The sequence below is a fragment of the Micromonospora coriariae genome, from assembly GCF_900091455.1.
In the GTDB taxonomy this organism is placed as follows: domain Bacteria; phylum Actinomycetota; class Actinomycetes; order Mycobacteriales; family Micromonosporaceae; genus Micromonospora; species Micromonospora coriariae.
Window position 1 is genome coordinate 1,196,533 of record NZ_LT607412.1, and the last position, 115,343, is coordinate 1,311,875.

Sequence of the window (115,343 nt, forward strand, 5' to 3'; positions counted from 1 at the left end):
GGTGAGGTCCTGCGCCGGGGTGACCGTGGCGGTGTTGCCGGAGCTGCCGGCCCACTTCGCCGCGGCGTCCTGGACGGCCTTGGTCTCGGCCTCGCCGGAGGAGCCGATCAGGATCTGCAGGCTGGCCGGGCCGCTGGACTGGGTGGCGTCGCCGGAGGAGTCGTCGAAGCCACTGCCGCAGGCCGCGGAGCCGAGGAGGGCGACGGCGGCGAGGCCGGCCACCGCCGCCCGGGTGAGGGTTCGAGATGCCATGGGTTTCTCCTGGTGGGGGAAGGGACTACGCGGTGTGCCGGAGCGCCAGCGCGGGCTGGAGCAGCACGTGGGTGGGGGTCTCGTGGTTGCCGTCCAGGACGCCGGTGAGCAGGTCCACGCAGCGGGCGGCGGCCTCGCCGAGCGGTTGGCTGACGCTGGCCAGCCCGACCGCGGCGGCCACCGGGGTGTCGTCGAAGCCGATCACCGACACGGGCGGGTCGACGCCGCGGATCGCCTGGAGGGCGCCGAGGGCGAGCGAGTCGCTGGCACAGACCACGGCGGTCGGTGCCACGGTGACGAGCAGGTCGCGCATCAGCCGCTCCCCCTCGGCGATGCCGTCCTCGGTCTCCCGGTGCAGCCCGGTCGGGTCGATGCCGGCGGCGCGCAGCGCGTCACGCCAGCCGGCCCGGCGGTCGTCGCCGACGCCGGAGCCGAGCGGCCAACCGAGGAACGCGATCCGCCGGTGCCCGGACGCCAGCAGGTGCCGGGTGGCCTGGGCCGTGCCGGCTGCGCCGTCGACGTCGACCCAGGGGTGGGCGTCGAGCGCGTCCCACGGCCGGCCGAAGGTCACGAACGGCACGTCCCGGCCGGCGAGCCAGGCGGTACGCGGGTCGCCGTACTTGGTGCCGACGAGCACGAACGCGTCCAGCTCGTACGTGCCCAGCAGGTCGTCGTACGTCGCGATCTCCCGCTCGTCGTCGGTGGCGGTGTAGAGCAGCACGCGGTAGCCGGCGGCGTCGGCGGTCTCGGTGAGGCCGTGCAGGAATCGGTCGAGCACCGAGCCGTTGATGCCGTCGCGGGTCGGCTCGATCCGTGCGGCGATCAGCCGGGACCGGCCGGTGCGCATCTGCCGGGCGGCCTGGTTGGCCCGGTAGCCGAGCGCGCGGATCGCGTCCTGGACCCGTAGCCGGGTCTCCTCCCGCACGATGTGCGGGGCGTTGAGCACGTTGGACACCGTCTGGCGGCTCACTCGGGCGTGCCGGGCCACCGTCGCGATGGTCACCTTTTCGGCCACTAAATACCTCTCGCCATCTTGAACGATCCAATTCGGATAAGGCAGGATTAGATCGTTCAAGTTTCTGGAATGTTTCGCACTTTGCACCGCCAGGGGCCGCGTTGTCAAGACGTCCGCCCCGCACCCCGATGATCTGGAGCCACACCGTGATCGAACGCCAGCTGCAACCCCTCCTGCACGAGTTGGTGGGGGTGGTCCTCGCCCCGACCAGCGCACTGGGGGACGCGACCGGACAGATCCGCCCGACCGGCGTCCAGGGCGTCTTCCACGCCGACGCCAGGGTGCTCTCCCAGGCCGAGCTACGGGTCGACGACCGCGAGCTGGAAGGACTGACCCACGGCGGAGACGGCCCGCACGGCGCCCGCTTCGTGAGCCTGGCGCGCTGGCTCGGCGACCCCGTGCCCGACCCCACCGTCCGGGTCGACCGGCTCCGCCGGGCCACCCGCGACGGCCTCACCGAGGAACTGCGGGTCGTCTCCACCGCCACCGTGCCGGTACGCGCCACAGTCAGCGTCGACCTCGCCTGCGACCTGGCACCCATCGAGGTGGTCAAGTCCGGTGGTGCCGCGGCAGCACTGGAAGCCAAGACCGGACAGCCCGGCGTGCTCACCTGGTCGACAGAGGGAATCACGGTCACCGTCACCGGCGCGGGCGCCGATGTGCTCGCCACCGGCGAACGGATCACCGCACCCCGGCTGGCCTGGCCGGTCGAGCTGCCCCCCGGCGGCGAGACGGTGCTGCGCTGGCACCTCACCGTCGAGGACCCACGTGCCGTAGTCATCGGCCCGGCCGGCGAGCCGGACTGGTCCCGGCCGAAGGTGACCGCGGACGACCGGCGGCTGGTCCGGCTGCTCGACCGCAGCCTCGACGACCTGCGCGGGCTGCGACTGGCCGAGACCGGCGCACCAGGCGACGTCTTCCTCGGCGCCGGGGTGCCCTGGTTCCTCACCCTGTTCGGCCGGGACAGCCTCTGGGCCGCCCGGATGATGCTGCCGCTCGGCACCGACCTGGCCGCCGGCACCCTGCGGGTGCTCGCCCGACGACAGGGCACCCGGGTCGACCCGGCCACCGGCGAGGGCCCCGGCAAGATCCTGCACGAGCTGCGCCGCCACGAGTTCGCGCTGCCCGACGGCGGGCTGCGCCTGCCGCCGGCCTACTACGGCACAGTCGACGCCACCATGCTCTGGGTCAATCTGCTGCACGACGCCTGGCGCTGGGGCCTGCCGGTCGAGCAGATCGAGCCGCTGCTGCCGCACCTGGAGGCGGCGCTGCGCTGGCTCGGCGAGCACGCCGACCCGGACGGCGACGGCCTGGTCGAGTACATCGACACCACCGGACACGGCCTGTCCAATCAGGGCTGGAAGGACTCCGGCGACGCCGTCCGGTTCCACGACGGCTCGCTGGCCACCGCGCCGATCGTGCTGGCCGAGGTGCAGGGGTACGCGCACGAGGCGGCGGTGAACGGCGCCGCGCTGCTGGACGCCTTCGGCCGCCCGGGCGGGGACCGCTGGCGTGCGCACGCGGCCGCGCTGGCCCGCCGGTTCCGGGACAGCTTCTGGGTCGACGGCCGGTACGGCCCGCAGCCCGCACTGGCCCTGGACCGGGACAAGCGGCCGGTCGACTCACTGACGAGCAACATCGGTCACCTGCTCGGCACCGGCCTGCTAACCGGCGACGAGGAGGACCAGGTCGCCCGCCTGCTCACCACCGACACGCTGGCCGGTGGCTTCGGGCTGCGGACCATGTCCACCGACGACGCCGGATTCAGCCCGCTGTCGTACCACTGCGGTTCGATCTGGACCCACGACACGGCGATCGTGCTGGCCGGGCTGGCCCGCGCCGGGCACCGGGACGCCGCGCTCGGCCTGGCCGAAGGGTTGCTCGCCGCGGCCGAGGCGTTCGACTACCGGCTGCCCGAGCTGTACGGCGGCGACGACCGTTCACTGGTGAACCGCCCGGTGCCGTACCCGGCGGCGTGCCGGCCGCAGGCCTGGGCCGCGGCCAGCGCCGTGCTGCTGCTCCAGGCCGCCACCGGGCTCTACCCCGACGTGCCCGGCGGCACGGTCCGGCTGGCGCCGCTGGCCGGAGCCGAGCTGGGCGCACTCACGGTCAGTGGGTTCCGCCTCGCCGGCACCTCAGTGGACATCTCCGTCGGCCGGACCGGCCACCCCATCATCACCGGCCTCCCCACCACCCTGACCCCAACCCCCACCGTCCCCACCCAACGCCGCCCCACCACCTCAACCCCCCACTAAACCCCACCCCCGGTCCCCCGGTCCACTGTCACTCCGTTGATCATGAAGTTGTTGTCATCCGCCGCGGCGTGTCGTGGCAATAACTTCATGATCAACAGGGCGGGGCGGGGTGGGGCGGGGGCAGGGTGGTGCGGTCAGTCGAGCAGGGTGTCCAGGCCGACGGTGAGACCGGGGCGGTTGCGCACCGCGCGTACGGCCAGCAGCACACCCGGCATGAACGACGCCCGGTCGTACGAGTCGTGCCGGATGGTCAGCGTCTCGCCGGTGGTGCCGAAGAGCACCTCCTGGTGGGCGACGAGCCCGGTGGCGCGCACGGCGTGTACGCGTACCCCGTCGATCTCGGCGCCCCGCGCGCCCGGCACCTCGTCCCTGGTGGCGTCCGGGACCGGGCCGAGGCCGGCCTCGGCACGGGCCCGGGCGATCTGCCGGGCGGTGTGCGTGGCCGTGCCGCTCGGGGCGTCCAGCTTGCGCGGGTGGTGCTGCTCGATGATCTCGACGGACTCGAAGTGCCGGGCGGCCCGCGCGGCGAACTGCATCATCAGCACCGCGCCGATGCCGAAGTTCGGTGCGATCACCACACCCACCCCCGGCTTGCGGGCCAGCCAGCCGCGCACCCGGTCCAGCCGCTGCTCGGTGAAGCCCGTGGTGCCGACCACCGCGTTGATGCCCTGGTCGATGCACCAGTGCAGGTTGTCCATGACGACGTCCGGCGTGGTGAAGTCGACGACCACCTCGGCGCCGGCGTCGGACGCGGCGAAGAGCCCGTCACCCTGGTCGACCATCGCCACGAGCTCCAGGTCGTCGGCGGCGTCGACCGCCTTGCACACCTCGATGCCCATCCGGCCCCGGGCACCCAGGACACCGACCCGCACCGGCTCGGCGGAGGTTCTCTCCTGCTCGTCAGTCACGGGGCACAACCTATCCCAATCGGGACGCCGGCTCCCGGCCGGACCGGATCCGCGCCACTGTCCGGGACGTCGCCCCGTCAGCGACGGAACCGACCGCCAACCGGGCGCGGCAGCCCCTCAGGCGACGAAGTCGGAGGCGCCGAACGGGCCGACCACGGCCAGCGACATCGGCCGGCCGAGCAGCTCCGCGGCGAGGGCGTTCACGTCCGCCACGGTGACCTCGTCGACCCGCCGGAGCAGCTCGTCCACCGGCATCAGGTCGCCGTAGAGCAGCTCCCCCTTGGCCAGCCGGCTCATCCGGGAACCGGTGTCCTCCAGGCCGAGCACGAACGAGCCCTTGCTCATCCCCTTGCCCCGGGCCACCTCGGCCTCGGTCAGCCCTTCGGCGGCCACCCGGGCCAGCTCGGCGCGGGTCAGGGCCAGCACCTCGTCCACCTTGCCCGGGGCGCAACCGGCGTAGACGGCGAACAGGCCGCTGTCAGCGTACTGGCTGGCGTACGAGTAGACCGAGTACGCCAGACCGCGCTGCTCGCGGATCTCCTGGAACAGTCGGCTGGACATGCCGCCGCCGAGCACGTTGTTGAGCACCCCGAGGGCGAAGCGCCGCTCGTCGACGCGATCGATGCCGGGGCAGCCGAGGATGACGTGCGCCTGCTCGGTCTCCTTCGGCTCCACCAGGGTGGTCGCCGGCCGGGTCCGTACCGCAGGGGTGGCCTTACGGTGCGGCGCCGGCGTCGCCGCGTCGCTGTCCAGCGGGGTGCCGCGCACCGCCTGGCGGACCAGCTTGACCACCGCGGCGTGGTCGAGGTTGCCGGCGGCGGCGATGACGATCTGCGGCGCGGTGTAACGGCGCCGGTAGAAGCTCTGGATCTGCCGCCGGGTCATCGGCGTGACGGTCTCCTCGGTGCCGGAGATCAGTCGGCCCAGCGGGTGGTCACCGTAGACGGCGCGGGCGAAGAGGTCGTGCACCTCGTCACCCGGCTCGTCGTCGTGCATGGCGATCTCTTCGAGGATCACGCCGCGCTCGGTCTCCACGTCGGCCGGCTCCAGCAGCGAGTCGGCGACCAGGTCGCACATCACGTCGATCGCCAGCGGCAGGTCCTCGTCCAGCACGCGGGCGTAGTAGCAGGTGTATTCCTTCGTGGTGAAGGCGTTCGTCTCGCCACCCACCGCCTCGATCTGCGAGGAGATCTCCAGGGCGGTGCGCTTGTGGGTGCCCTTGAAGAGCAGGTGCTCCAGGAAGTGCGCGGCACCGGCCTGTGGGCCGGTCTCGTCCCGGGAGCCCACCGCCACCCAGACGCCGAAGGAGACGCTGCGCATGGCCGGGATCGCCTCGGTGAGCACGCGCAGGCCGCTGGGCAGCATGGTACGTCGTACCGTGCCGCCCAGCGGGTCGTCGCTGAGCGTCCGGGTCACCGCCCGGGCGGTGCCGCCGGAGCGGCCCGCCCCGGTGTCCCGGGACGCGGCCACCCCCCGTCGATCCGGTGGAAACGGCGCACTGAAGGCCCGACTCACGTACTGCTCCCGGTTCGACGAGGGGTGGGTGATGCGATGTGCGGTGGGTCAGCTGTGCCGGGTCCGGCGACGCGGACGCTCGCCGCCCTCGCCACCCTCGCCGCCGCCGTTGCCGCCACCCTCGCCACGGTCGCCGCGCTCCGGGCCACGGCCGCCCCGGTCGCCGCCACGCTCGCGGTCGCCCCGGTCACGCGGGCCACGGTCGCCCCGGTCCCGGCTGGCCGGCCGGTCGCCACCGGCGGCCTCACCGGCGGCCGGAGCCTCGGCGCCCTCCGGGCGGACCTTGTCCAGGTAGATCTTGCCGCGGGCGTCGATGTCCGCGATCTCGACCTCGACCCGGTCGCCGACGTTGAGGAAGTCCTCAACACGCTCGACCCGCTTGCCGTCGCCCACCTTGGAGATGTGCAGCAGGCCGTCACGGCCCGGCAGCAGCGAGATGAACGCCCCGAACGCGGCGGTCTTGACCACCGTGCCGAGGAAGCGCTCGCCCTGCTTGGGCAGGGTCGGGTTGGCGATCCCGTTGATCCGGTCGACGGCCGCCTGGGCCGACGGGCCGTTGGTGGCGCCGACGTAGATCGTGCCGTCGTCCTCGATGGAGATCTCGGCGCCGGTCTCGTCCTGGATCGCGTTGATGGTCTGCCCCTTCGGGCCGATCACCATGCCGATCTTGTCGACCGGGATCTTGACGGTGGTGACCCGCGGCGCGTAGTCGGACATCTCGGCCGGAGCCTCGATCGCCGCCTTCATGACCCCGAGGATGATCTGCCGGGCCTCGTTCGCCTGCTGCAGCGCGGCGGCCAGCACGTCCGACGGGATGCCGTCGAGCTTGGTGTCGAGCTGGAGCGCTGTCACGAACTCCGGCGTGCCGGCGACCTTGAAGTCCATGTCGCCGAACGCGTCCTCGGCACCGAGGATGTCGGTCAGCGTCACGTACTGGGTCTTGCCGTCCACCTCGTCCGAGATGAGCCCCATCGCGATGCCGGCCACCGGCGCCTTCAGCGGCACACCGGCGCTGAGCAGGCCCAGCGTCGAGGCGCAGACCGAACCCATCGAGGTGGAGCCGTTGGAGCCGAGCGCCTCGGAGACCTGCCGGATGGCGTACGGGAACTCCTCGCGCGACGGCAGCACCGGGATCAGCGCCCGCTCGGCGAGCGCACCGTGGCCGATCTCGCGCCGCTTCGGCGAGCCGACCCGGCCGGTCTCACCTGTCGAGTACGGCGGGAAGTTGTAGTTGTGCATGTAGCGCTTGCGGTTCTCGGGGGACAGCGTGTCCACCATCTGCTCCATGCGGAGCATGTTCAGCGTGGTGACGCCCAGGATCTGGGTCTCGCCCCGCTCGAACAGCGCCGAACCGTGCACCCGGGGCAGCACGCCGACCTCGGCGGTCAGCGGGCGGATGTCCCGCGGGCCGCGGCCGTCCATGCGGACCTGCTCCCGCAGCACGCGGTTGCGCACCTCGGACTTGGTCAGCGAGCGGAAGGCAGCGCTGAGCTCCTTCTCCCGCCCCTCGAACCGACCACCCAGCTCCTCGGCGACCCGGGCCTTGACCCGGTCCAGGGCCTCCTCGCGGTCGGCCTTGCCGGCGATGGTGATCGCCTCGGCCACCTCGGTGCGGGCCAGCTCGGCGACCGCGTCGTACACGTCGTCCTGGTAGTCCAGGAAGACGGGGAACTCGGTGACCGGCTTGGCGGCGACCTCGGCCAGCTCGCTCTGCGCGCGGCACAGCTCGCGGATCGCCGGCTTCGCGGCCTCCAGACCGCTGGCCACGATCTCCTCGGTCGGTGCGGTGGCACCGGCCGAGATCAGGGCGACGGCGTTCGGCGTGGCCTCGGCCTCGACCATCATGATGGCGACGTCGCCGTCCGGCAGCGTGCGGCCGGCCACGACCATGTCGAAGGTGGCGCGGGCCAGCTCCTCCAGGGTCGGGAAGGCGACCCACTGGCCGTCGATGTGCGCGACCCGGGTCGCACCGATCGGGCCGGAGAACGGCAGGCCGGAGAGCTTGGTCGACATCGAGGCGGCGTTGATGGCCACCACGTCGTACGGGTGCTGCGGGTCGAGCGCGAGGACGGTCTCGACGACCTGGACCTCGTTGCGCAGGCCCTTGACGAACGACGGGCGCAGCGGCCGGTCGATCAGCCGGCAGGTGAGGATGGCGTCCTCGCTGGGCCGGCCCTCACGGCGGAAGAACGAGCCGGGAATCCGGCCCGCGGCGTACATCCGCTCCTCGACGTCGACGGTCAGCGGGAAGAAGTCGAACTGCTCCTTCGGGTGCTTACCGGCGGTGGTGGCGGAGAGAACGACCGTCTCGCCCAGCTGGGCGATGACGGAACCGGCGGCCTGGCGAGCCAGCCGACCGGTGGAGAAGGTGATCTCACGGGTGCCGAAGGACCCGTTGTCGATCACGGCGGTGCGGGATTCGGTGCCGAGGTTGGTCTCGGTCATGTGCTGTAGTGCTCCTTCGCGTCGTGGGCCCCACGACACGGGGAACTGCTCAGCCGGCCGGTCTTCGATCGAAGCGCCCGGGTGGCCGGCATGATGCCGGGATTCCCGGGGGCCACTACCGGAGACCGGTACGCTGACCGGCTCCCTGTCGGGTGGTCGCGCGGCCCGTGTTCTTCAGGTGGGACGCCGATCGGGGGAGCGGCCGGTCGGCCACTCCCCCGTCACGTCACCGGCGCAGGCCGAGCCGCTCGATGAGCGACCGGTAGCGGGCAATGTCCTTCTTCTGGACGTAGTTGAGCAGCCGACGGCGCCGGCCGACCAGCAGCAGCAGCCCACGGCGGCTGTGGTGGTCGTGCTTGTGCACCTTCAGGTGCTCGGTCAGCTCAGCGATCCGCTTGGTGAGGACCGCGACCTGGACCTCCGGCGAACCGGTGTCGCCCTCGGCGGTCGCGTACTCCGCGCGGATCGTGGCCTTGGCTTCCTGGTCGAGCGCCATGTTCTCCCTGTTTCGGTGGGTTGATCAAGTAGGTGTCCGTCGTCCCGATGGACCGGGAACGGACCGGTACCTCGCACCCGCGGCGTCGAGCAGGCACGCGAGGCCCCACGCCGGTCACCCGACGTTTCCGCCAGACTACCAGCACCCGCCGGTAGCACCCGGTCAAGGGCCTCGGCAAGCGGCTGCGTCGCTCGGGAAAATCAGCCCAGAGCGCGCCGGGTGCGCTCGACGTCCTGTTCCATCTGCGCGATCAACGGCTCGATCGAGTCGTACCGGATCTGTCCCCGCAGGTGGGCCACGAAGTCCAGGGCCAGCCGCTCGCCGTAGAGGTCACCGTCGAAGTCCAGCGCGTACGCCTCCACCCGACGCTCCCGCCCGGAGAAGGTCGGGTTGGTGCCCACCGACACCGCCGCCATCAGCGGCTCGCGCTGCCCGCGGCGGATCAGCCGGGCCGCGTACACCCCGTCGGCGGGCACCGCCGCGTACCGGTGGCAGAGCAGGTTGGCGGTGGGGAAGCCCAGTTCCCGCCCTCGCTGGTCACCGCGGACCACCACGCCCTCCAGCCGGTGCGGGCGGCCCAGCGCGGCCGCCGCCGTGCCCACGTCGCCCGCGTCGACGCAGGAGCGGATGTACGTCGAGGAGAAGACTGTGCCGTCCTCGGCGACCAGCGGGCCGCCCTCCACGCCGAAGCCGAAGGTGCGGCCCAGTCGCTCCAGCAGCGCCACGTCGCCAGCCGCCCGGTGCCCGAAGCGGAAGTTGCTGCCCACCACCACGAGCGCCGCGTGCAGGTGCTCGACCAGGATGTCGTGCACGAACTGTTCGGCGGGCAGCCGGGAGAACTCCGGGGTGAACGGCACCACGCAGAGCACGTCCACGCCGAGCGCCTCGATCAGCTCGGCCTTGCGGGCCGGCTCGGTGAGCACGGCCGGATGCGAGCCGGGGCGGACCACCTCGGCCGGATGCGGGTCGAACGTGACCACGACGGACTGCACGCCCAGCTCCCGGGCCCGGGCCACGGCATGTCCGATGGTCGCCTGGTGCCCCTTGTGCACTCCGTCGAAGACGCCGATGGTGACGACCGAGCGCCCCCACCCGCCGGGCGCCGCGTCGTAACCCCGCCACCGCTGCATGCCGCTCCCCTCCGTAAGGAAGGGCCCCTTCTTAACGCCTCGTGTATAGGAAGGGCCCCTTGTTAACACTCGCCCCGCGCCGGCGCCCGCCGTCAGGCCGGGGCGAGCACGATCTCCGCGCGGGCCCGACCGTCCCGCTCGCTGACGATAGCGATCAGTCCGCCGGCCGGTCCGAAGACGGCGTACGGCCCGGCGAGGCCGGTCGGGTCCAGAGAACCGCCGTGGGCGAGCACCCGGGCCTCGTCGGGCGTGGCCTCCCGGCGCGGGAAGAACCGGTCGGCGGCTGCGTCCAGCGGCAGGTTGACCACGTCCGGTGCACGCTTCTCCAGCTCGTCGAGGGTGGCCGCCTCGGCGAGGGTGAAGCCGCCCACAGCGGTCCGGCGCAGCGCGGTCAGATGCCCACCGACTCCGAGCGCCAGGCCCGCGTCCCGGGCGATTGCCCGGATGTACGTGCCGGAGGAGCAGGTCACGTCCACGTCCACGTCCACCACGTCCGGCTCGGTGCGGCGGATCGCCAGCACCTCCAGGCGGGAGATGGTGACTCGCCGCGCCGGCAGCTCGACGTTCTCTCCGTCGCGCACCCGCTTGTACGCCCGCTGCCCGTCGATCTTGATGGCGCTGACGGCACTCGGCACCTGGTCGATCTCGCCGCTCAGCGCGCCCAGCGCGGCCCGGATCGCGTCGTCGGTGACCTGACCGGCCGGCGTGGTGGCGATCACGTCACCCTCGGCGTCGTCGGTGACGGTGGCCTGGCCGAGCCGGATGGTGCCGGTGTAGCTCTTGCCCGCGCCGATCACGTAGGTCAGCAACCGGGTGGCCCGGCCCACGCCGATCACCAGGACGCCGGTGGCCATCGGGTCGAGGGTGCCGCCGTGCCCGACCCGCCGGGTCTTCGCCAGTCGGCGGATCCGCGCCACCACGTCGTGCGACGTCATGCCGCCGGATTTGTCGACCACGATCAGACCATCGGTGCTCACGTCGCCCAAGCCTGCCAGACGCCCCGGATGCCGGCGTGTGTGGGCGGGCGCCGCCTCAACGAACCGCGCCGACGACGGCCCAGCGGCCGTCGCGCAGTCGCAGCAGCAGGGCGACCAGCCGGATCACCACGAACAGGGTGAGCCCGGCCCAGATGCCGCCCAGCCCCAGCTCGAGCCCGTACGCCAGCCAGATCGCCGGCAGGAAGCCGCCGAGCGCCGCCACGATGGTGAGGTTGCGCAGGTAACGCACGTCGCCGGCGCCGATCAGCACGCCGTCGAGCGCGAACACCACTCCGGCCAACGGCTGCATGGCGACGAACCAGGGCCAGGCCACCATGGCCTGCTGGCGTACCTCGGGGTCGGAGCTGAACCACGACGGCACCACGCCGGCGCCGGCGGCGATCAGCAGCGCGAAGCCGACACCGCAGACACCGCCGAGCAGCCCGATCCGGCGGGCCAGCGCCCGTGCGCCCGCCTCGTCGCCGGCACCGAGCGCGGCGCCCACCAGGGACTGCGCGGCGATGGCCAGCGCGTCGAGCACCAGCGCGGTGAAGAACCAGAGTTGGAGCGCGATCTGGTGGGCGCCGACGGCGGCGGCGCCGAAGCGGGCGGCGACGGCGGTCGCGGAGAGGAAGCTGGCCTGGAACGCCACGCCGCGGATCAGCAGGTCCCGGCTGAGCACCAACTGCTGGCGGATCAGCCGGGGTCGGGGTCGCAGCGACACCCGCTCGGCGACCAGCGCGGCGGCGAAGAGCACCCCGGCGAGCGTCTGCGCGATCACGTTCGCCACGGCTGAACCCACCAGGCCGAGCCCGGCGGGATAGACCAGCAGCGGGCAGAGCAGCGCGGAGAGCAGGTTGGGGCCGAGCACGAAGACGAGCGGGCGGCGGGTGTCCTGCACGCCACGCAGCCAGCCGTTGCCGGCGGCGGCGAGCAGCAGGCCGGGAGCGCCGAGCGCCGCGATCCGAAGCCACTGCGCGGCGGCGTCGGCCACCTCGCCGCCACCTCCGGCGAGGGTACGTGCCAGCGCGCCCCCGCCGATCTGCATGCCGACGGCGACCAAGAGTCCGACGCCGAACGCCAGCCAGGACGACTGGACGCCCTCGGCCACCGCCGCGGCCCGGTCGCCGGCGCCGAAACGGCGGGCCGAACGCCCGGTGGTGCCGTACGCGACCACGGTGCCGAGCCACGCGGTGAGCGTCATGACTGTGCCGCCGACGGCGAGCGCGGCCAGCGGCACCCGGCCGAGGTGACCGACCACTGCCGTGTCGACCAGCACGTAGAGCGGTTCGGCGGCCAGCACCACGAGGGCTGGCAGGGCGAGGCCGGCGATCCGCCGGGGGGACGCGGCTAGCGTGCTGGTGTCCATCGCCGGCGATCCTGTCACGAGCTCGGTAAGGATCGCAAGGATGGCCAGCACTTACCGGCGATGGCCGGCGCTACCCCGCGGTGCGGGACCAGTGCGTGGCGCGGCCCGGACGGGACGGGGCCGATCGGGCGGTGACGCCGTGGACAGAGGTCGTCGGCGGCGTCACCGCCGGACGGGTCGGGTCACTGACGGGTGTCCATCGACGTCTGCAGCGCGCGGCGGGCCTGCTCGCGGGCGTCGTCAGTGGTCTCCGGCTTGGGCTTGTTCGGCATGGTGGCGCTCCTTCCAGGGTGCGAGCCACCGGGACGCGGCGGCCCTCACGGGCGGTCGTGCTGAGCGCCCCACGGCGGTCCGGGGTTACCGGAGCAGCCGGCTGGGCGGCGTGAGCCCGGGTCGGTCCGACCCTGGAGGGAGGCGGCACGAGGTGTGGCACCACCGCCCGTGACCTGCACCGCGACGCGGTGTCGGCCGTCTCCCAAGCTATCGTTCAGGTCCACATACTGCTTCGGGTTCCCGCCATCTGGACAGCCCGGAACCCGGCTCAGCGGGCTAGGAAGTGCCAGCCCAGCCACCACCAGAAGCCGAACAGACCGATCCGGCCCACCGGCACCGGGCCGACCTCGTAGCGCATCACGTACGCGCAGACCTCGCCCAGCGTGGGGATCCTGGAGCCCTCCCGCCGGGCCAACCACTCGACCAGGCCGAAGAGGGCCAGCGCGGTGAGGAAGCCGCCGATCGCGAGCGCCCGCATCATCGCCGCACCAACCCCCAGAACGCGCCCAGCCAGGCGAACCAGGCCGCCGACCGGGTCAGCTGGTCCTCCAGCAGGGGATCGGCCAGCCGGGAGAAGGTGGGGAAGTCGTCGCCCACCGCCAGCACGAAGGTGACGCCTTCGAAGACGCCGAAGACCACGACCGGCAACGCCCACCAGGCCGCGCCCGCGCCCAGCCGGCGCGGCGCCGGACGACGGGGCACCCGGTTGCTCAGACCGAGCCAGATCAGCACCCCGCCGGTGCCGAGGGTGTAGAGGTTGGCCTCGGTGGAGAACGACGCGAACCGGCCACCGACGAGCGACAGGCAGACCAGGACCGGTACGGAGACGGCAGGCCGGTCCCAGGCGCGGGGGGCTTCCATGGTGAGGTCGTGCGGCTGCTCCATCCCGCAATTCTTCCCGGTCCAACCAAACGCGGGAAGACCAACACTCCCCGGAGTTGACCCTGATCTCCCCCTGGACAGCGGGCGGTGGTGGGGCCGCGCACCGGGTGTGCGACACCCGGCGGCGCAGGGTGCCCCGGTCAGTCGCCGGCGCGGATCAGTGCCGCGTCCAACTGGCCGCGGATCGCCTCGACCACCTGCTCCACTGTGCCCCGACCGGTGAACCCGGCCGCGAACCGGTGGCCACCACCGCCCAGCTCGACCGCCACCCGGCTGACGTCGACCGCGCCCTTGCTGCGCATCGACACGGCCCACTCGCCGGGCGTGGTCTGCTTCAGCACGCAGCTCACGTCCGCCTCGGCGGTGCACCGCACCGAGTCGATCAAGGCCTCCAGCACGTACGGCCGCTGGTCGTGACGGGCCAGGTCGTCCAGGGTGGCGAAGGTCCACACCAGGCCCCGGCCGTCGGCCTCGGCCGGCTCCAGCCGGGCCCGGCCCAGCACCTCGCCGAAGAGCCGGACCGCGCCGAAGGGGCGGGTGTCGAAGACCCGCCGGGAGATGTCACCCGGTGAGATGCCGGTGGCCAGCAGCCGCGCGGCCAGCTGGTGCACGGCCGGGGTGGTCGCCTCGAACCGGAACGAGCCGGTGTCCGTGGTCAGTGCCACGTAGAGGCACTCCGCGATGGCCCGGTCCACCACCACGCCGAGCCGGGCCAGCAGGTGCTCGGCCACCACCGAGGTCGCCGCGGCGGCCGGGTCGACCAGGTTGACCGTGCCGAAACCGGTGTTTGAGGCGTGGTGGTCGAGCACCAGCGCGGCGCCCGCGGACGACAACCGCCCGACCAGCTCACCGAGGCGCGACTCGCTCGCCGCGTCGAAGCAGATCACCAGGTCCGGGTCGGGATCCGCGGCGCTGGCCGGGACGAGCAGGTCCAACCCGGGCATTCCGCGGAACGGCTCGGGCACCTCCGGCGGCCCGGGAAAGGTCGCCTGCAGGTGCGGTACGCCGAGCTGACGCAGGCCCAGGCCGAAGCCGAGCATGCTGCCCAGCGCGTCGCCGTCCGGGTTGACGTGACAGATCAGCAGCACCCGGCCGGTCGGCGGAAGGGCGCGCACCAGCGCCTCGGCCGCCGCCCAGTCCGCCTGGGTGGGGCCGGCACCGACCGCCGTGGCGAGTTGGGGACCGGCGGAGCCGGTCACCGCGCTTCCCCACCCCGGGGGTTCTCCGGGACCTCGGTGCGCTCGTCAGTCTCGTCGGTCTCGTCCGACTCCTCGTCGACCCGGTACGGCTGCGCCTCGCCCGCGTACTTCGCCTGGGCGGCGAGCCGCTGCACCTCGGCGTCCGCGTTGCGGGCCGCGGCGAGCAGGTCGTCGATGTGCTTCACCTGATCCTGCACGTCGTCGAGGACGAAGGTGAGAGTCGGCGAGTGCCGCAGCCCCAGCGCCTTGCCGACGGTGCTGCGCAGCAGCCCCTTGGCGCTCTCCAGCGCCGCCGCGGTGTCCGCCTGGGCCACCGCGTCCCCGAGCACCGTGTAGAAGACCGTCGCGTCGCGCAGGTCCGCCGTGATCCGGGCGTCGGTGATCGTGATCATGCCGAGCCGCGGGTCCTTGATCTGGCTCCGCACCACCGACGCGACCAGCTCACGCACCCGTTCCGCGTGCCGGCGTACCTTGGCCGGATCAGACATCTCGCCACCTCCACGGCGTCCTGCTCCCGGCCGACACGGCGACCCGCGGGCCGCCGGCCGACCGGCCAACATCTCGAACATTACCTTCGCGACCGGCCGGGCCGCCCGGCGCAGCCGGCACCCTGGTCAGTCGTCCTCCGCGCCGTACAACCGGCGCCGGACCGACAGCAGCTCGACCTCGGGGCGACCGGCTACCAGGTGCTCGCAGGAATCCAGCACCTCGCGGACGTGCGCCGCCTCGGCGGCCACCACGGCCACCGCTATCTGCGCTCGACCGTGCAGGTCGAGCGCTCCCACCTCGGCGGCCGACACCTCGAAGCGGCGCAGCGCCGCCACGATCGGCCGTACATATGATCTCTTGGCTTTGAGCGACCGGGAGTCGCCCGGCAGCAGCAGGTCGAAGACCGCGGTTCCGGTGAACATCGCCCCGGACGATACCGCCAACCCGCCCGGCATGATCAAGGGGTTTACGCCGAGCGGCGTAAACCCCTTGATCAGCGTGTCACTGCCGGATCAGGCGCGAACCTTCTCCCGCATCTCGAAGGTCTCGATGATGTCGCCGACCTGGACGTTGTTGTAACCACCCAGGGTCAGACCACACTCGAAGCCCTCGCGGACCTCCGTGGCGTCGTCCTTGAACCGCTTGAGCGAGGTGATCGTGAGGTTGTCCGCCACGACCGTCCCGTCCCGAAGCAGGCGCGCCTTCGCGTTGCGCCGGATGATGCCCGACCGGACGATACAACCGGAGATGTTGCCGATCTTGGACGAGCGGAAGACGTCGCGGATCTCCGCGCTGCCGAGCTCGACCTCCTCGTACTCCGGCTTGAGCAGGCCCTTGAGCGCCGCCTCGATCTCCTCGATGGCCTGGTAGATGACGGTGTAGTACCGGATCTCCACGCCCTCGCGGTCGGCTATCTCACGGACCTTGTTCGAGGCCCGCACGTTGAAGCCGATGATCGTGACCGGCTCGGACGAGGCGCTCGCGAGCATGACGTTGCTCTCGGTGATCGCGCCGACGCCCCGGTCGAGGACCTTGAGCTGGACCTCCTCGGGAATGTCGAGGCTGAACAGCGCGTCCTCCAGGGCCTCCACCGAACCGGAGCCATCGCCCTTGAGGATGAGGTTGAGCGACGTCTTCTCGCCCTCCTTGAGCTGCTCCATGAGCGTCTCGAGGGTGGCCCGACCACGGGAGTTGGCGAATGCCGCCGCCCGCCGCCGCGCCTGGCGCTGCTCGGCGATCTGCCGCACCGTACGGTCGTCCGCCGCGGCGAGGAACGTGTCACCCGCGCCGGGCGGCGCGGTCAGACCCAGGACCATGACCGGACGCGCCGGCCCGGCCTCGGCGACCTGGTTGCCGTTCTCGTCGAGCATGGCCCGGACCCGGCCGTGCGCCCCACCGGCGACGATCGAGTCGCCCGCCCGCAGGGTGCCCTTCTGCACCAGCACCGTCGCCACCGCACCGCGGCCCTTGTCCAGGTGCGCCTCGATGGCCACACCCTGCGCCGGCCCGTCGATCGGAGCGGTCAGCTCCAGCGACGCGTCGGCGGTCAGCAGGACAGCCTCGAGCAGTTCCTCGATGCCGATGCCCGGCTTCGCGGCCACGTTGACGAACATGGTCTCGCCGCCGTACTCCTCGGCGACCAGGCCGTACTCGGTCAGCTGCTGGCGAACCTTGTCCGGGTTGGCCTCCGGCTTGTCGACCTTGTTGACCGCGACCACGATCGGCACGTCGGCCGCCTTGGCGTGGTTCAACGCCTCGATCGTCTGGGGCATCACGCCGTCGTCGGCCGCGACCACCAGGATCACGATGTCCGTCACCTGCGCACCACGAGCACGCATGGCGGTGAACGCCTCGTGACCCGGGGTGTCGATGAAGGTCACCGCGCGGTCCACGCCGTCGTGCGGCACGTGGACCTGGTAGGCACCGATGTGCTGGGTGATGCCACCGGCCTCGCCGGCCACGACGTTCGCCTTGCGGATCGCGTCGAGCAGCTTGGTCTTACCGTGGTCGACGTGACCCATGACGGTCACCACCGGCGCACGGCTGACCAGACGCTCCTCAGCCACCTCCGCGTCGAGGTCGATGTTGAACTGCGCGAGCAGCTCGCGGTCCTCGTCCTCCGGGCTGACGATCTGGATGTCGAATCCGAGGTGCTCACCCAGCAGCTGCAGGGTGTCGTCAGAGCAGGACTGGGTCGCGGTGACCATCTCGCCCAGGTTGAACATCTCCTGGACCAGCGAACCCGGGTTGGCGTTGATCTTGTCGGCGAAGTCCGACAGCGAAGCGCCACGGGAGAGCCGGACGACCTGACCCTGACCCCGGGGGGCACCCGAGCTCATGGTCGGGGCCGACAGGTTGTCGAACTCCTGTCTGCGCTGCTTCTTGGACTTGCGACCGCGCGTCGGCCGGCCACCCGGACGCCCGAAGGCACCCGCGGCGCCACCGCCACGGCCACGACCGCCCGCACCCGGACGACCGCCACCACCGGCCGGAGCACCCGGACGGAAACCGCCACCGGGAGCACCGCCACCGCCGCCGGGACCGCCACGGTAGCCACCGCCACCGCCGGCACCCGCGCCGCCACCGGGGCCGCCGCGGTAACCGCCACCGCCACCGGCGCCACCGCCGGGACCGCCACGGAAGCCGCCGCCACCGCCGCCGGGACGACCTGCGCCGCCACCGGGACGACCTGCGCCACCACCGGGGCCGGGGCGACCGGCAGCCGGACGCTGGCTCGGCATGGACGCCGGGCTCGGACGCGGCGGCATGGACGCCGGGCTCGGCCGCGGCGGCATGCCCGCCGGGCTGTTGGGCCGCGGGCCACCCGCGCCGGCCGCCGGCGGCCGCTGCTGGCCACCCTGGATGCCGAACGGGTTGTTACCGGCACCGCGCGCCGGCGGGCGACCGCCCGGCCGGGCACCCGGACCCGGAGCCGGCGTGCCCGGACGGGCTGCCGGCGAACCGGGACGGGGCGGCATCGCCGTGGGACCCGGCCGAGGGCCGGGGCCGGGACGGTTGCCGTCGGCCGGAGGCTCCCGGCGGACGTTGTCCCGCTGCTGCTGGCGAGCGGCCTGCGCGGCCTTGACCGCGGCCTCCTGCTCGGCCTTCAGCGCGGCGGCACGCGCCTCCGCGGCCGCCACCTCGATGTCGTGGGCACTCGCCGGCTTGGCGACCGGGGCCGGGGCCGCGGGCTGCGGCGCACCAGGCACCGGACCCTTCGGCTTCGGACCCGGGGCCGGCGCGGCCGGCCGCCGAGGCGGCATCGGCTTGGCCGAGACCCGAGGCGCGCCCGGGGTCGGGGACGGCGTCGGGGTCGAAGCCGGCGTCGGCGCGGGCGCCGACGGGGCGGCCGGCGCCGGAGCACCGGCGGACGCGACGAATGCGTTACGCAGCCGCCGGGCGACGGGCGCCTCGACGGTGCTGGACGCGGACTTCACGAACTCGCCCATTTCCTTCAGCTTGGCGAGAACGGTCTTACTCTCGACCCCGAGCTCTTTTGCAAGCTCGTGTACGCGGGCCTTGCCTGCCACTGCACTCCTCACTCCGAGGTCGTGCGGGCAGCACCCGCAGCGACCTCACTCGTGCACTTGAAGCCTGGTCATTTCAGGGACTTCATCGTGTGCTCATGTCGGTCGTCCTACCCTGCTAGCGACCCTCGCCCGGTCGGGCTGACCGGACGTAGTGGTTGGCGCATCGACGTGCTCCGCCAGCACACCGTGGTCAAGGACCTCGGTGATGCGCAGCGCACGCCCGAAAGCGCGGCGCCGCACCGCCAGCGCGAAGCAGGCCGGATCCGGGTGCATGTTCGCTCCCCGACCCGGCAGCCTGCGGAGCGGATCAGGCCGGAGACTGTAACCAGCCTCGTCCCTGACCGCGACGATCCGCAGCAATTCGCTGGCCGGCGCACGTTGCCGGCAACCCACACAGGTGCGCTCCGGCTGCGCGCGTCGTACCACTGGAGGAAGTCTACCCCTAGCTGCCCGAGATCGCGCCGCCCGGTTCCGGCACGTGATCAGCTGCCCCGCGGGCAGCCGGGCTGGTCTGCTCCGCATCGGACCGAATGTCGATCCGCCAACCGGTCAATCGGGCCGCGAGGCGGGCATTCTGCCCCTCCCGCCCGATGGCGAGAGAAAGCTGGAAGTCCGGAACGGTCACCCGGGCGGCCCGCGCGGCCAGATCCACCACCTCCACCCGCAGCGCCTTGGCCGGCGACAACGCGTTGCCGACGAAGGTGGCCGGGTCGTCCGACCAGTCGATGATGTCGATCTTCTCTCCGTGCAGCTCGCTCATCACCGCGCGCACCCGCTGGCCCATCGGGCCGATGCAGGCGCCCTTGGCGTTCACCCCGGGGGTGGTGGAGCGTACGGCGATCTTCGTACGGTGACCTGCCTCACGGGCGATCGCGCCGATCTCCACTGTGCCGTCGGCGATCTCCGGCACCTCCAGCGCGAACAGCTTCTTGACCAGCGCCGGGTGCGACCGGGACAGGGTGATCTGCGGCCCGCGCATGCCCTTGGCCACGTGCACCACAACGCAGCGGATCCGCTCGCCGTGCGCGTACCGCTCGCCGGGCACCTGCTCGGACTGCGGCAGCACACCCTCCAGCTTGCCCAGGTCGACGCTGACGATGCCCTTCTCGGTCCGCGTCTCGTGCGCCTGCACCACGCCGGTGACGAGGTCACCCTCGCGGCCGACGTACTCGCCGAAGTGCACCTCGTCGGTGGCCTCCCGCAGCCGCTGGAGGATCACCTGCTTGGCGGTCATGGCGGCGATCCGGCCGAAGTCGTGCGGGGTGTCGTCCCACTCCCGCACCAGGGTGCCGTCCTCGTCCATCTCCTGCGCGTACACCAGGGCGGCGCCGGACTTGCGGTCGATCTCCACCCGGGCGTGCGGCTCGGCACCGTCGGTGTGCCGGTACGCGGTCAGCAACGCGGTCTCGATCGCCGCGAGAATCGTGTCGAACGGGATCTCCCGCTCGCGCTCGAGTGCGCGCAGCGCCGCGAGGTCGATGTTCACCTCTCCTCGTCCTCCACATCATCTTCGTCGTCGATGTCGTCTGAATCGTCGAACTCGTCGGTCTCGTCCGGCTCGCCCAGCTCGGCGAGCCTGGTGAACTCGACCTGCACCCGGCCCGGCCCCAGCTGGGCGTACGCCCAGGTGGCCCGGCCGTCGTCGGTCTCCAGCTGCACGCCCTCGTCGTCGGCGCCGACCACCCGGCCGGTCAGCTGACGATCCCCGGCGGGCTGCTCACCGCGCGGGCCGGGCAGCCCGGCCGCGCTCCGGACGGTGACCTTCACCAGCCGTCCCACGTTTCGCCGCCAGTGCCGTGCAAGGGTGAGCGGCCGGTCCACACCCGGCGAGCTGACCTCCAGCTGGTACTCCCCGGCGACGATGTCGCCGCCGGTCTCCTCGGCGGCGTCCAGCGCGGCCGAGACGGCGCGGGAGACGTCCGCGACGGCGTCCAGGTCGATCCCGCCGTCGGCGTCCACGATCACCCGCACCACGTGCCGCCGGCCGGCCCGGGAGACGGAGAGGTCCTCCAGGTCGTAGCCGACGCCGTTGACCACCGGCTCGATCACAGCCCGCAACCGGGTACGCCGCGCGGCGAGATCACCGCCGCGGGGGCCCGCGCCGTCGCGGGGTCGACCTGTCGACCTGGTGGCACGGCCACGCTGCGTCATCTCCGCACCCTTTCCCTGGTCGACGGTCCGGGTCGTCCCGCCATGCCGGCACGCCACCGGAGCGGACGCGCCGGTGGCTGCGCAGAGCGTAACGCGCCTGCCCGTCGGCGGGCCGGGCGGCGCACCGACGCCGGTGGCCCCCGGAGCGGCGCGGATGGTGTTGACTTGCCCGGTGGGGATCGGCAGAACGACACAGCGCGACCAGGCATCCGGGCATTCCCGGCGAAAGCTCCTGCGTACCGGGGTGCTGCTGGCGCTCGGCGGCGCCGCTGCGCCGCTGACCGGCTGTGATCTTTTCGACCGTGACGACGAGCCGGCGCCGCCACCGGACCCGCTGCGGCCGATGGTGGACGAGTCACTCGGGCTGGCGGCGGCACACCGGGCGAGCGCCGCGGCGCACCCGGAGCTGGCCGACCGGCTCGACCCGATCGCGGAGGCGCACACCGCGCACGCCACCGAGCTGGCCCGGGTGCTCGGGGTCGCGTTGCCGTCGGCGCCCGCCGCGGACCCGACCAGCGCCCCGGCGACCGACCCGGCCGGCGCGCTGGCCGCCCTGCGGACGCTGGAGAAGACCGGCCAGCGGTCCGCCACCCGCGCCTGCGCCGCCGCCCCGGCGGAACGGGCGGCGCTGCTCGGGTCGATCGCCGCCGCTCGGGCAACCCACCAGGAGGCACTGAAGTGAGGCAGCCGTCCGTCGGCGAGGCGCTCGCCGCCGCCCTCTCCGCCGAGTACGCCGCCATCTACGCCTACGGGCGGATCGGCGTCCGGCTCACCGGGGCGGCCCGGGACGCCGCGCACCAGGCCGAGGCCGCGCACCGACGCCGGCGCGACGCGCTGGTGGTGCAGCTCAGCACCGCCGGCAGCACAGTGCCGCCGGACCGGGCCGGCTACGCGCTGCCGTTCCCGGTCACCGACCGGGCGAGCGCGTTGCGCCTGGCCGTCGAGGTCGAGGAGCGCACCGCGGCGCACTGGCGGGCCGCGCTGGCCTCCACCACCGGCGCCGACCGGGACCAGGCGCTGGCCGCCCTGGTCGAGTACGCCGTGCGCGCCACGAGGTGGCGAAAGACCGCCGGAATCACCCCGCCGACTGTCGCGTTTCCCGGCCGCCCCACCTGAACGGGTTCGCCGCGGTTGCGGAGCGCATACCAGGTATGCATACTCCGTTGCCATGTCCATCCGTCACGGGTTGCTCGCCCTGCTCGAACGCGGCCAGATGTACGGCTACCAGCTGCGGGCCGCGTTCGAGGAGTCGACCGGCTCGACCTGGCCGCTGAACATCGGGCAGGTCTACACCACGCTGTCCCGTCTGGAACGGGACGGTCTGGTGCGCCCGCTGCCGGAGAGCGAGGCCGGGCAACGGCCGTACGAGATCACTGATGCCGGACGTGCGGACCTGGCGCTGTGGTTCGCCACCCCGGTCAGCCGTACCGACCGTCCCCGCGACGAGCTGGCGATCAAGCTGGCGCTGGCGCTGACCACGCCCGGCGTGGACGTCCGATCGGTGGTGCAGGCCCAGCGCAGCGCGACGATGCGGGCTCTGCAGGAGTTGACCCGGTTGAAGTACGGCAGCGACCGGCCGGAGGACCTGCCCTGGCGGCTGGTGCTGGACTCCATGGTGTTCCAGGCCGAGGCGGAGGTGCGCTGGCTGGACCACTGCGAGACGAGTCTGGTGCGACACCGACCCGGGGCTCCCGGGCCACCCGTGCCCAGACCGGGCGACGCCGACGCGTCCGACGCGGCGCGGTGGGCCGACGAGGAGGCGCGACGGTGAGCGGGGCGGACGACGCGGTGCTGGAGCTACGCGCCGTCCACCGCACCCACGGGGCCGGCCCCGCCGCGGTGCACGCCCTGCGCGGCGTCAGCCTGGTCGTCCGGCCGGGTGAGCTGGTCGCCGTGATGGGTCCGTCCGGCTCGGGCAAGTCGACGCTGCTCTCCCTCGCCGGTGGGCTGGACCGACCGACCGGCGGCGAGGTCCGGGTCGAGGGGCAGCCGTTGGGGGCCTTGGACCGCAGGGGGCTCGCCCAGCTGCGCCGCCGCCGGATCGGCTACATCTTCCAGCAGCTCAACCTGCTGGGCAGCCTCAGCGCGGTGGAGAACGTCGCGCTCCCGCTGGAGCTCGACGGCACCGGCGGGCGCCGGGCCCGCGCGGCGGCCCTGGCCGCGCTGGCCGAGGTGGGTTTGCCGGCGCTGGGTGACCGGTTCCCCGACCAGCTCTCCGGCGGCCAGCAGCAGCGGGTGGCCATCGCCCGGGCACTGGTCGGTGAGCGGCGACTGGTGCTCGCCGACGAGCCGACCGGGGCGTTGGACTCGCAGACCGGCGAGGCCGTGCTGCACCTGCTGCGCCGCCGGATCGACGCGGGCGCCGCCGGCATCCTGGTCACCCACGAGGCGCGGCACGCCGGCTGGGCCGACCGGGTGGTGTTCCTGCGCGACGGGGTGCTTGTCGACACGACTGCGCCGCTGGGCAGCGTCGAGCAACTGCTGTCCGGCAGCGACCGGTGACCATCCGCCGGGCGCTGCTGGCCTCCGGCCGCGCCGGTGTCCCGGCGGCCGCGCCACCCACGCCACCCGGCCGACGGCGGTTGGCCGAGTTGATCGGCTCCTGGCGGGCGGCGCTGCGGATCGCCCGGCGGGAATCGCGCCGCGCGCCCCGGCGAACCGCCCTGGTGCTCGCGATGATCGCTCTGCCGGTGCTGGTACTGACCTTCCTGGCGGCGAGCTACGACATGGCCGAGCTGACCCCGCAGGAGCGGATCGACCGCCGGCTCGGTGTCGCCGACGCGGAGCTTCGCTGGCTGGCCGACACCCCGATCGGGCAGGACGAATGGGGCGACAGCTGGTATCCCCGCGAGGGTGAGGACGCGTCGGGCCGTCGGCTGGCGACCGCCTCCGAGGTGGCCGCGCTGCTGCGCCCGGGCAGCCGGGTCACCGAGGTGCGCGCCCCGCTTCCGCTGGCTGTGCACGGGCCCGAGCGCGACGAGAACGTGCAAGGACGGGTGCTGGACCTCACCGACCCGTTGGCCCGCGGGCTGGTGCGGTTCCGGGCCGGACGGGCGCCGCAGCAGCCCGGCGAGGTAGCGGTGAGCCCGGCAGCGCTCCGCCGCCTGGACCTGCACCTCGGCGCCGCCCTGGCGACCGCCGACGGGACCAGGGCGTACACCGTGGTCGGGGTGGTCGAATTCGCCGACGATCTCGGCCCGGTGGTGGCGCTGCACCCCGCTGCCGTGCCGCGAGCCGATCCGGGGCCGGGCAGCACCTGGCTGGTGGACGTGCCCGGCGGCGTCGACGCGGCGCTGGTGTCCCGACTCAACGAGCGCGGCATCCTGGTCACCCCGCGCCACCCGAGCGGCCCGGCGGTGGAACCGTCACGGCGGTCGCTCGGGCTCATCGGTCCGGCCGACGCGGCCGACCTGAGCACCGGCGTGCTGATCGCCGGCCTCGGGCTGCTGGAGGTCGTACTGCTGGTCGGGCCGGCCTTCGCGGTCGGCGTCCGCCGTCGGCGACGTGACCTCGCACTGGTCGCGGTCGCCGGAGGGGACGCGGCCCAGCTTCGTCGGGTCGTGCTCGCCGACGGCGTCGTGCTGGGCGTGCTGGGCGCCGCCGCCGGCCTGCTGCTCGGCGTCGGCGCCGCGTTCGCCGGCCGCCCGCTGGTCGAGCAGTACGTCTTCGGCGCCCGTTTCGGCGGGTACCGGTGCTGGCCGTCCGCGCTGGTCCTGCTCGGTGGGGTCGCGGTGCTGGCCGGGGTGCTCGCCGCGCTCGCGCCGGCCTGGACCGCCGCCCGGCAGGACGTCATCGCCGGGCTCGCCGGGCGACGCACCCCGCCCGCCACCCGGGCACGGTGGCTGGTCCTCGGTCTCACGCTTGTGGTCGGCGGGGCGGCGCTCGCGGCGTTCGGGGCCACCCAGACCTCACCGGCGGTGATCCTGACCGGCCTGATCCTCGGCGAACTGGGCCTGGTCTGCTGCACGCCCACCCTGATCGGTGCGCTCGCCCGACTCGGCCGGGTGCTGCCCCTGGCGCTGCGGATCGCGCTGCGCGACGCCAGCCGCAACCGGGCCGCCGCCGCGCCGGCCATCTGCGCCGTGATGGCGGCGGTGGCCAGCAGCGTGGCGCTCGGCGGGTACCTGGCCAGCGACGGGGTCCGCGAGGCGCACGCCTACCAGCCGATGCTGCCGACCGGTCACGTGCTGGTCAGCCCGACCGAGTCGACCCGGGAACCCGGACTCACGCTTGCCCAGATCACCACGGCGGCCCGGGCGCAACTGGACGCCGAGGCGGTGGCCCCGGTACACGCCGCGGTCTGCCAACCAGCGGCCGCCCCCGGCGGCTACTGCTACGTCGAGCCGGAGCTACCACCGGAGCGGGCCTGCCCGTGGCGACCCGGGGACGCCCTCTCCGAGGCGGAGCGCCGGCGGGCCCGGGCGGACCCGCGCTGCCTGGCCCCGCCCGGGGACTACTACGGCAGCTACGTGCAGCCGCTGGTGGACGACGGCAGCGCGCTGCCGCTCCTCACCGGCGCGGATCCGGCGGAGACCGGCGCCGCCACCGCCGTGCTGCGCGCCGGGGGTGCCGTGGTGACCGACCCACGCTATCTGCACGACGGTCGGGTGACCGTGCGGGTCAGCCGGGTGGAAACCGAGGCGGACGAGCCGAGGGTCAGCACCGAGGAACTGCCCGCGTACGCGCTGAGCGCGGCGGTCGGCCAGCCCAGCCTGCTGCTATCCCCGCCCGCGGCCCGACACCTCGGCCTGATCGCGTCCCCCAACGGCTGGGTGATCGCCACCCCGAAACCGCCAGACGTGCACCGGCAGGAGCGCTTCACCGCCGCCCTGCAGGCCTTCGGGACGTTCTCGTTGAGCGTGGAGCAGGGGTCCGCGCCGCGCGACAACTCACCGCTGCTCCTGTTGCTCGCGGCGGCGGCCGGGCTGATCACGGTTGGCGCGGCCGGGATAGCGACCGCGCTCGCCGCAGCCGAGGGCCGCGCCGAACTGTCCACCCTCGCGGCGGTCGGCGCCGCCCCGGCGGTACGCCGGCTGCTGGCGATCTGCCAGGCCGGGATCATCGCCGGCCTCGGCTCGGTGCTCGGCATCGTGGCCGGGCTGGGCACCGCCGCGATCGTGCTGCTCTCGGTCAACCGGCAGTACGCCACCGCCTGGCCGGTACGCGAGCCGTACCCGTTCCTGGTGCCGTGGCCGGCGCTCGGCGTCCTGGTGCTGGTGCCGATGGTGGCGATGCTCGGCGCGGGCCTGTTCACCCGCGCCCGGCTGCCGATCGAGCGGCGACTGGACTGACTGGGGCGCTCCGGCGGGCATTCGGGGGGTGCCGCCGGGGCGCGGCAGCCGGCAGACTTGTCGGCGTGTCAGTGCTGGGAACCCTCACCCGTCGAGTCGGTCACCACCGCTGGTTCGGCGCCGCCGCCCGCCTGCTGGTGCCCGCCGACCGGATCGTCGGCCGGCTCACCCGGGGCCGGGTGGTCGCGCTCGGCCTGATCCCGTCCCTGGTGATCACCACCACCGGCCGCCGCTCCGGCAGGCCGCGCAGCAATCCCCTGCTCTACGTGCCGGACGGCGACGCGTACGTGGTGATCGGCTCCAACTGGGGTCAGACCCACCAGCCCGGCTGGGCGATGAACCTGCTCGCCGATCCGGCCGCCGAGGTGGACGTGAAGGGCCGTCGGGTGCCGGTCCGCGCCGAGCCGGCCACCGGCGCGGAACGGGACCGGCTGTGGCAGCTCCTGGTGACCGAGTGGCCTGCGTACCGCACGTACGTGCAGCGGGCCGGCGGGCGGGAGATTCGCATCTTCCGGCTGATGCCGACCGGGCGCGGCGCGCCGGCCGGCCCGCCACCGGCTGGCTAGGCTGACGCTCAGTCTGGCTGGCCTGACGTTCAGTCGCGATTGCGAGAGGGGGCCCGGTGAGCGCGAGGAGTGAGCCGGTGTTGCGAGCCCCGCAGTCGCGAACGAAGGGGGCCCGGTGAGTGCGAGCATCGAACAGACCGGTGTCGACCGGGGCCGCGATGATCGACGGTGGACGGTGGCGGAACAGGTCGCCGAGGCGGCCCGGCGGCGTTTCCCGGCCGACGTGCTCGCGGTCGCTGTGCACGGGCCGCTGGCGCACGGCGACGACGACGGCGGCGGGGACCGCGAGGTGGGGATGCTGGTGGTCACCTACCGACCCGGCACCGGCCCGCCACCGGCGACCCGGCGGGTGGACGGGGTGCTGGTCGACCTGACCGTGGCCGCCGCCGACGACTACCTCGGTCAGGCCCGGGTGCTCTCCCCCCTGTGGCCGCTGACCGCCGACCGGTACGTCACCACCCGGGCTCTGCACGACCCGACCGGTTGGCTGCCGACGCTGCGCGACGAGCACCTGGGTCGGCTGGCCCGGGCCCGGCCGGCGGAGTTCAGCACCGCGGCCCGACAGGCCTGGTACCGGGGCAGCGCGGCGCATGCCCGGGCCGCCCGGCTGGCCGAGTGGTACGAGACGGACCAGGCGCTGCTGATGCTCGGCGAGGCACGGCTGGCCGCGGCCACGGTGACGGGGTTGCTGAGCCGCACCTACTTCCGGGACCCGGGTGACGCGGTGCGCCGCACCGGGCTGGCCGGCGCGGACATGACCGAGGTCGGGTTGGTGCTGGCCCGGCAGGCCGAGGAGCTCACCGCCCGTGGCCGCCCCGTCGACGGCACCGTCGACGAGCTGCTCACCGGCTGATCGGCGTCACAGCCCGCCCTGCACGCCGATCAGCGAGCCGATCAGGTAGGTGGCGGCGGCCGCAGCGGCGCCCAGCACCAGCTGGCGCAGCCCGCTGGTCCACCAGGGCCGGTTGGTGAACCGGGCCACAACCGCTCCGGCGGCGAACAGCCCGAGCCCGCCGACGGCGAGCGCCAGCCACAGCTCGGTGGCCCCGAACAGGTACGTCAGCAGCGGCACGAGCGCGCCCACCGAGAAGAACAGGAACGAGGAGATGGCAGCCGTCCATGGGCTGGGCTGGTCGTCGGGATCGACACCCAACTCCTCGCGGACGTGCACCCGTAGCGCCTCCTCGGGATCGCGCCGCACCGCTTCCGCGACCTGGGTGGCCAGGTCCCTCGGCAGGCCGCGGGCGACCCACGCGTCGGCCAGCTCGCGGGCCTCCGCCTCGGGATGCCGCTCCAGCTCCCGCCGCTCCTTGGCCACCTCGGCGGCGACCTGCTCGTTGGCCGAACGCACGCTGGTGTACTCGCCGAGCCCCATCGAGATGGCGCCGGCCACCAGGCCGGCGGTGCCGGTCAGCACGATGCTGCGCGGCGAGACTCCGCCGCCGCCGACCCCGGCGATCAGGGCGATGTTGGTGACCAGCCCGTCCATCGCGCCGAAGACGGCTGGGCGCAGCCAACCGCCGGAGACGTCCGCGTGGTGCGCCTCGCGCAGGGCCGCCGGGGTGTCGGTCACGGCAGGGTCAGGATCTCGTGGCCGTCGTCGGTCACCACGATGGTGTGCTCGAACTGCGCCGTCCACTTCCGGTCCTTGGTGACCACGGTCCACCCGTCGTCCCACATGTCGTACTGGTAGGTGCCCAGCGTGATCATCGGCTCGATGGTGAATGTCATCCCGGGCTCCATGATGTCGGTCGGCCGCGGGCTGTCGTAGTGCGGCACGTAGAGCCCGCTGTGGAAGGACTCGCCGATGCCGTGGCCGGTGAAGTCCCGGACCACGCCGTAGCCGAACCGCTTGGCGTACGACTCGATGACCCGGCCCACCACGTTGATCTGCCGGCCCGGGGCGACCGCGCGGATGCCGCGCATCATCGCCTCGTGGGTCCGCTCGACCAGCAGCCGGGCCTCCTCGCTGACCTCGCCGACGCAGAAGGTGGCGTCGGTGTCGCCGTGCACCCCGTTGATGTACGCGGTCACGTCGACGTTGATGATGTCGCCGTCCTTGAGGACTGTGGAGTCCGGGATGCCGTGGCAGATGACCTCGTTGAGGCTGGTGCAGCAGGACTTGGGGAAGCCCTTGTAGCCGAGCGTCGACGGGTACGCGTCATGGTCGCAGAGGAACTCGTGCACCACGCGGTCGATTTCGTCGGTGGTCACGCCCGGCTTGCAGTGCTCGCCGGCGAGCTGGGTCGCCTGGGCGGCCAGCCGGCTGGCGATCCGCATCTTCTCGATGGTCTCCGGCGTCTGCACGTGCGAGCCACGCCACTCCTGGGGGCGCTTCTTGCCCACGTACTCCGGTCGGGGAATGTGCGCGGGCACCTGTCGCATCGGGGAGAGCGTGCCTGGGGTCAGCGGCGGACGGACGGTCATGGCGCAAGCCTATCGCCGGACCCGCCGGTGACCCGTGCCACGGCCGGTCCGGATGGGTTGTTGCCCCGCCAGGTCGGCTGTGCCATGGTGTCTGCGTGGATCAAGGGGGAGCACCACCCGTCTTCTCCGCCAGCGCGGAGATCAACGGTGATCACCTCCACGTGGTGGTGGCCGGCGAGGTCGACATGGCGACCGCCGACACCATGCTCCAGACGGCGCTCCGCGAGCCCGCCGAGCGGATCACCCTCGACCTGAACGCGGTCACCTTCTTCGACTCGGCCGCCATCCACGCCCTGGTCCGACTCGCCCAGCAGTTTCCCGGCACGCTCACCGTGCTGCCGTCCCGGCAGGTCCGTCGGGTGCTGGACATCTCCGGCCTGGGCGAGCAGAGCTGGCTGAGCCCGGCCTGAGGGTCTGCGCTCCGCACCCCGCGGCGGGCGCAGGCCGTACGCGACGGCCGGAGCGCGTGGTCAGGCCCGCAACTGTCGGCGCAGCGTCACCTCGGTGCCCTCGTCGGTGCGCCGCACCGACAGGTCACCCAACGCCTTGATCAAAGCCAGCCCGCGCCCCCGGAACCCGGAGCCGGTCGACTCCCGCCACCGCCCGCTGTCGCGCACCGTGGCGGTCACCGTGCCGTCCTCGATGCCCACCTCCACGGTGATCATCGGCTCGGCGGGGTGGACCGGGTGCTCGATGGCGTTCGCGGCGGCCTCGGAGACCGCCACGGTCAGGTCGAAGAGGTCGGTCTCGCCGACCCCGTGCGCGACCAGGAAATCCTCCAGGCGCTTGCGCAGCACGCTCAGCCGGGTCGGGTCCGCCGGCAGCCGCAACACGAAGCGGTTCAGCTCGGCCGCCTCCAGGGCCAGCACCGCCACGTCGTCGCGGCGCGGCCGCCCGGCGACCCGCTCGACCACCGCGTCGATCAGGTCGTCCACGTGCTCGCCGGGGTTGGCCGCGTCGATGCGCAGCTGGGCCAGCGCATCGTCGATGCCGAGCTGACGGTCCTCGATCAGCCCGTCGGTGTAGAGCAGCAGCCGGCTGCCGACGGGCAGTTCCCCCTCGACCGTCCGGTACGTCGTGTCGGGGATGGCGCCGACCGGCGGGCCGAGCGCGCGGTCGTGCAGGAACGCCGCATCGCCTCCCCGGATCAGCAGTGGCGACGGGTGACCGGCGCTGGCGTACCGCAACCGGCCGGTCCGCGAGCTGAACAACAGGCAGACCACGGTCGCGAAGGAGCGGCTCTCGGTGGAGCCGACGAGCCGGTTGAGCCGGGTCAGCGACTCACCCGGGTCGAAGCCCTCCAGGACGTACGCCCGCAGCGCGTTGCGCAGCTGCCCCATCGCCGCCGCGGCCCGGACGCCCTTGCCGACGACGTCGCCGATGACCAGCACCAGCTCGTCGTCCCCAAGCGCGATCACGTCGTACCAGTCGCCCCCGACCTCGACATCGGTGGTGCCGGGCAGGTAGCGGCTGGCCACCACCGCGCCGGGCAGCTGGGGCAGCGACCGGGGCAGCAGGCTGTGCTGCAAGGTGGTGGCGATGCGGTGCTCGGCCTCGTAGAGCTGGGCGTTCTCCAGCCGCACCCCGACCAGCCGGGCCAGCTGGGTGAGGGCGGCCTCGTCGGCCCGTGCGTCGTCGCCGGGCGGCCGCCAGACCCGCAACTCGCCGAGCTGCTCGCCGGTGGTGCCGGTCAGCTCGGTCACGAAGGACGGGTCGGTCGCGATGACACCGCCGGCATCCGCCTCGGACCGGGCTCCGCTCGCGGTGACCACCACCCGGGCGCCCTCGGCGAGGGTGAGCGCGTGCCGGGCGGCGACCTGGAGCACGTCGGCGGTGGACCGGGCGGTGTTCACCGCCACGGCCGCGTCGGCCAGCGCCCGGAGCCGGCGGATGATCTGCCCACGCAGCTGACCCAGCTCGACGTTGGCCCGGACGCGGGCGATCAGCTCCTGCCCGGAGAACGGCTTGGTGAGGTAGTCGTCGGCGCCGGCGGAGAGGCCGGCCACCGCCTCCGCGGAGCCCGCCCGGGCGGAGAGCAGCACGATCGGCACGTGCCGGGTACGCGGGTCCGCGCGCAGGGCGCCGACCAGGCCGAACCCGTCCAGCCGGGGCATCATCACGTCGGCGAGCACAAGGTCGAACCCACCCTCGCGGGCCAGCGGCAGGGCCGCCAGACCATCGCTCGCGGTAACCACCTCCCAGGTCGGGGAGAGCAACCGGGTGACGTGCTCGCGCAGGTCCACGTTGTCGTCGACGACCAGGATCCGGCCGGCCGGGGCGACCTCCGCCGGCTGGCCGCCGAACTCGGGCGTCAGCTCGGCGCCGGTCCACAACGCGGTCTCCGACACGTAGAGCCGGGCCTGTTCGGGTTCGCCCGCCGGCAGCGGGCCGTACGCCACCAGCCGGTCGCCGGGCAGGTGCGCCGACCCGAACGGGACCGTCACAGTGAACGTGCTGCCCTCGTCGACCCGGCTGGTCAGCCCGACCTCGCCACCGTGCATCTCGACCAGCTCCCGGACCAGCGCCAGGCCGATCCCGGTGCCCTCGTGGGTGCGGGCGCGCACCCCGGGCACGCGGTGGAACCGCTCGAAGACGTGCTGCAGCTCGGCCGGCGCGATCCCCACGCCGGTGTCGCTCACCTCCAGCCGGGCGGCGCCGTCGACGGCCCGGACCCGGACCCGGATCTCGCCGCCGAAGGTGAACTTGACCGCGTTCGACACCAGGTTGAGGACGATCTTTTCCCACATGTCCCGGTCGACGAAGACCGGCGCCGGCAGCGGCGGGCAGTCCACCACGAGCTCCAGCCCGGCCCGGTCGGTGGCCGAGCGGAAGGTGCTGGCCAGCCGAGCGGTGTAGCCGGCCAGGTCGGTGGGCTGGTAGCGGGCGGCCAGCCGACCGGACTCCAGCCGGGAGAAGTCCAGCACGGTGTTGACCAGCTTGAGCAGGCGCAGCGCGTTGCGGTGCATCATGGTGAGCCGGTCGGTGTAGCCGGGAGGCAGCGTCGGGTCGGCCAGCAGGTCCTCCAGCGGGCCGAGCACCAGGGTCAGCGGGGTCCGGAACTCGTGGCTGACGTTGGCGAAGAAGTTGGTCTTCGCCTGGTCCAGCGCGGCCAGCTCGACGGCGCGGGCCCGTTCCTGCTCGTACGCCCGCTGCTTGGACACCGCCCGGGAGATCTGGGCGGCGACCAGGTCGAGGAAGTTTCGGTACTCGTCGTTGAGCGGCAGCCGGCGGGCCACGCCGACGACGAGAGTGCCGGCCCTCTCGCTGGTCGCCGTGAGGGGCAGCACGAGCGCCTCATCGGCCGCGTCGGCCGGCGGCGGGTCGAGCAGCCCGGCCACGTCGATCGTGGCGGGCACCCCGTCGGCGGCCACCCGGGCGAGCGCCCCGGGGTCGATGTCGACGGCGGCCCGGCCGGTGCTGACGGAGCCGGCCAGGGTGAACCGGCCGGTGTCGTCGGCCAGGTAGATCAGCGCGAACGGTACGTCGGCCCGGTGCCGACCCAGCACCTCGGCGGCGGTCCGGCCGAGTTCGGCGGCGCTGCGCACGTCGGCCAGCTCGGCGCCCAACTCGGCCAGCGCCCGCAGCCGGCGCTCGCCGAGAACCCGGCCGGTGGTCTCGTTGACGATGCAGTAGACGCCGCTGACCGAGCCGTCGGCGCCTCGGATGGGGTCGTACGAGACGTCGAAGTAGGTCTGTTCGAGAAAGCCGTGCCGGTCCAGCAGGAAGGGGTGGTCCTCGCCCCGGTAGGAGCGCCCGGTGCGCCGTACGCCTTCCAGCAGGGGACCGAGGACCTCCCAGGTCTCCGCCCAGTGCCGCGCCGCCGGTTGACCGAGCACCCCGGGGTGCTTGCCGCCGATCGTCGGGCGGTAGGCGTCGTTGTAGAAGGCGAGCTGGTCGTCGCCCCAGAACATGACGATCTGCGCGCTGGAGGCGAGCATCATTCCGACCGCGTTGGAGAGCGCCTGCGGCCAGCGGCTCGGGGCGCCCACCGGTGTCGAGGACCAGTCGAGGCTGCTCAGTCGCTCGCCCAGCTCTCCGCCAGCCGTGAACGCGGCCGCCAGCATCGGGGGGAGCTCCGCGCCGACCGCGGAGGAGTCCTCCGCGTCCGCGCTCCCCTGGCCCGAGCTCATACAGCCTCCCGCTCCGGCCGTGCCCCAGCCGTTGATCTACGCGTGCCGTGTTCCGACCTGTACCCCAGCGGACCAGCAACGTAACGCGGGAGGCCGCTCGGACGCTGGTTACGTGCGCTGGGCCCGTCGGCCACCCGACAGTGGGCGGACGCGGCGCCGGGGCGAGCCCTGGTCGAGCGCCCGGAGGCGTCAGAAGACGGGCAGCCCGTCGATGCTCGCCGCGTTCCTGGTGGCCCGGTAGTCGACCAGGTCGTCGGTGGAACGGCGGGCGTGCGAGCTGAGCAACAGGCCGCGTTCGGCGCGGTAGTCCATCAGCGGCACCGCGTACCCGCAGGAATCGCTGACCCGGTCCACCTCGACCGTGATCACGGCCCGGACGCCGTGCACGTCCGGCGGCTCGGGGAACTCGGCGAGCCGGTCGGCGAACGCCTCGTCGGTCACCGCGATGCTGCTCCCCCGGCCGTGCAGCCGGACGATCTTCGGTGGGCCGTCGAAGGCGCAGAACATCAGCGTGATCCGGCCGTTGTCCCGCAGGTGGGCGATGGTCTCCGCGCCGCTGCCGTGATAGTCCAGGTAGGACACCCGATGCGGGCCGAGGATCACGAAGGTGCCCCGCATGCCCTTCGGCGAGACGTTGACGTGCCCGTCGGCACCCGACGGCGCGGTGGCCACGAAGAAGACCGGCTGGGCCGCGATGAAGTCGCGCAGCCGACCGTCGATCTCCGGATAGACCTTGCCCATGCGCTGATCCTCCCACCGGCCACCACGGCCGGCGGCTGCGACGTACGTCACACAGCCCCGGTCTCACCGACCGCGCGGCGTCGCCGGACGCGGTGCCGGCCGGGCCGGGCGGTCGCTGGCGGGCGGTCGCTGGCGGGCGGCCCGGACCAGCGCGGCGATCGGGCGGGGATCCGGCTCGTTCTCCGGATGCCACTGCACGCCGAGTACGAACGGCCGGCCCGGATCCTCGACCGCCTCGATGACGCCGTCCGCCGCCCAGCCGCTGACCGTGAGCCGCCCGGGGTCGGCAACCGCCTGGTGGTGGTACGAGTTGACCCGGTCCACCCCGGCCAACACCGTCGCGGCCAGGCTGCCCGGCGCGAACCGCGCCGGATGCGCACCGTAGACGCCGGGCGCCGGGCGGTGCCCCTCGTGACCGACCACGTCCGGCAGGTGCTGGTGCAGGGTGCCGCCGTACGCGACGGCGAGCAGCTGCATCCCCCGGCAGACGCCCAGCACCGGCAGCTCTGCGGCGAGCGCCGCGGACAGCAGGGTCAGCTCGCCGGCGTCCCGGTCGGGCCGGTCCTCGGTCCTGGGATCGGGCAGGTGGCCGTACCGTCCCGGGCCGACGTCCGCGCCACCGGCCAACAGCAGCCCGTCCAGGACCGTCAGCACGTCGCCGTCCCCGTCGTCCGGCGGCAGCACCACCGCCCGACCGCCGGCGACGGTCACCGCCCGCACGTACGCCTCGGGCACCAGCACGGCCCGCACGCCCCGCCAGACCGCCCAGTCGACGGGCTCGACGTACGCGCTGATCCCGATCAGCGGCCGCCTCATAGTGGAGTGACGTACGCGCCGGTGATGCCTCCGTCCACCACGAACTGCGCGGCGGTCATGAACGAGGCGTCGTCGCTGGCCAGGAACGCCACCGCGGCGGCGATCTCCTCGGGTTGGCCGAACCGGCCCATCGGCACGTGCACCAGCCGGCGGGCGGCCCGCTCCGGGTCGGCGGCGAAGAGTTCCAGCAGCAGCGGGGTGGCCACCGGGCCGGGGCAGAGCGCGTTGACCCGGATGCCCTCGCGGGCGAACTGCACGCCCAGTTCCCGGGTCATCGCCAGCACGCCACCCTTGCTCGCGGTGTACGCGATCTGCGACGTCGCGGCGCCCATCAGCGCCACGAACGAGGCCGTGTTGATGATCGAACCCTTGCCCTGTCGGCGCATGTGCGGGATGGCGTACTTGCAGCAGAGGTAGACGCTCGTGGTGTTGACCCGCAGCACCCGTTCCCAGGCGTCCAGGCCGGTGGCCAGGATGGAGTCGTCGTCCGGCGGCGAGATGCCGGCGTTGTTGAACGCGATGTCGACCCGCCCGTGCCGGTCGGCCACCCCGTCGAACAGGTCACGCACCGCCGACTCGTCGGCCACGTCGGCGGCCACGAACTCGCCGCCACACTCCTCGGCGGCCCGCTTCCCGGCCGACGAGTCGATGTCCACGCAGACCACTCGGGCCCCCTCGGCGGCGAACCGCCGGACGGTGGCCAACCCGATCCCGCTGCCCGCTCCGGTGATCACGGCCACCCGGTCCTGCAACCGACCCTGCACAGGCGTCACTCCTCTGTCGCGATGAACACGTTCTTGACATCGGTGAAGGCGTGCAGCGCGTCCGGACCGAGCTCGCGGCCCAGGCCGGAGCGCTTCATCCCGCCGAACGGCGTCCAGTAGCGCACCGAGGAGTGCGAGTTGACGCTGAGGTTGCCCGAGTCGACGGCACGGGCGAGCCGGAGCGCGCGGCCCACGTCCCGGGTCCAGATGGAGCCGGAGAGGCCGTACTCGGTGTCGTTGGCGAGCCGGACCGCGTCGGCCTCGTCGTCGAAGGGGAGCACCGAGACCACCGGGCCGAAGATCTCCTCCCGCCAGTGCCGATCGGCTGGCGAGTCGGCCAGCAGCACCGTCGGGGCGTGCCAGAAGCCCTGACCGTCGGGGCAGGAGCCGGTGAACGCGACCCGGGACCCGGCCACGTAGCCGGCGACCCGGTCGCGCTGGCCGGCGGAGATCAGCGGGCCCATCTCGGCGGTGTCCCGGGCCGGATCCTCGACCCGCACGGCGCGTACCGCCGGTTCGAGCAGTTCCAGGAAGCGGTCGTACACCGGGCGCTGGACCAGGATCCGGGACCGGGCGCAGCAGTCCTGGCCGGCGTTGTCGAACACCGCGCCGGGCGCGGTCGCGGCGGCGCGTTCCAGGTCGGCGTCGGCGAAGATGATGTTGGCGCTCTTGCCGCCCAGCTCCAGGGTCAGCCGCTTCACCTGGGCGGCGCAGCCGGCCATGATCCGTGTGCCGACCTCGGTGGAGCCGGTGAAGCAGATCTTGCGGACCGCCGGGTGGCTGACGAACCGCTCCCCCACCACGGCGCCCTCGCCGGGGACGACCGTGAAGACGTCGTCGGGCAGGCCGGCCTCACAGGCCAGCTCCGCCAGGCGCAGCGCGGTGAGCGGGGTCAGCTCGGCGGGCTTGAGCACCACGGTGTTGCCGGCGGCGAGGGCCGGGACGAACCCCCAGGCGGCGATCGGCATCGGGAAGTTCCACGGCACGATCACGCCGACCACGCCGAGTGGCTCGTGGAAGGTGACGTCCAGCCCGCCGGGCACCGGGATCTGCCGCCCGGTCAGCCGCTCCGGCGCGCCCGCGTAGTAGTCCAGCACGTCCCGGACGTTGCCGGCCTCCCAGCGGGCGTTGCCGACGGTGTGCCCGGAGTTGCGGACCTCCAGCGTGGCCAGCTCGTCCAGGTGCGCGTCGATCACTGCGGCGAAGCGCCGCAACATCCGGGCCCGATCCCCCGGCGCCACCGTCCGCCACGCCTCGAACGCGAGCGCCGCCCGCGAGATCGCCGCATCGACCTCCGCCACCGAGGACCCCGGCACGTCCCGGAACGCCTCCCCGGAAGCCGGATCCACCACCAGAGTCACGCGCCCCACCCCCATCCGACGCGGTGGGCGGGGTCAGAGGCGTTCGAAGCCACGGGTCAGCTCCCAGTCGGTGACGGCGGCGTCGAAGGCGGCGAGCTCCACCCGGGCCTGGTTGGCGTAGTGGGCGACCACCTCGGGACCGAAGGCGTCCGCGGCGGCGGAGGAGGACTCCCAGAGGGTCAGGGCGTCGCGCAGGGTGCCGGGCACCCGCTCGGCCTCCGGGTCGTCGTACGCGTTGCCTGTGCACTCCGGGCCCAGCTCCAGCTCCCGCTCGATGCCGTGCAGCGCGCCCGCGACCAGCCCGGCGATCGCCAGGTACGGGTTGACGTCGGCACCGGGAACCCGGTTCTCCACCCGCATGCCCTGCCCGTGCCCGACCACCCGCAGAGCGCAGGTGCGGTTGTCCACCCCCCAGCGCAGCGCCGTCGGGGCGAACGACCCCGGCTGGTAGCGCTTGTAGGAGTTGATGTTCGGGGCGAAGAGCAGGCTGAACTCGCGCATCGTGGCCAACAGCCCGGCGAGCACCCGCTGCCCGGTCTCGGACAGGTGCGCGGGCCCGTCGCCGAGCATCGCGGAGGCGCCGGTGGTGTCGCGCAGGGAGAAGTGGATGTGGCAGGAGTTGCCCTCCCGCGCGTTCGGCTTGGCCATGAAGGTGATCGCCATGCCCTCCTGGGCGGCGATCTCCTTGGCCCCGTTCTTGTAGATCACGTGGTGGTCGGCGCACGCCACCGCCTCGTCGTATCGGAAGGCGATCTCGTGCTGGCCGAGGTTGCACTCACCCTTGGCGCTCTCCGGGGTCAGCCCCGCGCCGGCCATCTCGGTGCGGATCCGGCGCAGCAGCGGCTCCACCCGGGCGGTGCCGAGCAGCGAGTAGTCCACGTTGTACTGGTTGGCCGGGGTGAGATCGCGGTAGCCGTGCCGCCAGGCGTCCTCGTACGAGTCGCGGTACAGCACGAACTCCAGCTCGGTGCCGGCGTAGGCGGTCAGCCCGTGCCCGGCCAGCCGGCCCAGCTGACGGCGCAGGATCTGCCGGGGCGAGGCGACCACGTCACCGGAGCCGTCCAGCCAGGTCAGGTCTGCCAGCAGCAGCGCGGAGCCCGGCTGCCACGGCATCCGGCGCAACGTGCTGAGATCCGGCACCATCGCGAAGTCGCCGTACCCGCGCTCCCAGCTGGACATCGCGTACCCGTCGACGGTGTTCATGTCCACGTCCACGGCGAGCAGGTAGTTGCAGCCCTCGCTGCCGTGCTCGACGACCTGGTCGAGGAAGAAGGGCGCGTGGAACCGTTTGCCCTGCAGGCGGCCCTGCATGTCGACCAGGGCCAGCACGACGGTGTCGATCTCACCCTCGGCAACAGCGACCCGCAGTTGTTCCAGCGTGAGCGGAGCTCTCCTCATTCACGGGCCTCCATCACCAAGGTCTACTGGCAAACCGGATCACCGTCAATGCCCCCGGCGGTGACTGCGGCAAACCCCGGCGGGACGGCAGCGGCGGCCACCCTGCCGGGCACGGGTCAGGCCGGGCCGTCGACCGGCGCGGGGTCGGGCGCCGGCGCCGTGTCGTCGACGGTACGCACGGGTCCGGCGAACCACTTCCGGGCCGAGACGTACCACCAGACGGCGACCACCAGCAGCACCCCGCCCACCGCCAGCGGCGCGTAGTTCACCGCCGACCAGGTGAACCCGTCGTTGCCGGGCACCCCGGCGGGCACGATCGGCAGCACGAAGTAGACGGCGATGACCGCGATCTCGATCACCGCGATCCAGCCGAGCAGCTTGTACTTGCGCCCGAGCGTCCACGGCCCGGGGACGAACCGGTCGCCCATCCGCAGGCGCAGCGCGATCGGGATGAGGAAGGACAGGTAGAGCCCGAGCACCGCGACGGAGACCACCGCGTAGAAGGCGATCGGGATGCCGGCGGAGCTCTCGTAGAGCGCCGGCAGGGTGAGCACCAGGCCGGCCAGCGTGGCGCCGATGATCGCGTTGACCGGGGTGCCGTTGCGGTCCACCCGGGACCAGAGTCGCCAGCCCGGCACGGCGCGGTCGCGGCTGAACGCGTACGCCATCCGGCTCATCGAGGTCACGCAGCTCATCCCGCAGAAGAACTGCCCGATGGTGGAGATGATGATGACGATCTTGAAGAAGACCGGGGTGAGCGCAGACTCGAAGATGGCGCCGGAGAAGCCGCCGGCGGCGTTGACCGCCTCGACGTCGGTGGCCGCGAAGAGGAACGCCAGCAGCAGGATCCAGCCGCCGACAGCCGAGTAGAAGATGGACTGCCAGAGCCCGCGGGCGGCGGCCTGCGAGGCGCCCCGGGTCTCCTCGGAGACGTGCGCGCAGGCGTCGAAGCCGGTGATCGTGTACTGGGTGAGCAGGAAGCCCAGCGGCAGCACGTAGAACCAGAAGGTCAGCCCGCCGGTGTCCCCGTCACCGAAGCCGGAGTTGTTGAACCGCTCGGTGAACACGAACTGGAAGCTCTGGTGGTTGTCCGGAACGAGGACCAGGATGGCCACCACGACTGCCGCCCCGGCCACGTGCCACCAGACGGAGACGTTCTGCAGCACGTCGATGATCCGGTGCCCGAAGATGTTGATCAGCCCGTGCAGCACCAGGATGATCACGAAGAGGACGAACGCCTGGCGCAGAGTGCCGGCCCAGCCGTCGAAGAGCGCCGACAGGGTGAGGTTGAGGAAGGTGGCGCAGCCGTAGTCGACCGAGGCGGTGACCGCGACCAGGCCGATCAGGTTCAACCAGCCGGTGAACCAGCCGTGCACCGGGCGGCCCATGGTCGCGGCCCACCAGTAGATCCCGCCGGCGGTCGGGTACGCCGACACCAGCTCCGCCATGCAGAAGCCGATGATCAGGATGAACAGCGAGATCAGCGGCCAGCCCCAGGAGATGGCGACCGGCCCGCCGTTGTTCCACGCCTGGCCGAAGGTGGTGAAACAGCCGGCCAGGATCGAAATGATGGAGAACGAGATGGCGAAGTTGGAGAAGCCGCTCCACTTGCGGCGCAGCTCCTGTTTGTAGCCGAGTTCGGCGAGCCGTCGGGCGTCGTCGTCCATCGGATGCTCTGCGGTCGGCACAGGCGTCGTGGCCATCGCACACCTCCCTGAGGTGATTCCGCGTACGAGTGCGCAAAGTGTCGTCCCGCCGATCAAGGTGGTCAATACGATGACCGTGGGAATCTCACCGTCGTCGCGGCTAATTGCGTTGCCGGGCGGCCGGCCCACCCGCATCCTTGACCTCGTGACCAGGCCCGATCGCGACGGGCCAACCCCCGGGCGCTCGGACCGCCCGGCACCGCGGCGGCGCGGGGCACGTCACCTCTCTCGCACGGTACGGTGGGCTCCGCCGTACTCCGACACCCGCCCCGCGCCGCCGCCCCCGCCCGGATGACCGGGCAGGGGTCAGGTCAACAGCAGGCCGGCCAGCCAGAGCGCGGCGATGACCACGCCGGCGGCGAACTCGACGAGCATCGACAGACCAGCGGCCTTGACCGCCTGCTTGGTGGACGGCCAGGCCAGTCTGGAGTCACCGAGCCGCAGACGCTCCGCCGCCCACACCCCGGCGACGAAGCCGAGCACCAGCCCCACCACCGGCACCACGAAGAACCCGACGATCCCGAGCACCCCGCCGGCGAGCAGCGTGGACGTCGGCACGCCTGTGCGCTTCAGGTTCCGCCCGGGCCACGCGTACTTGATGACGGTGCCCCCGGCGGCGACCAGCGTCGCGGCGGCGAACACCGCCCAGCCACCCGGGCCCGCGCCGCCGAAGATCGCCCAGAGCAGTACCCCGCCCCAACACAGCGGCAGCGCCGGCAGGCCGGGCACCACCACGCCGGCCAACCCCGCCAGGATGGCCAACCCGGCCACCACTGTCACTGCCGTCTGCGAGTCGGTCAGGCTCACGCCGCCGCCCCGCCGCGCAGCCGGAGGGTGATCGCCTCGGCTGGCGCCGGAGCCCCGAAGTACCGCCCCTGCCCGGTGTCGCAGCGCAGCGCCCGCAGCCGCTCGGCCTGCACAGCGGTCTCCACCGCCTCGGCGGTGACCCACAACTCCAGCGCGTGCGCCAGACGGACCAGCGCGTCGACGATCCGCTCGTCGCGGTGGTCGGCCACGGCGTCCGTTCCGTCGGCGCGGATGCCCTCGACGAACGGGCCGGCCAGCTTCAGGCAGTGGATCGGCAGCCGCCGCAGGTACGCCAGGTTGGAGTACCCGGTGCCAAAGTCGTCCACCGCCAACCGGACGCCCAGCGCGGCGAGCCGGTGCAGGCTGCGCAGCGGCTCGCCCGCGCTACCCATCACGGCGCTCTCGGTCAACTCCAGTTGCAGCAGCTCCGCCGGCAGCCCGCTGGTGGCCAGCGCGTCGGCCACCGTCTCCACGATCGCCGGGTCGTCGGCCTGCCGGGCGGCCAGGTTGACGCTTACCACCAACCGGGCGTCGGGGAACTCCCGCCACCACCGCTCGGCGTCGCGGCAGGCCCGCCGCAGCACCCACTCACCGAGCCGGACGATCAGGCCGGTCTCCTCGGCCAGGGCGATGAACCGATCCGGCCCGATCAGGCCCAGCTCCGGGTGCTCCCACCGGACGAGCGCCTCCACCGCGAGCATGGTGCCCTCCAACAGCGACACGATCGGCTGGTAGTGCAGCACGAACTCGCCCCGGTCCAGCGCCGCCGGCAGCCCGGCGACCAGCGCCGAACGGGCGATGTCCCGGGCGCTGCGCTCCGGGTCGTAGACCGCCCACCGGCCCCGGCCCGCGGCCTTGGCCCAGTAGAGCGTGGTGTCCGCGGCCTTCATCAGCTCCGAGGCGGTGGTCGCCGCGGCGGGGCACTCCACGATGCCCACGCTGGCCGAGACGGCCAGTTGCTGGTCACCGACGTGCACCGGGGCGGCGACGGCGGCCAACGCCGCCTCCGCCACGGCCACCGCGTCGTCGAGGTCGTTCCCGCCGTCGACCAGGATGACGAACTCGTCGCCACCCATCCGGGCGACCAGGTGGCCGTGCTCCGCCACGCACGCGGCCAGCCGCCGGCCGATCATCACCAACAGCCGGTCACCGAGGTCGTGACCGAGGCTGTCGTTGATCGCCTTGAAGCCGTCCAGGTCGAGGAAGCACACCCCGACCCGCCGCCCGGGCTCGGCGGTGTCGAGGACCCGGCCCAGCGTCTCGAAGAACAGCGTCCGGTTGGGCAGCCCGGTCAGCGGGTCGTGCAGCGCCTGGAAGCGGAGCCGCTGCTGGAGTTCGTACCGCTCGGTGATGTCCTCGATCATGGCGACGGTGAACCGGGGCCGGCCGTCGTCGTGCCGGATCAGCGAGACGGCCAGATCCGTCCAGACCACGCTGCCGTCCTTGCGGTGGTAGCGCTTCTCCATTCGGGCCGAGTCCTGCTTACCCTCGACCATCTCCTGGTACAGCTCCCACATCCCGGCCGCGTCGTCGGCGTGGAACAGCGCCGACACGTTGATCTCACGCAGCTCGCTGATCGAGTAGCCGAGCATGTCGGCGAACGCCTGGTTGACGTCGATGATCTGGCCGTCCACCCCGGCGATGCCGATCCCGATCGCGGCGCCGGTGAAGACCGCCCGGAACCGCGCCTCGCTGTCGCGCAGCGCCTGCTCGACCTCGTCCCGCGCCTGCCAGGCCGACCGGGCGATCCGCTCCTGCTGACTGAAGGTACGGTCGCGCAGCGCACGGGCGAACCCGGCGGCCAGGCCGCCCTGCACCGCTGCGATCCGCTCGGTCAGGTCCGCCGGCTCGTCGTTCGCGGCCAGCACCTGGCGGGGGAAATCCTGACCGAGGGCGCGCAGCGACCACTCGAGCGCCCGGGGCTCGGTGAGGTGCGCCTCCACCAGCGCCCGCCCGACCTCCTCGGCGGGGCGGGCCGAGAACGGTTCGGCCCGTACCGCCTGAGCCAGCCGGACGGTGTGCACGAGCAGTAGCCGCTCGGTCTCGGCCGCGCTGAGCGGCACGAAACCGAGACGGCGTACCGCGCGGGCCCAGTTGGCGGCGTAGCCCTGGGCGTCGCCCCGGCCGGCGTTCACCCCGGTCCGATCCGGGACGGCGGCCACGGGATCAGCCGGCGGGCTGGTCGTACCGAGCGACGCCCCCGAAGGCGCCGAACCGCTCCGGGTGCTCGTCCACATCGGACGGCGAGTCGGGGCGCCAGAGCGGCATGTGCACGACGCCCGGGTCGAGGACTGTCCAGTCGCCGAAGAAGCCGGTGATCTGAGCTCGGGAACGCAGCGTGATCTCGGTGTCCGTCCGCGCGGAGAGCCGCTGGGCGTCCAGCATCTCCTGCGGCTGGTCCTCGAAGGTGGAGTGCGAGATGACCAGGAAGCTGCCGGGTGCGGCGGCCGCCCGCAGGGTGGCCAGGACGTCCTCGGGCCGGTCGGCGTCCGGGATGAAGTGCACCACCCCGGCCAGCAGGATGCCCATCGGCCGGCTGAAGTCGATCAACCCCAGCTCGCGGGTCTCGGCGAGGATCCGCTCCGGGTCGCGCAGATCGGCGTGGATCACCCCGGTCAGGTCGTTGCCGGCGAGCAGTTCCCGGCTGTGCGCGACGGCCACCGGGTCGATGTCGACGTAGACCACCCGGGCCTTGGGGTTCGCCCCCTGGGCCACCTCGTGCACGTTGCCCACGGTGGGAATTCCGGAGCCGATGTCGAGGAACTGGTCGATGCCGGCGTCGAGCAGAGCCCGGACGGCCCGGCGCAGGAATTCCCGACCGGAACGCATGGTGGCGGCGAGATTCGGGGTCATGCTGGCGATCTGCTCGGCCAGCCGACGGTCGATCTCGAAGTTGTGCGCCCCGCCCAGAAAATAGTCGTACACCCGGGCCGCGCTCGGCCTGGTCAGATCGATCTCGGTCGGCAGTCCGTCCGGCATCAGCGTGCTCCCCAGTTCATCGCCGCGGCGCGGGACGGCACCGGCGTCGGCGGGCACGCGCGACCACCGGTCGACCCGCGGGTCGTGTGGTGTGGACCACTCTAGGCCGCCGACTCCCGCATCCGGGAGATCCCTTCGCGCTCTTTCCGCGCTCAGCCGGCCGACTCCAGCAACAGCGAGATGCCCTGCCCGACGCCGATGCACATGGTGGCCAGGGCCCGCCGGCCGCCGCGACGGCGCAGCTCCAGGGCCGCGGTCAACGCCAGCCGAGCGCCGCTGGCGCCCAACGGGTGCCCCAACGCGATGGCGCCCCCGTTCGGATTGACGTGCTCGGCGTCCACGGGCAACCCCAGCTCGCGCAGCACCGCCACGGACTGCGCGGCGAACGCCTCGTTCAGCTCCACCACGTCCACCGCGCTCAACTCGACGCCGGCACGGTCGAGCAGCTTGCGGGTGGCCGGCACCGGGCCGATTCCCATGATCCGGGGCGGCACGCCGGCCGCCGCCGCGCCGACGATGCAGGCCAGCGGGGTGAGGCCGTACCGGGCCACCGCGGCCTCACTGGCCACCAGCAGCGCGACCGCGCCGTCGTTGACGCCGGAGGAGTTGCCGGCGGTCACCGTGCCGCCGTCCCGGAACGGGGTGGGCAGCGCGGCAAGCTTCTCCAGCGACGTCTCCCGGGGGTGCTCGTCGACCTCGACCAGCCGGGTCTCCCGGCGGCCCGCCGGCACCGAGACCGGCACGATCTCCTCGGCGAACCGGCCGTCGGCCTGCGCCTTGGCCGCGCGCTGCTGGGAGCGGTACGCGAAGGCGTCCTGCTCGGCCCGGCTGACGCCGTACTCGGCGGCCACGTTCTCCGCCGTCTCCGGCATCGAGTCGACGCCCCAGCCGTCCCGCATCAGCGGGTTGACCAGCCGCCAGCCCAGCGTGGTGTCGTACACCTCCGCCGAGCGGGAGTACGCCGACGTCGCCTTCGGCATGACGAACGGCGCCCGGCTCATGCTCTCCACCCCGCCGGCGACCACCAGGTCCGCGTCCCCGGACACGATGGAACGGGCGGCGGTGGCGAGGGCGTCCAGCCCCGAGCCGCAGAGCCGGTTGACCGTACTGCCCGGCACCTCTTCGGGCAGGCCGGCCAGCAGCGCCGCCATCCGGGCCACGTTGCGGTTGTCCTCGCCGGCCTGGTTGGCGCAGCCGAGCACGACGTCGTCCACCCGGGCCCAGTCCACCGACGGGTGCCGGGCGACCAGCTCGCGGATCACGTGCGCGGCCAGGTCGTCGGGACGGACACCGGCCAGCGCGCCGGCGTACCGGCCGATCGGGGTGCGGACACCGGCCACCAGGTATGCCACGGTCATCGCGAGTCCTTCGGGGTGGAGACGGCGGGGGGTGGGGGCGCCCACCGGGGTCCTGCGGGCTGCCAGCCGCCAGGATATCCGCGCCCACAGCCGATAGGTTGACGGCATGGCTCGGGCCCAGTTCAGCGCAGAGACCAGCGGCGGCGGCGCGTTCGTCCGCCAGCCCAACCGGTTCACCGGCCGGGTCACCCCGGACTCGACCTCTCCCCCCGGCGGCGGCCCGGACGAGCACGACCGCTGGCCGCTGGAGGCCGACCGCTACCGGCTGATCTGGTGCCGCGCCTGCCCCTGGGCGCACCGGGCCCGGATCGTGCGCGGCCTGCTCGGTCTGGACGACGCGATCTCGCTGGGCACCGTCGACCCGATCCGGGACGAGCGGGGCTGGGCGTTCGCCCTGGACCCGGACGGCTTCGACCCGGTCCTCGGCGTCAGCTTCCTCTCCGAGGCGTACCTGGCCACCGACCCGGACTACACCGGCCGGGTGACCGTGCCGGCGCTGGTCGACACGCTGACCGGTCGGGTGGTCACCAACGACTACCCGCAGCTAACCCTCGACCTCTCCACCGAGTGGCGGCGGCTGCACGCCCCCGACGCGCCGGATCTGTACCCGGCCGGGCTTCGCCCCGAGATGGACGCGCTGATGGCCGAGATCCACACCGACGTCAACAACGGCGTCTACCGGTGCGGCTTCGCCACCTCACAGGAGGCGTACGACGAGGCGTTCCGGGCGCTCTTCGCCCGGCTGGACGCGCTCTCCGAGCGGCTGGCCGGGCAGCGCTACCTGATGGGCGACACGATCACCGAGGCCGACGTGCGGCTGTTCACCACGCTGGTCCGCTTCGACGCCGCGTACCACGGGCACTTCAAGTGCAACCGGCACAAGCTGACCGAGATGCCGGTGCTCTGGGCGTACGCCCGGGACCTGTTCCAGACCCCGGGCTTCGGCGAGACGGTGGACTTCGACCACATCAAGCGGCACTACTACGGCACCCACCGGGAGATCAATCCGAGCGGCATCGTGCCGCTCGGGCCAGACGAGTCCGGCTGGACCACGCCGCACGGGCGTGGCTGACCCGGGTCGGCGTGGCACCTGGACCGCGCCGGCAGGCCGGGCGGACGTCGCGCGCCGGGTCGCCGGGTGGGCGGCCGCCGGCTTCGGACTGGTCGGTGCGGTAGCGGTGACGGTCGCGGTGGTCGCCGGTCCCGGTCCAGGGCTCACCGGGTACGTCAGCGAGGCGGGCATCGCCGACAGCGGCCACGCGGTGACGTACCGCTTCGGGATCCTCGCGATGGCCGGCTCGCTGCTGCTGCTCGCCGCGGCGCTGCCCCCCGGGGTGCGGGCGGCGCCGGCGCTGCTCGCCGCCGGCGCCGTGTGCACCGCGCTGTCCGGGGCTGTCACCTGCTCGGCCGGCTGCCCGCTGCCGCCGTTCGAGCGCGCCACGGTGGCGGACCTGGCGCACGGCGGCGCGAGCATCGCGGCGACCGCGTCGGTGGTGTTCGCCATGGTCGCGCTCGCCGTGGCCGGCCCGGTCGACCGGGCGGTACGCCGGCTGTCCGCCGGGGCCGCCGCGCTGAGTCTCCCGCTGTGCGCCACGGCGGGGCTGGGCCTGCTCGTCATCGGTCGGGGCACCGTGGTGGGCGTGCTGGAGCGGCTGATCCTCGCGCTGGCGATCCTGTGGGGCCTCGCCACCGCCACCACCCTGGCCCGCAGGTAAGGAAGGGCACCTTGTTAACGCGTGGTGTATAGGAAGGGTCCCTTCCTAACGGCGGGTTGGCGCGCGTGTAAGGAGCGTCACGCCCGATCGTGCCTTGCGATGGCTGGTCAGCGGCGTATCGTCGGCGGGCGATGACCAATCTCTGGGACCTCACCGTTCGCCTGTATGTCGATCTTCGACTGCAGGCCAGCGGCATCTGTCCGGCGTAGCCGCGCTCCTCACGCCTACCCCGTTCAGACCAGACAATTGGATTGACCCTCATGCCCTTCGGCCTGCGCAAGATTCCCTTCTCCGTGCAGATCCTGCTCGGCCTCGTGCTCGGCGTGGCGCTCGGCTTCCTGGCCCGCACCAACGACCTGAGCTGGCTGACCAGCACCCTGCACACCGTCGGCGGCCTCTTCATCCAGCTGCTCAAGCTGGCCGTGCCGCCCCTGGTCTTCACCGCCATCGTGGTCAGCGTCGTCAGCCTGCGGGGCGTGGCCAACGCCGCCCGGCTCGCGCTGAAGACCCTGATGTGGTTCGGCATCACCGCACTGATCTCGGTCGCCATCGGCATCGGCCTCGGCCTGGTCACCAACCCGGGCAGGGGCGTGACCCTCGACCTGGGCGGCGCGGCGCCGCCGAAGAACACCGGCTCGTGGACGGACTTCCTCACCGGCATCGTGCCCACCAACCCGGTCGGGGCGTTCGTCGAGGGCAACGTGCTCCAGATCGTCTTCCTCGCCCTCGTGGTCGGCGCCGCGGCGCTGCTGGTGGGCGACGCCGCCGAGCCGTTCGTGGCGCTGAACCGCTCGCTGCTGGAGATCGTCCAGAAGGCGCTCTGGTGGGTCATCCGGCTCGCCCCGATCGGCACCCTCGGCCTGATCGGCAACGCCGTCGCCTCGTACGGCTGGGACCTGCTGGCCCCCCTCGCGAAGTTCACCACCGCCGTCTACGTCGGCTGCGCCATCGTGCTGTTCGTGGTCTACCCGCTGGTGCTGATCTTCGCTGGCCGGCTCAACCCGCTGCGCTTCTTCGCCGGTGCCTGGCCGGCGATCGAGCTGGCCTTCGTGTCCCGCTCCTCGGTCGGCACCATGCCGGTGACCCAGCGCTCCGTCGAGCGGCTCGGCGTGCCCCGCGAGTACGCCTCGTTCGCGGTGCCGTTCGGCGCCACCACGAAGATGGACGGCTGCGCCGCGATCTACCCCGCACTGGCCGCGATCTTCGTGGCGCAGGTGTTCGGCGTGCACCTCGGCGTCACCGACTACCTGCTGATCGCCTTCGTCTCGGTGGTCGGCTCGGCGGCCACCGCCGGCCTGACCGGCGCGATCGTGATGCTCACCCTCACCCTGAGCACGCTGGGCCTGCCGCTGGCCGGCGCCGGCCTGCTGCTGGCCATCGACCCGATCCTGGACATGGTCCGTACGGCCACCAACGTGGCCGGGCAGGCGCTGGTGCCGACCGTGGTCGCCGCCCGCGAGGGCACCCTCGACCGGGCCGCGTACGAATCCGCCGGCCGGCGGGACCTGACCGACCCGGAGCCGGTCGCGGACAGCCGGCCCGACCGGCGGGACGAACTGAGCCCCGTCCCCGCCTGACCGGTTCGCATCGACGACGACGGGCCCCTCCCCGGGGGCCCGTCGTCGTTTCCGAGAGGATGACGAGATGAGCTCCCTGTTCACGCCGCTGGCCCTGCGCGCGGTCACCCTGCCCAACCGGATCGCCATGGCGCCGATGTGCCAGTACACCGCCGGTCCGGACGGCCTACCCACCGACTGGCACCTGATCCACCTCGGCAGCCGGGCGGTCGGCGGGGTCGGGCTCGTGCTGACCGAGGCGACCGCCGTGCTGCCGGAGGGCCGGATCAGCCCGCAGGACACCGGGCTGTGGTCCGGCGCGCACGTGGACGCGTGGCGGCCGGTGACCGCGTTCGTCGCCGATCACGGCGCGGTGCCCGCCGTACAGCTCGCGCACGCGGGTTTCAAGGCCTCCACGTACCGGCCGTGGGCCCCGAGCCGCGGCGGCGTGCCGGATGGCGAGGGCGGCTGGACGCCGGTCGGCCCCGGGTCCGAGCCGTTCGTCGCCGACTACCGGGTGCCGACCGCCCTCGACGCGGCCGGCATCACCCGCGTGGTCGAAGCGTTCGCCACCGCCGCCGAACGCGCCCTGGCAGCCGGCTTCGCGGCCGTGGAGATCCACGCCGCGCACGGCTACCTGCTGCATGAGTTCCTCTCGCCGCTCACCAACCACCGCACCGACTCCTACGGCGGTGACCGGGCCGCCCGGATGCGACTCACCCTGGAGGTGGCCCGCGCGGTGCGCGCCGCGGTCGGCGAGAACGTCCCGGTGCTCACCCGGATCTCCGCCACCGACTGGGTCGAGGGTGGCTGGACGATCGAGGACAGCGTGGTGCTCGCCGGCGAGCTGGCCGGTGCCGGCGTGGATCTGGTCGACGCCTCCTCCGGAGGCGTACGCCAGGACGCCCGCATCCCGCTCGGCCCCGGCTACCAGGTGCCGCTGGCCGCCCGCATCCGCCGCGAGGCCGGCGTGCCGACCGGCGCGGTCGGCCTGATCGTCGAGCCGGAGCAGGCCGAGCAGATCGTCGCCGGCGGCGAGGCCGACCTGGTGCTGCTCGGCCGGGAGCTGCTGCGCGACCCGTACTGGCCGCGCCGAGCCGCCGCCAAGCTCGGCGTCGCGTACACCGGGCCCGCCCAGTACGCCCGCGCCGCCTGATCCCCCGCCGGTCGGGCGGCTGCCGTTCCGGGCAGCCGCCCGACCGTCAGCCGGCCAGATGCGACCAGTCGCCCTCCAGGTCCCGCCAGGCACCCTGGGCGGCCACCGCGCCGCCTAGCAGCACCACCACGTGGTCGGCGCGGACCAGCGCGGCGCGCTTCGCGGTCGAGCCGACCACTGTCACGCCGTGCGCGCGCAGTGCCTGCCACAGCGCCAGCTCGGTGGTGACGTCCAGTGCCGACGACACATCGTCGGCGACCAGCAGCTCGGTACGCGGCGCCAGCGCCCGGGCCAGCGCCAGCCGCTGCAGTTGGCCACCGGAGAGCCGGGTGCCCTTGTGGCCGATGAGCAGGCCGAGCCCGCCACCCGCGGCGGCGAGGTCGTGGTCGAGCTGGGCGGTGCTGACCGCCCCAGCCGCGTCCACCTGGTGGCCGAGCGCGATGTTGTCGGCCACTGTGCCCGAGAGCACGCGGGGTAGCTGGCCGACGTAGCCGACCTGGTTGGGGCGCAGGAACAGTTCCGGCTCGGTGACCGGGTCGCCGTTCCAGGACAGCTCGCCGGTGTGGTGCACGATCCCGGCCAACGCCCGCAGCAGTGAGGACTTGCCCGAGCCGACCGGCCCGACGACCAGGACCAGCTGCCCGCGCTGCACGGTCAGGTCCACGTCCCGGACGGCGACCGTACCGTCGGAGTGCACCACCCCGAAGCCGCGCAGCTCCAGCCGGCGCAGTGGGTGCCGCGGCGGCGGCGTCGGCGCGGGCGCCGTCCCGGCGGCCAGGTCGACCGCCGACACCCCGGCGGAGTACGTGCCCACCCCGGTCATCGCCACCGTGCGCCGGGTCCAGACCCGCGCGGAGGGCAGCTGGGAGATCAACGACGCGGTGGTCCAGGCGAACCAGCGGGCCGCGCCGAGGGTGGAGACGGCCACCAGCACCGCCCCGGCGGAGAGCTCACCGGCCAGGTAGAGCGCCCACGCGCCGATCGGCAGCAGGCCACTGGCCACCGACGGTGTGGAACGCGACCACACCTGCACCGAGATCTCCCGCCGCTGCCGATCGCTGCGCAGCACGTCCAGATCGGCCAGGTGGCGCAGCACCGCCGCGGTCGCGCCGGCGAGCTTCACCGTCCGCGCCGCGGAGAGCGCGGAGACCAGCGCGGTGGCGAAGGACGCGCGCGCCGCCACCGTCGCCCTGGCCGCACGCTCGAGCTTCGGCCCGAACAGCGTCGCGGCCAGCCCGGAGACGACCATCGTGCCGAGGAAGAACAGCGCGGGTACGACGCTGCCGGTGACCGCCGTCATGGCGACCACCAGGACCAGCGCGACGGCCTGGTCCAGCACGTTGTCGGCGAGCTGGACCACCCGCTCGGTGTCGCCGCCCTGCGCCACCACCTCCGCCGGGGTGTGCGAGCTGACCCGCCGCGGCCCGGTCTGGCCGTACACCAGGCGCAGGCCGATCCGCAGCATCTGCCGCACCCACCACTGGGGGAACCAGACGTGGGTGTAGAACGGCAGCGGCAGGGTGACCAGCAGCCCGGCCACGATCCCCAGCGCCGGCAGGTACGGGTTGCCGGTCCCGTCGACCAGGTCGGCCCAGAGCCAGGGCAGCACCGGGCCTTCCAGCCCGAGCAGGGAGAGCCCGAGGAACAGCGCGATCGCGGCCAGCCCGTACCGGGGATCGTTGGTGCAGAGCCGGACGATCTCCCGCAGCGTCCGGGCCGGCGGGACGGGCGGCAGTGGCGGCGGGTCGGCACGTTTCGGCTCGACCGGCGTGACCCCCTCGACCCGCGTGACCGGCTCGATCGGCGGCCCGCTCGGCCAGTCGTCGGCCGGGCCGGGGCCGAGCAGCAGGTCGGTGCCGGCACCGGTGCGACCGGCCGGCACGGCTGCGGCGTACGCGGCGGCGTGGCTGGTCGCGAGCAGCTCGGCGAAGCGCGTCGACGTTTCCAGCGGACCCGCCTCGACCACCGCGCCGTCGGCCAGCACCACCACCTCGTCGCAGCGCCGCACGGAGGAGAGCCGGTGCGCGATGACGATGCCGATCCGGTCGCGCAGCAGCCGTTCGGTGGCCCGCTGCACCCGTGCCTCGGTGACCGGGTCCAGCCGCGCGGTGGCCTCGTCGAGGATCACCGCGTGCGGGTCGCGGACCAGGATGCGGGCGAACGCCACCAACTGCTCCTGACCGGCGGAGAGCACGTGCCCGCCCTCCCCCAGCCGGGTCGCCAGCCCGTCCGGCAGTTCGGCGATCCAGCCGGCCAGGCCCAGCTCGTCCAGCGCTCGGGCTGCGGCGTCGAGCAGCTCCGAGTCGAAGAGCGCGACGTTCTCGGCGAGCGTTCCGGCCAGGATCTCGGTGCGCTGCGGCACCAGTGCCACCCAGCGGCGCAGCTGCTCGACGTCGAGGTCGCACAGGTCGGTGCCGCCGAGGAAGACCGTTCCCGGCGGCACGTCGACGGCCCTGGTGAGCACCTTCGCCAGTGTCGACTTGCCCGAGCCGGTCCGCCCGATCAGCGCGTACGAGCGGCCACGCGCGAAGGTGAGGCTGACCCCGCGCAGCGCGGCCCCCCGGCCGCTCTCCGGCCCGCTCACCTGGTATCCGAACGTCAGGTCACGGATGCGCAGGTCACCTTCGGTCGGGCTGGCCCCGCCGAGGGGCTCCTGCCGGGCCTTCTGGAGCAGCTGCACCCGCGCCCACGCGCCGAGAGCCTCCTGGAGCTCCGGCACCATCCGGCTGACGTGCTCCGCGGTGGCCCCGAAGGCGAGGGCGAGCAGCCAGATGGCGGTAAGGCGGGCAGCGTCGATCCGGTCGGTGGCCAGCGCCCACGCCCCGCCGAGCACCACCACCCCGATGCCGCCCCGGATCGTCGCGGTGGCGGCCGTGGCCACCCGGGCGGACAACACCCAGACCAGGCGACCCCGGGAGAGTACGGCGGCGGCCCGCCGGGCGTACAGCCGCAGCACGTACGGCCGGGCCAGGCTGGTGCGGACGTCGTCCTGGCCGTGCACCGCCTCCTCCATCACCGCGGCGAGGTCCGACCAGGCCTCCTCCTCGGCCATCCGGGCCGGACCGATCCGTGCCGTGGGCCGGCGCAGTCCGACGGCGAGCACCACCGTGAGCAGGAGCATCGCGATCCCGGCCGGCCACCACACGACCAGCGCAACGACCATCGACAGCAGGCCGACGCAGAGTGCCTGGGCGAGCCGGGTGCCCTGATTGCGGACCGCTGACGCCACCTGGTAGACGTCCCCGTCGATGCGGTCGAGCAGCTCACCGACCGGGGTGGTCTCCAGGGTGGGCAGGTCCTGCCCGAGCGCGACCCGGCAGAGCCGCCGGCGCACGTCGGCGGACCAGTCGGCGGTCAGACCGGCCATCAGCAGGCTCACCGCCAGATCGGTGAGCACCACGGCGACCAGCGCCGCCGCCAGCACGGTGAAGAAGCCGGCCGAGCGATGCACCAGCACCGCTCCGGCGAGCGCCGACGCGCCCGCCTGACCGGCGGCGCCGAGCACGATCAGGACGGCCACGATCGTCAGGCGACGTGGCGAGGTGCCCCACAGATCACGGAGCAGGCGCATCGGTGTCCTCCGGACGTGGGTGGCGGAGAACTCAGCGTGCCTGTCGCGACCCTGTCCACTCAACCGATTTACCCGCTCTGAGCAGGGCTTCGGTCAGGCCTGGACATCCCGACGCGCGATGCCGAGCAGCACCGCCCGCACGTTCCCGATCGGCCCGGTCGGGGTCAGAGGACCAGCCAGTCCACGGCAACCACCAGACCCACGGCGACCATGGCCCCGATGTATGGACGCACCCGGGCCGCCCCCTCGCGGTCGGTCGCTGTGGTGAGCGGTATACCTGTGAGGCATAAATATGGGTCTTGTGTCGAGTTAGTGGGTCGTTGGTGATCATCTTGCGGGTAGTTGGGGTCGGTGGCCGCCGAGGCTGAGCATGGCCAGGGCAATGAGGGCGTCGGGTGAGTGGAAGCCGAAGGCCATCCGGGTGATCAGGCGGATCTTGGCGTTGACGGACTCGATGCGGCCGTTGGACAGGCCGTGTTCGATGGACGCGACGATGGCGTCGCGGTGACGCGTCACGCGTCGTTGCAGGTCGACGAAGACGTCGATGCGGCTGCGTCGGGCCCATCCGATCCACCGGTCGAGGGCTTCGACCGCCGCTGTCGGGCTGGTCTTGGCCAGGGTGAACACCAGTCGTAGGCCTTCCTTCAACGCCCAGGCCCGGTGCAGGCGGGGATGGGTCTTGGCGATCCAGGCGAGTTTGGCGTGCTGGGCGTCGGTGAGGTTCTGCGGGTTCTTCCACAACGCCCAGCGGGTGTTCTTCAACTGCCGGGCCGCGCCGACAGCGACGCCGCGACGGCCTGCCCCACGCCCGGTGGCCTCGTTCCAGGCTTGGCGGCGAACCCGATCCACGGCGTCAGTGGCCCAGGCCACGACGTGGAACGCATCGGCGCAGCGCACCGCGTTCGGGCAGCGGCGACGCACGACCGTGGTGATCCAGTCCGCGCCGTCAGCCGACACGTGCGTGATCTTCGCGGCCCGATCAGAACCGAGCAGGTCGAAGAACTCCTGCAACGTGGCTGCGCTCTTGCCCGGCGCCGCCCACACCAGCCGACCCGTGTCGTGATCGACGACCACCGTCAGATACCGGTGGCCCTTCTTGTAGCTGACCTCATCGATGCCGATACGACGCAACCCGTCGTACCGGTCTTCAAGGCCACCGGTGTCAGCCCACACCCGGGCCACGATCGCCCCGACGGTGCGCCACCCGATCCGCATCACCTGCGACACCGCCGACTTCGCTGTGTGCACCGCCAGCCACGCCACCGTCGCGTCGAACGCCCGCGTATGCCCCGCCCCATGACGAGCCCAGGGCACCGCCGCGACCACCACCTGATGCACCGGACACGACACCCGCGGCGCGTCCGCCTCGACCACCGCCCGCACCACACCCAGATCCAACGTCCGCCACCGACGCCGCACCCCGGCGTCATAGCGCGCACACCGCCGCCCGCAATGCGGACACCGCCGCGACGCGCCCTTACGCACCCGCACCCGAGCCACCACCACCGACTCGACCGGATCGAACTCCACACCCTCCACCACCGCCTGCTCGACCCCGAGCAGCACAGCCCATACCCTGGCAGAACGCACGCCGTTCTCCCGCCCATCCAGTTCTGACCTTCGACAAGCCAGAACCTAGGCAGGACAACGGCGTGCGCCACAAACGACGCGCCCAACCACCCACAGACACGACACAAGACCCATAAATATGCCTCTGAGGTATACCGCTCGGGTGACCACCTCGCCGGGAACGCGCCTCGTTCACGGTGATCGACTCGATGTCGGCGATGTCGGGGTGTCACAGGCGACCGGATGGCCCGATATCGGCGATACCGAGTCGATCACCCCCAGCTGGCCGAACCGGCCTGCGGTCCCCGCGTCGAATGTCCGGTATGGGGGTTTCTGGGCTGTGACCGGGCGCATCCGTGGGCTGGAATGGTGGCGGGCCGGGGGTCGTTACACACCCTGACGATCGCAGCACCACCGCCCGCCGCCCCGCCCCCGCAGGGTTGGGGATGGTGGCCGGGCCCGGGTGGGAATGCCCGCCGGTGGCCGGTCGTTGCAGACCCCCTGAGCGACCGCACCAGCACCCGCTCACCCAGGGTGCCGACCCCCGGAATGGGCCCGGCCCGGCGGTCGTTACACACAGACCCGGCGCCACGAGCCCCCCGCCCGTAGGCCGCCGACCTCAAAGACTTTTCCCCCGTGTAGTTGAAAGCGCCCGACGAGGTGCTCGCACCCTGCGCCGTTTCCCCCGGATCGCCAGCGCGGGTGTCTACCCCCCTGAAGGAGCTGACCCCTCATGAACACGATCATTCGTAAGAGCATGCTGTCCGTTGCTGGTCTCGCGTTCGCCGGTGGTGTGTTCGCCGGTCCGATCGCCGCGCACGCCGCCCCCGCCGTGGACGGCAAGCCCGCCGCCGTGGCGGTGGCCAAGGTGCAGGGCGCGCAGTCGCACATCGACCTGAACGACGAGCAGACCGCCAACGTCAAGGCGATCATCGCCGCGACGAAGAAGGCCGGCCTGCCCGAGCGGGCCGCGGTCATCTCCATCGCCACCAGCCTGCAGGAGTCGAAGCTGGAGAACCTGGGCCACCTCGGCGACATGAACGACCATGACTCGCTGGGCCTGTTCCAGCAGCGCCCCTCCAGTGGTTGGGGCACCCCGGAGCAGATCACCAACCCCGAGTACTCGACCACCGCGTTCCTCAAGGGTCTCAAGCAGGTCGACGGGTGGCAGGACATGGCGCTGACCGACGCCGCGCAGACCGTGCAGGTCTCGGCCTACCCGGACGCCTACGCCCAGTGGGAGCAGCAGGCCACCGACCTGGTCGCCCAGCACTGGAACAGCTGACCCAACCACACAACGACCGCTGGCCGGCATCCCACCGGGGTGCCGGCCAGCGGCATGTCCACTACCGGCGAGAGCGCCGACGACGGGCGGTCAGAAGAGGACAGTGGCGAGGGTGCCGACCGGCTGGAAGCCGCAGCGCTCGTAGACCCGGCGGGCCGGCAGGTTGAAGTCGTTGACGTACAGGCTGACCGTCGGGGCGACCCGCAGCAGCGCGTCGCGCACCACGGTCGCCATCGCCGCGGTGGCGATCCCGCGGCCCCGCCACTCCGGCGCCACCCAGACGCCCTGGACCTGCGCGGTCCGCTTGGTCACCACGGCCAGCTCGGCCTTGAACACGACCTTGCCATCGACGAAGCGGGCGTACGCCCGACCGGCGCGGACCAGGTCGTTGACCCGCCGGCGGTAGCTGCGCCCGGCGTCCTCGGCCAGCGGGGAGACGCCCACCTCCTCGGTGTACATGGCCACCGCCGCTGGAAAGAGCCGGTCGACCTCACCGGCGCGGACCTGGCGTACCTCCGGGTCGACCGGTACGGGCGGTAGCGCGTCGGTGGCCAGCAGCGGCTGGTTGGGGCGGACGTCCCGGGCCGGACCCCAGGTGCCGGAGAGACGGTCCCACAGCCCGAGGACGGCGTCAGCGCGGCCGACGATGGAGGAGCACAGCCGCTCCTCGCCGGCGAGCAGGTCGGCGAACGCGGCCACCGCGGCGTCGGTGGCGAGCACCGGGGTGAGGTTGCCGCCGATCCAGCAGAGCGATTCCAGGTTGCGGCGTGCGCCGTACCCCAGGATCCTGCCCTCGGCCCGCCACCAGGCGAGCCCACGCGCGGCGATGCGCTCGGCGACCTGCGCGCCCGCGAACGGGTCGAGGTCGAGCAGTCGCTCGACCGCGCGGCGCTCCGATTCCCCCAGTTGCCGTACCGGCACCGTCAGCACGTGTCCAGCCTGCCAGATCCCACCCCCACCCCGCCGGCCGAGTGGCGAGGCCGGTCTCAGACGGTCACCGGCTCGGCCGCCGGGCTGGTCGACCTGGTCCGGCCCGCCCACCGGACGACCGGGGGCACCAGGGCACCGAGCAGGAGGAACAGCCCACCGAGCACCAGCCAGCCGGGCACACCCCAGCCGAGCGCGAGGGTGGTCACCACCACCGGCGCGAGCATCTTGCCCAGCTCGTAACCCATGCCGTACGCCCCCTGGTACTGCCCCTGCGCGTCCGACGGCGCCAGCCCGAAGGAGATCCCCCAGCCGGCGGCGGAGTGCCACAGTTCCCCGATCACGTGCACCAGCGCCCCGCAGCCGAGCAGGCCGACAGCGCCGGCCGTGGGGAGCGCTCCGCTCGCGGCGAAGAGTACGCACGCCAGCGCGATGGCGACTCCCGCCCGGCGGGCGGCGCGGGCGGCCCCCGACAGGGTGACGGCGCTGCGCGCCGCGCGTACCTGAAGGAGCACCACCAGCACGGTGTTGACCAGCGTCAACGCGGAGATCATCCAGGCGGGTGCGGCGGTGTGCCCGGCGATCCACAGCGGCAGGGCGATGGTGAGCAGGCTGAAATGCATGGACATCAGCCCGTCGAGCAGGGTGAAGGCGAGGAACGGGCGGTCCCGCAGGGCGATGAGCCGGGGGCCGTGCGTCGGGGCGGCGACCGGTGCGACGGTGGGCAGGCGGAGGAAGACCGCGGCGGCGGCCAGCGACGCCACCGCCGCGGTCAGGATCAGCGCCACGTACCCGGCGCGGGTGTCGGCGGCGATGGCGAAGCCGCCGAGGACGGCGCCGACGGAGATCCCGACGTTGGTGGTGGCCCGCAGGTAGGCGCGGGTGTGCACCCGCTGGTCGGCCGGGATCGCGCCGGCGATCAGCGCGCCCCGGGCACCGCGCTCGACCGCATCGGCGAGTGCCGTGGCGGCGCCCACCAGCAGGAAGGCGGGGAACGACCGGACGGCGATCAGCCCCGCGGTCAGGGTGCCGGCGGCGATCAGCCCGCCGACCTGCGCGCCGCGCGGGCCGAGGCGGTCGGCCAGGTATCCGCTCGGCGCGCTGGCCAGGACGCCGAACAGCGCCGAGATGGTCAGCCCGACGCCCACCTGGGTAGCCGACAGGCCGACCGACCGGGTGAGGAAGAGCGCGCTGGACACCAGCCAGAGGCCCCGCCCGACGGTCTTGACCAGGGTGCCGACGGTGAGGACCCGGGCCGGGCCGGGTGGGGGAAGCAGGCGCATGCCCGACACCCTAACAAGACGTACGTACGGTTTGGTTAATCACCCTTGTCGGCGATGCATTGCCGATATATCGTTGATGCATCAGCGACAGTACGTAGAGAGGAAGAACCCCATGAGGTTCCATCGACAGCAGCACCACCTGCACGAGACCCGGATGCGGGGCTTCGGCTTCCCGCCGATCCCGCCCGGCCCGCACGGACACGGCGACGAGCACGGCGGCCCCTGGGGCGGCCGGGGTCGCGGACGCGGACGGGGCCGACGCCCCAACGTCCGGGGCGCCGTGCTGGCCCTGCTCACCGAGCGGCCGATGCACGGCTACGAAATGATCCAGGAGATCGACTCCCGCACCGGCGGTGCCTGGCGTCCGAGCCCGGGCTCGATCTACCCGACCCTCCAGCTGCTGGAGGACGAGGGTGTGATCGTCGCCAGCACGGAGGAGTCCGGCGGTGGGCGGAAGCGTTTCACGGTCACCGAGGCCGGTCAGGCCGAGGCCACCCAGGCCGCCCAGACCCCACCCTGGGCGGACGTCGCCCAGGGCACGGTGAGCAGCTGGCACGACATCCGCGACTCCGGCGCCCAGGCGATGAACGCGCTGCGCCAGGTGATGATGAACGGCACCGACGACCAGCGGGAGCGGGCCGCCCAGGTCCTCGACGAGACCCGGCGCAAGCTGTACGCCATCCTCGCCGAATCGGAGTGACACCCGGACGTGCCACCCGCCCGGCACGGGCATCCGGCACCCGCCACACACAGAAAGAGCGGCCGTTCCCCTGAGGGAACGGCCGCTCTTTGCGGACAGGTCGCCGGCGAGCCGGCGAGCGGATCAGTGGACGGTGACGGTCGGGCCGGTGACCAGCCCGCGCAGCTCCTCGGGAAGCTCAGCGCCCATCTCGTCGGCGATCCGCAGCGCCTCCTCGATCAGCGTCTCCACGATCTGCCCCTCGGGCACCGTCTTGACGACCTTGCCCTTGACGAAGATCTGACCCTTGCCGTTGCCGGAGGCGACGCCGAGGTCGGCCTCGCGGGCCTCGCCCGGGCCGTTGACGACGCAGCCCATCACGGCCACCCGCAGCGGGACGGGCAGCCCTTCCAGACCGGCGGTGACCTCCTCGGCGAGCTTGTAGACGTCCACCTGGGCCCGGCCGCAGGACGGGCAGGAGACGATCTCCAGGCCACGCTCGCGAAGCCCCAGCGACTCCAGGATCTGGTTGCCGACCTTGATCTCCTCCACCGGCGGGGCGGACAGCGACACCCGGATGGTGTCACCGATCCCCTCGGCGAGCAGTGCGCCGAAGGCGACCGCTGACTTGATCGTGCCCTGGAAGGCGGGGCCGGCCTCGGTGACGCCCAGGTGCAGCGGGTAGTCGCACTGCTCGGCCAGCTGCCGGTACGCCCGGATCATCACCACCGGGTCGTTGTGCTTGACCGAGATCTTGATGTCCCGGAAGCCGTGCTCCTCGAACAGCGAGCACTCCCAGAGCGCCGACTCGACCAGCGCCTCGGCGGTGGCCTTGCCGTACTTGGCGAGCAGCCGCTTGTCCAGCGAGCCGGCGTTCACGCCGATCCGGATCGGCGTACCGGCGGCGGAGGCCGCCGCGGCGATCTCCTTGACCTTGTCGTCGAACTGGCGGATGTTGCCGGGGTTGACCCGGACCGCCGCGCAGCCCGCGTCGATCGCGGCGAAGACGTACTTGGGCTGGAAGTGGATGTCGGCGATCACCGGGATCTGCGACTTCTTGGCGATCGCCGGCAGCGCCTCGACGTCGTCCTGGGACGGCACGGCCACCCGGACGATCTGGCAGCCCGACGCGGTCAGCTCGGCGATCTGCTGGAGGGTGGCGTTGACGTCGGAGGTGAGGGTGGTGGTCATCGACTGCACGGACACCGGCGCGCCGCCGCCGACCGGCACCGAGCCGACCATGATCTGGCGGCTGGCCCGGCGGGGGGCGAGCGACGGGGGCGGTACGGCCGGCATACCGAGACTGACAGCGGTCACTTCAGCACTCACCTTGGGAAGAGCGTGATCGGGTTGACGACGTCCGCGGTGATGGTCAGCAGCGTGAACACGCCACCGATCAGAATCACCACGTACGTGAAGGGCATCAGCTTGAGGTAGTCGACCCGGCCGGGGTCGGCGCGGCCGATCTTCGCGTACAGCCAGGACCTGGCGCGTTCGAACCAGGCGATGGCGATGTGGCCGCCGTCCAGCGGGAGCAGCGGCAGCAGGTTGAACACGCCGATGAAGAAGTTCAACGAGATGAACAGCGTCACGAACAGCAGCCAGGCCTTGTTGGCGAACGCCTCGCCGCCGAGCCGGCTGGCGCCGACCACGCTGATCGGGGTGTCCACGTCACGCTCGCCGCCGGTGATGGCGGTCCACAGGGCGGGGACCTTCTGCGGCAGCCGCTGCAACGCCTGGACCGTGCCGACGGCGAGCTCGCGGGTGAAGTCGCCGGTGGCGCCGAACGCAGCGACCGGGCCGTAGGTCACCCGGGTCGGCGTGGTGGGTACGAGGCCCACGCCGAGGGCGGCGACCGGGGTGACGGACCCCTTCGGGTCGTCGAGCGGCGGGCGCTGGGTCTGTGCGAGCACGGTGCTCGTCTTCGCCGGCTGCCCGTCGCGCACGTAGTTGATCTGGGCGGTGTCGCCGGGCTTGAGCCCCCGCAGGGCGACCAGCAGTTCGCCGTAGTTGTTGATCGGCGTGCCGTTGATCGAGGTGATCCGGTCACCGTCGCGCAGTTGGGCCTGGGCGGCGGGGCTGGCGACGTCACCGGGGGCGCACGCCCGCGAGGCGTTCTCCGGAACCACGCAGTCGGACAGCGCGATGACCGCCGGCTCCTGGCGGATCTCCGCCTCGGTGGTGGGGAAGTCGCGGTTGGGCAGTCCCAGCGAGACGGCGGCGATCCAGATCGCGATCAGAGCCAGCGCGAAGTGGGTGATCGAGCCCGCGGACATGACGATGGTCCGCTTCCAGACCGGGTAGCGCCACATCGCCCGTGGCTCGTCGGCCGGGTCGACGTCGTCGTCCTGCGCGGTCATCCCGACGATCTTGCAGAAGCCGCCGAGTGGAATGCCCTTGACGCCGTACTCCGTCTCACCCCGCTTGAACGACCAGAGGGTGGGGCCGAAACCGACGAAGTACTTTGTGACCTTCATCCCGAACGCCTTGGCGGTCAGCATGTGACCCGCCTCGTGCAGGCTCACCGAGACGAGGATGGCCAGGGCGAAGAGTGCCACCCCGAGCAGGTTTGCCATCAAGCTCCTTCCACCGAACCCGCGATGATCTCCTGCGCGTGCGCACGCGCCCACGACTCCGCCGCGAGCACGTCCTCGACGGTACCTGGTTCGCTGAAGTCCGGAGCCTCCTCCAACACCCGTTCGAGGGTGTCGACGATCCCCAGGAACGGCAGCCGACCGGCCACGAACGCCTCGACGCACTCCTCGTTCGCCGCGTTGTAGATCGCCGGCCGGCAGCGGCCGGCCTCCCCGGCGGCCTTGGCCAGCGCGACGGCCGGGAACGCGGCGTCGTCCAGCGGCGCGAACTCCCAGGTGTGCGAGGCCGTCCAGTCGACTGCGGCGGCCGCTCCCGGCACCCTGTCCGGCCAGCCCAGCGCTACCGCGATCGGCAGCCGCATGTCCGGTGGGCTGGCCTGGGCGATCGTCGAGCCGTCGACGAACTCGACCATGGAGTGGATCACCGACGTCGGGTGCACCATCACGGTGATATCGGCGTAGGGCACGTCGAAGAGCTCGTGCGCCTCGATCACTTCCAGGGCCTTGTTAACCATCGTGGCGGAGTTGATCGTGATGACCTTCCCCATGTTCCACGTCGGGTGTGCGAGCGCCTGCTCCGGCGTGACCTGCGTCAACTCTTCGCGGCTCCGGCCCCGGAAGGGACCGCCGCTGGCGGTGACGATCAGCCGGCGTACCTCGCCGCGCGAGCCGGAGCGCAGGCACTGGGCCAGCGCGGTGTGCTCCGAGTCGACCGGGACGATCTGCCCCGGCCGCGTCACCGCGGCCTTGACCAGCGGGCCGCCGGCGACGAGCGACTCCTTGTTGGCCAGGGCGAGAGTACGACCACCGCGCAGCGCGGCCAGCGTAGGAGCGAGGCCCAGCGAGCCGACCACCCCGTTGAGCACGATGTCGCACGGCCACTGCGCCAGCTCGGTCATCGCGTCCGGACCGGCCACGATCTTGGGAAGTTTGAAGTCGCCGGTGGCCCAGCCGCGGCGGCTCGCCTCGGCGTAGAACGCCAGCTGGAGGTCCTGTGCGGCGGAGGCCTTGGCCACCCCGACCGCGTCGACGCCCAGTTCGAGAGCCTGCGCGGCGAGCAGTTGGACGTTGCCACCGCCCGCGCCCAGGGCGACCACCCGGAACCGGTCCGGGTTGCGCCGGACGATGTCGATGGCCTGTGTGCCGATCGAGCCGGTGGACCCGAGCAGGACGAGGTCGCGGGGGGAAGTCACGGGGCCATTCTTCCCCACGGCCGCTGTACGCCCGCTGGGAGCCTCAGCCGTCCCCGCCCGCCTGCTGCTCCACCCCCGCCGCCGATGATCGACTCCAGATCAGCGATGTCGGGGTATCCCCGACACCCGGATACCCCGACATCGCCGAAACCGTGTCGATCAAACCGCCGGCCGGGTGACCGAGGGCCGCCGGAGCGGCCCCCGGTCGGGGCTAGCCGCCGTTGATGACGAACTGCGAGCCCGGCTGGATGACGATGTTGCCGTCCGCCGAGTTCGTGATCGTCACGTTGGTCAGCGTCGCGTTGCCGCGGGCGCCGCCCATCGCGAGGATGCCGGCGCCGTTGTTGGACTTGTCGATCCGCACGTTGGTGATCGCGACGTTCGGCATGTTGCCGCCGCCGTTCTTGAACTGGATGCCGTCGTAGGTCGAGTCGACGATGTCGGTGTCCCGGATCGTGACCCCGGCGATGTCCCTGGTGGCGGGGAAGAGGGTGATGGCGCCGAACTCCTGGTCCTCGTTCCAGAAGGCACCACCGGTCCGGTAGAGCCCGTTGTTGGCGATCAGCGTCGTCCCGGAGAAGGGCAGCGGGTCGTGATCCGTCGCCAGCATGATTCCCGGGTAGTTGGCGGTGTCGTAGATCAGGTTGTTCTCGATCGAGTTGTCGTAGCCGCCGTAGATGGCGATGCCGTTCGCCCGCCACGGCAACTGGATGGTGTTGTTGACGAAGTGGTTGTCGTGGGCGATGTCCACGTTCCGGTCCTTGACGTACGGGTTGGCCCAGACCGCCAGAGCGTCGTCCCCGGTGGTGCGGAAGGACGAGTTGAACACCCGCGAGTTTCGCGTGCCGTTGCTGAAGTTGATGCCGTCGGCGTACGTGTTGCGGATCCGCATGCCGCTGAACTCCAGCCCGTCGGCCGGGCCCCACAGGTCGGGGATGTTGTCGTAGTCCCGACCCACCCAGACACCGACGTTGGCGTGCTCGATCCAGACGTTGCTGATCCGGGTGCCCGCACCGAACCGACCGTTCAGACCCACGCCACCCTCGGCGTTGCCGTCACCACCACGGATCCGGCCCGAGCCGAAGATGGCGATGTCCGAGATCTGGGTGTTCTTGTCGATGTCGAAGCCGAAGTTGCCCTCGTGTGGGTGGTTGATGCCGCCCACCACGTTCTGCGGCTCGGTCAGCGTGTAGAGCTGCGAGTGCCACATCCCGGCGCCCCGGATCGTGACGTTGCTGATGCCGACCTGGTTGTGCGTACCCCGGTTCAGCGGGTCGTCGGTCAGGATCTTCTGCTCCTGCCGCCACTGCCCGGCCGGGATCCAGACGCAGCCGATGACCCCGTTCTGGTCGTCGGTCACCGCCCGCTGGATGGCGGCGGTGTCGTCCAGCCCGTCGTTCGGAACCGCACCGTACGACGTGATCGAGGTGCAGCCGGCCGGCTGGCTCGCCGCCTGTGCCACCTGCTCCAGGTCGATCATGTCGATGACGTAGAACGAGGCGTTGTCGCCCCCGTCGCGCTGCAACTTGAACCGGGTGCCGGCCGGGTACGACTGCGCGAGCAGCGCGTTCGACTCGTCGAACAGCCGTCGGGCGTCGCCCTGCGGGGTGTTGGTCAGCGCCTCCGGCCCATCGGTGTTGCCGTAGAGCCAACTGTGCCGCGACGACAGGGTCAGCTTCCGGGAGAAGACGTCGTTGACGTAGAGGCTGATGGTCGCCTCGATGCCGCCACCACCGGGCGCGTCCGGGATGGAGTTGCGCACCACTATGGCGTTGGCGGGGTTGGTCGAGGTGAACTGGACGAACTGCCCCGTGCTGTTCAGCCGTACCGACTTACGGCCGGAGGACTCGGTCGCGAAGTTGGTGTGGCCGAAGGTGCGCAGCGGGTCGGCCTCCAGCAGCGTGCCCTGGTACTGGGCGGCCTCGGCCTCGTAGGAGACGTACGGGACCGCCGCCCCACGCCCGACCACGATCGACTGGGTGAACGCGTTGTTGCTCTCGTTGGTCTCGGCGACCGTGTTGGTCGCGTCGGCGGTGACGGTGATGGTGGCGCCGCCACTGGTGGCGGTCCAGCTTCCGGCGACGGCCACGTTGACCGTCGCGTCGGCGGCGATCGAGGCGGTGTTGGTGTTGAGCGTGGTGCTGCCCACCGTCAATCGGGTGACCGTGGTCGCGCCGGTCGCGGTGGTGCCGCGGTTGCGTACCGACACGGTGAACGTGACGGACGCGCCGACGGCCGGGTTCGGCGGGTTGGAGGCGATGCTGAGCACCTGCAGGTCGGGCCCCGGAGCCTGCGCGACCACCAGCGGCGAGGGCGTGGTGTAGCTGTTGTTGCCGTTGTTCTGCTCGACGATCGTGTTCGTCGGGTCGACCACCGCCGAGACGCTGTAGCTGCCCATCGGCCGGGTGCCGGCGTTGAACGAGACGGTGGTCGAGCCGCCGGCGCTGAGCGCGCCCACCGCGGCGCTACCGACGACCGCGCCGGCCAGGCTGAAGTTGACAGTGGTCGCTCCGGCCGCCGCCGACCCCACGTTCCGGACCACGGCCGAGAGGGTGACCGCCGTTGCCTCGCTCGGCGACGCCGGCGACCAGGTGGTCGAGCTGACGACCAGGTCGGGGTTGGGCGCCGGTGTACCGCACACCTCAAGCTCGGCGACCTGACCCGAGGGTGCCCCGCTGTTGGCGGTGAACCGCAGCTGCACGTCGGCGGTGGTCGCGGTGACCGGAATGTTCACCACGTTGTTGCCCTGGACGAACTGGTAGCTCGCCGCCGACACCAGGTTGGTGTACGTGGACGAGGCCTGGTCGCGGCCGAGGACCTGGATGGTCTGCGTACGGGTGCCCCAGGCCGGGTCCGGGTTGAGCTTGACGGTGACGCCGGAGATGGAGTGGTTGGCGCCGAGCGCCACGGTCAGGTTCTGCGGGTAGCTCGGCGCGCCCTCCCAGTACGTCGCGAGCTGCCCGTCGTTCGCCTTCTCGGGGGTGAAGGTGAAGGTCGAGCCGCTCGCGGTCATGGTCTTGCCCTGCGCCACGTTCGTGCAGGCGGGCGGGTTGCTGCCGGTCCGGGTGACGGTGTTGCTGTTGCCGGACAGGTTGCCAGCGCCGTCGCGGGCGCGGACGTGGTAGGACACCGTCGCCGTCGACGGCTGGGTGTCCTGGTACGTGAGGACGGTGCCCAGCGTCGCGATCAGGCTGCCACCGCGGTAGACGTTGTAGCCGGCCAGACCGCTGCCACCGGAGTCGGTGGAGGCACCCCAGTTGAGGGTGATCGTGCTGCCCGACGTGGTGTGCGACAGGTTTCCGGGAACGCTCGGTGCTGTCGTGTCCGGACCTCCGCCGCCACTGCCGTACACCTCCAGCTCTGACAACTGCCCGGCCGGCCAGCCGCTGTTGCCGGTGATGGTGATCCGCACGTAGCGGGTGGCGGTCTGGCTGAAGTTGATCGTGACCGTGCTGCCGCTCGCCGGGTTGAAGGTGTAGGTCTGCGACCCGACCAGGTCGGTGAACGAGGAACCGTTTGCGCTGCCCTGCACGCTCAGAGTCTGCGTGCGGGTCGCCCACCCGGAGGTCGGCAGCTTCAGCACGACCTGGTTGACGGCCTGCGACGAGCCGAGGTCGACCTGCACCCACTCGGGGAACGAGTTGTTGACGCTCTCCCAGTAGCTGCCCGCGTTGCCGTCGACGACCTTGGACGAGTCGTAGACGTCGGCGTGGCCGCTCTCCTGGGTCGGTCGGCCCTGGGCGAGGTTGGTGGCCGCCGGGGCGAAGGCGGTGCTCGCCGCGGCTGTCGTGTCGGCTGGGCGGGCGGCGCCGGCCGGGGGCGCGACGGCCGCCGACCCGACGGTGGCGATCACCGTGGCCACGGCTGTCGCCGCCACCATCCTGAACAGATTCGTTCGTCTCATCACTGTCCTGTCGTTGGGGGACGGCACCGCGGCGGGCTGACCGCAGGGTGGGGCGTGATTCGGCGCGTCATCGGCCGGACGCGCGGGGGCGCGTCGGCTGGGGTGGGGAGGTGGCGGCGGGTTCGGGGGAGAAATAACCGCCAAGAAGACGGCCCGCCAGATTTTTCTACCTCATGCAAAGAATCAGGCACGTCTTTGTCGGGATTTTGCATGACGTTGACCAGATGTTACTGACGTGCTACGAGGGCGTCAACACTTCGACCGGTATGACTATTGACGACCGTCGGTGCCGCCCGCTTTCGCAAGGCACGCCCCAAGCACGGCGCACCCAGTGAAAGGAAGGGCCCCTTGTTAACGCCTGGCGTTAACAAGGGGCCCTTCCTTTCACCTCAGCCGGTCGGGGCGGTCAGGACGAACGTCTCCAACTCCTCACCGCCGTACCAGTCGGTGTTCCGGCCCACGTGGGTCATGCCGAGTCGCCGGCAGACCGCCATCGACGGATCGTTGCCCGGCGGGACCACCGCGTAGACCTCCGGCGTGCCAGCCGCGAACTCCCGCGACATGACCGCACGGGCCGCCTCGGTGGCGTAGCCGTGACCCCACGAATCCGGGTGCAGGTGCCACCCCACCTCGATCTTCCCGGTACGCAGTTCCTCGTCCCGCCCGGGCAGGGGCTTGAGCACCATCGTCCCCGCCACCAGGCCGGTGTCCCGCACCCCGATCGCCCAGGTGCCGTACCGGCCGTGGTCGTTGGCGTGCCGATCCCGCCAGATCTGCAGCCGTTCAGCGGCCTGCCCCGGGTCGGTCATCGGCAACCCGGGAGACACCGCCAGCCAGCGGGTGATCTCGGAGCGGGAGTAGATGTCGTAGATGCGGGCCAGGTCGGCCGGATCGTCGGTCCAGTCGCGCAGGATCAGGCGCTCGGTGGTGAGAACGGTCATGGCGGGCGATCCTAATGAGTGGCCGGGCCGACGACGGGGAAAGAGACCGCGGTGGGCAGCGGATGGCAGCGGACGAAGCGGATCGTCAACGCCGCGTTCCGCCCCGTACGCGGACGGGACCTGTCCCTGCACGCCGCCGCGATCACGTTCTACGGCGCGATCGCCGTGGTACCGGTGGCGCTGCTGGCGATCTGGCTCACCACGCTCGTCGCGGGTGCCGACCGGGTACGCCGGCTCACCTCGTACGCCGTGGAAGCCCTGCCCACCGCGATCGGCGCGCCCCGCGCGGTTGCCGCCCTGGTCAACGCCGGGGCGGAATTGACCCCGCTGTTGGCGCTGGCCTCGCTGCTGCCCGCGTCGCTGTACGGCGAGGGCCTGCGCCGGGCGTTCGTCTCGGTGGCCGCGCCCCGCACCGACGAGCACCTGGTCGGCTGGCGCGGGCGGCTGCTGCTGCTGCCGCTGCTCGCGCCGGCCCCCGCGCTGCTGCTGTCGATCCTGCTGGCGCTGCCGCTCACCACCGGCCTGGTCCGGCGGGGCGGCTGGGTCGGCGCGCTGGGCGTGGTGCTGTCGTTCCTGGCGGTCTGGCTGGTGCTCACGCCGGTGCTGATGTGGGTGTTCCGGGTGGTCGGGCCGGCGTCGCCGGACTGGCTCTCCACGCTCGGGATGGGGTCGTTCACCGCGGCGAACCTCTCCGGCTTCATGCACGGCTTCGTGCTCTTCGCCTCGCTCCCGCTGGATCTGGGCGTGCCGTTCGGTGGCTTCGACGAGATCGGCGCGGGCGTCGCCGTCCTGCTCTGGCTCTACCTGTTCCACGTGATCGTCCTGGCCGGCTACTCGGCCACCCTGGCCCTCTCCCACTGGCGGGCCCAGCGCGCCGGTCAACTGATGAGCGGGGCATGACGGGTCGTCCGGCCGGGGGGTGTGGGACCGGGCGAAGGGGCTGACCGGCGGGGCGGTGCCGGCTAGGCTGCCGCGGCATGAGCAGCGAACTTCCCGGCCGCGCCGACGTCGTGATCGTCGGCGCGGGACACAACGGTCTGGTCTCCGCCATCCTGCTGGCCCGCGCCGGCCTGGACGTCCTGGTGTTGGAGGCCGCCGACGTGATCGGCGGCGCGACCCGCACCGAGAACCCGTTCCCGAAGGTGCCGGGGCTGCGCCACTCCACCGGCTCCTACCTGCTCGGGTTGATGCCGCCGGAGCTGCTCGCCACGCTCGACGTACGGATCCCGGTGCTGCGCCGCGACCCGCACTACTTCCTGCCCACGCCGGGCGGCCTCGGCTCGCCGTACCTGCTCTTCGGCAGTGACACCGCGGCCACCCGGGCACAGCTCGCCGAGTTCTTCTCCCCCGCCGACGTGGCGGCCGACGATGCCATGCAGGCCGAGCTGGCCGCGCTGCGCGAGGATCTCGCCCCGGCCTGGCTCGCCGAGCCGCTGACGGCCGAGGAGACCGCCGACCGGTACGTCCGCTCGGAGCTGCGGCAGACGTTCGTCGACCTGGTCCGGGGCTCGGTCGCCGACTACCTCGCCCGGTTCGAGTTCCGCTCGGAGTTGCTGGTCAGCATGTACGCGGTCACCGACGGGCTCTCCGGGCTGAACGCCGGCCCGGACGACCCGGGGACGGGCCACAACTTCCTGGTGCACAACATGTGCAGACTTCCTGGCTCGGGTGGCACCTGGATGATCGCCGAGGGCGGGATGGGCACCGTGTCGCGCACCTTCGCCGACGCCGCCCGCGCCGCCGGCGCGACCATCCTGACGGGTACGCCGGTGACCGCCGTGACCCTGGACGGCGGCGCGGCGAGTGGTGTCGTGCTCGCCGACGGACGGCAGGTCGCCGCCCGGGTGGTGCTCGGCGCCTGTGACCCGTACCGGCTGATTGACCTGTTGCCCGACGGCGCGCTGCCGGCGCCGCTCGGCGAGCGGATGGCGGCGGTCCGCCGCCCCGGCACCACCCTCAAGCTCAACCTGGCGCTGACCGGGCTGCCGCACTTCTCCTGCCTGCCGGCCGGCACGCCGAGCCCGTTCGGCTCGACCATCCACCTGCTGCCCGGCTCGGCGTCGCTGGTCGGCGGCGACGCCGCCTCGCCGATGGCCGCGCTGCGCGCGATGTGGGCGGACGTGCAGGCTGGGCGGCTGCCGGCGGAGCCGACCATCGAGTGGTACCTGCACACCACCGTCGACCCGTCGCTCTCCGACCCCGCGGGGCACCACTCCTCGGCGCTGTTCGTCCAGTCGGTCCCCTACGAGCTGGCCGGCACCACCTGGGACGCGGAGCTGCCCGGCTACGTCGACCGGCTGATCGGGATCGTCGAGCGGTACGCCCCCGGCACCGTCGACCTGATCGCCGACGCGGTGCCGCTGCCGCCACCGGGCATCGAGGCCCACTTCCGCATCACCGGCGGGCACATCCATCACGTCGACAACACCGTCTCGTTCGCCGACCGGATGCCCTACGCCACCGGAATCGACGGCGTGTACGCCGGCAGCGCCGGCTGCCACCCGGCCGGCAGCGTGATCGGCGCCGCCGGCCACAACGCCGCCCAACGGATCCTCAGCGACCTCGGCCGCTGACCCCGTCGCCGACCTCGGCGGCGAAGCGGGGCAGGTCGCCGGGGCGGCGGATGAGGGAGAGTCCGACGAGCAGCAGGTAGAGGACCAGGCTGAGGATCGGGTCGACGAAGACGAAGGCGAACGCGGTCAGGTAGAGCAGCGGCCGCACCTGCAGTCGCCGGGAAACCGCCCGGGCCAGCTCGGGGTCCAGGTCGGGGTGGAGCAGTTTGCGCCGGCGGGCCCACCACCAGCTCAGGTTGAAGAAGAGCGACTCGCCGAGCACGGTGCCGAGGTAGAGCGCGGCCGTCAGCCGCTGCTCGGTCGCGCTCCCGCGCAGATTGTCCGACAGCAGGTCGGCGGTGAACGGGATCGCGGCCACGAAGAGCAGCACGAGCAGGTTGAACACCACGAGCGGCTGGTCGACCCGGACCACGTACCGCCACATGTTGTGATGGCCGAGCCAGATCTGGCCGGCGATGCCGAAGGTGATCACGTAGGCCAGGTAGGACGGCCAGGCGTGGGCGAGGGCGTCCGGCAGTTCCCGCCCGCTCTCCCGGGCCGGGCCGTTCTGGAGCAGCTCGACGGCCATCACCGTCAGCACCACCCCGAAGACACCGTCGCTGAACGTCTCCACCCGCGCCGCGTCCCGGGACATCTCCCGGCCCCGCCCGTACCGGTACGTACCCTTCTGCGCGTCCGCCCCCGCCGCCACACCTCCAGAATCGACCCCGGAGGGGCGGCGGGGGGCGGAATCAGCTCAGCGCCTCGCCCGCGGGGGCCGGAGTGTCCGCGTCGACGCGGTGCGCGCGGACCTTGTGGCCGACGCTCGTCAGGCAGCGGCCGCTGGACAGGTCGAACCGCCAGCCGTGCAGCTGGCAGGTGAGCTGGTCACCCTCGACGATGCCGAACCGGGTCAGGTCGGCCTTCAGGTGCGGGCAGCGCCGCTGCACCACCCAGTCGCCCAGGGTGATGTCCTCCGCGTCGGTGGTCCGCTCGTGCTCGTCGTACCAGCCCTCGGCGTACTGGAGCCGCTCCTCGGAGAGGCACTTGAAGAACGCGTAGACGAACTCGTTGTACTGGCCGATCCGGGCCGCCGAGAACCGGCAGGAGAGGAAGAGCGAGTTGACCCAGTCCACCTCGTCGATGAAGAGCAGGTGCTCGATCAGTGCCCGGTCGGTGCGGAACCGGTAGCGGACCTTCTCGTCGGCGTACGGCCGGACCTCCTTGCCCGGGAAGTCCACGACGATCGACTCGACGCTCTCACCGTCGTAGCCCACCAGGTCGAAGCGGACCGGCCCGCCGACGCCCTTGGCCAGGTAAATCGACTCGTCGAGCAGCGGCTCGATGCGGCTCTTCATCCCCGCCAGCACGTCCACCTCGGGGTGCCGCCAGGACGCCTTCTCCGCCTCGATGACGGGCCGCTTGCGCTCCCGCATCTCCTCCAGGTGGGCGACCTTGTTCGCGAAGAACTCCTCGACCGGCACCGGGTGGGTGGTCGTGGCGCCTTCGGTGGTGACCTCGGCGACGCTGCCCGGCAGCAGCACGATCCCGTTGGTGCCGCCGACCTTGGCGTACTCCGCCATGAAGACCGACTGGTCGGGGAAGATGTTGCCCTCGTCGCCGTGGATGTCGTTGAACTGCCACAGCGCGTCGTCGAGGAAGCACGGCGGGCCGGCGATCGGAAAGACGTGCGACGCCTTCAGGTCGTCGATGTAGCGCCACGTCCGGTCGAACTGCCGGTCCCGCTTCTGCTTGCCGAACGCCGTCTTCGCCGCCTGCGGCAACTCGTACACCATCGGGTACCAGATCGCGCCGGAGAACTGGAGCAGGTGCGCGTGCACGTGCCCCAGCTCGGCGAAGACGCTCAGGTCGGTGGGGCGGGCGTCGTTCTGGTTGAGCAACCGCACCCCGTCGTACTCCACCCAGAGCGAGGAGTCGCCGATCGGGCCGTCGGTGGGGCTGGTCAGCGCCTGAATCATGATCTTCAGCCCGCCGTCCAGCTCGACGACCTGCTCGTTCGGCGCCTTGATGAATTTCGTGAAGCCCAGCGCCCGCAGCTCGTCCTCCATCTCGGAGGTGGGGAACTCGGGCAGCAACACGGTCGCCTGCTTCGACACGTACCGCTTCAGGTGCGCCGCGTCGAAGTGGTCCCGGTGCAGGTGGGAGACGTACAGGTAGTCGACCTGGCCCAGGGTCTCCCAGTCGAGCAGGGAATTGTCCGGAAATGGAAACCAGGACGCGAAGTAGGCCGGGTTGACCCACGGGTCGCACAGGATGCTGCCCGCGGCCGTGTCGATCCGCATGCTGGCGTGCCCGGTTCCGGTCACTCGCACCGCACAGTCCCCCTCAAACAGACAATCAGGTGTACGCCAAACGCTACCGGAGGGAGTCTGACCGCCGCCTCGCGACGCCGGTAGTGCCGTCCGGCCCGGATGGGCAGGGGCCCGATGACCGGGAAACCCCCACCGCGCCGCCCCGGGCGGGAGGCGTGCCAGACTAACCGGAGATCCGATCGCGAGGGAAGGACCGACAGTGGCAGGAAGCGAGCCGGTAACGTCGCCAGATCAGCGCAAGCCCGGGCACCGTAAGTCCGGGCGGATCGGCGCGGTCCTCACCGCGCTGGTGCTGCTGGCGATGATCTGCGGCAACCACGAGGGCAGGGTCGAGGACATCTGGCTGGTCGGCCTGGCCGTGCTGCTGCTGGTCATCGTGATCGGCGACGCCGTGCTGCGGCGCAACGGTCTGCGCTCCTGACCGACCGCCCGCCCGCCGGACGACCGGCCGACGTACGCCGAGGGCCCGCCCCCACCCGGGGACGGGCCCTCGTCCGTACGCGTCGGGTCAGCGCCCGAAGAGGATGTCCTGCACGTCCTTGAGCGCGGCGTCGACCTCGGCCTCGAAGTAACCGCCGGGCACCAGACCGAACCGGAGCGTGTCCAGGTCCTTCGGGTTGACCGGCATCGGGTTGCGGCCCTGCATGCCGCCGAGCAGGGTGTCGAAGAACCGGTCGACCTGGTCCGGGTCGTACCCGCTGCCGAACCGGCGCACCTGGAAGCGACGCCGGATCTGGTCGACCCGGTACAGGTCGCTGCCGGGCGGGCCGGCCATCGGCGGACCGCCCATCGGCGGGCCGGGCACGGCGGGCGGACCGGCCATCGGCGGGCCACCGATGCCCTGCTGCGGCATCGGAGGCGGGCCGGCCGGGCCACGGCGCATGTCGCGCGGGTCGCGCTCGGGCATCCGGATCTCGGCGGTCATGTCCGCGCGACCGTGCCGACCGGCCTCGAAGCCGTCGAAGCGCGGCTCCTCGGGCGGGTAGCCACCGGGCGCGCGTTGGTCGTCGTACCCGCCGGGCGAACGCTGGTCGTCGGGGCCGTAGCCACCGGGACCGCCGGGCATCCGCTGGTCGTCCTGGCCGTAGCCACCGGGCATCCGCTGGTCGTCAGGGCCGTAGCCACCGGGACCGGCGGGCAGGCCGCGCGGCGGGAGACCGTGCCCACCCATCGGGCCGCCGGGACCCATCGGGCCGGGACCGGGCGGGCCGCCCGGGCCACGCGGCGCGTCGTAGCCGCCGCGGGGGGCGTCGTACCCACCGGCGAAGGCGCCGGTCGGCTCGTCGTACCGGCCGTAGCGGTCGGGCGGGCCGGCCTGGGCCGGCATCGGCCGGGGTGGCATCGGCTGCTGGACCATGCCCCGGTCGTCGCGCATCGGTGGGCCCAGCCGGTCCGGGGGACCCATCCGGGGGTCGCCGCCGCGCCCGGCGGCACCGCGCTCCTCAAGCTCGGCCAGCTGCCGCTCGACCCGGTCCAGGTGCAGGTCGACCTGCCACTCGTCGTAGCCGTTGAACCGGACCCGGAAGACAACGTCGTGGACCTCCTGGGAGGCCACCGGCGCACCGACCTGCCGGCCGTCGAGCGTCGCCTCGACCCGGTCGAGGAAGGCATCCACCTCGTCGACCTTGTATCCCCGGCGGAGTGCCTTGCGCCGGAAACGCTGACCCTGACTCGCCACTATGTCTCCTGGTCTCGTTCGCCACGCCCGGTCACGCCGGTGCCTCTCCGGCGCGGTCGGTGTTTGTGTCGTTGTCCTCGGCGGCGGCGAGCTGACCACACGCGCCGTCGATTTCGCGACCTCGGGTGTCCCGAACGGTGGTGGACACCCCGGCGTCGCGCAACCGCCGGACGAACTCCCGCTCAACCGGCTTCGGGCTCGCGTCCCAGCGGCTGCCCGGCGTCGGATTGAGCGGGATGAGGTTCACGTGGGCCAACTTGCCGGCCAGCAGCCGCCCGAGCAGGTCAGCTCGCCACGGCTGGTCGTTCACGTCCTTGATCATCGCGTACTCGATCGACACGCGACGGCCCGTCCGGGCTGCGTAGTCCCACGCTGCGTCCAGCACCTCGGCTACCTTCCAGCGCTGGTTTACCGGCACGAGTTCGTCGCGCAGATCATCATCGGGGGCGTGCAACGACAACGCAAGGGTCACTGAGAGGTCTTCGCTGGCCAGTCGGCGGATGGCCGGAACCAGCCCGACCGTGGAAACGGTGATGTGCCGCTGCGACAGGCCGAGCCCCTCCGGAGCCGGGCTGACCAGGCGGCGGATCGCCGCGATCACCCGAGAGTAGTTGGCCAGTGGCTCGCCCATGCCCATGAAGACGACGTGCGACAGCCGCGGCGGAGACCCGGCGACCGCACCGGAGGCAGCCACCCCGGCCAGGTACACCGCCTGGTCGACGATCTCGGCGGTGGACAGGTTGCGGGTCAGCCCGGCCTGGCCGGTCGCGCAGAACGGGCAGGCCATGCCGCAGCCCGCCTGGCTGGAGATGCAGACGGTGACCCGGTCCGGGTAGCCCATCAGCACGCTCTCCACCAGCGCGCCGTCGTGCAGCTTCCACAGCGCCTTGCGGGTCGCGCCGTCGTCGCAGGCCAGCTCGCGCACCGGGGTGAGCAGTTGGGGCAGCAGTTGGCCGGCCAGCCGCTCCCGGGTCGCCGCCGGCAGGTCGGTCATCTCCTGCGGGTCACGGACCAGCCGCCCGAAGTAGTGGTTGGAGACCTGCTTCGCGCGGAAGGCCGGCTCACCCAAACCGGTGACCAGCGCCTGGCGGCCGGCCAGGTCGAGGTCAGCGAGGTGCTGCGGTGGCATGGAGGCCCGGCGTGCGGCGGGGGCGTCCGAGATGGCGGGGATCAGCGGCAGGCTCGTCATGGCTGGTCCAGTGTGTCACGCCGCCGGCGGCAGGTACCCGTCCGGAGGTGTCGAACCGGCCCCGACCGCCGGGTCGGGATGACCGGGGCGCCGTGATCCATGCCTCAGTTCACCACCGGTACGAAGATCGCCAACAGCAGGTACGCCGTCGGCACCGCGAACAGGATCGAGTCCAGCCGGTCCATCAGGCCACCGTGGCCCGGCAGCAGGTTGCTCATGTCCTTGACACCGAGATCCCGCTTGATCATCGACTCGGCCAGGTCACCGAGGACCGCCGCGCACGAGATCGCCAGCCCGAACAGCGCACCCCACCAGGGGGCGAGGTCGAACATCAGCCAGAGCAGCAGGGCGCTGCCCAGCGCCGCCGCGGTGATCGAGCCGGCGAAGCCCTCCCAGGACTTCTTCGGGCTCACCGACGGCGCCATCGGGTGCCGACCGAAGGAGACGCCGGCCGCGTACCCACCGGTGTCGGAGAGGACCACCGCGATCAACGTGGCCAGGATGCGCAGCGGGCCGTCGTCCGGGGCCGCCGCCAGCAGCGCCGCGAACCCGCCGAGGAACGGCACGTAGACGGCGATCAGGGTGGCGGCGGTCAGGTCCCGCTGGAAGCCGCCCGGGCCGTCGCCCAGCCGCCAGATCATGGTGCCCAGGACGGTGACCAGCAGACCCAGGCTCAGCGCGTCCGGACCGGCGAACCAGGCCAGACCCACGGTCAGCACACCGCCGGCGATCAGCGGCACCAGCGGCGGGTGGGCGCCGCTGCGCCGGACCGCTCGGGCCATCTCCCAGATGCCGACGGCCATGGCGGCGGCGATCACCGGCAGGAACGCCAACGGGTAGAAGACCAGCGGCACCACGATCAGCGCGCCGAGGCCGAGCCCGACCCCGATGGCCGCCGGCAGGTTCCGGCCGGCCCGCCCGGTGCCCGCCTGCTGGGTGGCCGGTCGGTCGGCACTGGCCCGGCGTCGACCCTTCGTCCGCCGGCCGGGCGGAGGCTCCGACCCGGTCACCGCGTCCTGGTCCGGCGCGAGGTCGGCGCGGATGGGCGCGAGCTGCGCGGTCGGATACCCGGAATCGTCGTCGTAGCTGACCGGACCACCGTTGTCGCCGAAGCGCTGCGGGCCGTCGTACCGGGTCGGGGCGTCGCCGCCGGCAGGCGGGCGGTCGGCATACCGGCCGGCACGGCCCCGGTCGTCGTACCGGTGGGGCTGGTTCCGGTCATCCTCGCGCCGGTCCCGGTCGTCGAAACGGTCCCGGTCGTCCGGGCGGGCCGTCCGGCCGCGCTCGTCGTACGGGTCCGGCGGGTACGGGTCGGCGTACGGGCGGGTGCGGGGCTCGGCGTACAGCTCAGGGCCGGCGGCCGGACGGCCGCTCCACTGGCCCGCTTCGAGCTCCTGCTCGGGCCAGGGCAGGGCCACCGGCCGCTCCGGCCGGTCCCAGCCGCGGGGCTCGCCACTGTAGGGGTCGGGGTGGGTCATCACGCACCGCGACGCGGCACGAGAACCACCACATGACGCAAGACCACAAGCATCCCCTACACGCGCGACTTTGTTCCTCTGGTCGACCGCCCCGACGGTCGGTCGATTCCCGGTGTTCACCGCCCGGTGGCCGGGAATCCTGCCGAGCCTACTGCACCCGCCCGACCGGCACGGCGGACGAGGCACGGCGACGGCCATCGCCCTGGTCGCCAGCCTTACGTGGCGGCGGTACACAGCCAACCGGTACGACACCTCAGGCGCGATCCGCAGCCATCGATCCGACTGGTCGCCTGCACGATCAGGTACTGAGTCGAGCACACCCGGCGTGGTCCGCTGGTGCGGCGCCGGCCCCAGCCTGCGCGTCCGACGGGGGAAAGGGCACACACATGCACAAGTTCAGTCTGGCGGCGCTGACGGCGGCCGCCCTGGTTCTGGTAGCGGCGTCACCAGCCACCGCCAGCACGACCCGCACCAGGATCACAATCGATCGCCACGCCAGCGAGCTGTACCTGTTCGAGCCTCCGGGTGCCGAGCCCGGCGAGGCGTACCCGGCGGCCGGGGTCGAGGCCGTCGCCCGCAACTGCCCGACCGGCCCGCACCTCATGTCGGCCTCGCTGGTGCAGGACGGCCTGCCGACCCTCTGGGCCACCTCGGGACGGGGTGCCGGCGAGATCCAGTGCGACGGCGGCACAGTCGAGCTCGGGATGGCCTTCGCCCGGAGAGATCCGGTACTGCATCCGGGCAAGGCCACCGTTCGCTTCGCGCTGCGTGACTGGTACACCGGGGAACAGTTGGCCGAGAGCACCAGGACCGTCTGGATCCCCTGCTGACGTACGACGCGAGGCCCGTCCCCGGCATCGGGGGCGGGCCTCGCGGCAGCTCAGCCGCCGAGCGGCCAGAGGATCACACCTCCAGCAGCTCGGTCTCCTTGTGCTTGACCAGGTCGTCGATGCTGGCAACGTAGCGCTGGGTCAGGTCGTCCAGCTCCTTCTCGGCGCGGCGACCGTCGTCCTCGCCGGCCTCGCCGTCCTTGACGATCCGGTCCAGCTCCTCCTTGCCACGGCGGCGGACGTTGCGGATCGCCACCTTGGCCTCCTCGCCCTTGTGCCGGGCCACCTTGATCATGTCGCGGCGGCGCTCCTCGGTCATCTGCGGGAGCAGGATGCGCAGCTGGTTGCCCTCGTTGTTCGGGTTCACCCCGAGGTCCGAGTCGCGGATCGCCTTCTCCATCGCATTGATCTGCGAGTTGTCGTACGGCTTGATGATGGCCATCCGCGGCTCGGGAACCGCGATGGAAGCCATCTGGGTCAGCGGCGTGGGGGTGCCGTAGTAGTCGATGATGACCTTGGAGAACATGGCGGCGTTGGCGCGACCGGTACGGATGGCGCCGAACTCCTCCTTGGCGTGCTCAACCGCACGCTCCATCTTTTCCTCGGCCTCGAGGAGGGTGTCGTCGATCACCGGTCTCCTCGCCTCCTTCTGTGCTCGTGGTGGGCTCTGCTGAAAGTCGTCAGGACCGCCGCTGCCGTCGCCGTCGGCGGGGCTCAGGCGGTGATCAGGGTGCCGATCTTGTCGCCACCCACCGCGCGGATGATGGTGTCGTCACCCTGCGCGCCGAAGACCAGCATCGGTAGGCCGTTCTCCATACAGAGGCTGAACGCCGCCGCGTCAGCCACCCGCAGGTTGCGGCGCAGCGCCTCGGAGAAGGTGATCGAGTCGAGCTTGCTGGCGGTGGGATCGATCCGCGGGTCGGCGGTGTAGACGCCGTCCACGCCGTTCTTGCTCATCAGCACCACGTCGGCCCGGATCTCCAGAGCCCGCTGGGCGGCCACCGTGTCGGTGGAGAAGTACGGCATCCCCGCGCCGGCGCCGAAGATGACCACGCGGCCCTTCTCCAGGTGCCGGATCGCCCGCAGCGGGATGTACGGCTCGGCGACCTGCGCCATGGTGATGGCGCTCTGCACCCGGGTCTCGATGCCTTCCTTCTCCAGGAAGTCCTGCAGGGCCAGGCAGTTCATCACGGTGCCCAGCATGCCCATGTAGTCGGCGCGGGCCCGGTCCATCCCGCGCTTCTGCAGCTCCGCGCCGCGGAAGAAGTTGCCGCCACCGACCACCACGGAGACCTGCACGCCGCGGCGGACCACGGTGGCGATCTGCCGGGCGATGGCCTGGACGACGTCCGGGTCGACGCCGATCGCGCCACCACCGAACACCTCACCGGAGAGCTTCAGCACCACTCGGCGGGCGCGTCCGGGCGGCGGCGCCGTCGGATCCTCCACCGCCAGCGTCCGGTCACTCACAACCTGCGTCATCCGCCCCGCCCTTCCCCACGCGCACGCCCCGTGCGGCGCGTACCGCGAACCTGCCGCTGCCGACCCTATGTGACGAGGAGGCCGCGGTGCCTGTCACGTACACCGGCGGCCTCCTCGTCGACGTCTCCTGCCCACGGGCGCCCACGGCGCCCGGCGGCGGCTCAGGCCTGGCCGACCTCGAACCGCACGAAGCTGGTGACCTCGATGCCGGCCTCGGCCAGCATCTGCTTCACCGACTTCTTGTTGTCGGCCACGGACGCCTGCTCAACCAGGACGTAGTCCTTGAAGAAGGCGTTCACGCGACCCTCGACGATCTTCGGCAGGGCCGCCTCGGGCTTGTTCTCCTCGCGGGCGGTCTGCTCGGCGATGCGCCGCTCGGACTCGACGACCTCGGCCGGAACCTCGTCCCGGGTGAGGTACTTCGGGCGCATCGCGGCGATCTGCATGGCGACACCACGGGCGTCAGCGTCGCCCGCCTCGTCGCTCTTGCCGGTGTACGACACCAGCACACCCACGGCCGGCGGCAGGTCCTGGGCCTTGCGGTGCAGGTAGACCGCTGTGGTGCCCTCGACCTTGGCGAACCGGTTGAGCACCAGCTTCTCGCCGATCTTGGCGGACTGCTCCTGGATCAGGTCGGCGACGCTCTTGCCGTTCAGCTCGGTCGCGAGCAGTTCCTCGGCGCTGTTCACGCCGGAGCGCTCGCCGTGCTCGACCAGCTGCTGGGCCAGGGCGATGAACGCCTCGGTCTTGGCCACGAAGTCGGTCTCGCAGTTGAGCTCGAGCAGCGCCTTGCCGGAGTGGGCGACCAGACCATTGGCGGCCGTACGGCCGGCCCGCTTGCCGACGTCCTTGGCGCCCTTGACGCGCAGGATCTCGATGGCCTTGTCGAAGTCGCCCTCGGCCTCGGTCAGCGCCTTCTTGCTGTCCATCATGCCGGCGCCGGTGAGGTCGCGGAGCTTCTTGACGTCCGCGGCGGTGAATTGGGACATGGCTCTCTCTTCGGTGTTGAGACGGCGTGTGGATGGTCAGAGGTGCCGGTTACCCGGATCCGGGCCGATCGTGCCCGGCGTACCGTCGCCGCCCGCCGCCCGTCCGGAAAAACGGACGGCGGGGCAGCGACGGTGCGGTCACTCGGCGGCGGCGGTCGCCGGCTGCTCGGCGGCGGCCGGTGCCGGCTGCTCAGCGGCGGCCGGTGCCGGCTGCTCAGCGGCAGCCTGCGCCGGCTGCTCGGCCGGGGCGGCCGACTCGTCGGCCTTCTTCGGCTGCTCGAGCAGCTCGCGCTCCCACTCGGTCAGCGGCTCGTCGCTCGCGACACCCTCGGGCTTCTCGTCGTTGCCCCGGCGACGGCCGGAACGCGCGATCAGGCCATCCGCGACCGCGGCGGCGACGACCTTGGTCAGCAGCTCGGCCGAGCGGATCGCGTCGTCGTTGCCCGGGATCGGGAAGTCGACCTCGTCCGGGTCACAGTTGGTGTCCAGCACCGCGATCACCGGGATGCCCAGCTTGCGGGCCTCGTCGACGGCGATGTGCTCCTTCTTGGTGTCGACGATCCAGACCGCGGCGGGAAGCTTCTGCATGTCCCGCAGGCCACCGAGGGTGCGGGTCAGCTTGATCTTCTCGCGGGAGAGCTGCAGCGTCTCCTTCTTGGTGTAACCGGCGGCGGTGCCGCTCAGGTCACCCAGGCCCTCCAGCTCCTTCATCCGCTGAAGGCGCTTGTACACCGTCTGGAAGTTGGTCAGCATGCCACCGAGCCAGCGGTGGTTGACGTACGGCTGACCGACGCGGGTCGCCTGCTCGGAGATCGCCTCCTGAGCCTGCTTCTTGGTGCCGACGAAGAGGATGCTGCCACCCTCGGCGACGGTCCCACGCACGAACTCGTACGCCTTCTCGATGTACTCGAGAGTCTGGCGCAGGTCAATGATGTAGATGCCGTTGCGCTCGGTCATGATGAAGCGCTTCATCTTCGGGTTCCAGCGCCGGGTCTGGTGCCCGAAGTGGACACCGCTCTCCAGCAGCTGGCGCATGGTCACGACGGCCATGGTGGGTACTCCTCAAGATCCCTGGTTGTCACGCCCGGCCGGTGGCCGGGCGTCCTGGCGCCTGGTCGCCGGCCATGGTGTTCCCGACCAAGATCGGGACCAGGGAGGCCGTCGCCCCACGACGATTCGTGGAGAGGGCGCGCGAGGTCGACCGCACGAGGCGGTCGCCAGTTGGCCAGTGTACGCCCCTGCCCGCCCACCGGGCTGCCGGGTGCGCGCCACCGCCCGCCTCGGCGGCTCAGCCGGCCCGGGGCGGTGGCTCTGAGCCTCAGCTCAGCCGGCTGCCAGCGCGGCGGCGACGAAGAGCACCAGGCCGACGGTCAGGTAGGCCGTCGGTGGACGCAACCAGCCCCGACCGCTGTCGGAGAGCGCCAGACCGCCGGTTCGTAGCCCATACAGCCCGGTTGCGAAGATCGGCAGCCCGGAGACCAGGAAGATGCCCACCACCACGTTCCCGGCGGACAGCGGGTCGCTGGTCACCCCGTCGAGCAGCACCCGCAGCGCCGGGATCTCGAAGATCAGCACCAGCAGGGCGAAGAGCACCGCCAGCGCCGGGCGGCGGGTGCGGTAGACGCCATCGGCCGCCGGCGGATACACCGGTTGCTCCGCCGCCGGCAGCTCACCGCCCCGGGGGCCGACCGGCGGCATCGGGCCGGTCGGCATCTCCAGCGGGTGCGGCTGGTCGCCGCCGCGGGCCGGGTCGACGATCGGGTACCCGCCGAGCGGGCCGGGACGAGTCTGGTCGGCGAGCGCACCGGCCGGCGGATCGCCGGCGGACGTCCCCTCGCGGGCGGCGGTCAGTGGTGAGCCCGTCGAAGCCGCATCCCGGGCCCGGCGACCGGGCAGCTCACCGGAGACCTCCGAGGGGTCGCGGTCCGCCCGTCGCGAGCGGGCTGCCCGGTAACCGTCGGCCTCCGGTCGGGCGTCACCCAGCGGGTCGACCGCCGCGAACCGCCCGGAGTCCGGCTCGGACGCACCGAAGCGGCCCGGCTGGGCGCTGACGGCACCGAAGCGCCCGGAGTCCGGCTCCGGACCGAAGCGACCGGTGCCGGTGTCCTCGCCGTAGCGACCCTCGTCGGCGCCGCGCTGATCGGGAACCCGGACCTCGTCGTCCCGGTACCGCGGTTCGCCCGCGCCGCGCCACTCCGACTCGCCGTAGCCGCGACCCCGCTCGTCGGGGTACCAGCGCGACTCCTGATCTTCCGGAAAGCTCCGTCGTCCGTCCACGTCCGGCACCGTATGCGACGGACTCCCGCCGCGCCATTTCAGCCCGGCGCCCGCCTCATCTGACGAGCCGCGGTCAGGTCGTCGGTGATCAGCCTTAGCACAGGGCCGGGTTGATCGGTTGGTCGTCCACAGGGCACCCGTTGTCCACAGGTGGCCGATGTCGGGGTCGCGGCGTTCGGACCTCGGCGGGCACTGTGCCGGCCATGACGAAGCGGAACCAGGCGGTCGGCGCGTACGGCGAGCGCTGTGCGACGCGGCACCTGATCGGGGCGGGGCTGCGCCCGGTCGCCCGAAACTGGCGCTGCCCGGACGGAGAGATCGACATCATCGCCTGGGACGGGCCCGTGCTCGCGTTCTGCGAGGTGAAGACCCGCCGGGGCGACACCTTCGGCACCCCGGCCGAGGCCGTGGTTCCCGCCAAGGCGCGGCGACTGCGCGGGCTCGCGGCGCGCTGGCTGGCCGAGACCGGGACGACCGCCGAGGAGGTGCGGTTCGACGTGCTGTCGGTGCGGCTGCCCGACGCCGGTCCCGCCCGGGTCGATCACCTCAAGGGTGCGTTCTGACATGCGCGCTCCGGGAGGTCGGGGGGCGCCATGAGTTACGCGAAGGTGCTCTCCGTAGGGCTGGTCGGCGTCACCGGTCACCTGGTCGAGGTGGAGGCCGATCTCGCCGCCGGCCTGCCGGCCGTGGTGATCTCCGGGCTGCCGGACACCGCCCTGCACGAGGCCCGCGACCGGGTACGGGCCGCCGTGGTCAACTCCGGCCAACGGTGGCCCAACCGGCGGATCACCCTGAACCTGCTGCCGGCGACGCTGCCGAAGTTCGGCTCCGCGTTCGACCTGGCCATCGCCGCCGCCCTGCTGGGCGGCTCGGGTGAGCTGCCGCTGCTCCCCCTGGAGGGGGTGGTCGTCCTCGGCGAACTGGGGCTGGACGGGACCGTCCGTCCGGTACGCGGGGTTCTGCCGATGGTCGCCGCCGCCGCCCGGGAGGGCGTCGGTCGGGTGATCGTCCCGGCCGGCAACGCCGCCGAGGCCGCCGTCATCCCGGGGATACGGGTTCGGGCGGTGGACACGCTGCACCGGCTTGTCGCCTTCGTCCGGGACGGCAGCCCGCTTATCGAACCACCGGCCGAAACCCCGGCACCGGTCACCGACGGCCCGGACCTGTCCGAGGTGGCCGGGCAGCGGTTGGGCAAACGCGCGCTGGAGGTGGCCGCCGCCGGCGGGCACCACGTGGCGCTGCTCGGCCCACCGGGCGCCGGCAAGACGATGCTCGCCGAGCGGCTGCCGTCGATCCTGCCCGAGCTGGACGACGAGGCGGCCCTCGAGGTGACCGCGCTGCACTCGATCGCCGGGCTGCTGCCACCCGGCGGCCGGTTGCTGCGCCGCCCGCCGCTCCAGGCGCCACACCACACGGCGACCGTGCCGTCGCTGGTCGGCGGCGGTTCAGGGCTGGCCCGGCCCGGCGCGGTGTCGCTGGCCCACCGCGGGGTCCTCTTCCTGGACGAGGCGCCGGAGTTCAGCAAGGGCGCACTGGAGGCGCTGCGCCAGCCGCTGGAGCACGGCCGCGTCAAGCTGGCCCGCAGCGGCGGCGGCACCGAATATCCGGCCCGAACCCAACTGGTGCTGGCGGCCAACCCATGCCCGTGCGCCAAGCCCGCCGGGGACGCGCACTGCGAGTGCACCCCGCTCGTCCGCCGCCGATACCTGGGCCGGCTCTCCGGGCCACTGCTCGACCGGATCGACGTTCAGGTGCGGCTGATGCCGGTGCGGGCGGCCGAGCTGATGGCGGCGGAGACCGATGCGGAGTCCTCCGCCACGGTCGCCGCGCGGGTGGTGGCGGCCCGTCAGACGGCGGCCGCCCGCTGGGCGCGTCTCGGCCGGCGGCTCAACGCGGAGGTGGGCGGCCCGCACCTGCGCCGGCCGCCGTGGCGGCTGCCCGCCCGCGACACTGCCGAGCTGCGTGGACGGCTCGACTCCGGCTCCCTGTCGGCGCGCGGCTTCGACCGGGTGATCCGGATGGCATGGACGATCGCGGATCTGGACGGCCGGGACCGGCCGGACCGCGAGGACGTCCGGGAGGCGATCCAACTGCGGACGGGAGAGGCGACGTGAGCGCTGACGAGGAAGGCCGGCTGGCCCGGGTCGCGCTGACCTGGCTGGCCGAGCCGGGCACCCGTGCGGTGCATCGGCTGGTCCAGCGGCTCGGCCCGGTGGCGGCGCTGGATCTGCTGCTCGACGGCGGGAGCCCGGACGGCTGGCTGCACACCACGGTCGCCGCCCGGACGGCCGCCGCCGACGCCCGGGCGGTGGCAGCCGAGGCACTGGACCGGGCGGAGCGCCTCGGCGCCCGGCTGGTCACGCCCGACGACGACGAGTGGCCGGCGCGGGTGGCCGGCCTGGCCACCCTCCAGCTGCCAGACGTCACCCGGCGGGTGGACGTCGAGACCGCGCCGCCGCTCTGCTTCTGGGTCCGTGGGAGCTGGCCGCTGGGCGAGGCGCTGGACCGCTCGGTGGCCGTGGTCGGGGCGCGGGCGGCCACCGGGTACGGCCAGCACGTCGCCACGGAGTTGGGGTACGGGCTGGCCGAGCGGGACTGGACGGTGGTCTCCGGCGGCGCGTTCGGCATCGACGCGGCGGCCCACCGCGGCGCCCTCAACGCCGGCGGGCTGACCGTCGCGGTGCTGGCCTGCGGACTGGACCGGCCATACCCGATGGGCAACACCGCGCTCTTCGACCGGATCGCCGACACCGGGCTGCTGGTCAGCGAGTGGCCGCCCGGCGCCGAGCCGCTGCGACCCCGGTTCCTGATCCGCAACCGGGTCATCGCCGGCGGCACCCTCGGCACCGTCGTGGTGGAGGCGTCCGCCCGCAGCGGTGCGACGCAGACCGCTCGGCGGGCCATCTACACCGGCCGGGCGGCCATGGTGGTGCCCGGACCGGTGACCTCGGCGATGTCCGTCGGCGCGCACGAACTGCTCCGCGAGTTCCCGAAGGCTCGCCTCGTCACCGGGGTGGCGCACGTACTCGAGGAGGTGGGCCGGATCGGCGCGGACCTGGCGCCGCCGGCCCGGGGCCCGCAGCGACCGGCCGACGAGCTGGACGACGACGCTCGGTCGCTGTTGGAGGCGCTACCTCGTCGGGGCGCGCAGGGCGTGGACGCGCTGGCCGCCCGGGCCGGCGTCGAGGTGCGCACCGCGCTGCGCAAACTGTCCCTCCTGGAGGAGTTGTCCCTGGTGGTCCGGCGCGACGACGGCTACGTTCTCGCCCCGCCGGCCCGACCGAAGCGCGCGACGACCGCCAACCCGACACCGACCTGACCGGTACCGACGAAACGGCGCTGTCGCGGCCGGCGGTACGCGACGCGCCGCCGTAGGCTGATTGCCGTGCCAACTGTCAGCGGGGGTGCGCCGGCCCATCGACCGGCCCGCACCACGGCGCCGCCGACCTGGCGGCGATGAGCGGGCCTGCCCGGGGCACCCGGGCCACCCACCAGGCGCTGCCGCCAGAGCTGCGCGACGCGGTGGACGACTTCGCCGACCACCTGTCCCGAGTCCGCAACCGGTCGGCGCACACCGTCCGCGCGTACGTCACCGACCTGGTCTCGCTGCTCGACCATGCCGTTCGGATGGGCTGTGTCGAGCTGGCCGAGCTGGACCTGTCGGTGCTACGCAGCTGGCTGGCCCGGCAGCGGACGACCGGCGCCGCCCGCACGTCCCTGGCGCGGCGGGCCGCGTCGGCGCGAGCGTTCAGCGCCTGGGCACACCGCGCCGGGCTGCTCCCCGCCGACGTGGGTGCCGCACTGGCCAGCCCTCGCGCCCATCGGGAACTGCCCACCGTCCTGCGCGCCGACCAGGCCGCCGCCCTGGTCGAGGCACCAACCCGGCTGCCCCCCGCTTCCACACCGAAGGAGCGGGCAACGGCTGAGCCGCCGGACGCGGCCGAGCCCGGCCCGGCGGAAGGGGCGGCGGTCGAGGCGGTACGACTGCGCGACCGGGTGCTGCTGGAACTGCTCTACGCCACCGGCGTGCGGATCAGCGAGGCCTGCGGGTTGGACGTCGGGGACGTCGACCACGGCCGCCGGGTGATCCGGGTGTTCGGCAAGGGCGGTCGGGAGCGCTCGGTGCCGTACGGGGTGCCCGCGCAGCGCGCACTCGACGACTGGCTGCGGCGGGGCCGCCCGGCGCTGGTTGGCGTCCGCTCGGGCGACGCGCTGCTGCTCGGTGCCCGGGGCGGCCGACTCAACCCGACCACCGCGCGCCAGATCGTCGGCGGGTACGCCGAGGCCACCGGCCTCCCCCGCACCAGCCCGCACGGGTTGCGCCACTCCGCCGCCACCCACCTCTTGGAGGGCGGCGCCGACCTGCGCGCGGTGCAGGAACTGCTGGGCCACTCGTCGCTGGCCAGCACGCAGATCTACACGCACGTCTCGGTGGAGCGGCTGCGCGCCGCCTACCGCCAGGCCCACCCGCGCGCCTGACTCACTCAGCGTTGATCGACCGACGGTTACGATCATCGGGTGAGCGTCCCGCAGCCTCCCGAGCCGATCCCGGGCGCCCGCCTGCTCTTCTCCCTCGACCCGGCGGTCAGCCACCTGAACCACGGTTCGTTCGGCGCGGTGCCGATCGGCGTGCAGCGAGCCCAGCAGCGGCTGCGCGACGAGATGGAGGCCAACCCGCTGCGCTTCTTCACCCAGGGGCTGGTCGACCGGATCGCGCACACCCGCCGGCACCTCGCCGGTTTCCTGGGCGCCGACCCGGAGGGCAGCGCCCTGGTCGGCAACACCACCACCGGCGTCGCCGTGGTGCTCCAGTCGCTGGGGTTGCAGCCCGGTGACGAGGTGCTCAGCACCGACCACGGGTACGGGGCGGTGAGCCTGGCCATCCAGCGGGAGTGCCGCCGGACCGGGGCGGTCAGCCGGGTCCTGCCGATCCCGCTGGCCGCCACCGACGAGCAGATCGTGCAGACCGTCCGCGCCGGCCTGCGCCCGGGGCGGACCCGGCTGCTGGTCGTCGATCAGCTCACCTCGGCCACCGCCCGGCTCTTCCCGGCCGCCGCCATCGTCGGGGTGGCCCGCGAACACGGCGTTGCGGTCCTGGTGGACGCCGCGCACGCGCCGGGCATGCTGCCGACCCCGGTCACCAGCATCGGCGCCGACTTCTGGGTGGGCAATCTGCACAAGTGGGGGTACGCCCCACGCGGCACCGCCCTGCTCGCGGTGAGTGCGCCGTGGCGGGACCGAATCGAGCCGCTGGTGGTCTCATGGGAGCAGGACGCCGGTTTCCCGGCCCGGGTCGAGTGGCAGGCCACACTGGACTACACCTCGTGGCTGGCTGCCCCGGCGGGCCTGTTCACGCTGCGCAGCCTGGGCGTCGACCGGGTCCGGGAGCACAACGCCGCGCTCGCCGCGTACGGCCAGCGGGTGGTGGGGGACGCGCTGGGAGTGCCGCCTGCCCATCTGCCCGACCCCGGCGGACCCGCTGTGGCTCTGCGCATCATCCCGCTGCCGGCCGGCACGGCCACCACCATCGACGCGGCGCGGGCCCTCCAGACGCGCATCGGCGAGCGGCTCGCCGCCGAGGTGGCGGTGATGAGCTGGAACGGCCGGGGGTGGCTGCGGCTCACCGGCCAGGTCTACAACGCCGCCGGCGAGTACGAACGGCTGGCCGTACGGCTGCCGGCGCTGCTCGCCCAGCGCTGACCCGGTCGACCGGGAGCAGGCGTACCGGGCCGAGGCCGAGCAGGGCCAGCGGGTCGAGGTATTCCGCTCCCCGGCGCAGGCCCCAGTGCAGGCAGGCGACGGTGGGGCAGCCCGGATGCCCGGGCAGCAACTCGCCCAGTGGCGCACCGGCGGAGACCGGCTGGCCGGGGCGTACCGCCGGTCGCACCGGCTCGTGGGTGGTCCGTAGCCCGCCGGCGTGCCCCACGGTGACCACCGGTCGCCCGGCGACCAGGCCCGCGAAGAGCACGGTGCCCGGCCCGGCGCTGCGGATCACCGTTCCGGCCGGGGCGGCCAGGTCCACCCCCCGGTGCCCGGGCAGCCACGGCCGGGGTGGCGGGTCGAATCGGCGCACCGGGCGGGGCGGCCCGTCGACCGGCCAGCGGAACCGCCCCGGGCCGGCGTCCGTTGGGGCGTGCGCCACGACCGCGACCGGCACGACCGGCGTCGGCGCGCGGCCGGGCAGCGTCGCGACCAGCAGCGCCAGACAGCAGAGCTGAGCGGTCAGCGCGAGCGGGAACGCGGCGCAGAGCAGCACGGTGCGGCGGATCGGAACGGGTGGCGGTCGCATGACGGCAGCCTGCGACCGGGCCAGGCCGCCGGCCGCCCCGAGCGGCCGAGCTGTGGACGAACGGGCATGCTGTGGACGCCCGCCCAGAGTCCTCGATGATCTGCTATGTCGCGGGCCTGCTGATGCTGCCTATGCTGGGCCGATGGCTCGGGACTGGCTTGCCTGGCACGACGACTACGACCAGCCTGGATCGGCGCTGGCCGCCCGGCTGGCCGAGGTGCGCGAGCAGGTCCGGGCGGCACTGGACCGGGCGCCGGCTGGGCCTCTCCGGGTGATCAGCGCGTGCGCCGGTCAGGGCCGGGACCTGATTCCGGTGCTCGCCACCCATCCGCGCCGCGACGACGTGACCGCCCGCCTGGTCGAGTTGGACCCGCGCAACGCCGCGGTGGCCGAGGACGCCGCCCGAGTGGCCGGTCTCAGCGGCGTACAGGTGCTGGTCGGCGACGCGGCGGTGACCGACGCGTACGCCGATCTGGTCCCGGCCGACCTAGTGCTGCTCTGCGGGGTGTTCGGCAACGTGTCGGACGCCGACGTCCGGGCCACCGTGGGGCACGCCGCGGCGCTCTGCGCGAGCGGTGGCACGGTGATCTGGACCCGGCATCGCCGCGAGCCGGATCTGGTGCCCACCATCTGTGGCTGGTTCACGCAGGAGGGGTTCGCGCCGGTCGCGGTAGGCACCCCGGCGGACCGGGTCGGCGTCGGCGTGCACCGCCACCTTGGCCGTCCTCGGCCGCTGCCGCCCGGGGTGACGATGTTCCATTTCCTCACCCGCTGACCCGGCCACCCCGCGCGGGCCGGAGGGTAGCGCGCACCGGGCGGCGCTCGGGCCGTCACCGAGGGGCCTAGGCTGGTCCGCGTGCGAGCGCAGCGCCGCCGTCCGAGCCGGGGAGGCCCCTATGACCACTGTCGATGACCGGACGCCGGGGTCTCAGCAGGACGACCCGGCTCCGCACCTCGGGGCCGTCGGCGCGCCGACGGTGGCCGAGGTGAGCGGCCCGTCCCGGCTCGCCGAGCCGGGCGAGGCGATCAGCGCCGAGGAGTTGCAGCTCGCCGCCCGCAACCACGGCATCCCGCTGGAGGCGCTGCGCTACGACGTCACCCCGGCCGGGCTGCACTACCTGCTCACCCACTACGACATCCCGGAGCTGGACCCGGCCACGCACGCGCTGACCGTCGGCGGCGCGGTGGACCGGCCGCTGACCGTGAGCCTGGCGGAGCTTCGTGAGCGTCCCCGGGTCACCCACCGGGTCACACTGGAGTGCGCCGGCAACGGTCGGGCGCTGCTGGATCCCCGGCCGGTCAGTCAGCCCTGGCTGGTCGAGGCGGTCGGCAACGCCGAGTGGACCGGCACCCCGCTGGCGCCGCTGCTGCGCGAGGCGGGTCTCGACCCGGACGCGGTGGACGTGGTGTTCACGGGCGCCGATCACGGCGTCGAGCGCGGTGTGGAGCAGGACTATCAGCGGGGGTTGCCGGTAGCCGACGCGCTGCGCGAGGAGGTGCTGCTGGCGTACGAGATGAACGGCGCTCCCCTGCTGCCGCAGCACGGTGCGCCGCTGCGGTTGATCGTGCCGGGTTGGTACGGCATGGCGCACGTGAAGTGGCTCCACTCGGTGGAGGTCCGGACCGAGCCGTTCGAGGGCTACCAGAACGCGGTCGCCTACCGGCTGCGCCGCGACGCCGACGATCCGGGCGTTCCGGTCACCCGGATCGAGCCGCGTGCGCTGGTCCGCCCGCCCGGCTTCCCGGACTTCATGTCCCGCCGCCGGGTGCTCCGGCCGGGACCGTGCACTCTGGACGGTCGGGCCTGGTCGGGGCACGCGCCGATCGTCGCCGTGGAGGTGACCACCGACGGCGGGACGAGTTGGACTCCGGCCGAGTTGGACGCCGCCCAGGGCGGCGACTTCGCCTGGCGACGGTGGCGGCACGAGTGGACCGCGACGCCGGGCCGGTACGTGCTCAGCGCGCGGGCGACGGACGCGTCCGGGCGGACCCAGCCGGTCGAGCAGCCGTGGAATCGGGGCGGCTTCGCCAACAACCTGGTGCAGCGGGTGGAGGTCGTGGTGCCGGCCGAGTGACCGGGAGCGTGGGCTACGCCACGGGTGGGGGGCCCGTGGTGCCGCCCGGTGGCACGGGAGCGGTCAGCCGCCGAAGCCGGAGTCGGCCGGCAGCGAGATGTCTGGCTTCTCCAGCTCCTCGACGTTGACGTCCTTGAAGGTCATCACGCGGACGTTCTTCACGAAGCGGGCAGGACGGTACATGTCCCACACCCAGGCGTCGTGCATCTCGACCTCGAAGTAGACCTCGCCGTCGGAGTTGCGCACGTGCAGGTCGACCTGATTGGCCAGGTAGAACCGGCGTTCCGTCTCCACCACGTAGGAGAACTGGCGGACAATGTCGCGGTACTCCCGGTAGAGCTGCAGCTCCATCTCGGTCTCGTACTTCTCGAGATCTTCCGCGCTCATCGCACTCCGCCTTCCATGACCACATCTTCCCCCACCGGCGCCGGAGGCCGAAGCTGCTCGCCCAACGCCACGCCGACGGTACTCCCTGACGCCCAGGAGCGCTCCATCGGCTCATCCGGGCCCGGGTGGACGGGCCGACGGGCGCGCGGCGGCCGGCCGTCACGGCCGGAGACCGCGGCGACGTTGACGTACGAGAACCGGTGCTCCCGGCACGGCCCGTGCTCCCGCAGCGCCGCGGAGTGCTCCGGGGTGATGTAGCCCTTGTGCTCGGCGAAGCCGTACGCCGGAAACACCCCGTCCAACTCCACCATGATCCGGTCCCTGGTGACCTTGGCGAGCACGCTGGCGGCCGCCACGCAGGCTGCCACCCGGTCGCCCTTCCACACCGCCAGCCCCGGCACACCCAGGCCGTCCACGCCGAAGCCGTCGGTCAGCACGTACTCCGGCCGGGTGGTGAGCGAGGCGAGCGCCCGGCGCATCGCGGACAGGTTGCACACGTGCAGCCCTCGGGCGTCGACCTCCTCGGCCGGGATGACCACCACGGCGTACGCCAGCGCGCGGTCCACGACCTCCGCGTACACCCGCTCCCGGTTGGCCGGGGTGAGCAGTTTGGAGTCGGCCAGCCCGTCGATCTCGCCCCGCCGCCCCTCGGGCAGCACCGCCGCGGCGGCGACCAGCGGACCGGCGCACGCGCCCCGGCCGGCCTCGTCGGCACCGGCGACCTGCCGGAAGCCGCGACGCTGCAACGCCCGCTCCAGCGCGTACAGGCCGGCCTCCCGGCGCACGACTGTGCGCGGCGGGGTCAGCACGAGCCCTCGTCCCGCCCGACGCCGGCGGTCGGTCGCAGGAGCGTGGTCAGCAGGGCGGGCAGCTCGGCTGGGTAGTACCGCTCATCGGTGGCCGCCAGCTCGGCCGGCGACCACCAGCGGTGCCCGGCGATGCTGCGCTGCTCGACGTCGTCGAAGCCCGCGGTGTCCACCTCCCACGACGACACCTGGACCAGGAAGAACACCTGCTGCTGGCGGTACCACACACCGTCGAACGGAAACTCGGTCGTCTCGGACCAGACCGGCTCGCCCAGCTCGGCGGGGTCGAGTCGCAACCCGGTCTCCTCGGCCAGCTCGCGGGCCGCGCCCGCCGCCGGCGACTCCGCCGGATCCAGCCCGCCGCCCGGGGTGAACCAGTAGCGGTGCCCGGGGCGGGCCGGGTCGGAGCCGTCGAAGAGCAGGACCCGGCCGGCCGCGTCGACGAGCAGCACGCGGGCGGCGCGTCGAGGGGTGTAGACGGTCACGGCCCCCAGCCTGCCAGACCGGCGGCCGATCGCCCACGCCCCCGTCGGCCTAGGGCTTCGGGATGCCGTCGTACTGATCCGGCACGGTCAGCCAGGTGGCCCGGTTGACCGGCCAGAACACGGTGAACGCCCGCCCGACCACCTCGTCCTCTCCGATGGTGGCCTCGGTGATGTTCTGCCCGGACTGCTGCCAGTGCTCAAGCGAGTCGCCCGAGGCCGACCGGTGGTCGCCCATCACCCACAGGCGCCCCTTCGGCACGGTGATGTCGAATTCCTGGTCCGCCGGCTTGTCGCGGATCCCGTCCATCGAGAAGATGTACGGCTCGTCGAGCGACTTGCCGTTGATCACCAGCCGCTCCTGCGGGTCGCAGCAGACCACGTGGTCACCGCCGACGCCGATCACCCGCTTGATGAAGTCCTCACCGTCGGGGTTGCCGCTCCACTCGATCGGCGCCTTGAACACGATCACCTCACCGCGGTGCGGTGACCGGAAGTCGTAGACCAGCTTGTTGACCAGCACCCGGTCATCGATCTTGAGCGTGTTCTCCATGGACGGGGAGGGGATGAAGAAGGTCTGCAGCACGAAGGCGCGGACCAGCACCGCTACCAGGATCGCCACACCCAGCAGGATCGGCAGCTCCTTCCAGAAGGAACTGCGGGGCTTGTCGGTCTGCTCGTCAATCACGCCAAGGAGCCTACGTTGCCCGGCCGGACGTCACCGTCCGGAACGCGCGGGAACCCCGCAGCGCGGCCACCAGGGGAAGAAGCAGCAGCACACCGCCCTGCGGGGTCGGTCGGACCGGGGGCGCGCCCGAGGAGGCCGCGGCCGGCCCGGACACGTCGTCGAACGTCGACGGCACCGACAGCGGGTTCCACCGGGAGGACGGCCAGACCACCATGAAGGCACGGCCGACCACGTTGTCGATCGGCACCGGGCCCTGGCAGCGCGCGTCCTGGGACACCAGCCGGTGGTCGCCCATCACGAAGATCTGGCCGGGCGGCACGACGACCTCGTCGAAGCGCCGGGAGCGGCACTCCCCCGGGTTGGGAGGCAGATCCAGCGGGGAGTCGCGCACCACGTACGGCTCGTTGAGCGGGATGCCGTTGACGGTGACCCGACCCTGGCTGTCGCAGCACTTGACCCGGTCGCCGGGGAGGCCGATCACCCGTTTGATGAAGTCCTTCTCGCCGGGGCGGCTCACCCCCACCAGGTCACCGACGGTCCGGGTGAGCTTGCCGGCGATGCCCGGCGCTGGTTGCTCGTCGACCTGCGGTGCCCAGCGGTCGGTGCCCCGGAAGACCACCACCTCGCCGCGTACCGGGTCCCGGACGTCGTAGACGACCTTGTTGACCAGCACGCGGTCGCCGATCAGGAGCGTGTCCTCCATCGAGCCGGACGGGATGAAGAACGCCTGGAGCAGGAAGGTGCGGATCAACACCGCGAGGCAGAACGCGACGACCAGCAGCAGCGGAAGCTCCTGCCAGAGCGGCATCTGCCGGCGGCTGCGGCGGGCCCGCCGGCGCCACGGATCGACGGTGCCGTCCTCGTCAAGCGTCTGCACCACGCCACTCCCCGGTCCGCAGAAACACCACCGCCCGGGAGCCTCGTCGAGGCCCCACGGGCGGTTGTGGACGGCTGCCCGCCACGTGGGCGGGACCGCCGCCTGGCTGCGCCCGTACGACCAGGGTAGTGCGGTCCGGTCGGTACGGCATACGCGCAGCTCAGGCGGCGTGGCGAGCGGGAAGTCAGCTGGGCTGCTTCTCCCGCTTCTCCTTGATCTTGGCCTTCTTGCCGCGCAGCTCGCGCAGGTAGTACAGCTTGGCGCGGCGCACGGCACCGCGGGTCACGATCTCGATCCGGTCGATGCCCGGGCCGTTGATCGGGTAGGTCCGCTCGACGCCGACACCGAAGCTCACCTTCCGGACCGAGAAGGTCTCGCGCAGTCCGTCACCCTGGCGGCGGATGACGACGCCCTGGAAGATCTGGACACGGGACCGGTTGCCCTCGACGACGCGGGCGTGCACCTTGACGGTGTCACCGGCCCGGAAGTCGGGAAGGTCGGTCCGCTTCGACTGGGCGTCAAGGGCGTCCAGGATGTTCATCGCTGCGTCCTCGTAAGGCTCACGGCGCACCGTCACTCGGTGCGCGGGTGGGTGATTCTGATCCCCGGGTGATGGTCGGCGGGCCGACCCCGGTCGAGGATCCTCGCAGCCGCCCGCGGGCGCGGACGGATGCGGCAACCCCTCTACTTTGCCACATCCCCCGGCGGCGGCTGAAATCCGGCCCGGTCCAGTGCGGCGATGTCCCGTTTGTCGAGCTGCTCGGCGGGCAGCGCGGCGAGCAGGTCCGGACGCCGGGCGGCGGTACGCAGCAGCCCTTCCTCGCGCCGCCAGCGGGCGATCTTGCCGTGGTCGCCGGAGCGCAGCACCTCCGGCACGTCGTGCCCGCGCCAGCTCGGCGGCTTGGTGTAGATCGGCGCTTCGAGCAGCCCGTGCGCGTGCGACTCCTCGTCCAGCGAGCCGGCGTTGCCCAGTACACCGGGCAGCAGCCGGGTGACCGCCTCCAGGACGACCAGCACCGCCACCTCGCCGCCGAACAGCACGTAGTCGCCGAGCGAGACCTCGGTGACCGGCATCCGGGTCGCGGCGTGCGCCAGTACCCGCTGGTCGATCCCCTCGTACCGGCCGCAGGCGAAGAGCAGGTGCGGCTCGGCGGCCAGCTCGTACGCCATGGCCTGGGTGAACGGGACACCGGCCGGCGAGGGCACCAGCAGCCGGGGCGGCGGGGCCTCGGCCGGCGCGAGCGCGTCCAGCGCCCCACCCCAGGGCTCCGGGCGCATCACCATGCCCGGACCGCCGCCGTAGGGGGTGTCGTCGACCGTACGGTGCACGTCGTGGGTCCAGGTCCGCAGGTCGTGCACCGCCAACTGGAGTACGCCGTTGGCCCGGGCCCGGCCGATCAGCGACAGGTCCAGGGGGGCGAAGTACTCCGGAAAGATCGACACGATGTCGACGCGCATGCGGGGGTGCTCCAGCGGGCTAGAGATCGAGCAGTCCGGCTGGCGGGTCCACGATCACGCGTCCACCGGCCAGGTCGACCTCCGGAACGATCGCCCGAACGAACGGGATCAACGCGGTACGCCCCTCGGGGCGTCGCAGCACCAGCAGGTCGGACGACGGCGCGTGGTCGATCCGCGCCACCTCGCCCAGCCGCTCGCCGCCCGGCGTGACCACGGCCAGCCCGACGAGCTGGTGGTCGTGGAACTCCTCCGGGTCCTCCGGGGGCTCCACGTCGGCGCTGTCCACCACGAGCAGGGTCCCGCGCAGCGCCTCGGCGGTGTCGCGGTCCAGGATTCCGGCGAACGCGACCAGCACGCGGCCCTGGTGGAAGCGGGATTCCTCGATGGTCAGCTCCGTGGGAACGCGGAACGGCACACCGGGCCCGTCCGCGGGCGGCGGAACCGCCCCCGGCTCAGTGCGCAGCACCGTGCCGGGGGCGAACCGCGCTTCGGGCTCGTCGGTCCGCACCTCCACGGTGACCTCACCGCGGACACCGTGCGGCTTGCCGATCCTGCCGACGACGAGCTGCATCAGTACGAGTCGACGATGTCGACGCGTACCCCGCGCCCGCCGATGGAGCCGATCACCTGGCGCAGCGCCTTGGCGGTCCGGCCGGACCGCCCGATCACAGTGCCGAGGTCCTCGGGGTGCACGCGGACTTCCAGCCGCTTGCCCCGACGGGAATCAACCATCCGCACCCGGACGTCGTCCGGGTGGTCGACGATGCCCTTGACCAGGTGCTCCAACGCCGGACGCAGAGGCATGTCAGGCCTGCTCACCGGCGTCGGCAGCGGCAGCCGGGGCCTCGGCCGGAGCCTCGGTCTTCGGCGCCTCAGCCGGAGCCTCGGCCTTCGGAGCCTCAGCCGGAGCCTCGGCCTTCGGAGCCTCAGCCGGAGCCTCGGCCTTCGGAGCCTCAGCGGCCTTGGCGGCCTTCTTGGCCGGCTTGGCCGGGGTCTCCGGGGCGAGCCCGGCGGCGGCCTTCGCCTCAGCCTCGTACGCCGCCTTGCGGTCGGCCCGCTCGGGGGCGACCAGAAGCGGCGGCGGGGCCGGCAGGCCCTTGTACTTCTGCCAGTCACCGGTCAGCTCCAGCAGCCGCTGCACCGCCTCGCTCGGCTGAGCGCCGACGGACAGCCAGTACTGGACCCGCTCCGACTTGACCTCGATGACCGAAGGGTCCTCCTTCGGCTGGTACACCCCGACGAACTCGATCGCCCGGCCGTCACGCTTGGTGCGCGAGTCGGCGATGACAATGCGGTACTGCGGGTTGCGGATCTTACCCATCCGCAGGAGCCGGATCTTTACGGCCACAGTTGTTTCGCTCCTGTTGCGATCTCACCAGCCCGGCAGGGCGGTGTGTATGGGTGAGCGCCGACGGCACAGTGGGGTTGGGCCGGAGACTACTCGGTGGACTGGCGACGTGCCCGGGTTAGAGGGCGCCGGACGCGCGCCGGATACCAGCGACCCATTCTGCCAGATCCGACGCCGATCTCTCGCACCGGACCCGGACACCGCGCCCGGCTCGCCCGGACCGGTGACCCGGAACACCCCTCAGCGCACCGGCGGGCGGTCCCAGCCCGGCGGAAGTTCGTCCGGTACGTCCCAGTCGGCTGGGGGCGCGAAGTCGCACCAGGTGCCGTCGAACGGGAACTCACCGGCCTCGGCGAGCGCGATCACCCGCTCCCCCTCGGCCCGGACCGCCTTCTCGTCGGTCACCCAGTAGTCGTCGGGGAAGGCGAGGCGCTCGACGAACTCGTCCTCGTCCTTCCACTGCCAGCTGCGGTCCGGGTGCACCATCACGTCGAGGTCCTGGTCCACCACGTCCACGCCGGCCACCGGGCCGTCGTCCCAGCGCACGCCGGGTTCCTCCAGGTTGACGTACCAGTGGGCGAACCGGCCCTGCGCGTCCCGGAACCACCAGACGGAGTGCGCCGCACCGGTGGGCAGGAACTTCAGCAGCGGCGGCCCGTTCCAGCGCGCGTGCTCCAGCCGGTACGCCGACGAGATCCACTGGGCGAACGGCATCGCCCGCATCCCCAGCCCCGCCTCGGTCACCTCGTGGGCGACCGGCGAGTCCCGGGCGATCCAGACCAGCAGGCCCCGCTCGTCGTCGCTGACCACCCGGCCCGGCCGGACCCATCCGATCCGGCCGTGCCGCACGTTGCGATGCATGATCAGTCGACCCGGCGCGAAGCGCACCGCACCACCTCCGGGCGTGTTAGCAGGGGGCCCCTCCTCTACCCCAGGCGTTAAGAAGGGGCCCTTCCTTACCTCAGTAGGCGCGGGCGAGGATGGCGATCAGGTCGGGCTCGTCCTCGGAGTCCGGTACCGAGCCGTCGGCGCGGAGCAGGCAGCGCACCGTGACGCCCTGGCCGTTCGCCTCGGCCTCGCCGGCCACGCCGACCGCCGACCACGGCACCCGGGCCCAGCCGTTCGCGGCCGCCTCGATCGCCTCCGCGAGGGTGGCCACCTCCACGGTGCGCGACTCGCGGTTGGCCAGCGCCTGGTCGTGCAGCACCTGCTGGTCGGTCTCCAGCGCGGCCAGCACCGCGCCGACCACGTCGGCCACCGGCGTCGGGGCCTTCGAGCCGTCGGTGCGGCGCACCACCACCGCGTTGCCGGCGGCCAGGTCGCGGGGGCCGACCTCGACGCGTACCGGATAGCCGCGCAGCTCGGCGTCGACGGCCCGGCGGCCGAACGCGGTGTCGGTGCGGTCGTCGAGCGCGACCCGGACACCGGCGTCGCGCAGGCCGTCGCGGAGCTTGGCCGCCGCCTCGGCGACGCCGTCGCCGTCCTTGACGATCATGACGTACGCCTGGATCGGCGCCAGCTTCGGCGGCACGCGCAGGCCGTTGTCGTCGCCGTGCGCCATGATCAGGCCGCCCAGCATCCGGGTCGAGGTGCCCCAGGAGGTGGTCCAGGCGTGCTCCCGGCCGCCCTCCTTCGAGGAGTAGCTGATGTCGAACGCCTTGGCGAAGTTCTGGCCCAGCTCGTGGCTGGTGCCCAGCTGGAGCGCCTTGCCGTCGCCCATCATGCCTTCGCAGGTGTACGTGGCGGTCGCACCGGCGAACCGCTCGCGGGTCGTCTTCAGGCCGACCACCACCGGGATGCCGATCACGTTGACCATCAGGTCCTCGTACGCCTCGTGCAGGATCCGCCGGGCGTAGGCCCGGGCGTCCTCGCGGGTGGCGTGCGCGGTGTGCCCCTCCTGCCAGAGGAACTCACTGGTACGCAGGAAGATCCGCGGGCGCAGCTCCCACCGGACCACGTTGGCCCACTGGTTGAGCAGCAGCGGCAGATCCCGGTACGAGTCGATCCACTTGGCCATGAACTCGCCGATGACCGTCTCGCTGGTGGGGCGTACCACCACCGGCTCGGCGAGCTGCTTGCCGCCACCGTGGGTGACCACCGCCAGCTCCGGCGAGAACCCCTCGACGTGCTGGGCCTCGCGCTTGAGGTAGCTCTCCGGAATGAACAGCGGGAAGTACGCGTTCTCCGCGCCCGCCGCCTTGATCCGGGCGTCCATCTCGGCCTGCATCCGTTCCCAGATGGCGTATCCGGCCGGGCGGATGACCATGGTGCCGCGGACCGGGCCGTTGTCGGCCAGCTTCGCCTTGGCGATCAGGTCCTGGTACCAGCGGGGGAAGTCCTCCGCACGGGGAGTGAGCACGCGTGCCATGACCGCACATCCTATGCGCCGCACGGGGAGACACCGCGTCCGGGAGTAGCCGTGCCGTGTCACCCCCGGCCGTCGGGGTTGTCGTAGCGACGCTGGGCGGGGCGACGACCCGCCCGTAGAATTCGACCACCATGACTGCATCGAAGGGCTCACCGCGCCAGCAATTGCGCGACACGATCGTGGACGCCGCACGCACGCGGACCATCACCGGCGGCTGGGACGCGGTCCGGATGGGCGGCGTGGCCGCCACGGCCGGGGTCAGTCGGCAGACCGTCTACAACGAGTTCGGCAGCAAGGCGGGGCTGGCCGAGGCGCTGGCCCGGCGCGAGGTGGACCGGTTCGTCGGCGACGTCCGCGCCGCGCTTGTCGCGCACGGCGACGACGTGCGGGCCGGCGCGTACGCCGCGATCGCACACACCCTCACCACGGCGGCGGACAACCCGCTGGTCAAGGCCATCCTGACCAGCGCCCGGGGTGGCTCGGACGAGCTGCTGCCGTACCTGACGACCCGGGCCGAGGTGGTGCTCACCGAAGCTTCCGGCGCGCTGATCGAGTGGGCCGGCGACCACCTGCCGGGGGCCGACCCGGCCGCACTGGCCTTCGCCGCCGACAGCATCGTCCGCCTGGTGGTGAGCCACATCGTGCTGCCCCGCTCCCCGGTCGACCAGACCGCCTCGGCCCTGACCGACCTGGCCCTGCGCCTCTTCACCGCCGCACTGCGCCCGACGCCCTGACCAGCGGCCGCGCAGTAGGCGCTGACCACTACGGCCGGTGCGCAACCCGCCAAGATCCGCGCTACTTCCGGGATGTTGCTATCTCCAGTGCGCGGGCGGCAGCAACATCCCCGATATTGCGCGGGTCTTCCGCCAAGGCGACGCGCCTCCCCAGGCGACGCGGACTCCGAGGCGCGGCGGATGGTCAGCGGATGACGCGACCGCGCAGGATGGTGCGGGACGGGGCGCGGACGACGCGCAGGTCGCGGCGGGGGTCCTCGGGGTAGACGGTCAGGTCGGCGAGGCCGCCCTCGACCAGGCCGGGGAAGCCGAGCCAGTCCCGGGCGCCCCAGGAGGCGGCGGCCAGCACGTCGAGCGGCGCCATCCCGGCCCGCTCGTGCAACAGCAGCATCTCCTCGGCGGCCAGCCCGTGGTCGATGCCGCCGCCGGCGTCAGTGCCCACGTAGATCGGTACGCCCGCCTCGTGCGCGGCCCGCACCACCTCGGGGAAGCCGTCCCGCAGTGCCAGCATGTGCTCGGCGTACCCGGGGAACTTCGCCCGTGCCTGCTCGGCGATGCCGCCGAAGGTGGCAATGTTGATCATCGTGGGGACCAGCGCCGTGCCCTGGCGGGCCATTTCGTCGATCAGATCGAGGCTCAGCCCGGTGCCGTGCTCCACCGAGTCCACCCCGGCCCGCACCATGATCTCCACGGCTGACTCCGAGAAGGTGTGCACCGCTGCGCGTACCCCGGCGTCGTGCGCGGCCCGCACGGCCGCGGTGAGGGTGTCCGCGTCCCAGGCCGGCGCCAGGTCGCCCACGCCCCGATCGATCCAGTCGCCGACCAGCTTCACCCAGCCGTTGCCGGCCCGCGCCTGGGCCGCCACCGCCGCGGCCACCTCGGCGGCGCCGACCTCCACCCCGATGTCGCGCAGGTAGCGCTTCGGCGGCGCGACGTGCCGGCCGGCGCGGGCCAGTCGCGGCAGGTCCGGCTCGTCGTCCAGTTCGGGGTACGGGTACGGCGAGCCGGCGTCGCGGATCGCCAGCACCCCGGCGTCCCGGTCGACGTGGGCGAGCTCACGGGCCTGGTCGAGGGAGGTGATCGGGGCGCCGCCACGGGCGATGCCGATGTGGCAGTGCGCGTCGACCAGACCCGGCAGGACGAAGCCACCGTCGACGACCGTCTCCGCCCCGGGCACCGGTTCGAAGGTGACCCGGTCGCCGACCAGCCACAGGTCCCGGACCTCATCGTCCGGCAGGAGCACACCGCGCACATGCAGAGCCATGTGCACAGTCCTACCGGATCACCCCCCGCCGTGCCGCGCCGGGTCGGAGCCGGCCGGCACGGCGGCCTCACCCGAACCGGGTGGGGCCGCCTCACCCGGCGGCGGTGGACGGTGGTCGGACCCGAGAAGGCAGGGAGGAAAGATGGCTGTCCGGACGAAGACACGACCCTCGCCGACCGACGAGGTCCCGCTGTACCCGGCGTACGGCTACCTGATGCGCCGCCAGCGGCACCCGATCGGCGTACGCGGCGGGCCGCGGCGCGCCCCGCGCGGGTACCAGTTGAGCGACAATGATCAGCGGCAGGTCGGGCACTGCCGGTCCGCGCGCACCTTGATTGTCTGCCCCGGCTGGACCAGGTACGACGAACGGTTGACCTTGCCACCAGCGCCGGTCGCCGTCGCCGTAGCCGAGCACGCCGAGGGCGACGCACCGCCGTACCTGGAGGTCAGTTCGGAGCGGTTCACCGCGACCCTGACCCGGGAGCCGCAACGGCAGGAGGTGCCCGCGTTGCGGGACATCCCCCTCGCCGTCCACTCGAACGAGGAGGTCGCGCGATGAGCATGCCGATTCCGAACGACCGGCGGGTGCCCGCCTACCTGCGGCAGAGCGGGCGGCCGGAGCTGACGCCGCGGCAACGGCGTCGCGCCGAGCACAAGGAGACGCGGCGGGAGAGCCTCCTGGGTCAGCGTCCGCCGAAGCGGTCGCGGGAACGGTGACCTGCGGTCGTCCGGGCGACGGCGCGGTCCGAAGGGACCCGGGGGCCGGCGACGCGCGCCGGCCATCCGGGGTCAGCGCTTGCCGTCGCCCTTGCCGAGCTTGTTGAAGTCGATCTTCGGGAGCTTGAAGCCGGGCGGCAGGCCCTGACCGCCGGCCAGGTCGTTCGGGTCCATCCCCGGCGGGAGCTGCGGCATGCCACCCGGGAAGCCACCGGCGCCGACGCGCGGAGCGGCACCCCCCGCACCCCGCGCACGCTGCGAGCCCTTCGTGTTTTTCCGCTTGTTCTTGGGGCTCTTGGTCGCCTTGCGCCGGCCACCGCCGGGCAGGCCCATCATGCCGCCCATCTGCTTCATCATCTTCTGCGCGTCGGCGAAGCGGTTGAGCAGCTGGTTGACGTCCATCACGGTGACCCCGGAGCCGTTGGCGATGCGCGCCCGGCGGGAGCCGTTGATGATCTTCGGGTTGGTCCGCTCGCCCGGCGTCATCGACCGGATGATCGCGGTGACCCGGTCGAAGTGGGTGTCGTCCAGATCGGCCAGCTGGTCCTTCATCTGCCCCATGCCGGGCATCATGGCCAGCACGTTGGCGATCGGACCCATCCGCCGCACGGCGATGAGCTGGTCGAGGAAGTCCTCCAGGGTGAACTGCTCGCCGCCCATCAGCTTGGCGGTCATCTTCTCCTTCTGATCGGAGTCGAAGGCCTGCTCGGCCTGCTCGATCAGAGTGAGGACGTCGCCCATGCCGAGGATCCGGCTGGCCATCCGGTCGGGGTGGAAGACGTCGAAGTCCTCCAGCTTCTCGCCGGTGGAGGCGAACAGGATCGGCTGCCCGGTCACCTCGCGTACCGACAGCGCGGCGCCACCACGGGCGTCGCCGTCGAGCTTGGAGAGCACCACGCCGGTGATGCCGACACCGTCGCGGAACGCCTCGGCGGTGCGGACGGCGTCCTGACCGACCATCGCGTCGATGACGAAGATGACCTCGTCCGGCTGGACCGCGTCGCGGATGTCGGCGGCCTGCTGCATCATCTCGGCGTCGATGCCCAGCCGGCCGGCGGTGTCGACGATGACGATGTCCCGGGCCGCCCGCTTCGCGTGCTCGATCGACGCCCGGGCCACCTGGACCGGGTCGCCCACGCCGTTGCCGGGCTCCGGGGCGTACACCTCGACGCCGGCCCGGCCACCGAGCACCTGGAGCTGCCCGACGGCGTTGGGACGCTGAAGGTCGGCGGCGACCAGCAGCGGCTGGTGCCCCTGGCCCTTGAGCCAGCGGGCCAGCTTGCCGGCGAGGGTGGTCTTACCGGAGCCCTGAAGGCCGGCCAGCATGATCACCGTCGGGGGCTGCTTGGCGAACTGGAGCCGCCGGCCCTCGCCGCCGAGCACGTTGATCAGCTCTTCGTTGACGATCTTGATGATCTGCTGGGCCGGGTTCAGCGCCTGGGAGACCTCGGAGCTGCGGGCCCGCTCCTTGACGTTCGCGATGAAGCCCTTGACGACCGGCAGCGCGACGTCCGCCTCCAGCAACGCGAGGCGGATCTCGCGCGCGGTGGCGTCGATGTCGGCGTCGGTGAGCCGCCCCTTGCCGCGGAGCTTGGTGAAGATCCCGGACAGGCGGTCACTCAAGGTGTCAAACACGCGAACATCCCGTTTGTCAGTGTTCCGGCGGGCACAACGTGGCCGGCAGTGCGGAGTCCGGCCACCGCAAGGGTAGCGGGCCGACCGCACGGGCGCTGTCGCCCGGCCCGGCCCGCGTCCCGGCCGCCCCGGCCGTGCCCGGCACCGCCGTCATCCGGACACCAGCCCCGACTGGTACGCGAAGACGACGAGCTGCGCCCGGTCCCGGGCGCCCAGCTTGCCCATCGCCCGGCTGACGTGGGTACGCGCGGTCGCCGGGCTGACCACCAGCCGGGCGGCGATCTCCTCGTTGTTCAGCCCCTCACCGACCAGGCCGACCACCTGGCGCTCCCGGTCGGTGAGCGCGTCGAGCCGCGGATGCGGGCGGGGCACCCGGGACGGCCGGGTGGCGAACTCCCGCACCACCCGCCGGGTCACCGACGGCGACAGCAGCGCCTCCCCCTCGGCGACCAGCCGGATCGCCCGCAGCAGCTCGGCCGGTCGGGTGTCCTTGGTGAGGAAGCCGCTCGCCCCGTGCCGCAGCGCGTCGAAGACGTACTCGTCCAGCTCGAAGGTGGTGAGCACCACCACCCGCGTGCCCGCCAGGTCGGGATCGGCGACGATCCGGCGGGTGGCCTCGATCCCGTCGATGCCCGGCATCCGGATGTCCATCAGCACCACGTCCGGCCGTTCCCGGCGGGCCAGCTCCACCGCCCGCAGCCCGTCGGCCGCCTCACCGGCCAGCGCCAGGTCGTCCTCGCTCTCCACCAGGGCGCGCAGCCCGAGCCGAACCAGGTCCTGGTCGTCGGCGATCAGCACCCGGATCACGCGGACCGCTCCACCGGCAGTCGGGCGTACACCCGGAAACCGCCGTCGGGGCGCGGCCCGACGGCCAGCCGCCCGCCCAGCGCGTCGACCCGCTCCCGCATCCCGGCCAGACCGTGCCCGCCGGTCCCGTCGTCGGCGGGGTCCAGCCCGTCGCGCCGGGCGCCCGCGCCCCGGTCGGTGACCTCGACGGTCAACTCGTCCGCGCGGTAGTCGACAGTCACCTCGGCGCTGGCCACCCCGGCATGGCGCAGGACATTGGTCAACGCCTCCTGCACCACCCGGTACGCGGCCAGGTCCACCGCCGCCGGCAGCTCCCGGGGAGCACCGACCACCCGCAGCCGGACGGCGAGACCGGTTCCGGCGAGCCGGTCACGCAGCGCCGGGAGCCGGGCCAGACCGGGTACCGGCCCACGCTCCGCGCCCCGCCGCACCGCACCCAGGGTGACCCGCAGCTCGTCCAGGGCCTCCCGGCTGGTCCGGCTGATCGCGGTCAACGCGGTCTCCGCCTGCTCCGGCCGTTTCGGCAGCAGGTGCAGGGCGATCTCCGCCTGCATGCTGATCGCGGCCAGCCCGTGCCCCACCACGTCGTGCACCTCCTGAGCGATGCGCAGCCGCTCCTCGTCGGCCTGCCGGCGGGCCTGCTCGGCGCGGCTGCGTGCCTGCTCGGCACGGCTGCGGGCGGTCGCCTCGCGGTTGACCCGCACCACCGTTCCCACAGCGAACGGTACGACCGCCCAGGCCGACGCGGGCAGCACTCCGGCCCAGCCCGGAGCCGGACCCCGGGACCAGAAGACGTGTGTCAGCAGCAGCACGAACGCGCCGCCGGTGGCCAGCGCCGCGAGCCGCACCGGCAGCCGCACCGCCACGGTGTACACCGCGACCAGGAAGGTGAGCAGAATCGGCCCGTACGGGTAGCCGAGCACGAGGTACGCCGTGGTTGCCACGGTGACCACGGCCAGGGTGGCGAGCGGAACCCGCCGCCGGACCGGCAGGGCCAACGCGGCGATCGCGATCAGCACCCGACAGGCTGCGTCCACCGGCCTCGACCCCGGTTGGTTGTCCCCGGCCAGGTCGGTGGCGAGCAGCCCGAATCCGAGCAGCACCAGGGCGAGCGCGGCGTCAACGGCCGTCTCCTGCCACCCAGGCTGCCCGCTTCCTCGCATGGCCGCCATTCTGCCCGCGTCGAAGCCACCCGGCGTGCGCCCACGAGCGGCACCGCGGCTGCGCCCCCGGACGTACCGCCGGCCCTGCCGGGCCGCGCCACGGCGCTCCTGCTGGTCGGTGAGACCCGCCGGAAGGCCCGCGCGCGGCCGGGCCGGCGGCGGACGCCTCCGCGAGCGTGATACCTCTGAGGCATATTTATGCCTCAGAGGTATCACGCTTGTGAGCGTCATCGGCTGGCACGAGGGTTGGGCCGACGAGGGGTCAGACGGCGGCGAGCACCGCGGTCTCCAGACGGGCCCGGGTGGCGTCGTCCGGCCAGCCGCCGACCAGGTAGAAGGCGTCGACCACGTCGGCGCCGAGGGTGGAGATGCGGGCCGCGCGGACCAGGGCGCCCGCCTCGTCGAGCGCACAGGTGACCCGGTAGAGCAGCCCGGCGGCGTCGGCGGCGCGCAGTTCCAGCAGTACCGCGTCGGTGGCGGCCTCGCGGTGCCAGACAACCCGGGGGGCCGCGCCGCCGCCCCGGGCGGCGAGCGCACGGCCGCGCAGCCGCTGGGTGACCGACACGTCGCCGGCTACCGCTCGCCGAAGGTCGGCGCGGAGCGGGACCGGGTCCGGCGGCAGGCCGTAGCGCGGTTGCACCCGGCACTCGACCAGGGCCCGGCCGTCGACCGCGGAGGCGTCCGCGGAGATCACTTCCAACCGGTGCAGGGCCAGGCAGCCGGCCACGGTGGCGAGCAGGCCGCGCCGGTCCGCCGCGGCCACCGCCACCCGGTCCCCGGTGAGGTGGACGACCGGCAGGGGCCCGGCCAGCAGCGCCGGGTCGGGGGCCGGCGGCTCGGGTAGGACGCCGGTGTCCAGCGCGGTACGGACCCGGGCGACCAGCTCGGCGACCAGCCGACCCTTCCAGTCCGACCAGGCCGCCGGTCCGGTGGCCGCCGCGTCCGCCCGGACCAGCGCGTGCAGCAGGTCGAGGGTGCCGGTGTCGCCGACCGCGTCGGCCACCGATGCGATGGTCACCGGGTCGGCCAGGTCCCGGCGGGTGGCCACGTCGGGCAGCAGCAGGTGCAGCCGGACCAGCGTGCCGATCAGCTCAACCTCCCCGGTGGGCAGGCCGATCCGGGTTGCCACCGCCTCGGCCAGCGGCACGCCGACCGTGCTGTGATCCCCGGGCATTCCCTTGCCGATGTCGTGCAGCAGGGCGCCGAGGAGCAGCAGGTCCGGGCGGTCCACCTCGCGGGAGTGCCGGCTGGCCTCGTGGGCGGTCTGCACCAGGTGCCGGTCGAGGGTGTACCGGTGCACCGGGTTGTGCTGGGGCAGGCTGCGCAGCCGGGCCCACTCGGGAAGCCAGCCGTCCACCAGCCCGTACCGGTCGCAGGTCTCCCAGGCCGGCACCAGGCCGGGACCGGCGCCGAGCAGGGTGGTCAGCGCGGCCCGGGCCTCGGCCGGCCAGGGCGCGGGCAGCGGCGGGCAGTACGCCGCCAGCCACTCGCAGGTGGCGCGGGCTATCGGCAGCCGGGTGGCGGCCGCGGCGGCGGCCACCCGTAGCGACAGGCTCGGGTCGGGGCGTGCTCCGATCGCCGTGCGGGCGAGCACCAGTTCCCCGTCGTGCTCCACCACGTCCCGGGCCACCGGGCGGCGCACCGGGCGGCCGTTCCCGCGACGGGAGCGGCCGGAGCGCAGCCGGTCGGCGGCCCGGAAGACGTCGTCCAGGGCGTGGCTGACCGTGCGGGCGTCCCCGGCGACCCGACGCAGCAGGGCGTCGCCGTCTTCCAGGGCGAGGAGCGCGGCCACCCCGTCGCGCTCCTGTGCGACCAGCCGGTCGACCCGGCGACCGACCTGCTGGTGCAGGGCGTCCCGGGTGTCCAGCAGGCGCAGGTGTGCGGCGCGTACGGCGGGACGCAACGCGTCGGTGATGCCCGCGGCGGAGATCGCCCGCAGCAGCCCCACGTCGCGCAGCCCGCCGGCGGCCTCCTTGAGGTCGCCCTCCAGCAGGAAGGCCAGCTCGCCGTGGGCCTGCCAGCGAGCGGCGGTGACCTCCCGCAGACCGGGCAGCTGGCGGACGGCGGTCCGCCGCCAGTGGTCGGCAGCGGTACGGATCAGGGCGTCGGCCAGCGCGGGGTCGCCGGCCACCAGCCGGGCGTCGAGCAGCCCGAGGGCGACCTTGACGTCGTCCTGGGCCACCGAGAGCGCCTCGGCGACGGTCCGCACCGAGTGGTCCAGTCGCAGGCCGGCGTCCCAGATCGGGTACCAGACCGCGGCGGCCAGCTCGTCCGTGCCGGGCACACCGGCGTGCAGCAGGACCAGGTCGAGGTCACCGTACGGGGCGCACTGTCGCCGGCCCAGCCCACCGACGGCGAGCAGTGCCACGCCCTCCTGCATGGGCAGCAACCCCCGCAGGAAGTCGTCGTAGGCCGCCGCCCGGGCCAGCCGGGCCGGCTCGCCGATCCCCCCGGGTACACCGACGACCTCGTTGATCAAGCGGCCCGCATCGCCGTCGCCGGCGTGCCCTGACGCGTTCCCCTTGATCAACGAGGTCATGTCGGTCGTGGTCCGGTCAGAGCGCGTCGAGGCCGCGTTCGCCGGTACGCACCCGGACGACCTCCTCGACACCGGTGACCCAGACCTTGCCGTCGCCGATCTTGCCCGTGCGGGCGGCACCGACGATGGCGTCCACGATCTTTTCCACGTCGATCTCGTCGGTGAGCACCTCCACCCGGATCTTGGGCAGGAACTCGACCGTGTACTCGGCACCCCGGTAGACCTCGGTGTGCCCCTTCTGCCGCCCGTACCCCTGGACCTCGCTGACGGTCAGCCCGGCCACCCCGAGGGCGTGCAGAGCCTCCTTCACCGCGTCCAGCTGGTACGGCTTGATGACCGCGGTCACCAGCTTCATGTCCAACCCCTCCATCCCAGGAACGTTAACCGGCGACCTTCTCGCTGACCGGCTCGGCGGGATCCGCCTCCGGCTTGGCACCGCTCGTCGCGCCACCACCGGGGGTACCGATGCCGGCCATCGCGAACGCGCTGCCCGTGCCGCCGCCCGCCGGGGACAGGTCGTAGCTGCTCTCGGCGTGCTCGGCGATGTCGATGCCCTCGACCTCGGCCTCGGCCTGCACCCGGAAGCCGATCGTCTTCTCGATGACGAAGGCGAGCACCCAGGCGATGCCGAACGACCAGACCGACACGATCAGGCCGGCGAGCGCCTGCCGTCCGAGCTGGGTGACGCCGCCGCCGTAGAAGAGGCCGTCGGAGGCACCCACCACGTCACTGATCGCGGCGTTGACCGAGTTGGTGGCGAAGAGGCCGAGCCAGAGCGAGCCGATCCAGCCGCCGACGAAGTGCACGCCCACCACGTCGAGGGAGTCGTCGTAGCCCACCTTGTACTTGAGGCTGACGGCGAGCGCACACACGACCCCTGCGACGATGCCGAGCAGGACGGCCGCCCAGGGGGCGATGAAACCGCAGGCCGGGGTGATGGCGACCAGGCCGGCGACCGCGCCGGACGAGGCGCCGACCATTGTCGGCTTCCGGTCCTTGATCCATTCGACCGCGATCCAGCCGAGCACGGCGGTCGCCGTGGCGAGCTGGGTGTTGATGAAGGCGAGGCCGGCGACCGAGTCGACGGTCAGCTCCGAGCCGGCGTTGAACCCGAACCACCCGAACCACAGCAGGCCGGCACCGAGCGCGACAAGCGGAATGTTGTGCGGCTTCATGCCCTCACGCGGCCAGCCGAGACGCTTGCCGAGCACCAGCGCCACGGCCAGGGCCGCCGCGCCGGCGTTGATGTGCACCGCGGTGCCACCGGCGAAGTCCAGCGCGTGGATGTCGCCGCCGATGATCCCGCCGCCCCAGACCCAGTGGGCGACCGGGAAGTAGACCAGGGTGGCCCAGCCGAAGGCGAACAGCAGCCAGCCGGCGAACTTGGCCCGGTCGGCGATGGCACCGCTGATCAGCGCGACGGTGATCACCGCGAAGACCATCTGGAAGGCCATGAACACGTAGAGCGGAACCCCGATGCCGCTGGGGTTCTCCGCCGTGGCGCCCCACAGGTCGGTCTCGGCGAGGAAGGTCTTGGTGCCGAGGTACGCGCCCGGGTCGCCCCAGAAACCGTTCACGTCGGTCCCGAAGGCGACGCTGAAGCCGTAGAACCACCACAGAACAGAGATGAGCCCGATGGCGGAGAAGCTCATCATCATCATGTTGAGCACGCCCTTGGCCCGGTTGAGACCGCCGTAGAACAGCGCCAGTCCCGGGGTCATGAGCAGCACGAGCGCGGTCGAAACCAGCAGCCAAACGGTATTGCCGCCGTCGATCGTGGGTGCTTCAGGCACGCTGGCCTCCTAAAGGTGAAGTTCCCTCCTTCGCGGCTTTCCGGGGCAGCGTCGCCCGTAGGCCGGTTGGGCGGAAGCTTCGCGGCCGGCTGTTTCGCCCATGGTCCCGTGCCGGTTTCCGTTTCGTGACGGGTTGTTTCGTACGTGTCACGAAGTCCGCACAGTCAGCGGCATGGACGGGGGTGGATCAGCCGGACGGCGTACGTCGATGGCTGGCCGGATCGACCCATCGACCGACCCGCCCGCTGAACCGGCCGAGGGCGGACCGACCCCGCGCTCATCGGAGGGCGTTCTCCAGGGCGTGCCGCTCGTAGTCGAGCAGCCGCAGATCGCGCATCGGTCGGCGTAGGTGCCCCTTGTGCACGATCCGGACGAATGCCGGCTCCCCGGCGGCGGCCATCCGGCGGATCCCCTCGACGTGATCCACGATCCGCTTGCGGATGGTCCGGATCAGCCGGTGCCGGTCGCGGGGGATCAGCCCGTACGCGTCGGCGAAGAGCCGCAGCCTGCGCGGCCGATCCGGGCGCTTCCAGCCGAGGGTGATCGAGTCCCGGTCCGCGAAGATCGGCACCCAGGTCCAGGCCGCGTACGCCACGTCGTAGATCCGGGAGCCCGGCGAGGCTAGATCGAAGTCGATCAGCCCGAGCGTGCCGTCCGGCCGCCAGATCACGTTGTGCGGCGCCGCGTCGTGGTGGCAGATCACCTCCGTGTCCGGTGGCGGCGGCCCGAACGAGCGCCAGACCGCCCCGGGCGGCGGGGTGAAGCCGTACTGCGCGTCGTGGAACATCCGCAGCATGGTGGCCACGGTGACCAGCGCCTCGTCGGTCACCCAGTGCGGGGCGAGCGGGTACTCCCCGCACTCCCCCTCCAGGTACGACAGCACCTCGCGGTTGCGCTCGTCCATGCCCAGCGCCCGGGGGGCGCCGGTGAACCCGACGTACTCCAGGTGCCTCAGCAGGGCGTGCACGGACGGGGTCCAGGGCCCGGCGTTGCGGCGGACCGTGTCACCGACCCGGACAACGGTGCTCACGTTGCCGCCGTGCAGCGGGATCTCCTGCGAAGTCACGTACGGTCTCCCGAGGCGCTGCGAGGGGTGGCCGGGGTCGCGCCAGCCCGCGTACGCGCGATCGTCAGTGGTCACCCGAGACTACGCGTCCCGTCCGGCGGCCTCGGTGCCCAGCAGCGCGTCGACGAACTGCGCCGGGTCGAACGGGGCCAGATCGTCCTTGCCCTCACCGAGGCCGACGAGCTTCACCGGGATGCCGAGCTTGCGCTGCACGGCGATCACGATGCCGCCCTTCGCGGTGCCGTCGAGCTTGGTCAGCACCACGCCCGTCACGTTGACCACCTCGGTGAAGACCCGGGCCTGCTCCAGGCCGTTCTGCCCGGTTGTGGCATCCAGGATGAGCAGTGTCTCATCGATCGGGCCCTGTTTCTCCACCACCCGCTTGACCTTGCCCAGCTCGTCCATCAGGCCGACCTTGTTCTGCAGCCGGCCGGCGGTGTCGATGAGCACTGTGTCCACGCCGGTGTCGATGCCGCGCCTGACCGCGTCGAAGGCGACGCTGGCGGGGTCCGCGGCCTCCGGGCCGCGGACGGTCTCCGCCCCGACCCGTGACCCCCAGGTCTCCAGCTGGTCGGCGGCGGCGGCCCGGAAGGTGTCCGCCGCGCCGAGCAGGACGCTGCGGCCGTCGGCCACCAGCACCCGGGCGATCTTGCCGCAGGTGGTGGTCTTGCCGGCGCCGTTGACGCCGACCACCAGCAGCACCGCCGGGACGCCGTCCTTCGGTGCCGTGCGCAGCGACCGGTCCAGGCTCGGGTCGAGCGCGTTGACCAGCTCGGCGGCGAGCAGTGCACGCAGCTCGGAGGCCGAGCGGGTGCCCAGCACCCGGGTGCGCTCGCGCAGCCGGTCGACGATCTCGCGGGTGGCGTCGACGCCGACGTCCGCGGTGATCAGGCTGTCCTCGATCTCCTCCCAGACGTCCTCGTCGAGGTGGTCGCGGGCGAGCAGGCCGAGCAGTCCCTTGCCGAAGACGTTCTGCGAGCGGGACAGCCGCGAGCGGAGCCGGACCAGCCGCCCGGCGGTCGGCTCGGGCACCTCGACGGTCGGCGCGGGCGCCTCGATCACCGGTGGCGGCTCGACCAGGACACCGGTGGACAGATCGGACTCCGGTGCCTCGACCGGCGGGCCGGCGAGATCCTCCTCGGCCCGGGTGTCGACCTCGGTGCGCGGCAGTGGGGGCTCGGGCCGCCGCCGCAATCGCGGCACGACCAGCCCGACTGCGCCGACGATCAGCACACCGAGCAGGACCAGAGCGAGGACGAGATATTCGGCCATGCCGGAATCCTGTCAGATGCCGGGCGCGGCGTCCCAGCCACCGCACCCCGGCCGGTGCCAGGAACCGGCGGTAGGCTCGCCGCATGCCCGCCGCGCACCTCCTCATCGGCCCACTTCTGCGGCGAGTGGTGGACACCCGGGCGACCATCTGGGTGGAGACGGCGGCGCCCGCCGTGGTCACCGTCCACACCGCGGACGGCGCCACCGGCACCGCACCCACCTTCTCGGCGTACGACCACCACTACGCGCTCGTGGTGGTGCAGGGGCTCACCCCGGACAGCGCGACCACGTACGAGGTGCTGGTCGACGACGAGGTGGTCTGGCCGGTGCCGGGCAGCGGCTTCCCGCCGAGTGTGATCCGCACCCGGGCGGCCGACGACCGGGACCAGCCCGTGAGTCTGCTCTTCGGCTCGTGTCGGGAGACCACCCAGCACGCCACCACCCGCAAGCTCCCGCCGGACGCGCTGGACGCGTACGCCCGGCGGTTGATGGCCGATCCCGAGGCGACCGCGCTGCCGGATCTGCTGGTGCTGCTCGGCGACCAGGTCTACGCCGACGTCACCTCGCCGACGGTGCGCCGGCTGCTGCGTCGGCGCCGGCGGCGTCCGAAGGGCGCGCCGGCCGACCAGGTGGTGAGCTTCGACGAGTACACCAAGCTCTACCTGGAGTCCTGGCGGGATCCGGAGATCCGCTGGCTGCTCTCCACCGTGCCGAGCGTGATGATCTTCGACGACCACGAGATCATCGACGACTGGAACACCTCGGCGTCCTGGCGGGCCGAGGTCCGCGAGCAGCCGTGGTGGTCCGAGCGGATCGGGAGCGGGCTCGCCTCCTACTGGGTCTACCAGCACCTGGGCAACCTCTCCCCGGACGACATCGCCGCCGACCCGGTGTTCGCGAAGGTCGCCGCCGCGGAGGACGCCACAGGCGTGCTGCGCGAGTTCGGGCACCGGGTCGACCAGGAGTCCGACCTGGCGCACGACACCGAGCGCTGGCGCGCGGTGCAGTACCAGTGGAGTTACGCGCTGGACCTGGGCCGGACCCGGCTGGTGATGCTGGACAACCGGTGCAGCCGGGTGCTCGACCGGGGCGCCCGGGCGATGCTGCCGCCGGGTGAGTGGGCCTGGTTCCTCGACCAGGCCCACGGGGTCTACGACCACCTGGTGGTCGGCGCGTCGCTGCCCTGGCTGCTGCCGCAGGGCATCCACCATGTCGAGGCGTGGAACGAGAAGCTCGCCGACTCGCGCCGGCCCTGGGTGGCGCGCGGGGCGGAGAAGCTGCGCCGGGCATTGGACCTGGAGCACTGGGCTGCCTTCCGGCGCTCCTTCGAGGCGCTCGCGGAGACCTTCGCCCGGATCGGCACCGGCACCCCGAGCCGGTCCGGCGCACGGGTCGGCGCCGGCCCGGCGTACGCCCCGCCGGCGTCGATCAGCGTGCTGTCCGGGGACGTGCACCACTCGTACGTGGCCCGGGCCCGGTTCGCCGACCCGGCGGTGGTCACTCCGGTGCACCAGCTCACCTGCTCGCCGATCCACAATCAGGTGCCGGCCGGCATCCGTCCGTTGATGCGGCTGGGCTGGTCGGCCGGCCCGGCGGGGGCGACTAGGGCGTTGGCCCGCTCGGCCGGTGTCCGCCGCCCGGGGGTGCGCTGGCGCAAGTTGGCCGGCCCGTACTTCGGCAACGCGGTGGCCACCCTGACCCATCGGGGGCGCGCGGCCGAGGTGACCATCGAGGGCACCACGAAGGACGGGCGGCTACGCCCGGTGATGCGCCACCGGCTCTCCGGCGACGGCTGAGCTGACCCCGCCGTAGTCTCTACGCCGTGGACGACGAGCGCCTGCCGGAGCCGATCCGGGCGGTCGAGCACGAACTGACGGCCCTGCTGCGCCGTGGCCGGGCGGTCTCGTGGGAGATCGCCCGGGAGGTGCACCCGAACCTCGAACCGAACACCTACGGTCTGCTGCTCTGGCTGCGCCGGAGTGGCTCGATCCGGTTGACCGAGTTGGCGGGACGGCTCGGGGTGGGCAAGGGGACGCTGAGCCGGCAGATCAACGGGCTGGAAGCGCTCGGCCTGGTCAACCGCGACCCCGACCCCAGCGACCGGCGGGCCGCGCAGATCAGCCTCACCGAGGAGGGGCAGCGCCGGTTCGACGTCGCCCGGTCCGCCCGGCTGGGCGAGTTCCTGCGCGCCCTGGACGGCTGGCCGGCCCGGGACGTCGAGGAGTTCGCCCGGCTGCTCGGCCGGTTCAACGACTCCTGGATCTGACCGGCGACGGCCGGGAATGCCGGCGCGGTCCGACAAGTTGTTGCTTTGGGCAACCAACCCCTACGGTTGCTTCGGGGGCGGCCGTCGCTTCACCGGCCCCCGCCCTCCACCTCGACTCCACCCGGAGGCAGCAACGATGAGCCAGGCGACAGCGCCCACCCGGGCGACCGGCGTCGACATGACCCACCGGCAGATCCTGGAGGCCCTCTCCGGTCTCCTGCTGGGCATGTTCGTCGCGATCCTCTCCTCCACGGTCGTCTCGAACGCGCTGCCGCGGATCATCACCGAGCTGCACGGCGGCCAGTCCGCGTACACCTGGGTGGTCACCTCGGCCCTGCTCGCGACCACCGCGACCACCCCCATCTGGGGCAAGCTCGCCGACCTGACCAGCAAGAAGCTCCTGGTCCAGCTCTCCCTGGGGATCTACGTGCTGGGCTCGGTGCTGGCCGGCGCCGCGCAGGGCACCAGTGAGCTGATCGCCTGCCGGGTGCTCCAGGGCATCGGCGCCGGCGGCCTCACCGCGCTGGCCCAGGTGATCATGGCGACCATGATCGCGCCGCGCGAGCGGGGCCGCTACAGCGGCTACCTCGGCGCCGTGTTGGCCGTCGGCACCATCGGCGGCCCGCTGATCGGTGGCGTGATCGTCGACACCTCGTGGCTGGGCTGGCGCTGGTGCTTCTACGTCGGCGTGCCGTTCGCCATCGCCGCGCTGGTCGTGCTCCAGAAGACCCTGCACCTGCCGGTGGTGAAGCGGAAGGCGCAGATCGACTGGTGGGGCGCCACGCTGATCACCGCAGCCGTCTCGTTGCTGCTGATCTGGGTCTCGCTCGCCGGTAACCAGTTCGACTGGATCTCCTGGCAGTCCGCCGTCATGGTGATCGGCGCACTGGTGCTCGGC

Annotated in this window: 103 protein-coding genes and 1 pseudogene (2 of these 104 only partly in view); 32 read left to right on the forward strand and 72 right to left on the reverse strand. The window is 72.6% G+C overall.

Annotation, left to right across the window (positions count from 1 at the left end; translation table 11 throughout):
• Together GA0070607_RS05540 and GA0070607_RS05545 are read right to left on the reverse strand one after the other, a co-directional pair.
• Positions 1 to 252: the beginning of a sugar ABC transporter substrate-binding protein gene (locus tag GA0070607_RS05540; RefSeq protein WP_089017203.1), read on the reverse strand. Its footprint begins 999 nt before the window's first position; the window shows 252 of its 1,251 coding nt (coding positions 1-252); the start codon lies at positions 250 to 252; the stop codon falls past the left edge of the window.
• 25 nt (positions 253 to 277) lie between these two features.
• Positions 278 to 1,267, reverse strand: a complete 990-nt coding sequence (locus tag GA0070607_RS05545) for a LacI family DNA-binding transcriptional regulator (RefSeq protein ID WP_089017204.1) — start codon at positions 1,265 to 1,267, stop codon at positions 278 to 280.
• 146 nt (positions 1,268 to 1,413) lie between these two features.
• On the opposite strand from GA0070607_RS05545, the gene GA0070607_RS05550 reads away from it, so the two are divergent.
• The gene (locus GA0070607_RS05550) at positions 1,414 to 3,522 is read left to right on the forward strand and encodes an amylo-alpha-1,6-glucosidase (RefSeq protein ID WP_089021678.1); all 2,109 of its coding nucleotides are present in this window, start codon (positions 1,414 to 1,416) and stop codon (positions 3,520 to 3,522) included.
• Between the two features lie 134 nt (positions 3,523 to 3,656).
• Here the strand turns inward: GA0070607_RS05550 and dapB are convergent, their stop codons facing one another.
• From dapB to rimP, 16 genes are all read right to left on the reverse strand, one after another.
• Entirely contained in the window at positions 3,657 to 4,430 is a 774-nt protein-coding gene (gene dapB / locus GA0070607_RS05555) for a 4-hydroxy-tetrahydrodipicolinate reductase (RefSeq protein ID WP_089017205.1), read from the reverse strand.
• Positions 4,431 to 4,547: 117 nt separating this feature from the next.
• Positions 4,548 to 5,945, reverse strand: a complete 1,398-nt coding sequence (locus tag GA0070607_RS05560; RefSeq protein ID WP_089017206.1) for a M16 family metallopeptidase — start codon at positions 5,943 to 5,945, stop codon at positions 4,548 to 4,550.
• Positions 5,946 to 5,993: 48 nt separating this feature from the next.
• Complete coding sequence (locus tag GA0070607_RS05565; RefSeq protein WP_089017207.1) at positions 5,994 to 8,390, reverse strand: polyribonucleotide nucleotidyltransferase; 2,397 nt, start codon at positions 8,388 to 8,390, stop codon at positions 5,994 to 5,996.
• A gap of 226 nt (positions 8,391 to 8,616) precedes the next feature.
• Positions 8,617 to 8,886, reverse strand: a complete 270-nt coding sequence (gene rpsO, locus GA0070607_RS05570) for a 30S ribosomal protein S15 (protein WP_074317913.1) — start codon at positions 8,884 to 8,886, stop codon at positions 8,617 to 8,619.
• Positions 8,887 to 9,086: 200 nt separating this feature from the next.
• Positions 9,087 to 10,016 carry a bifunctional riboflavin kinase/FAD synthetase gene (locus GA0070607_RS05575; RefSeq protein ID WP_089017208.1) on the reverse strand — a complete coding sequence of 310 codons (930 nt, stop codon included), beginning with the start codon at positions 10,014 to 10,016 and terminating at the stop codon, positions 9,087 to 9,089.
• Positions 10,017 to 10,108: 92 nt separating this feature from the next.
• Positions 10,109 to 10,993, reverse strand: coding sequence for a tRNA pseudouridine(55) synthase TruB (truB, locus tag GA0070607_RS05580; protein WP_089017209.1), 885 nt, complete (start codon positions 10,991 to 10,993; stop codon positions 10,109 to 10,111).
• Positions 10,994 to 11,048: 55 nt separating this feature from the next.
• A complete protein-coding gene (locus GA0070607_RS05585; protein WP_089017210.1) occupies positions 11,049 to 12,362 on the reverse strand; it encodes an MATE family efflux transporter in 1,314 nt (437 codons plus the stop codon).
• Positions 12,363 to 12,903: 541 nt separating this feature from the next.
• Complete coding sequence (locus GA0070607_RS05590; protein ID WP_172899163.1) at positions 12,904 to 13,113, reverse strand: DUF6186 family protein; 210 nt, start codon at positions 13,111 to 13,113, stop codon at positions 12,904 to 12,906.
• The gene (locus tag GA0070607_RS05595) at positions 13,113 to 13,520 is read right to left on the reverse strand and encodes a hypothetical protein (RefSeq protein ID WP_089017212.1); all 408 of its coding nucleotides are present in this window, start codon (positions 13,518 to 13,520) and stop codon (positions 13,113 to 13,115) included. Before GA0070607_RS05595 ends, GA0070607_RS05590 begins: the two co-directional genes overlap by 1 nt.
• A 137-nt stretch (positions 13,521 to 13,657) precedes the next feature.
• Entirely contained in the window at positions 13,658 to 14,716 is a 1,059-nt protein-coding gene (locus tag GA0070607_RS05600) for a DHH family phosphoesterase (RefSeq protein WP_089017213.1), read from the reverse strand.
• Positions 14,713 to 15,204, reverse strand: coding sequence for a 30S ribosome-binding factor RbfA (rbfA, locus tag GA0070607_RS05605; protein WP_089017214.1), 492 nt, complete (start codon positions 15,202 to 15,204; stop codon positions 14,713 to 14,715). Before rbfA ends, GA0070607_RS05600 begins: the two co-directional genes overlap by 4 nt.
• A gap of 126 nt (positions 15,205 to 15,330) precedes the next feature.
• A complete protein-coding gene (locus GA0070607_RS05610) occupies positions 15,331 to 15,627 on the reverse strand; it encodes a DUF503 domain-containing protein (RefSeq protein ID WP_089017215.1) in 297 nt (98 codons plus the stop codon).
• Positions 15,628 to 15,717: 90 nt separating this feature from the next.
• Entirely contained in the window at positions 15,718 to 18,735 is a 3,018-nt protein-coding gene (gene infB / locus GA0070607_RS05615) for a translation initiation factor IF-2 (protein WP_089017216.1), read from the reverse strand.
• 93 nt (positions 18,736 to 18,828) lie between these two features.
• Positions 18,829 to 19,161: a YlxR family protein gene (locus tag GA0070607_RS05620; RefSeq protein ID WP_089017217.1), complete on the reverse strand. Its 333-nt coding sequence runs from the start codon at positions 19,159 to 19,161 to the stop codon at positions 18,829 to 18,831.
• A gap of 16 nt (positions 19,162 to 19,177) precedes the next feature.
• Positions 19,178 to 20,221, reverse strand: a complete 1,044-nt coding sequence (gene nusA / locus GA0070607_RS05625; protein WP_089017218.1) for a transcription termination factor NusA — start codon at positions 20,219 to 20,221, stop codon at positions 19,178 to 19,180.
• On the reverse strand, positions 20,218 to 20,886 hold the full coding sequence (gene rimP / locus GA0070607_RS05630) for a ribosome maturation factor RimP (RefSeq protein WP_089017219.1): 669 nt from the start codon (positions 20,884 to 20,886) through the stop codon (positions 20,218 to 20,220). Before rimP ends, nusA begins: the two co-directional genes overlap by 4 nt.
• A 154-nt stretch (positions 20,887 to 21,040) precedes the next feature.
• Here rimP and GA0070607_RS05635 point away from each other — a divergent pair, with 154 nt between their 5' ends.
• The 7 genes from GA0070607_RS05635 (at position 21,041) to GA0070607_RS05665 (ending at position 27,596) form a co-directional block, all read left to right on the forward strand.
• The gene (locus GA0070607_RS05635) at positions 21,041 to 21,568 is read left to right on the forward strand and encodes a ferritin-like domain-containing protein (RefSeq protein WP_231930865.1); all 528 of its coding nucleotides are present in this window, start codon (positions 21,041 to 21,043) and stop codon (positions 21,566 to 21,568) included.
• Complete coding sequence (locus GA0070607_RS05640) at positions 21,565 to 22,002, forward strand: ferritin-like domain-containing protein (protein ID WP_089017220.1); 438 nt, start codon at positions 21,565 to 21,567, stop codon at positions 22,000 to 22,002. Before GA0070607_RS05635 ends, GA0070607_RS05640 begins: the two co-directional genes overlap by 4 nt.
• Positions 22,003 to 22,054: 52 nt before the next feature.
• Positions 22,055 to 22,657: a PadR family transcriptional regulator gene (locus GA0070607_RS05645; RefSeq protein ID WP_089017221.1), complete on the forward strand. Its 603-nt coding sequence runs from the start codon at positions 22,055 to 22,057 to the stop codon at positions 22,655 to 22,657.
• Positions 22,654 to 23,388 (forward strand): ABC transporter ATP-binding protein, encoded by a 735-nt coding sequence (locus tag GA0070607_RS05650; protein WP_089017222.1) that lies wholly within the window; start codon positions 22,654 to 22,656, stop codon positions 23,386 to 23,388. The genes GA0070607_RS05645 and GA0070607_RS05650 overlap by 4 nt, the downstream gene beginning before the upstream one ends.
• Positions 23,385 to 26,177: an ABC transporter permease gene (locus tag GA0070607_RS05655; protein WP_231930867.1), complete on the forward strand. Its 2,793-nt coding sequence runs from the start codon at positions 23,385 to 23,387 to the stop codon at positions 26,175 to 26,177. The genes GA0070607_RS05650 and GA0070607_RS05655 overlap by 4 nt, the downstream gene beginning before the upstream one ends.
• Positions 26,178 to 26,242: 65 nt before the next feature.
• A complete protein-coding gene (locus GA0070607_RS05660; protein ID WP_089017223.1) occupies positions 26,243 to 26,743 on the forward strand; it encodes a nitroreductase/quinone reductase family protein in 501 nt (166 codons plus the stop codon).
• Between the two features lie 115 nt (positions 26,744 to 26,858).
• Positions 26,859 to 27,596 (forward strand): hypothetical protein, encoded by a 738-nt coding sequence (locus GA0070607_RS05665; protein WP_089017224.1) that lies wholly within the window; start codon positions 26,859 to 26,861, stop codon positions 27,594 to 27,596.
• Positions 27,597 to 27,602: 6 nt separating this feature from the next.
• Here GA0070607_RS05665 and GA0070607_RS05670 read toward each other — a convergent pair whose 3' ends face one another.
• Entirely contained in the window at positions 27,603 to 28,316 is a 714-nt protein-coding gene (locus GA0070607_RS05670) for a VIT1/CCC1 transporter family protein (protein WP_089017225.1), read from the reverse strand.
• Positions 28,313 to 29,170 carry a type I methionyl aminopeptidase gene (gene map, locus GA0070607_RS05675; protein ID WP_089017226.1) on the reverse strand — a complete coding sequence of 286 codons (858 nt, stop codon included), beginning with the start codon at positions 29,168 to 29,170 and terminating at the stop codon, positions 28,313 to 28,315. Before map ends, GA0070607_RS05670 begins: the two co-directional genes overlap by 4 nt.
• 95 nt (positions 29,171 to 29,265) lie before the next feature.
• Here map and GA0070607_RS05680 point away from each other — a divergent pair, with 95 nt between their 5' ends.
• A complete protein-coding gene (locus GA0070607_RS05680; protein WP_172898992.1) occupies positions 29,266 to 29,580 on the forward strand; it encodes an STAS domain-containing protein in 315 nt (104 codons plus the stop codon).
• Positions 29,581 to 29,640: 60 nt separating this feature from the next.
• On the opposite strand, the gene GA0070607_RS05685 is transcribed toward GA0070607_RS05680, so the two are convergent.
• The 11 genes from GA0070607_RS05685 to pcaF form a co-directional block, all read right to left on the reverse strand.
• Positions 29,641 to 33,300 carry a SpoIIE family protein phosphatase gene (locus tag GA0070607_RS05685; RefSeq protein WP_089017228.1) on the reverse strand — a complete coding sequence of 1,220 codons (3,660 nt, stop codon included), beginning with the start codon at positions 33,298 to 33,300 and terminating at the stop codon, positions 29,641 to 29,643.
• 189 nt (positions 33,301 to 33,489) lie between these two features.
• Entirely contained in the window at positions 33,490 to 34,041 is a 552-nt protein-coding gene (locus GA0070607_RS05690; RefSeq protein WP_089017229.1) for a pyridoxamine 5'-phosphate oxidase family protein, read from the reverse strand.
• A 63-nt stretch (positions 34,042 to 34,104) separates the two neighbouring features.
• The gene (locus GA0070607_RS05695) at positions 34,105 to 34,857 is read right to left on the reverse strand and encodes a gamma-glutamyl-gamma-aminobutyrate hydrolase family protein (protein ID WP_089017230.1); all 753 of its coding nucleotides are present in this window, start codon (positions 34,855 to 34,857) and stop codon (positions 34,105 to 34,107) included.
• On the reverse strand, positions 34,854 to 35,621 hold the full coding sequence (locus GA0070607_RS05700; protein WP_089017231.1) for a 3-oxoacyl-ACP reductase: 768 nt from the start codon (positions 35,619 to 35,621) through the stop codon (positions 34,854 to 34,856). The genes GA0070607_RS05695 and GA0070607_RS05700 overlap by 4 nt, the downstream gene beginning before the upstream one ends.
• 5 nt (positions 35,622 to 35,626) lie before the next feature.
• The gene (locus tag GA0070607_RS05705) at positions 35,627 to 36,997 is read right to left on the reverse strand and encodes an aldehyde dehydrogenase family protein (protein WP_089017232.1); all 1,371 of its coding nucleotides are present in this window, start codon (positions 36,995 to 36,997) and stop codon (positions 35,627 to 35,629) included.
• Between the two features lie 18 nt (positions 36,998 to 37,015).
• On the reverse strand, positions 37,016 to 38,380 hold the full coding sequence (locus tag GA0070607_RS05710) for a glutamine synthetase family protein (protein WP_089017233.1): 1,365 nt from the start codon (positions 38,378 to 38,380) through the stop codon (positions 37,016 to 37,018).
• A 116-nt stretch (positions 38,381 to 38,496) separates the two neighbouring features.
• Positions 38,497 to 40,083 (reverse strand): amino acid permease, encoded by a 1,587-nt coding sequence (locus GA0070607_RS05715; RefSeq protein WP_089017234.1) that lies wholly within the window; start codon positions 40,081 to 40,083, stop codon positions 38,497 to 38,499.
• A 309-nt stretch (positions 40,084 to 40,392) separates the two neighbouring features.
• Positions 40,393 to 40,893: a DUF456 domain-containing protein gene (locus GA0070607_RS05720; RefSeq protein WP_089017235.1), complete on the reverse strand. Its 501-nt coding sequence runs from the start codon at positions 40,891 to 40,893 to the stop codon at positions 40,393 to 40,395.
• Positions 40,890 to 43,055, reverse strand: coding sequence for a putative bifunctional diguanylate cyclase/phosphodiesterase (locus tag GA0070607_RS05725; RefSeq protein WP_089017236.1), 2,166 nt, complete (start codon positions 43,053 to 43,055; stop codon positions 40,890 to 40,892). Before GA0070607_RS05725 ends, GA0070607_RS05720 begins: the two co-directional genes overlap by 4 nt.
• 4 nt (positions 43,056 to 43,059) lie before the next feature.
• Positions 43,060 to 43,872: an SAM-dependent methyltransferase gene (locus tag GA0070607_RS05730; protein WP_089021681.1), complete on the reverse strand. Its 813-nt coding sequence runs from the start codon at positions 43,870 to 43,872 to the stop codon at positions 43,060 to 43,062.
• Between the two features lie 152 nt (positions 43,873 to 44,024).
• Positions 44,025 to 45,230: a 3-oxoadipyl-CoA thiolase gene (gene pcaF, locus GA0070607_RS05735; protein WP_089017237.1), complete on the reverse strand. Its 1,206-nt coding sequence runs from the start codon at positions 45,228 to 45,230 to the stop codon at positions 44,025 to 44,027.
• 106 nt (positions 45,231 to 45,336) lie between these two features.
• On the opposite strand from pcaF, the gene GA0070607_RS05740 reads away from it, so the two are divergent.
• From GA0070607_RS05740 to GA0070607_RS05755, 4 genes are all read left to right on the forward strand, one after another.
• The gene (locus GA0070607_RS05740; RefSeq protein WP_089017238.1) at positions 45,337 to 46,302 is read left to right on the forward strand and encodes a glutathione S-transferase family protein; all 966 of its coding nucleotides are present in this window, start codon (positions 45,337 to 45,339) and stop codon (positions 46,300 to 46,302) included.
• A complete protein-coding gene (locus GA0070607_RS05745) occupies positions 46,295 to 46,945 on the forward strand; it encodes a DUF998 domain-containing protein (RefSeq protein ID WP_089017239.1) in 651 nt (216 codons plus the stop codon). The genes GA0070607_RS05740 and GA0070607_RS05745 overlap by 8 nt, the downstream gene beginning before the upstream one ends.
• A 272-nt stretch (positions 46,946 to 47,217) precedes the next feature.
• Complete coding sequence (locus GA0070607_RS05750; protein ID WP_172899164.1) at positions 47,218 to 48,522, forward strand: dicarboxylate/amino acid:cation symporter; 1,305 nt, start codon at positions 47,218 to 47,220, stop codon at positions 48,520 to 48,522.
• A 67-nt stretch (positions 48,523 to 48,589) separates the two neighbouring features.
• A complete protein-coding gene (locus GA0070607_RS05755) occupies positions 48,590 to 49,657 on the forward strand; it encodes an NADH:flavin oxidoreductase/NADH oxidase (protein WP_089017241.1) in 1,068 nt (355 codons plus the stop codon).
• 46 nt (positions 49,658 to 49,703) lie between these two features.
• On the opposite strand, the gene GA0070607_RS05760 is transcribed toward GA0070607_RS05755, so the two are convergent.
• Both GA0070607_RS05760 and GA0070607_RS05765 read right to left on the reverse strand, forming a co-directional pair.
• Complete coding sequence (locus GA0070607_RS05760; RefSeq protein WP_089017242.1) at positions 49,704 to 53,228, reverse strand: ABC transporter ATP-binding protein; 3,525 nt, start codon at positions 53,226 to 53,228, stop codon at positions 49,704 to 49,706.
• A 327-nt stretch (positions 53,229 to 53,555) separates the two neighbouring features.
• Positions 53,556 to 54,818 (reverse strand): ISL3 family transposase, encoded by a 1,263-nt coding sequence (locus tag GA0070607_RS05765; RefSeq protein ID WP_089017243.1) that lies wholly within the window; start codon positions 54,816 to 54,818, stop codon positions 53,556 to 53,558.
• Positions 54,819 to 55,530: 712 nt separating this feature from the next.
• On the opposite strand from GA0070607_RS05765, the gene GA0070607_RS05770 reads away from it, so the two are divergent.
• The gene (locus GA0070607_RS05770) at positions 55,531 to 56,082 is read left to right on the forward strand and encodes a hypothetical protein (protein ID WP_089017244.1); all 552 of its coding nucleotides are present in this window, start codon (positions 55,531 to 55,533) and stop codon (positions 56,080 to 56,082) included.
• Positions 56,083 to 56,172: 90 nt separating this feature from the next.
• Here GA0070607_RS05770 and GA0070607_RS05775 read toward each other — a convergent pair whose 3' ends face one another.
• Together GA0070607_RS05775 and GA0070607_RS05780 are read right to left on the reverse strand one after the other, a co-directional pair.
• The gene (locus GA0070607_RS05775) at positions 56,173 to 57,012 is read right to left on the reverse strand and encodes a GNAT family N-acetyltransferase (RefSeq protein WP_089021682.1); all 840 of its coding nucleotides are present in this window, start codon (positions 57,010 to 57,012) and stop codon (positions 56,173 to 56,175) included.
• Positions 57,013 to 57,068: 56 nt separating this feature from the next.
• The gene (locus tag GA0070607_RS05780; RefSeq protein WP_089017245.1) at positions 57,069 to 58,292 is read right to left on the reverse strand and encodes an MFS transporter; all 1,224 of its coding nucleotides are present in this window, start codon (positions 58,290 to 58,292) and stop codon (positions 57,069 to 57,071) included.
• A 112-nt stretch (positions 58,293 to 58,404) separates the two neighbouring features.
• Between GA0070607_RS05780 and GA0070607_RS05785 the strand changes: the two genes are divergently transcribed.
• Complete coding sequence (locus GA0070607_RS05785; RefSeq protein WP_089017246.1) at positions 58,405 to 58,992, forward strand: PadR family transcriptional regulator; 588 nt, start codon at positions 58,405 to 58,407, stop codon at positions 58,990 to 58,992.
• Between the two features lie 123 nt (positions 58,993 to 59,115).
• Here GA0070607_RS05785 and ispG read toward each other — a convergent pair whose 3' ends face one another.
• The 5 genes from ispG to GA0070607_RS05810 all read right to left on the reverse strand — a co-directional run bounded on the left by ispG (position 59,116) and on the right by GA0070607_RS05810 (position 67,603).
• Positions 59,116 to 60,288 (reverse strand): flavodoxin-dependent (E)-4-hydroxy-3-methylbut-2-enyl-diphosphate synthase, encoded by a 1,173-nt coding sequence (ispG, locus tag GA0070607_RS05790; protein WP_089017247.1) that lies wholly within the window; start codon positions 60,286 to 60,288, stop codon positions 59,116 to 59,118.
• An 8-nt stretch (positions 60,289 to 60,296) separates the two neighbouring features.
• A complete protein-coding gene (locus GA0070607_RS05795; RefSeq protein WP_089017248.1) occupies positions 60,297 to 61,547 on the reverse strand; it encodes a M50 family metallopeptidase in 1,251 nt (416 codons plus the stop codon).
• Complete coding sequence (dxr, locus tag GA0070607_RS05800; protein WP_089017249.1) at positions 61,547 to 62,758, reverse strand: 1-deoxy-D-xylulose-5-phosphate reductoisomerase; 1,212 nt, start codon at positions 62,756 to 62,758, stop codon at positions 61,547 to 61,549. Before dxr ends, GA0070607_RS05795 begins: the two co-directional genes overlap by 1 nt.
• Positions 62,759 to 62,969: 211 nt before the next feature.
• Positions 62,970 to 66,662, reverse strand: a complete 3,693-nt coding sequence (locus GA0070607_RS05805; protein WP_089017250.1) for a CARDB domain-containing protein — start codon at positions 66,660 to 66,662, stop codon at positions 62,970 to 62,972.
• A gap of 389 nt (positions 66,663 to 67,051) precedes the next feature.
• Positions 67,052 to 67,603 carry a GNAT family N-acetyltransferase gene (locus GA0070607_RS05810; protein WP_089017251.1) on the reverse strand — a complete coding sequence of 184 codons (552 nt, stop codon included), beginning with the start codon at positions 67,601 to 67,603 and terminating at the stop codon, positions 67,052 to 67,054.
• Between the two features lie 51 nt (positions 67,604 to 67,654).
• Between GA0070607_RS05810 and GA0070607_RS05815 the strand changes: the two genes are divergently transcribed.
• Together GA0070607_RS05815 and GA0070607_RS05820 are read left to right on the forward strand one after the other, a co-directional pair.
• On the forward strand, positions 67,655 to 68,503 hold the full coding sequence (locus GA0070607_RS05815) for a YhjD/YihY/BrkB family envelope integrity protein (protein WP_089017252.1): 849 nt from the start codon (positions 67,655 to 67,657) through the stop codon (positions 68,501 to 68,503).
• Between the two features lie 77 nt (positions 68,504 to 68,580).
• Positions 68,581 to 70,176 (forward strand): phytoene desaturase family protein, encoded by a 1,596-nt coding sequence (locus tag GA0070607_RS05820; protein WP_089017253.1) that lies wholly within the window; start codon positions 68,581 to 68,583, stop codon positions 70,174 to 70,176.
• On the opposite strand, the gene GA0070607_RS05825 is transcribed toward GA0070607_RS05820, so the two are convergent.
• Positions 70,157 to 70,810: a TMEM175 family protein gene (locus tag GA0070607_RS05825; protein WP_089021683.1), complete on the reverse strand. Its 654-nt coding sequence runs from the start codon at positions 70,808 to 70,810 to the stop codon at positions 70,157 to 70,159. The two genes, GA0070607_RS05820 and GA0070607_RS05825, sit on opposite strands and share 20 nt — an antisense overlap.
• Positions 70,811 to 70,907: 97 nt before the next feature.
• Complete coding sequence (locus GA0070607_RS05830) at positions 70,908 to 72,488, reverse strand: Rieske 2Fe-2S domain-containing protein (RefSeq protein ID WP_089017254.1); 1,581 nt, start codon at positions 72,486 to 72,488, stop codon at positions 70,908 to 70,910.
• A 199-nt stretch (positions 72,489 to 72,687) separates the two neighbouring features.
• Here GA0070607_RS05830 and GA0070607_RS05835 point away from each other — a divergent pair, with 199 nt between their 5' ends.
• Positions 72,688 to 72,909 carry a DUF2631 domain-containing protein gene (locus tag GA0070607_RS05835; protein ID WP_089017255.1) on the forward strand — a complete coding sequence of 74 codons (222 nt, stop codon included), beginning with the start codon at positions 72,688 to 72,690 and terminating at the stop codon, positions 72,907 to 72,909.
• Positions 72,910 to 72,996: 87 nt separating this feature from the next.
• Here the strand turns inward: GA0070607_RS05835 and GA0070607_RS05840 are convergent, their stop codons facing one another.
• The 3 genes from GA0070607_RS05840 to GA0070607_RS05850 form a co-directional block, all read right to left on the reverse strand.
• The gene (locus GA0070607_RS05840) at positions 72,997 to 74,166 is read right to left on the reverse strand and encodes a DivIVA domain-containing protein (RefSeq protein ID WP_089017256.1); all 1,170 of its coding nucleotides are present in this window, start codon (positions 74,164 to 74,166) and stop codon (positions 72,997 to 72,999) included.
• Between the two features lie 31 nt (positions 74,167 to 74,197).
• Positions 74,198 to 75,355, reverse strand: coding sequence for a 23S rRNA (adenine(2503)-C(2))-methyltransferase RlmN (gene rlmN / locus GA0070607_RS05845; RefSeq protein ID WP_089017257.1), 1,158 nt, complete (start codon positions 75,353 to 75,355; stop codon positions 74,198 to 74,200).
• 104 nt (positions 75,356 to 75,459) lie between these two features.
• Complete coding sequence (locus tag GA0070607_RS05850; protein WP_089017258.1) at positions 75,460 to 76,833, reverse strand: phosphatidate cytidylyltransferase; 1,374 nt, start codon at positions 76,831 to 76,833, stop codon at positions 75,460 to 75,462.
• A gap of 386 nt (positions 76,834 to 77,219) precedes the next feature.
• On the opposite strand from GA0070607_RS05850, the gene GA0070607_RS05855 reads away from it, so the two are divergent.
• Positions 77,220 to 77,663, forward strand: coding sequence for a hypothetical protein (locus GA0070607_RS05855; RefSeq protein ID WP_089017259.1), 444 nt, complete (start codon positions 77,220 to 77,222; stop codon positions 77,661 to 77,663).
• Positions 77,664 to 77,736: 73 nt separating this feature from the next.
• Here GA0070607_RS05855 and frr read toward each other — a convergent pair whose 3' ends face one another.
• From frr to GA0070607_RS05880, 5 genes and pseudogenes are all read right to left on the reverse strand, one after another.
• Complete coding sequence (gene frr / locus GA0070607_RS05860; RefSeq protein ID WP_088946658.1) at positions 77,737 to 78,294, reverse strand: ribosome recycling factor; 558 nt, start codon at positions 78,292 to 78,294, stop codon at positions 77,737 to 77,739.
• 83 nt (positions 78,295 to 78,377) lie between these two features.
• Positions 78,378 to 79,145, reverse strand: a complete 768-nt coding sequence (pyrH, locus tag GA0070607_RS05865; RefSeq protein WP_089017260.1) for a UMP kinase — start codon at positions 79,143 to 79,145, stop codon at positions 78,378 to 78,380.
• Between the two features lie 161 nt (positions 79,146 to 79,306).
• On the reverse strand, positions 79,307 to 80,134 hold the full coding sequence (gene tsf / locus GA0070607_RS05870; RefSeq protein WP_089017261.1) for a translation elongation factor Ts: 828 nt from the start codon (positions 80,132 to 80,134) through the stop codon (positions 79,307 to 79,309).
• 138 nt (positions 80,135 to 80,272) lie between these two features.
• Entirely contained in the window at positions 80,273 to 81,184 is a 912-nt protein-coding gene (gene rpsB, locus GA0070607_RS05875) for a 30S ribosomal protein S2 (RefSeq protein ID WP_089017262.1), read from the reverse strand.
• A 273-nt stretch (positions 81,185 to 81,457) separates the two neighbouring features.
• A pseudogene (locus GA0070607_RS05880) lies at positions 81,458 to 82,448 on the reverse strand (hypothetical protein).
• Between the two features lie 166 nt (positions 82,449 to 82,614).
• Here GA0070607_RS05880 and GA0070607_RS05885 point away from each other — a divergent pair.
• From GA0070607_RS05885 to GA0070607_RS05905, 5 genes are all read left to right on the forward strand, one after another.
• Complete coding sequence (locus GA0070607_RS05885; RefSeq protein ID WP_089017263.1) at positions 82,615 to 82,974, forward strand: YraN family protein; 360 nt, start codon at positions 82,615 to 82,617, stop codon at positions 82,972 to 82,974.
• Between the two features lie 30 nt (positions 82,975 to 83,004).
• Entirely contained in the window at positions 83,005 to 84,525 is a 1,521-nt protein-coding gene (locus tag GA0070607_RS05890; RefSeq protein ID WP_089017264.1) for a YifB family Mg chelatase-like AAA ATPase, read from the forward strand.
• On the forward strand, positions 84,435 to 85,730 hold the full coding sequence (gene dprA, locus GA0070607_RS05895) for a DNA-processing protein DprA (protein ID WP_408630869.1): 1,296 nt from the start codon (positions 84,435 to 84,437) through the stop codon (positions 85,728 to 85,730). Before GA0070607_RS05890 ends, dprA begins: the two co-directional genes overlap by 91 nt.
• 137 nt (positions 85,731 to 85,867) lie before the next feature.
• Positions 85,868 to 86,890 (forward strand): tyrosine recombinase XerC, encoded by a 1,023-nt coding sequence (locus GA0070607_RS05900; protein ID WP_089017266.1) that lies wholly within the window; start codon positions 85,868 to 85,870, stop codon positions 86,888 to 86,890.
• A 39-nt stretch (positions 86,891 to 86,929) separates the two neighbouring features.
• Entirely contained in the window at positions 86,930 to 88,111 is a 1,182-nt protein-coding gene (locus GA0070607_RS05905; RefSeq protein ID WP_089017267.1) for an aminotransferase class V-fold PLP-dependent enzyme, read from the forward strand.
• Here GA0070607_RS05905 and GA0070607_RS05910 read toward each other — a convergent pair.
• The gene (locus GA0070607_RS05910; RefSeq protein ID WP_089017268.1) at positions 88,032 to 88,700 is read right to left on the reverse strand and encodes a murein hydrolase activator EnvC family protein; all 669 of its coding nucleotides are present in this window, start codon (positions 88,698 to 88,700) and stop codon (positions 88,032 to 88,034) included. The two genes, GA0070607_RS05905 and GA0070607_RS05910, sit on opposite strands and share 80 nt — an antisense overlap.
• Positions 88,701 to 88,842: 142 nt before the next feature.
• Between GA0070607_RS05910 and GA0070607_RS05915 the strand changes: the two genes are divergently transcribed.
• Positions 88,843 to 89,475, forward strand: coding sequence for a class I SAM-dependent methyltransferase (locus tag GA0070607_RS05915; RefSeq protein ID WP_089017269.1), 633 nt, complete (start codon positions 88,843 to 88,845; stop codon positions 89,473 to 89,475).
• A 121-nt stretch (positions 89,476 to 89,596) separates the two neighbouring features.
• Entirely contained in the window at positions 89,597 to 90,775 is a 1,179-nt protein-coding gene (locus GA0070607_RS05920; RefSeq protein ID WP_231930869.1) for a sulfite oxidase, read from the forward strand.
• Between the two features lie 63 nt (positions 90,776 to 90,838).
• Here GA0070607_RS05920 and GA0070607_RS05925 read toward each other — a convergent pair whose 3' ends face one another.
• The 12 genes from GA0070607_RS05925 to proS all read right to left on the reverse strand — a co-directional run bounded on the left by GA0070607_RS05925 (position 90,839) and on the right by proS (position 99,189).
• Entirely contained in the window at positions 90,839 to 91,162 is a 324-nt protein-coding gene (locus GA0070607_RS05925; RefSeq protein WP_007075222.1) for a DUF2469 domain-containing protein, read from the reverse strand.
• Complete coding sequence (locus tag GA0070607_RS05930) at positions 91,159 to 91,971, reverse strand: ribonuclease HII (protein ID WP_089017270.1); 813 nt, start codon at positions 91,969 to 91,971, stop codon at positions 91,159 to 91,161. Before GA0070607_RS05930 ends, GA0070607_RS05925 begins: the two co-directional genes overlap by 4 nt.
• Positions 91,965 to 92,453 carry an NUDIX hydrolase gene (locus GA0070607_RS05935; protein ID WP_089017271.1) on the reverse strand — a complete coding sequence of 163 codons (489 nt, stop codon included), beginning with the start codon at positions 92,451 to 92,453 and terminating at the stop codon, positions 91,965 to 91,967. The genes GA0070607_RS05930 and GA0070607_RS05935 overlap by 7 nt, the downstream gene beginning before the upstream one ends.
• Before the next feature lie 49 nt (positions 92,454 to 92,502).
• Positions 92,503 to 93,138, reverse strand: coding sequence for a signal peptidase I (gene lepB, locus GA0070607_RS05940; RefSeq protein ID WP_089017272.1), 636 nt, complete (start codon positions 93,136 to 93,138; stop codon positions 92,503 to 92,505).
• Positions 93,139 to 93,148: 10 nt separating this feature from the next.
• Positions 93,149 to 94,018, reverse strand: coding sequence for a signal peptidase I (lepB, locus tag GA0070607_RS05945; protein ID WP_089017273.1), 870 nt, complete (start codon positions 94,016 to 94,018; stop codon positions 93,149 to 93,151).
• 181 nt (positions 94,019 to 94,199) lie between these two features.
• Positions 94,200 to 94,556: a 50S ribosomal protein L19 gene (gene rplS, locus GA0070607_RS05950; protein ID WP_088946622.1), complete on the reverse strand. Its 357-nt coding sequence runs from the start codon at positions 94,554 to 94,556 to the stop codon at positions 94,200 to 94,202.
• 143 nt (positions 94,557 to 94,699) lie between these two features.
• Positions 94,700 to 95,473, reverse strand: a complete 774-nt coding sequence (gene trmD, locus GA0070607_RS05955; protein WP_089017274.1) for a tRNA (guanosine(37)-N1)-methyltransferase TrmD — start codon at positions 95,471 to 95,473, stop codon at positions 94,700 to 94,702.
• 19 nt (positions 95,474 to 95,492) lie between these two features.
• A complete protein-coding gene (gene rimM / locus GA0070607_RS05960; RefSeq protein WP_089017275.1) occupies positions 95,493 to 96,044 on the reverse strand; it encodes a ribosome maturation factor RimM in 552 nt (183 codons plus the stop codon).
• Positions 96,044 to 96,304, reverse strand: a complete 261-nt coding sequence (locus GA0070607_RS05965) for an RNA-binding protein (RefSeq protein WP_172862164.1) — start codon at positions 96,302 to 96,304, stop codon at positions 96,044 to 96,046. The genes rimM and GA0070607_RS05965 overlap by 1 nt, the downstream gene beginning before the upstream one ends.
• Positions 96,279 to 96,821, reverse strand: coding sequence for a 30S ribosomal protein S16 (rpsP, locus tag GA0070607_RS05970; RefSeq protein WP_089017276.1), 543 nt, complete (start codon positions 96,819 to 96,821; stop codon positions 96,279 to 96,281). Before rpsP ends, GA0070607_RS05965 begins: the two co-directional genes overlap by 26 nt.
• 240 nt (positions 96,822 to 97,061) lie before the next feature.
• The gene (locus GA0070607_RS05975) at positions 97,062 to 97,709 is read right to left on the reverse strand and encodes a DUF402 domain-containing protein (RefSeq protein ID WP_089017277.1); all 648 of its coding nucleotides are present in this window, start codon (positions 97,707 to 97,709) and stop codon (positions 97,062 to 97,064) included.
• 73 nt (positions 97,710 to 97,782) lie between these two features.
• Positions 97,783 to 99,189, reverse strand: coding sequence for a proline--tRNA ligase (gene proS, locus GA0070607_RS05980; RefSeq protein ID WP_089017278.1), 1,407 nt, complete (start codon positions 99,187 to 99,189; stop codon positions 97,783 to 97,785).
• A gap of 131 nt (positions 99,190 to 99,320) precedes the next feature.
• Between proS and GA0070607_RS05985 the strand changes: the two genes are divergently transcribed.
• Positions 99,321 to 99,923, forward strand: a complete 603-nt coding sequence (locus GA0070607_RS05985; protein WP_089017279.1) for a TetR/AcrR family transcriptional regulator — start codon at positions 99,321 to 99,323, stop codon at positions 99,921 to 99,923.
• A 184-nt stretch (positions 99,924 to 100,107) separates the two neighbouring features.
• Here the strand turns inward: GA0070607_RS05985 and GA0070607_RS05990 are convergent, their stop codons facing one another.
• A complete protein-coding gene (locus GA0070607_RS05990; protein ID WP_089017280.1) occupies positions 100,108 to 101,187 on the reverse strand; it encodes an amidohydrolase family protein in 1,080 nt (359 codons plus the stop codon).
• Positions 101,188 to 101,329: 142 nt separating this feature from the next.
• Between GA0070607_RS05990 and GA0070607_RS05995 the strand changes: the two genes are divergently transcribed.
• Together GA0070607_RS05995 and GA0070607_RS32260 are read left to right on the forward strand one after the other, a co-directional pair.
• Positions 101,330 to 101,746 (forward strand): hypothetical protein, encoded by a 417-nt coding sequence (locus GA0070607_RS05995; protein ID WP_089017281.1) that lies wholly within the window; start codon positions 101,330 to 101,332, stop codon positions 101,744 to 101,746.
• The gene (locus tag GA0070607_RS32260; protein WP_157743091.1) at positions 101,743 to 101,904 is read left to right on the forward strand and encodes a hypothetical protein; all 162 of its coding nucleotides are present in this window, start codon (positions 101,743 to 101,745) and stop codon (positions 101,902 to 101,904) included. Before GA0070607_RS05995 ends, GA0070607_RS32260 begins: the two co-directional genes overlap by 4 nt.
• Before the next feature lie 72 nt (positions 101,905 to 101,976).
• On the opposite strand, the gene ffh is transcribed toward GA0070607_RS32260, so the two are convergent.
• The 8 genes from ffh to ftsY form a co-directional block, all read right to left on the reverse strand.
• Positions 101,977 to 103,539: a signal recognition particle protein gene (gene ffh / locus GA0070607_RS06000; RefSeq protein WP_089017282.1), complete on the reverse strand. Its 1,563-nt coding sequence runs from the start codon at positions 103,537 to 103,539 to the stop codon at positions 101,977 to 101,979.
• Positions 103,540 to 103,689: 150 nt separating this feature from the next.
• The gene (locus GA0070607_RS06005) at positions 103,690 to 104,346 is read right to left on the reverse strand and encodes a response regulator transcription factor (RefSeq protein WP_089017283.1); all 657 of its coding nucleotides are present in this window, start codon (positions 104,344 to 104,346) and stop codon (positions 103,690 to 103,692) included.
• Positions 104,343 to 105,509 (reverse strand): sensor histidine kinase, encoded by a 1,167-nt coding sequence (locus GA0070607_RS06010; protein WP_231930870.1) that lies wholly within the window; start codon positions 105,507 to 105,509, stop codon positions 104,343 to 104,345. Before GA0070607_RS06010 ends, GA0070607_RS06005 begins: the two co-directional genes overlap by 4 nt.
• Before the next feature lie 262 nt (positions 105,510 to 105,771).
• Positions 105,772 to 108,048, reverse strand: coding sequence for a [protein-PII] uridylyltransferase (locus GA0070607_RS06015; protein ID WP_089017285.1), 2,277 nt, complete (start codon positions 108,046 to 108,048; stop codon positions 105,772 to 105,774).
• A 16-nt stretch (positions 108,049 to 108,064) separates the two neighbouring features.
• Complete coding sequence (locus tag GA0070607_RS06020) at positions 108,065 to 108,403, reverse strand: P-II family nitrogen regulator (RefSeq protein WP_007456507.1); 339 nt, start codon at positions 108,401 to 108,403, stop codon at positions 108,065 to 108,067.
• Positions 108,404 to 108,428: 25 nt separating this feature from the next.
• Positions 108,429 to 109,841 carry an ammonium transporter gene (locus tag GA0070607_RS06025; RefSeq protein WP_089017286.1) on the reverse strand — a complete coding sequence of 471 codons (1,413 nt, stop codon included), beginning with the start codon at positions 109,839 to 109,841 and terminating at the stop codon, positions 108,429 to 108,431.
• 277 nt (positions 109,842 to 110,118) lie between these two features.
• Positions 110,119 to 110,982 (reverse strand): aminoglycoside phosphotransferase family protein, encoded by an 864-nt coding sequence (locus tag GA0070607_RS06030; RefSeq protein WP_172898993.1) that lies wholly within the window; start codon positions 110,980 to 110,982, stop codon positions 110,119 to 110,121.
• Positions 110,983 to 110,988: 6 nt separating this feature from the next.
• Complete coding sequence (ftsY, locus tag GA0070607_RS06035) at positions 110,989 to 112,179, reverse strand: signal recognition particle-docking protein FtsY (RefSeq protein WP_089017288.1); 1,191 nt, start codon at positions 112,177 to 112,179, stop codon at positions 110,989 to 110,991.
• An 83-nt stretch (positions 112,180 to 112,262) separates the two neighbouring features.
• Between ftsY and GA0070607_RS06040 the strand changes: the two genes are divergently transcribed.
• The 3 genes from GA0070607_RS06040 to GA0070607_RS06050 form a co-directional block, all read left to right on the forward strand.
• Entirely contained in the window at positions 112,263 to 113,975 is a 1,713-nt protein-coding gene (locus tag GA0070607_RS06040) for an alkaline phosphatase D family protein (RefSeq protein ID WP_089017289.1), read from the forward strand.
• Positions 113,976 to 114,001: 26 nt separating this feature from the next.
• Positions 114,002 to 114,445, forward strand: coding sequence for a MarR family winged helix-turn-helix transcriptional regulator (locus GA0070607_RS06045; protein WP_231930871.1), 444 nt, complete (start codon positions 114,002 to 114,004; stop codon positions 114,443 to 114,445).
• A 136-nt stretch (positions 114,446 to 114,581) separates the two neighbouring features.
• Positions 114,582 to 115,343: the beginning of an MDR family MFS transporter gene (locus GA0070607_RS06050; protein ID WP_089017290.1), read on the forward strand. The gene runs 858 nt beyond the window's last position; the window shows 762 of its 1,620 coding nt (coding positions 1-762); its start codon is at positions 114,582 to 114,584; its stop codon lies off the right edge, out of view.

Coding starts and splice junctions, on each gene's coding strand:
- GA0070607_RS05635 (WP_231930865.1), top strand. CDS start 21,041: ATGGTGTTGACTTGCCCGGTGGGGATCGGCAGAACGACACAGCGCGAC.
- GA0070607_RS06010 (WP_231930870.1), bottom strand. CDS start 105,509: ATGCGAGGAAGCGGGCAGCCTGGGTGGCAGGAGACGGCCGTTGACGCC.
- GA0070607_RS05925 (WP_007075222.1), bottom strand. CDS start 91,162: ATGAGCGCGGAAGATCTCGAGAAGTACGAGACCGAGATGGAGCTGCAG.
- GA0070607_RS06015 (WP_089017285.1), bottom strand. CDS start 108,048: ATGACCTCGTTGATCAAGGGGAACGCGTCAGGGCACGCCGGCGACGGC.
- map (WP_089017226.1), bottom strand. CDS start 29,170: ATGACCGTCCGTCCGCCGCTGACCCCAGGCACGCTCTCCCCGATGCGA.
- GA0070607_RS05785 (WP_089017246.1), top strand. CDS start 58,405: ATGAGGTTCCATCGACAGCAGCACCACCTGCACGAGACCCGGATGCGG.
- proS (WP_089017278.1), bottom strand. CDS start 99,189: ATGGCACGCGTGCTCACTCCCCGTGCGGAGGACTTCCCCCGCTGGTAC.
- GA0070607_RS05575 (WP_089017208.1), bottom strand. CDS start 10,016: ATGCAGCGGTGGCGGGGTTACGACGCGGCGCCCGGCGGGTGGGGGCGC.
- GA0070607_RS05850 (WP_089017258.1), bottom strand. CDS start 76,833: ATGACCCACCCCGACCCCTACAGTGGCGAGCCCCGCGGCTGGGACCGG.
- GA0070607_RS05610 (WP_089017215.1), bottom strand. CDS start 15,627: ATGTTCACCGGAACCGCGGTCTTCGACCTGCTGCTGCCGGGCGACTCC.
- GA0070607_RS05565 (WP_089017207.1), bottom strand. CDS start 8,390: ATGACCGAGACCAACCTCGGCACCGAATCCCGCACCGCCGTGATCGAC.
- rimP (WP_089017219.1), bottom strand. CDS start 20,886: ATGACGCAGCGTGGCCGTGCCACCAGGTCGACAGGTCGACCCCGCGAC.
- trmD (WP_089017274.1), bottom strand. CDS start 95,473: ATGCGCGTCGACATCGTGTCGATCTTTCCGGAGTACTTCGCCCCCCTG.
- GA0070607_RS05900 (WP_089017266.1), top strand. CDS start 85,868: ATGAGCGGGCCTGCCCGGGGCACCCGGGCCACCCACCAGGCGCTGCCG.
- GA0070607_RS32260 (WP_157743091.1), top strand. CDS start 101,743: ATGAGCATGCCGATTCCGAACGACCGGCGGGTGCCCGCCTACCTGCGG.
- GA0070607_RS05760 (WP_089017242.1), bottom strand. CDS start 53,228: ATGCGCCTGCTCCGTGATCTGTGGGGCACCTCGCCACGTCGCCTGACG.
- GA0070607_RS06040 (WP_089017289.1), top strand. CDS start 112,263: ATGCCCGCCGCGCACCTCCTCATCGGCCCACTTCTGCGGCGAGTGGTG.
- pcaF (WP_089017237.1), bottom strand. CDS start 45,230: ATGACCGTGGCATACCTGGTGGCCGGTGTCCGCACCCCGATCGGCCGG.
- rbfA (WP_089017214.1), bottom strand. CDS start 15,204: ATGTCTGATCCGGCCAAGGTACGCCGGCACGCGGAACGGGTGCGTGAG.
- GA0070607_RS05645 (WP_089017221.1), top strand. CDS start 22,055: ATGTCCATCCGTCACGGGTTGCTCGCCCTGCTCGAACGCGGCCAGATG.
- GA0070607_RS05825 (WP_089021683.1), bottom strand. CDS start 70,810: ATGTCCCGGGACGCGGCGCGGGTGGAGACGTTCAGCGACGGTGTCTTC.
- GA0070607_RS05910 (WP_089017268.1), bottom strand. CDS start 88,700: ATGCGACCGCCACCCGTTCCGATCCGCCGCACCGTGCTGCTCTGCGCC.
- pyrH (WP_089017260.1), bottom strand. CDS start 79,145: ATGACGCAGGTTGTGAGTGACCGGACGCTGGCGGTGGAGGATCCGACG.
- GA0070607_RS05685 (WP_089017228.1), bottom strand. CDS start 33,300: ATGAGCTCGGGCCAGGGGAGCGCGGACGCGGAGGACTCCTCCGCGGTC.
- GA0070607_RS05990 (WP_089017280.1), bottom strand. CDS start 101,187: ATGGCTCTGCATGTGCGCGGTGTGCTCCTGCCGGACGATGAGGTCCGG.
- GA0070607_RS05730 (WP_089021681.1), bottom strand. CDS start 43,872: ATGCCGGACGGACTGCCGACCGAGATCGATCTGACCAGGCCGAGCGCG.
- GA0070607_RS05690 (WP_089017229.1), bottom strand. CDS start 34,041: ATGGGCAAGGTCTATCCGGAGATCGACGGTCGGCTGCGCGACTTCATC.
- GA0070607_RS05810 (WP_089017251.1), bottom strand. CDS start 67,603: ATGACCGTTCTCACCACCGAGCGCCTGATCCTGCGCGACTGGACCGAC.
- GA0070607_RS05715 (WP_089017234.1), bottom strand. CDS start 40,083: ATGGCCACGACGCCTGTGCCGACCGCAGAGCATCCGATGGACGACGAC.
- GA0070607_RS05695 (WP_089017230.1), bottom strand. CDS start 34,857: ATGAGGCGGCCGCTGATCGGGATCAGCGCGTACGTCGAGCCCGTCGAC.
- GA0070607_RS05740 (WP_089017238.1), top strand. CDS start 45,337: ATGGCTCGGGCCCAGTTCAGCGCAGAGACCAGCGGCGGCGGCGCGTTC.
- GA0070607_RS06020 (WP_007456507.1), bottom strand. CDS start 108,403: ATGAAGCTGGTGACCGCGGTCATCAAGCCGTACCAGCTGGACGCGGTG.
- ftsY (WP_089017288.1), bottom strand. CDS start 112,179: ATGGCCGAATATCTCGTCCTCGCTCTGGTCCTGCTCGGTGTGCTGATC.
- GA0070607_RS05855 (WP_089017259.1), top strand. CDS start 77,220: ATGCACAAGTTCAGTCTGGCGGCGCTGACGGCGGCCGCCCTGGTTCTG.
- GA0070607_RS05585 (WP_089017210.1), bottom strand. CDS start 12,362: ATGGACACCAGCACGCTAGCCGCGTCCCCCCGGCGGATCGCCGGCCTC.
- rimM (WP_089017275.1), bottom strand. CDS start 96,044: ATGCAGCTCGTCGTCGGCAGGATCGGCAAGCCGCACGGTGTCCGCGGT.
- GA0070607_RS05995 (WP_089017281.1), top strand. CDS start 101,330: ATGGCTGTCCGGACGAAGACACGACCCTCGCCGACCGACGAGGTCCCG.
- GA0070607_RS05710 (WP_089017233.1), bottom strand. CDS start 38,380: ATGAGGAGAGCTCCGCTCACGCTGGAACAACTGCGGGTCGCTGTTGCC.
- rplS (WP_088946622.1), bottom strand. CDS start 94,556: ATGAACATCCTGGACGCCCTTGACGCCCAGTCGAAGCGGACCGACCTT.
- GA0070607_RS05795 (WP_089017248.1), bottom strand. CDS start 61,547: ATGGCAAACCTGCTCGGGGTGGCACTCTTCGCCCTGGCCATCCTCGTC.
- tsf (WP_089017261.1), bottom strand. CDS start 80,134: ATGTCCCAATTCACCGCCGCGGACGTCAAGAAGCTCCGCGACCTCACC.
- GA0070607_RS05915 (WP_089017269.1), top strand. CDS start 88,843: ATGGCTCGGGACTGGCTTGCCTGGCACGACGACTACGACCAGCCTGGA.
- GA0070607_RS05805 (WP_089017250.1), bottom strand. CDS start 66,662: ATGAGACGAACGAATCTGTTCAGGATGGTGGCGGCGACAGCCGTGGCC.
- GA0070607_RS05985 (WP_089017279.1), top strand. CDS start 99,321: ATGACTGCATCGAAGGGCTCACCGCGCCAGCAATTGCGCGACACGATC.
- dprA (WP_408630869.1), top strand. CDS start 84,435: ATGGACGATCGCGGATCTGGACGGCCGGGACCGGCCGGACCGCGAGGA.
- GA0070607_RS05890 (WP_089017264.1), top strand. CDS start 83,005: ATGAGTTACGCGAAGGTGCTCTCCGTAGGGCTGGTCGGCGTCACCGGT.
- GA0070607_RS05770 (WP_089017244.1), top strand. CDS start 55,531: ATGAACACGATCATTCGTAAGAGCATGCTGTCCGTTGCTGGTCTCGCG.
- GA0070607_RS05755 (WP_089017241.1), top strand. CDS start 48,590: ATGAGCTCCCTGTTCACGCCGCTGGCCCTGCGCGCGGTCACCCTGCCC.
- GA0070607_RS05885 (WP_089017263.1), top strand. CDS start 82,615: ATGACGAAGCGGAACCAGGCGGTCGGCGCGTACGGCGAGCGCTGTGCG.
- GA0070607_RS05920 (WP_231930869.1), top strand. CDS start 89,597: ATGACCACTGTCGATGACCGGACGCCGGGGTCTCAGCAGGACGACCCG.
- rpsB (WP_089017262.1), bottom strand. CDS start 81,184: ATGGCCGTCGTGACCATGCGCCAGCTGCTGGAGAGCGGTGTCCACTTC.
- rpsO (WP_074317913.1), bottom strand. CDS start 8,886: ATGGCGCTCGACCAGGAAGCCAAGGCCACGATCCGCGCGGAGTACGCG.
- GA0070607_RS05780 (WP_089017245.1), bottom strand. CDS start 58,292: ATGCGCCTGCTTCCCCCACCCGGCCCGGCCCGGGTCCTCACCGTCGGC.
- GA0070607_RS05705 (WP_089017232.1), bottom strand. CDS start 36,997: ATGGGGGTGGGGCGCGTGACTCTGGTGGTGGATCCGGCTTCCGGGGAG.
- GA0070607_RS05820 (WP_089017253.1), top strand. CDS start 68,581: ATGAGCAGCGAACTTCCCGGCCGCGCCGACGTCGTGATCGTCGGCGCG.
- GA0070607_RS05595 (WP_089017212.1), bottom strand. CDS start 13,520: ATGGAGCAGCCGCACGACCTCACCATGGAAGCCCCCCGCGCCTGGGAC.
- GA0070607_RS05590 (WP_172899163.1), bottom strand. CDS start 13,113: ATGCGGGCGCTCGCGATCGGCGGCTTCCTCACCGCGCTGGCCCTCTTC.
- rlmN (WP_089017257.1), bottom strand. CDS start 75,355: ATGACGAGCCTGCCGCTGATCCCCGCCATCTCGGACGCCCCCGCCGCA.